We start from the raw sequence: 113,607 nt of genomic DNA, 5'->3' as shown, positions 1-113,607 counted from the left end.
GTCACAGCGCGTGCGGAAAGCGCCGAATTGACACTGCTCGCCTTCGACGGAGATGGGACGCTCACGACGGAGTACGACACCGTGGGAAGTGATAAGCAAGGGTTCCTGCAGCGACTCACCGCTGCTATCGATGTTCCCGTCCGAGAGAGACAATAGCGAATCAAGAGCAACGAAACGGGTGGTGGTGGGACCGACTGGATCGTAATTTTATACCAGTTGGCATTGTCAAAGAGAATCACACACATGATTGGCAAAGACACCAGTCTGACGTCGGCAGAACGGGAGTACCTCTCTGAGTGTATCGAGACCCTCGAGCAAGAGGTCTTCGTCGACCGACTCGACGAGGAACACTTCCAGGAACTCGATCGGAACGAAGAATCGCGGGCGGACTGGGAGGAGTACGTCCGTCGGATGGGGTCTCACGACTTCGCTGGAATCACCGTTCCCGAGGAGTACAACGGAGCGGGCGGCACCGTCGTGGAGACCGTACTCGCCGAGCAGGCGATCGGCTACTGCGGAACGATCGTCCACGCCTGCCAGACATCGCTCACCCAGCACGTGGGCCGGACGCTGTACGAACACGGCAACGACCACCTCACGGAGACGTACCTCGCACCGATGCTCGAGGGCGAGTTGATCGTCTCGCAGGCGTACACGGAACCCTCGAGCGGGACGGACCTCGCCCATCTCGAAACAACCGCCGACAAAGACGGCGACGAGTGGGTGGTAAACGGACAGAAGCGGTTCATCGACTTCGCTCGCTACGGCGACTTTTACTTCCTGCCCTGTCGAACGAGCGGTGACGATGGGGACCGCGACGGCGTCTCGCTGCTCGTCGTCGACGGCGATGCCGACGGGATCGAATTCCTCGAGTCGCAGTCGGACTGGCACGGCTTCAGAGGAACGGCAGCGGCGTGGATGGAATTCGACGACGTCCGCGTCCCCGAGGCAAACCTCGTCGGCGAAGAGGGAGCCGCCTGGTCGTACATCACCGACGAGTTGAACCTCGAGCACCTGACCGTCGCTCGGTACTGTCTGGGTGCGAGTCAACGGGCGCTCGAAATCGCCGCGAACTACACGGAGAATCGGGTCGTCAACGAGCGCCCCACGTCGCGCTATCAGGCCGTCAACCACTCGGTCGCGGAGATGGCGACGAAACTCGACGCGGCGTACCTGCTCAACACTCGAGCGGCCCGAATACTGGACGACCGTGGAATCTCCGCCGGTCGGATGGAAGGCGCCATGGCGAAGTGGTACGGGAACGACCTCGCCCACGAGATTGCGGACACCTGCATCCAACTCGTCGGTGGGATCGGAACGACCACGTCGTATCCGATCGAGCGCATCCAGCGAGACGTCCGTGCCGGCCGATTCCTCGGCGGCGCCTCCGAAGTGATGAAGAGCGTCGTCCAGCACGACGCCTATCGCGTCCTCGAGGACGAGGAGTTCGACGGCTCCTACGTCGGCAACGAACTCGAGGGGCTCCCGTGGCTCGACGGGCGGACTCGGACGTCAGAGACGCCGGGCGACGAGTGAGCGCCGTTCGAACGAATCGGTGGCCTGTGCGACCGTCGAGAGGAGGCAGCCCCCGACGCACTTGCTAACTTATAACACATATTCTGTGCAATCCTCGTGGTATGTCACTCGAGACAGCACTCACACAGCTCTCCGCGAGCGAACTCGCGAACCGAATCAGAACGGGCGACGTCACCGCGAGCGACGCCGTCGAGGCCCACCTCGAGCAGATCGAGCACGTAGACGACGAGCTCAACGCCTTCGTGACCGTCTGTGCAGACGACGCTCGCGAGGCTGCCGCCGAAGCCGACCGGGCGCTCGAGCGAGGTGACGATGTCGGTCCGCTCCACGGCGTCCCGCTCGCGTTGAAGGATCTCGGCGCGCTCAAGGAAGGCGTTCGCCACACGTCCGGCTCGCCGCTCTTTTCCGAAAACGTCGCGAGCGAAACGTCGGCGATCGTCGAGCGACTCGAGGACGCAGGGGCGATCGTCATCGGCACGACGAACACGCCCGAGTTCGGGCACAAGGGGACGACCGACAACGGGCTGATCGGCCCGACGGCGTCGCCGATCGACACGGACCTCAACGCCGGCGGCTCCTCTGGCGGCTCGGCGGCGGCGCTCGCCGCTGGCATGACCTCGCTCGCGACCGGGAGCGACGCTGGCGGGTCGCTTCGAATTCCCGCCGCAGCCTGTGGCGTCTACGCGATCAAGCCGACGTTCGGACTCGTCCCGGACGACGGGCGACCGACCGCGTTCGGCCGGAAAACCCAACACGTCACGAAGGGCCCGATGGCCCGGACGGTCGAGGACGCCGCGCTCATGCTCGAGGCGATGGCTGGATCTCACCCCGCGGACCCCTCGAGCGTCCCCGTCGATATCGACCCGCTGGGGGCGCTCGAGGACTCGATCGACGATTGCCGGATCGCCTACAGTCCGGATCTCGACGTCTTTCCGGTGACTGAGGCGGTCCGCTCGACCGTCGAGGACGCCCTCGGGGCGTTCGAAGCTGCCGGAGCAACCGTCGAGGAAATTACGGTCGATCACGGCTCTACGCTCGAGGAACTTCAGGAAGCCACGATGGCGACGTATATGACCTCGATTCTCGAGACCGCGACGGTGCTCGAGGAAGCCCACGGCATCGACGTGCGAGAGCACCCCGACGAGGTTTCGGACAGCTTCCTCGCGATGGTCCACATCGGCGAGAAGTACGGCCCCACGGAACTCGCTCGCTCCGGAATCGTCCGAACGGCGTTCTACGACGCGGTTCAGGACGTGCTCGCGGAGTACGACGTGCTCCTCACGCCGACGCTCTCGCGCGCCGACGTCGGCCTGCGAGAGGACCTCGCCTCGAGTGCGTGGGAGTGGCCGCTCACGTGGCCGTTCAACTGGACCGGCCACCCCGTTGCCGCCGCACCCGCCGGCCTGACCGCTGATTCACACCCCGTCGGCCTCCAGCTTGCTGGTGGGCGGTTCGAAGACGAGACCGTTCTGGCCGCGAGTCGAGCACTCGAACGCGAACGGCCGTGGGACCATCTCTACGAGTAGGGTCACCCGAATCGGACCGAATACCGACATCGGCGTTTTCCGCCGGACACCACCCTCGCCGCAACCCCAACCCATTTTCGCCCGACGGACCAGTCTTCGCTCATGGGAACGAACGACGCCGACGCAGTCTCACCTGAACAGTGTCCGACTACGAGTGGCGGTATGCCGATGCTCGGCTTTGGCACCTGGCAACACGACGACCCGACGCAGTGCGTCGAAAGCGTCACAACTGCACTCGAGACCGGGTATCGCCACATCGATACCGCACAGGCCTACGACAACGAGGAGTCAGTCGGCGACGGCATCGACGCGGCCGACGTCGACCGTGACGACATCTTCCTCGCCACCAAAGTGTGGATCTCGAATCTCGCCTACGACGACGTCCTCGAGACCGCTCGAGCGAGTATCGACCGACTCGGCGTCGACGCACTCGACATGCTGTACGTCCACTGGCCGGCGCGGACGTACGACCCAGAAGAGACTCTCGCCGCGTTCTCGGAACTGTACGACGAGGGACTGATCGAGAACGTCGGCGTCAGTAACTTTTTGCCCGAGCAACTCGAGGTCGCCGTCGACGTCTGTGACGCACCGATTCTGGCGAATCAGGTCGAATTGCATCCGTTGCTTCCACAGCCGACGCTTCGCGATACCTGTGCGGACTACGATATCGACGTCGTCGCGTACTCGCCCATCGCCCGCGGTGAGGTGTTCTCCCAGCCAGAACTACAGGCAGTCGCCGAAAAACACGGCGTCAGCGAAGCACAGGTCAGCCTCGCCTGGTTGCGCGAGAAGGGTGTGACACCGATTCCGAAAGCGACGAGTGAAGACCACATCCGTGACAATTGGGCGTCGTTGTCACTCGAGTTAGATCGAGAGGATATCGATCGAATCGATTCGATCGAGGAGACCGCTCGTCAGGTCGATCCGGACTTTGGACCCTGGAACTGACCGATTCGCGTTCTGTTCCTCCCCGCTCTCCATCCCGCCCCCACATATCAGTACGAGCAACATACTCGAGTTCGTGAAAAGCAGGAAAGTTTACGGTATCACGGCTTTTTGGCTCGCGTATGTCCGCCCGCTCACGACAACGTGGCGGTGGTGGGGTCGTCGGTGCAATCAGGACCGACGTTCAGCGGTTACACGGTGCGTGGATGGAACTCGTCTTTCCACGCCAGCGTGGCCGCGGTCACTCCGTCATGGGGAAGTGGAAGCCCGACACCCTCCCGCAGCGAATCGGTTACCACACCTGGAGTTCGCTCGGATTCCTCGGCTTGCTCCTCTTGTATCCCCTCACCGTCATTGGACTCGCAACCCGCTTTTACGCGGCGAAACTCGACTCGACCCGGACCCGTCTTGGCATCGTCGGCGTCACGGCCATGGCCGTCGTCGTCTGGGGTACCTTGACGGTCATCGCCCACCTTCGGCTCCCGACCGAAGCCGTCATCGCCATCGCGGCCGCGAGCAGCGTCGCAACCGTTTCGACGGCGCTCGCCGCGATTACCTCGAAGTTCGGCGGGCGACTTACCTCGGTGTTGCTTGCCTACCCGTTCGCGATGACCGCGCTGTTCTTGCCACCCGTCGTCGCCGCACTCGTTACGCCGTCGCTCGAGGGCGTCGTCCTCGAACCCAGCTACGACTTCGCGGTCTGGGCGCTCGATAACGTCCTCTACATTGGCGACCTGAACGAGTACCTGCGCGCGAACTACCAACTCGAGGGGGCCGCCTACGCCGCGATGTGGGTCGGCATCTCGTTCCCGCTTGGCTGGTTCCTCGGTATCGTCATCGCACTGGCGAATCTGGTTCGCCCGTCCCGGTAAGAACGTACTCGATTTGTGAACGGTCGCAAACGGACGACCGATTTCCGACATCCTTTGGCGACCGATTTCCAACAGTCTCGTATGGAGTTCAACGAACTCACGACAGGAATCGCGTTCGTCGCCATCATCGCACTCGGCGTCGGCGGAATGATCGCGACCGACATGATGCAAACCGACGACGTGTTGATGATGGTCGCCCCGTCGATGATCGCATTCGGCGCGATCATGCTGGGGATCGGCGTGAAATTCGGCGAGTATCGCGCGACGAACTGAGCGCGGAGAATGCGGTCAACGCTGTCAGCGCGGTTCGAACGGCACTACTCGCCAGCACCGACTGTACACGACGTGAGGTGGACGGAGAAATCCGACACCTCGTTCCGGTTCACTCGGTCGCGATCACTCGAGTCCACTCACATGTAGCCGAGGTCGCGCAGGCGCTCCATCAGGTCCTCTTTGTCCTGGGCGCGCCCGGCGCGCTCGGTCGTTCCCTCGAGGTCCTGTAACCAGGCGGGCTCTTCTTCCGATTTCTCGGTCGAAACCTCGCTGCCGAGCGAGCGGAAACCGGCGAAGTACTTCGGCGAGATCGGGATGTCGGCCTGATCGACGCCCTCCGGAAGGTCCTCGTCGCTTTCGGGGACGTAGCCGTCCTCGGGGAAGTTCTCGACCGTGTCCGGAACGACGAAGTTCCAGAAGGCCTCCCAGACCGCAGCCTCGTCGAACTGCAGAATGGGCTGAATGCGGTCGTGTGGCGGGTAGATGTCCGGATCGTGACGCGGCGAGAAGAACGTCTCGTCCGCACGGGCTTCCTGTTCGTCCCAGCGAACGCCGCTGATGACGCCGTCGAACTCGTACTCCTCGAGGGCGTCGTTGAGGGCGACCGTCTTCAACAGGTGGTTCCCGACGTAGGTGTCGAGCAAGAACGGGAACGTCTCTTCTTCGTACTCGAGGATCTCTCGAACGTGGTGTTGGTTGTGCTCGGAGAGCTCCGAAATGTCGATTTCGTCGCCAGGCTCGAGGCCGTGTTCGTCGACGTACTCGCCGACGTTCTCGTTTCGAGCGTAGATGACCTCGAGATCCCACTTCGTCGCCCAGTGGTCGACGAAGTCGTGAATCTCGTCGAAGTGCTGGTAGTGGTCGATGAACACCGCCGGCGGTACCTCGAGGTCGAAGCGCTCGGCGACCTCCTTGATGAAGTACAGCGTGAGCGTCGAGTCTTTTCCGCCGGTCCACATGACCGCCGGGTTCTCGTACTCCTCGAGGCCGGTCCGGGTGACCTCGATCGCTTTCTCGATTCGATCCTGGATGTGCGGGTAATCCTCCGGATCTTCGCCATCGCCGTCGTCGTAGTCCACGTCGACGTAGTCGGGGAAGTTCTCCGTCATGCTGTGTAATGAGATATAATTACCTCATTTAAACGCTTTGGGGGAGCGGAAACGTCTGACGGAAACTGCGACGACTCGGGGCGACACGCGCTCGGTTGAAACCACCACGAGACGCCGCAGTCCGTGACCGAGGACGGATCGCGGCTACCGGCACTACCCCTCGTATATGTGACGTTCGGTGACTGTCAGTGGAGGAATATCGTTCGTCGCAACGATTTCACTCGAGTCCAACCGTGGCGACGCGGTGGTGACTGCGACGCTAACATGCTCACGACAAGACGAGGAATATATTGCCACAGTCACAAATTCGTGACTATCGGACACGTTAGCTTGAGTCAGCGGGGACGATGACGAGGCTAATCGAGTGATAGGGATGGTCGAATCGCTGGAACAGACGGCATCGAAACGGTACCAGCGACGAAAACGCCACGAACGACGGCGGCGTCTCGCAGGAGGACTAGTCGGGATTACTCGTCTTCTTCTTCGACGACTTCTGGATCGCTCATCGCGCTCTGGAGGCTGTCGAGTCCGTTGACCCACTCGGTGACGAGGCCGTACTCGAGGTCCTCTGCGACGCCCATATCGAGTTCCTCGCCGTCGATGATGAGGGTGCCGGCCTGTGCGGCGTAGCCGAGTGCGGCGTCGAGTTCCTCCTCTGCTTCCGCGTCCGCCGCGGCGCCGAGGTAGTCGCCGACGCTACCGTCTTCCGGTGGGCCGCCAGCGATGTACTCCTCCGCGGCGAAGAACACACAGACGAGACTCGTCTGGACACCGTCGACGAGGATCAGTTTCTCCTCGTCCTCGATGTCGACCTCGCCGAGAACGATCTCGCGGACGTCGGCGATCTCCTCGAGTGCGGCCTCTTCCTCGAGGTCCCCGTCGTCGTAGGCGGCGACGATTTTCGCGATCGCGATCGCCGTGTCGTCCTGCAGATTCAACAGGAGGCGTGCCGACGATTCGTCTTCCGGATCGATCTCTTCGTCTTTGATGCGGCCGATCCAGTTTTGCCAACGTTCCTCCGAGTAGAACTCGGTCGGGGGATTGCTCATACAGACACCTACACCGGCCGCTTGAAATGCCTTTCTCTACCGTACGGTAATCCGAACGAACCGTTACCGGCCGTTCTGTGACGTTAGAGGGTTCCTTCCGTATCAATTCCGTAGACGAGATCCGGAGTTTCGACGTGGGCATTCCGGACCGCTTCGGCGTGACCGTTCTCGAGTAACCACGCCACCCGTCGTGGCACAGTTTTCGGCCCCAATACGGCCCCCGGCCGGTCCGGATCGTCGATATAGTCGGTCTCCATGAGGAACGGTTCGCCGCGTTCAGCGGCCGTCTCGAGTCGCTCCTTGTCACACATCACACTCGGAATCGGCCCCTCGAGTCGGCCGCCTGCGTAGTGTTTGACGACCTTGTGTCGCGGGAGGCCCGCGTCCTCGGCCCACTCCGCAACCTCGGTCATCTCCTCGCTCGCTTCCGCGTGGAGTTGCACGGCACACTCGAGGTCGGCCCCGCGTTCGAACGCGTGACACATGACGGCGTTCGAGGCCTCCCAGACGGCGTCGTCGACCTCGTAATGCGGGCGGCCTGATTTCAGTGCCAGTGCGTCGCCCGCGTCGACGTACTCGCCGGCCACGTCGATTCCAGCTCGCATCAAATCGCGTGCGTCCGCTGGTGTGAACCCGCGCTCGTCGACGAGTCGCGACACGAGTCCGGGATGAATCCCGAGGACGGGCCAGGCTCGCCCCTCGAGTTCCTCGTCGGCTTCGTCGACGATTTCGATCGTCCGCTCGAAGACCTCCCGGAAGTCCTCGCCAGTCTCGGCCTCGACGCCGAGGTGCCAGGAGGGTTTGTTGACGACGAGCAAGTGTGTCCCGCCGACTCGGGCGAAGTCTCGAACCGCGTCGATGCCGCGGTGGTTGTCCGGATCGAGGTGGAGGTGATTGTCGAGTACGGGCGTCTCCTCGTCGATCATAGCGGACAGTAGAACGCGCCGCGGGAAAACGCTCCGACTTCCAACGAAGGCGGCGGCCACCTCAGTTATCGAGCGTGATCGCGTCGTCCGCGGCGTTTTGCAGGGCGTCCGAGCGACCGTGTTCACCCGGGGCGATCGCGATCGTCTCGACGCCGACCGACCCCGCGTACTCGAGGGCGGGCTTGAAATCCGTGTCTCGGGAAGCGATCGCGAGTCGGTCGATCGTGTTCTCACTACACAGCGCGGTCGCGTCGACGGCGAGTTTCACGTCGACGTCACCGCTCGTGATGATGACCTCGAAGCCTCGCGCTTCGGCGGCCTGGATGAGCCCCGGCGTCGCGTGTTCGTCGAGATAGATCCGGATGATCCCGACGCGGCCGAGGTCGCGCGCGGCGTCGCGCAGGTCGTTCAGATCGACGTCGAACTCGTCGCGAAAGACGTTCGGCCCGTCGACGAACAGGCCCACCGACGGCTCGCGGTCGAGTGCGGGCTCCTCGCTCCGGCCGAAACGGGCGCGAACGCGGTCGAACATGCTCGAGCGTTTCTTGGGCCGCGAGATAGATGTGACGAAAGTGACCCGCTCGCGCTCAGTCGCTCACTCGAAGATAAGGTAATCGCGTTCGTCGTGTTGGACGGAGATCCACTTCGGTTCGGTGAGTTCGTCGACGATCCACTCGCCGTGATAGCGCCCGAGTCCGGACTGCTTGACGCCGCCGAAGGGTGCGTTGTGGTCCTCGTTGATCGGCTGATCGTTGATGTGGACCATCCCCGCGTCGATTCCGTCGGCGAGGGCGCGTGCCCGCTCTTCGTCCTCACACTGAATCGCAGCGGAGAGGCCGTACTCGGTGTCGTTAGCCAACTCGAGGGCCTCCTCGTCGTCGGCAAAGGGAATCACCGGCGCGATCGGGCCGAAGTGTTCGTTACACGCAGCCGCCATCTCGTTCGTACACCCCGAGAGCACCGTCGGTTCGACGAACAAGCCCTCCGCGTCGCCGCCGGTTTCGAGCGTCGCACCCGCCTCGAGCGTCGCCTCGACGTACTCGATGAGGTCGTCACGTTGGGTTTCGTTCTGGACCGGGCCGAAGGTGGCGCGGTCGTCCTCGGAGGGATCGCCGACGTTCAGCGACTGGGCGTGTTCGACGAGCGAGTCGACGTACTCGTCGTAACGCGACTCGTGGACGAGATGGCGATTGATAGAGATACAAACCTGTCCTTGGTGGAAGAACGAGCCGAACGCGCCGGCGCGTGCAGCCTTCTCGAGGTCGGCCTCGTCGGTGACGATGAAGGGAGCGTTACCGCCCAACTCGAGTGCGGGCAGAGCGAGGTTTCGACCGGCCTGCTCTGCGACGCCCTTTCCGACGGCTGTCGATCCGGTAAAGGAGATCACGCGTGCGGCCGGGTGCTCGACGAACCGATCGCCGATCGCAGAGCCGCGGCCGGTGACGACGTTGACGACGCCGTCCGGGACGCCGGCCAGTTCACAGAGTTTCGCGATCAACAGTCCGCCGGTAATCGGCGTATCCGTCGCGGGCTTGAGGACGACAGTATTTCCGAGGGCGATTGCTGGCGCGAGCGCGCGCAAAGAGAGGTGCAGCGGGAAGTTCCATGGCGAAATGATGCCGACGACGCCGACCGGTTCGTAGACGACGTGGTTGTCCTTGTCCGGAATCGACGGCGACTGGCGCACTTCTTCGTCGGGTGCTTCTAGATTGAGCGCCATCTTCAGATCTCCAGTCGCGGTTGCGAACTCGGCCGTCGCACGGTAGGACGGGGTGCCGGCTTCGGTCGCTAAGAGCGTCGTAATCTCGTCATAGTGATCGTTTAGTTGCGTCAGCAGGTTCTGGACGATCTCGGTTCGTTCGTCTCGAGGCGTCTCCGCCCAGTCCGGTTGGGCGGCCTCGGCTGCCTCGTAGGCCGCGTCGACGTCGGCCTCGCTCGCGGCCGGAACCGACGTAAACGCTTCTCGTTTCGAGGGGTTTTCGACCGCAATCGTCTCGTCGCTCGAGGCGCCACACCACTCACCATCGATGTACAATTGGCTCCAATCAGCTGTCGGCTCGAGTTCGTGGGCACTCATACGTTCACCACTACCGTTATTTTCAGATAAATGTGTTCGGCAACCGGAGACGATGCGGTAATCAGTTGTAACCACTGGAAGTTACGTGAACGAGTTGTGAGAACGAGTGGGGAGACGGACGGGATCGTGACTGTGTGCGAGTCTATCGACGGACCCAGCGGTGTCAGACTGCAGTGGCGAACGGCGATGCGTCGATGAGAACACATCTGAGAGTCGACACCACAGCCCACGCGACGAAAAGACATTACTACTCCCCGGGTGATTTAGCGAGTATGCCGCTTCAAACGCCGCCGTTACGTGACGTGCACGCCGATCGGGGCGCGAAGTTCACGGAGTTTGGCGGCTGGGATATGCCGGTCGAGTTCGACTCGATCCAGACGGAACACGCGGCCGTACGCGAAGATGTCGGCATCTTCGACGTCTCGCATATGGGCCAACTCTCCGTCACCGGTCCCGACGCGACCGAGTTGATGCAACGACTCACGACGAACGACGTGACCCAACTCGCCGTCGGCGACTCCCAGTACGCTGCGATCACCAACGAGAACGGTGCCATCATCGACGATACCGTCGTCTACCGACTGCCGGACGCGGGTAGCGACGACCCCGACGTCGAGGGCGAGAAATCCTACCTCTTCGTGCCCAACGCCGGCACCGACGAGGCGACCCACGAACGCTGGATCAGCTACCGCAACAAGTGGGACCTCGAGGCCACCGTCGACAACCAGACCGACGAGTTCGCGATGTTCGCCGTGCAGGGACCCGACGCACCCGACCTCGTCGAGCGCGTGAGCGACGACCCCGTGTCAGACCTCTCGCGATTTCAGGCCCGCTACGCGACGGTAGACGACAGTCGATGCTGGGTCGCCCGGACGGGCTACACCGGCGAAGACGGCTTCGAGCTCATCGTCCCGTGGTCCGACGCCGAACGGATCTGGGAGTTGTTCGAGTGCCAGCCCTGTGGCCTCGGTGCTCGAGACACGCTCCGAATCGAAGCGGGCCTCCTACTTGCGGGCCAGGACTTCGACCTCGAGTCGAACCCGCGAACACCCTACGAGGCGGGGATCGGCTTCACGGTCGACCTCGACACCGAGTTCGTCGGTCGAGACGCGTTGGCCGAAATACAACGCGAGGGCGTCGACGAGCAACTCGTCGGCTTTCAGTTGATCGACCGAGGTATCCCGCGACACGGGTACGATATCACGAACACCGACGGCCGCGTCGTCGGTGCCGTCTCGAGTGGAACGATGAGTCCGTCACTCGAGAAAGCGATCGGACTCGGATACGTTCCGAGTGAGTACGCGGAGCCGGGAACGACGCTTCACGTCGTCGTTCGCGGGCAGTCCAAAAAGGCAAGAGTTGAAACCATCCCCTTCATCGACATCGTATAACATGAGTTTCGATATTCCAGACGACAGACAGTATCTCGAATCGCACGAATGGGCACACGAAGAAGACGGCACCGTTCGAATCGGCATCTCGGATTTCGCACAGGACGAACTCGGTGACGTCGTCTTCGTGGAACTTCCCGACGAGGGCGACGACCTCGAACAGGGCGACGAGTTCGGCGTCATCGAGTCGATCAAAGCCGTCTCTGATCTCTACGCACCGGTCAGTGGCGAAGTCACGGCCGTCAACGAGGACCTCTTCAACGCCCCCGAACTCGTCAACGACGACCCCTTCGGCGACGGCTGGATGCTCGAGATCGATGCGGACGATACGAGCGAACTCGACGACCTGCTCTCGGCCGACGAGTACGAAGAACAGATCGCCTGAGTTCCCACGCGTCTCTTACTCCGCCGGCCGCTCGGATCGGTTGACGAGAACGAGCGCGATACCGCTCACGAGAACCATCGCGACACCCCAGACGACCCAGGCACCGGCGCTCCCACTCAGGCGGACGAGTCCCAGCGAGAGGACGAAAACGAGCGTCAAGACGATCGTCAGTCGTTCAGTCCGATCGAATCGGTTTCTCACGGCCATCGCATCCACCTCGGTCACTCGAGTGCGGCGAGTCGCTCGAGCATCTCCTCGAGGTCGACGTTCGTCACGGCCAGATCGTAGCCGTCGATACGCGCGAGCTCCCGGGCGTGGTCCCACAACTCGTCTTCCTCGAGCCCGTGGAGGATCACGGCATTGGGCGTCGGATTGAGTACGCGAAGGGCGATACTGACGCCCTCGCCGCGAGTGACGTTGGTGAACACTAGAACGCGATTCGTGCTCTGGCCGTAGAGTCGGAAGAACTCCTCGCTCGAGAGTCGCGTGATCGCCTCGATGCTGTCGATGACCGTGTGGCCGCTAATGTGCGTCGTGTTGTTCGTGACGATTTCGGTCGCCTCGAGGTCGTCGTGGAGCGTCGAGAGGGGAATCGAGGTGGCGTATTCTCGTAAGTCGTGGACGACGTCGCTGTCGAATCCGGCCGAGAGCACGCGCCCGTACTGGCGGATTCGGTCCCCGCCTCGGCGTTCGTCGATACCGAGCAGTCCGTTCACGAGTCGGCGAACGACGCCGATTCCGGGACTCTCACGTCGACCGCTCTCGTAGTCGGAGATGACCGACGATGAAATCTCGAGTTCGGACGCCAGATCCGTCTGGGAGATGTTGAAATCGGTCCGCCACTTGCGTAGCGTGGCGCCCGGATCGTCACTCAGCGTGATCTCTCCGGCGATCTTCTCCGCGAGTTCTCGTTTGGGCCCACGACCGCTCATACGTCGTTGTTACGCGGTCGACTCAAGTAGCTACTGAAGACGGTTCGGTAGCGATTACTGGCGGTTCGGCGGCCCTGCGAACGGGGTGGCACTCCGACGTGGCGGATCAGTGTAACGGCACGCCTGATCGAACGGTCGAATTCGTCGGCGAGAAGAATTGGTGTGGTCGAAACGGACAGACTATTGAGGGATCGTTACGCGTTGTTCATCCGCTGGCTATCGAGGTTGCCACAGCGCGTACACTCCCGGACACGGTATGGCTCTCGGGAATATTGTGCGTTATCTTCACTTCTACTCTCCGTAACGAGTTGGATAGAAACCTCGTGCAGTGTGTCCGTTTCACACTCCTCGCACGGTTCTCTCATCCCGTTTGATACGCCACTAGTCGTTGCCATACTGTCCCCATCGTACTACATCACGATATATCATCCACAGTGACTTCGTTCCAAGAGAAGTGGTATAAATAGGCGTTCTCAATTCGAGATAATACCCTCGCGTACTGATCAGGATATGGCAGTATTTTTAAACAAATGCTGGCGGACGCTCGCGACGGGAGGGAGCCGCGTGTGGATCCGAGAGAGTGCTCCCGAGACGTTGTAACCCGAGCTTCTATCTGTATTTCTGATTTTCATCAATACTCGGAAAACCTTTTGCGGTGAGTGTTCTAATTAGAGACACATGGATGACGAGTCTTCTATCGAGGAAGTCCTCAATACAATCGGGGACGAACACGCCCGCACCGTCCTCGCCTCGATCAGCCGTGAGCCGGGCTCGGCAAAGGAACTGGCAGCGCGACTCGAGCTCTCCCAACCGACGATCTACCGCCGCCTGGAGTTACTCGAGGAAAACGACCTGATCGAAGACCGGACGCTCGTCGCCGACGACGGCAATCACTACAAGGAGTACACGTGTAACTTCAATAGCACGGTCATCTCCTTGGAAGACGACGAGTACGACGTTCGAATCTTCCGCGAGGAGAATCTCCCCGATCGGTTCACGAAACTGTGGGACGAACTCGGAACGAACTAACGTCGAACGATGTGCACTACATACAGTCGGAAGACGCGATCGAGACGGCGTCCGTGCGTTGGTGAGCGTCGATGAACGAACTCCTCAACGTGGTGTTGATGATCCTCCAGATGGTCGTCTTCGCGTTGTCGCTCGGACTGACGCTCATTAGCTTCCAATCGTACAACCAAACGGGGTCCAAACGCCTCGAGTCGGCGTTTATCGGCTTTGCCTTTCTCAGCATGGGGGTCGGGCTGACGACGATCAACTCTCAGCTCTCGTCGACGCCGTCGGTGCTTTTCATCGCCGAAACGGTCCCGTTCATCGTCGGCTTCGGCATGCTGTACCTGTCACTCTACCGGTGAGCGCCTCTCACACCTCACTGTCTACTCGTCATCCACGTCCAACCGCTGTGGTGCGCTCGTTTTGATTTACGGTGAATTCTAGTCGGCCGTCTACTCACTCCGTCGGCGGATCGTCGACCGTCTCGATACGCTCTCGCACCCACGAGGCTGCCGCATCAACCGTCGATTCGTCTTCTCCCCGAACGCGTATTCGACCGGGCTGGGTCTCCCCGCGAGGATAACTCCCGACACCGACGTCGTAGCGATCGATCACACCCTCGAGGACGTCGTGGAGCGAGCCCTCGGGTGCGGGTGTGTAGATCGTTCGGGTGACGACGGCGCCCTGGAACTCCTCGGCAACGAGATCGAACATCGCGTGCATCTCCTCGGGAATCCCGGCGAAGACGTAGACGTTCTCGACGACGCATCCCGGTGCCCAGCCCTCATCGGTCACCAGCGGCGTCGCCCCGTCGGGAATCGACGCTGCGGCGTCGATATCGAGGTGTAGGTCGTACTCTTCGACCAGTTCTGGATTCTCCTCACGAAACGCGGTCGATTTCTCGAGGAGTTCGTCTCTAATCCGTTCGTGAACGACGAGGTCCCGATTCAGTCCGTCGGCGACTGCCTCGACGGTCACGTCGTCGGGCGTCCCGCCGATTCCGCCGGTGACGATGACGGCGTCGAACGCGTCCGCCCACGCCGAAACGGTTTCGGCGATGAGCGCTCGCTCGTCGGGAACCGTCAGGATCCGCTCGACGGTGTTCCCGCGGTCAGTGAGCCTCGAGGCGAGCCAGGTGGCGTTCGTGTTCGTCGTCGATCCGGCCAGAATCTCGTCGCCGGCGGTAACGATCGCGACGTTCATACGGGTCGTTCGGCCGTGCGATAGTTAGCCTCGTCGCCCTATCGTGCGGAAATCGTGTCCGCCCACGGCTGGTTTCACTTGCCGACGGAGCAACGCTCCGCAATCCCTAAACGCGACTCTCCCCAATCACGTTCCAATAAGCGATTGGACCGAGCAGTCGAGAAAATACGATGGAGATTCGACGTACTGAGAACGTCGAATATGCGTCGTCGGCCGCTCGTGAATGCAGAGACAAACTCCGACAAGTGGACCCAGAATGGGTATTTCCATATATCGGGGAACGTTTTTATCTTTGCCCACCGTACACCGAAGTATGTCAGACGTAGCGCTTGACGACCGCGGTCGTCTCACGCTCCCGAAGGAGGTCCGAGAGCGATACGGGGACCGATATCACGTCATTCAGCTTCCCGACGGGGTCAAACTGGTTCCGGTCGCCGCCGACCCGCTCGAGGCACTCAGGGACGAGTTCGCGGATGTCGAGAAGTCGGCTAACGAACTTCGTGAAGAAGCACGTGAAGCAACGCTCGACAAGGCCGGACGATAGATGTATGTGGAAACCGACTTTTTACTCGCACTGAGTAAGGACGATGACTGGCTCGGCGAGGCCGCCGAGTTGGTGTACCGGGAACACCGTGACGAGTTGTGGACATCTCAGTTCACGCTCATCGAACTCCTGATGGTCGCCTACCGGGAGGAACGTGATACCGAACGCGTCGTTTCGAACGCCGCCAACCTCGTCGAGGTACGCGGTGACGTGGAAACGGTCGTGACGGCGGCAACGTACGTAGAAGACCACGGGTTCACACCGTTCGACGCGCTTCACCTCGTCGAATCTAACGGCGATACCATCGTCTCGAGTGACGACACGTACGAGGGCGTTGCGTCCCGTCTCGACCTGAAGACGGTCGACGAGCAGTGACGCTCCGCAATCCCTAAACGCGACTCTCCCCAATCACGTTCCAATGAGCGATTGGACCGAGAAGTACCGGCCGACGACGCTGTCGGAGGTACGCGGAAACAACAAAGCCCGCGACGCACTCGAGGAGTGGGCGCGATCCTGGGACGACCACCGGGACGCGGCCATCGTCCACGGCAGTCCGGGAGTCGGGAAGACCTCGGCTGCGCACGCGCTGGCCAGCGACATGGGGTGGCCGGTGATGGAACTCAACGCCAGCGACAGTCGCGGTGCCGACGTGATCGAACGCGTCGCCGGCGAAGCCTCGAAGAGTGGCACCTTGAGCGCGGGCGGAACCGGCCGCCGACTCGTCATCTTAGACGAGGCGGACAACTTCCACGGCAACGCGGACTACGGCGGCTCTCGCGAAGTGACTCGAGTCGTCAAAGAGGCCAATCAGCCGGTCGTCCTCGTGGCCAACGAGTTCTACGATATGAGCAAGACGCTGCGAAACGCCTGCGAGACCATCGAGTTCCGGGATGTTTCGAAGCGCTCGATCGTTCCCGTGCTGCGGGATATCTGCCGGCGCGAAGACGTCGAGTACGAAGAGCAGGCACTCGAGAAAATCGCCGAGTCGACGAGTGGCGACCTTCGATCCGCAGTCAACGACCTGCAGGCGGTCGCTGAGGAGACCGATCGACTGACGGTCGACGACGTCGTGACGAGCCAGCGCGATACGACCGAAGGAATCTTCGACTTTCTGGACACCCTGATCAAGGAAGCAGACGCCGAGGGTGCCCTCCGCGCGTCTTACGACGTCGACGAGAACCCCGACGAGATGCTCAACTGGATCGAAGACAACGTTCCGAAAGACTACGAGGGTGGCGAGTTGGCCGACGCCTACCAGTACCTCTCGAACGCCGACCGCTGGCTCGGGCGCGTCCGCTCGAGTCAGAACTACTCGTTCTGGCGCTACGCGACGGACAACATGACCGCTGGCGTCGCCGCCTCTCGTCGCGGCGACAAGGGGGGCTGGACGCGTTATGGCCCGCCGAGTTACTGGTCGAAACTCGGGCGTACGAAAGGGACGCGAAACACTCGAGACGCCATCGCCGAACGCGTCGCTGAACGCGAAGGCACGAGCGTGGCGACCGCACGCCGAGAGATCCTCCCGTTCCTCTCGGCGATGACCCATCACTGCAAAAATCGAGAGTTGACCGTTCGCATGGCTGGCGCGTACGAACTCGACGAATCCGAAGTGTCGTTCGTCACCGGCAGCGGCAAGAGCACGAACAAAGTCGAATCGATCGTCGAAGACGCCGAGGAACGCCGGGAGAAACAGACCGTCGAGCACTCGGGATCGGCATTTTTCGACACCGGAGACTCGAGTACCGACGATCAACCTGCCGGATCGGACGAAATGGCGACGAACGAGCCGGACGCGGGCGAGGAGTCCGACGGACAGGAGACGCTCGCCACGGCGGGTGACTCGGACGACAGTGGCAGTGAATCCGGGGTCGAGGACAGTGCAGCGAAAGTGGACGAAGACGACGACCAGTCCGGACTGAGCGATTTCATGTAGCTGGCGTTTTGAGGGGGAGCGCTGCTAGGCTGGATTATTGTCAGCACGACTCGAGGAAGTACCACGGACAGAATTGGTATACCACACGCAGTACCGACGAATACCACGGGCACTTCGACGAGTCGACGAGCCCACTCACTCGCCGTGTACGAGTACTCGATCGACGAATGCCGACGAAAGTGCGTCTTCGACACCGCCAGCGAGCGCTGTCGGTGACTCTCCGTCGAGTTGTGGGACCGTCTCGACTTCGCACCCAGTCATTCGCTCGAGTTCCGCAGGATTCGTTCGTTCCGCGAGCGTCGCACCGGCGTATTCGTTGCACACGATGCCGGCGACGTCCACGCCGCGTCGCTCGAGGGCCTCGACGGAGAGGGCGCTGTGATTGAGCGTTCCGAGTCCGGATCGGGTGACGACGACGGCCGTCGCGTTCAGGTCGGCGACGAGGTCGATCACCTCGCGGTCTCCGGCCAGTGGCACCCGAAGGCCGCCGATGCCCTCGACGATCGGGAACGGTGTGTCTGCGATTTCGGCTTCACAGGCCGTTAGGATCGATTCGTAGCCGAGTTCTGCGTCGGCTTCGGCTGCGGCAACTCGCGGCGCGAGTGCGGGCTCGAGGTAGTGTGGACAGACTGCGGCCGTGGGGTCGTCACACGCCTCGGCGACGAAGCCGGCGTCGTCGTCCGGTGGATACCCGGTCTGGGCAGGTTTGATCGCTCGCGCGTCGATTCCTCGCTCGCGCAGGGCGCTGGTGAGTCCTGCCGTGACGACTGTCTTTCCAACGTCGGTGTCGGTGCCAACGATTGCGATCGGAGTGGTCATGTGGTGTCCTGTGATCAGAGAAGGCCGACATCCTGTCCAGCGGCTCGGAACGCCTCGAGACAGGTGACGATATCTTGTTGGTCGTGTGAAGCGATCGGGACGACGCGAATCCGACTCGTCCCCTCGGGGACCGTCGGCGGGCGAATCGCCGGAGCCACGATATCACGCGACCGAAGCCCATCAGCGAGCGCGAGTGCATCCCGTCGGTCGCCGATGACGACCGGTAGGATCTGGGAGTCGCCGGGGACCTCGAAACCCATCGTCTCGAGGCCGTCTCGAAGGTGGGCGACGTTCTCCCAGAGCCGTTCGCGGACGTCGCTGTGGCGGGAGACGTGGAGTGCTTCACTCGCCGCGGCGGCCGCTGGCGGCGTGAGGCCGGTCGAGAAGACGAACGACCGGGCGTCGTTGATCAGACACTCGACGAGTTCGGAACTGCCCGCGACGTAGCCGCCTTGACTCGCCAGCGCCTTCGAGAGCGTTCCTAGCTGGACGTGCACGCGATCCTCGAGCCCTTCCGCCTGCACGACGCCGCCACCGTTCGCGTAGAGGCCCGTCGCGTGAGCTTCGTCGACCATGACCCACGCGCCGAACTCCTCGGCGACGTCGCAGAGTTCCGCGAGCGGGGCGACGGTGCCGTCCATGCTGAAGACGGAGTCGGTGACGATGAGCCACGATTCGTCCGCGTGCTCGTCGTCGGCTGCTCGAGCCTCGAGTTTCGAACGGAGGTCACCAGCGTCACAGTGGTCGTAGACGATCGATTCGGCCCCAGAGAGACGACAGCCGTCGATGATACTCGCGTGGTTGTACTCGTCCGAAAAGATCACGTCAGGCTCGAGTGCCGTGATCGTTCCGACGTTCGCGGCGTAGCCGGACGAAAACGTGAGCGCGCGCTCGGTCGCCTTCGTCTCGGCGAGGAGTCGCTCGAGGTCGTGGTGGACGAGCGTGTCGCCGGTTACGAGCCGACTCGCACCGGCACCCGTCCCGACGGTAGCAGCGGCCTGCCGGGTTGCGTCTTGGACGCGCTCGTCGTCAGTCAATCCCAGATAGTTGTTGGAGGCGAACACCAGCGCGTCCGTGGAGTCGAGTACTGGGAGGTCGCCGGCTGCCGGCGGCGCGAAGTGACCCCGTTCGGCGATCCGGTCGACGGGAGAGAGTGATCGTTTCAGGTTGGCTGTCTCGAGGTCGGCCAGTCGATCCTCGAGATCGATCCCGCGATCTTCCATTCGCTTTAACGGTGTCAGTGCCACGGTTTCACTCTCACGGTTCTGATTGGGGGAAAGGGGTTCGGCCGCTGTCGAAGTTCGACATCGTCTGGCGGTTTCGCCTGGTATGGGTCTCGAGTCGAGTCACAATTGTTGAACGCGCGTCGTCGATTAGAAGCGCGGCATCAATTCGGCGGGACCGAAGACGCCGTATTCGTCGGCGCGATTCCGTCGGACGCCGGTCTTCAGGTAGCCGAGTGCTGGGCCGTTGACGTTTGCCTCCATGCTCGTCGCGTCGCCGAGTTCGAACGTGTTCGTCGCCGTCTCGCCGTCGAACGTTCGTCCCGTGACGGAGACCGTCGTCGTCGTGGGCTTCTCGTCGCGTCGAACGTCGAGGATCCCCCCGACGCTCACGTCCTCCGCGTCGCAGACGCCCGCTCGCTCGAGGAGGACGTCGTCCGCGTGTTCCATGTCTTCGAACTCGATGACGCCGTCGTGGTCGTCGATGACGGCCTCGAGTTCCGCCTCGGAGAGGTCGCGCGCCGTTTCGATGTCGTACTCCGGGAGGTGGGCAATGTCTTCGCGAACGGTGCCGCGGTTGTCCTCGTAGCCGGATTTGAGACCCACGCCCCACCAGATGTCGACGTCGGTGACCTCGACGAACGACTGGGCGGCGAGGGTCGCCGCGCCGGTCAGCAAGCCCGGGGTTGCGCCCGCGCCACAGACGAACGTGATTCCTGCGTCGTCGAAGTCCTCACCGCGCTCGTCGAGCATCTCGATCACGCGCGAGCGTTTGAGCACGTCGATCAGGACGCCCGAGTAGCCGCCCTCGAGGAATCGATCCGCGACGCGGGGGATGAAGTCGTGTTCGTAGTTCGGTAACGCGAGCAAGACGGCGTCGATCCCGTCGCCGTGATCGATGATCGCCTGAATCGGATCGTCGCTGGGAGTGGCTTGCTCGGAGGCGACGACGCCGACGGACTCGCCGTGTTGTTTAACTCCGGACGGGGCGTCGGCGACCGCGCCGCCGTCTGTCGCGACGTCGCCGTCCCCGGGTCCGCTGTCGATGTTGCCTTCCGTCGCCGCGAGGAGTTCTTCGACGTCCAACCCATCGAAATCGATCGCCGTGCCGTGACGATCACACGCCGCGACAGGCGTGAGTTCGTCCTCGTGCTGGCTGACCTCGAGTGTTCGTCGACCGATACCGCCGGTTCCGAGTACTGCGAACGTGATGTCGTTCATGGTTGTGTCTACAATCGTGCGTCGTTAGTCGTCACCTGGTTCCGGACCCGTACTCGCCTGCGTCTCGGGTTGGGAGTCGCTCGCCCCGCCCTTGTTTCGGGCCTTGACCGCCTCCGGATCGAACTCGTTCGTCTCCTGATTCGGCTCGAGTCCAGCCTGTTCGATGATCTCGATGTCGTCTCCGGGGGATTGGCCCTCCGTCGTCAGGTAGTCGCCAGTGAGGAGGCCGTCCGCTCCGGCCTCGAGTGGGAGATGTTGCTCGTCGGGTTCGAGGTTGACCTCGCGCCCGCCCGTGAGTCGGACCCGCGAGTCGGGGTGGAGCAGTTTGTACACTGCGACCGTCTTGACGATTTCCTCGGTCGTGATCGAGACGCCCCGTTCGGCCAACGGGGTCCCCGCGACGGGATTGAGAACGTTAACCGGGAGCGAGGAGATCCCGATCTCTTGTAGTGCGATTGCGGCATCCACGCGATCGGTCGGCGTCTCACCCATTCCGAGGATAACGCCGGCACAGAGGTCCATCCCGGCGTCTTTGGCGACTTCGAGCGTCTTCACGCGATCCTCGAAGCTGTGCGTGTCGACGATTTCGGGGAAGTACCGCGGCGAGGTCTCGATGTTGTGATTGTAGTGGTTGATCCCCTCCGCAGCGAGGATTCGTGCTTCCTCCTCGGTGAGGATACCGAGCGAGGCGTCGACCTCGAGGTCGCACTCGTCTCGAACGAGTCGAATGGACTCGAGAACCTCCTGCCACTCCTCGGGCCGGAGTTCTTTCGAGACGCCCTTTTCGGCGACGACGATGCCGAATCGTTGTGCGCCGTCGCGTTCGGCTCGTTTAGCGGCCTCGAGAATCTTCTCGGGGCCGAGAAAGCCGTAGGTTTCGATGCCGGTGTCGAAGTGGACCGACTGGGCACAGAAACCACAGTCCTCCGCGCAGTTGCCTGCCTTCGCGTTCACGATCGAGCAAGCATCGACCGTCCCGTCGCCGAAGTGATCGCGAACGGCCCCGCCAGCCTCCGAAAGCGCGTCGACCGGCTGAGCCATGAGTGCGATTCCGTCGGTTCGGTCGAGTCGCTCGCCAGCCCAGATCCGCTCGAGTGCGTCGTCGATCGTCGTGTTGTTCGTCTCGTAAACCACAAATCTAGGAGTGGTTGACGACAAGATAACTGTTTGGAACGTCGCGAGAATTGCACCCTCCCTATTGGTGAGAGAAAAACGAGACAGATTTCAGTTATGCTGAAGGGGGGGCCCCGAGACTGACGGAATTGACGGTCCTCGGGACAGCGACGGTTACGTCCTGAGCCACCCGCTACGCATCTCTCTCGAGCGATTAGCGACTCCAAGCCCAATGTCACTCAGCCAACTATTGGTGTATTTTCACCACGTTCTCTATTAAGTGAACATTCGGTCACCGGAAATTCGGAGGGGAGGGAAATCGGCCGACACGCTAATACGTCAGAATAGTCAGTAAAGCAGTCTGTGAAAACTCCAAAAGTTAAAGTCGTGTGATAATGTAGATAGTGGGAAGGACAATATGACTGATAGTTCGATAGAGACACGGTCGGGTAGGAGCGCGTTCGACCTGAACTCGAGCGACGAAGACTTCTTCGGCAAGCCAACAGACGAGTCACTCGAGGACGGACACGCAGAGGACATCGACGACGAGCCACCAGCCGATCGAGCGTCCGACGGCGAGGGCGTCACGGACCAGACGGCTGCCGACGTGTTCGATCAACTTCGCGAATCCGCAGAAAACGACGCAGATGGCGTTCTCGAGGACGAGAGCCCCGAAGACATCATCGCGAGTGCGGACGATCCAGCGCCGGAACCCGAGATCGACGAGGCTCTCAGTGTCGACGACGACGAACTGGCGGCGCTGTTGCTCACCGGTCGGACGAAAGGAGACGAGTTCCTCTGGGTCGAGACCGACGAAGAACGCGAACGCGAGTCCGACTCCGAACTGGTCACCCAGAAACAAGCAGACAGTGAAGAGTCAGATAGCGAGGTGGACGCGGATACCGACGACGTTTCCGGAGATTCTGACGAGGATACTTCGCCCGAAGAGACCGACATCTCGGCGGAGGAAACGGCGGACGAGGGCCCAGTCGAACCGAGTGACGACCCGTCTCCTCCAACGGAATCTGAAACGGACGACCCGGAGACGGCCGACACAGACGACCAGTCGGAAGTCGAAACCCCCGAGCCATCCGGACTCTTCGCTCGCCTTCGAGCGAAACTGCGCAGCCTCTTCTAATTTCACACAGCGACCACCACCGCTGGGGCTATCAGTCATTTTCCGCCCCGTTTCGCCCCTTTACACAGCGCGGGTGCCACTCGAGTCCGTCCCGTATCACGGTGAACGATCTGGCACCACACTGCGGGCACCCTGTTCCACCATCCTGTTGATCTGGTCGATCCGGAATCGTGTGCTCGAGGCCGCAGTCATCACACTGAATCGTGACGGGCATAGCCAGAGCCACACCGGGAGCGAGTATTATTTCGGTGTGGGCACTGGCTGGCAAGAGCTGCTCGAGGAAGCCCTGGTCGTTCGAGTCGCCACACTGGTGAGTCTCCGACATCAGTTTCACCCACTCAGCAGTAGTTATAAGTCAATATAGGTCAACAATTAGAACGGAAGTCGCGCTCCAGCAAGCAGCGAGGGCATATCCCTGAACTGCCCCGGGTGAAAGAAGCACCCGAGACGTGGCTTCCAATCCCATAGCCGGGATTCGAAAACCATGATTACGTTACTACTCCGACGATATAAACATCTCGCACAGCACCGAAATCATCGTCAACAGACGCTGGTGTACCCACCCGTAAGCGGTGATCGGCCGTGACCGACGATCGAGCGTCGGATCAAGGTGAGAGAGACGACAGCGCATCGAGAGACGGCGAGTACTCGAGGGAGGAGGGAGACTCGAGTGACGACCTCACAGGCTACGACGAGTACGCCTACCGCGACGCGAACGGCATGAAACGTTGGACGCACTGTCCGAAGTGCCACCGGAAGGTCATGGTCGTCGCGCTCGTCGAACCGTCAGCGGCGCAGGTCGCTCCCTGTGGCTGTCGGCTCCCGCCGGAGGTGTTGAAGAAGTAGCGACCGTTCGGCATGTGAGTCGCGATTCTAAACGGGTGTTCACAGCAGAAATACGATCGTGTCGTGTACGCCCCCGCAGGAACTCGCTGGGAGGATGAACGCTACCAGTCGTGGTTTAGTGTCCCTCTCGTGTTTTCAGATGGTGATTTCACCACCGTTCGACCTGCGAACTGGGGACCGTCCGGGTGATGCCACCCGCTTCGAACGGTATCCGTATCGAACGCGACGTATGCTGCTCTCGAGCCCTCACGTTCCGTTGATTTTACGGGAGTCACGTCAGTCCGTGATTCTCGGCCGTTAATAGTTACCGAAACGGTGTACCGTCGATCGGGTTCGAATTGATCCGTCACGATCATCCTGTTCCCGGGAGAGAGTTCGTACATGTCCCCTAATCCCGTCGTGTCATCCCCTTCTGCGCGCATCTTCAGAGTAAACTGGATGGGTGTCTCGGCACGATTGTAGAGGTAGATGGTGCTGTCTGTCGTCCGAAACACTTCGAACGGAAAGGAAAGTACTGCAATGGCAGTAGCGAGGAGAACGAATCCACCCGCCACCAGTAGTGAAACGTGACGTGCAACGTACAGACTCGCGACTATCAACAGTATTGATATATAGAACCCAGTTTGCCGAAGCCGATCCAGTGATCCACTCGGCTGAGGAAGGTATGTCGCCATGTGACTTATTCGTCGTAGCTTCGTATTCATAATCGGTTCGATTATATAAGATATTTTAAACCATATGTGGTATAAAGGCGAGGAGAGATTTCGGTTGCGATAGCTAGCGCATCGGTGCGACGATGGAAACGTGAAACACGTCGATCGTCTCCCGACAGAGATACGTGAGACACTACCGTTCATTGAGGGTAATCAGATCGCCGAAATATGTGCGCCTGTATTGAATGCGTGTTTCGAATCACGTTCTGACTAGTGAAGTTGTTCGACCGATAGGTACTCGAGACCGCAGAAAACGAAGAGAGAAAGAACGGTTCGCGTCGGTGTTAGAGGAAGCTCTCGATGTGGTCTGCGACTTCCTCGGGGGTGTCACCGACCGGAACACCGGCGTCGTTGAGTGCCGAAATCTTGCTCTCGGCGGTGCCGGTTCCGGACCCGGAGACGATTGCACCGGCGTGGCCCATGCGTTTGCCCGGAGGCGCGGTGCGGCCGGCGATGAAGCCGGCGACGGGCGTGTCGACGTTCTCGTCGATGAAGTGGGCTGCTTCTTCCTCGTCTTCGCCACCGATCTCACCGCACATGACGATGGCGTCCGTGTCGTCGTCGTCCTCGAAGAGCTCGAGGGCGTCGACGAAGTCGGTGCCGATAATCGGGTCGCCACCGATACCGATGGCGGTGGTCTGACCGATGCCGCGGTTGCTCAGGTTGTCGACGACCTGGTAGGTCAGTGTCCCGGAGCGCGAGACGAGACCGACGTTGCCCTCCGAGAAGATGTTTCCGGGGAGGATACCGAGTTTAGCCTCGCCGGGGGTGATGAGGCCGGGACAGTTCGGACCGATCAGTCGCGTGTCGGTCTCGGAGAGGCGTTTGTTGACCTTCGCCATGTCCTGGGTCGGAATGCCTTCCGTAATCGCGACCGCGAGGTCGAGGTCGGAGTCGAGCGATTCGAAGACGGCGTCGCCGGCAAACGCCGGCGGAACGAAGATGACCGACGTGTCGGCGTTCTCCGCTTCGACGGCTTCGTGAACCGTGTCGTAGACGGGGACGCCGGCGGCTTCCTGCCCGCCTTTGCCAGGCACCGCTCCGGCGACGACGTTCGTGCCGTACTCCATCATTTGTTCGGCGTGGAACTTCCCTTCCCCGCCCGTAATTCCCTGTACCACGACGCGCGTGTCGTCGTCGACGAGTACACTCATTATTCGTTCACCTCCTCGGCGTACGCGACGGTACGCTCGACTGCATCCTCGAGGGTCTGTTCGACCGTCACGAGGTCTTCGTTCAGAATTTCCATCCCTTCCTCCCAGTTCGTCCCCGCAAGACGGACGACGACCGGCTTTGGAATCTCGTCGAACTGCTCGAGGGCCTCGTTGATTCCTTTAGCGACTTCGTCGCCGCGGGTGATCCCGCCGAAGATGTTGAAGACGACCGAATCGACGTTGTCGTCGGAGAAGACCATATCGAGCGCGTTGGCGATTCGCTCTGCTTTCGCGCCACCGCCGACGTCGAGGAAGTTCGCCGGTTCACCATCGTAGTAGTCGACGAGGTCGAGCGTCGTCATGACGAGGCCGGCACCGTTGCCGATGATGCCGACGTTACCCGAGAGTCGGACGTAATCGAAACCGTACTCGTCTGCCTTTTGCTCGAGTTCGTCGCCGCCGGCGGCTTCGTCTTCCATCTCAGCGAGTTCGGGCTGACGGAAGAGTGCGTCTTCGTCGATGTTCATCACGGCGTCGGCTGCGATGACATCGTCGTCTGCGGTGACCATCAGCGGGTTGATCTCCGCGTCGGAGCCGTCGCGGTTCTCCCAGAGATCGTAGAGCGTGGTGAGCACGCTCGAGACGTCGCGGGCAATCGCCTTGTCGACGCCTGCGTCGTAGACTGCCTTTCGGGCCTGGTAGGGGTGCATGCCGAAGGCGGGGTCGATGTGTTCGCGCGCGATGGCGTCTGGGTCTTCCTCGGCGACCTCTTCGATGTTGACGCCACCTTTCGTCGAGACCATCGCGACGGGTTTGCCCTCGCCGCGGTCCATCGTGATTCCGACGTAGAGTTCGTCGGTGAAGTCGACTGCGCCCTCGACGAGCACGCGGTCGACGTGGTAGCCTTTGAGATCCATCCCCAGAATCTCGTCGGCCGCCTCGCGGGCTTCCTCGTCGTCGTCGACGAGTTTGATGCCACCGGCCTTGCCACGGCCGCCAACCTGTACCTGCGCTTTGATTGCGACTGGATACCCGATCTCCTCGGCCGCGGCAACAGCGCCGTCGACGTCAGAGGCGAGTTGAGACGCCGGCGTCGGGATCCCGGCGTCGGCGAAGACTTGCTTCGCCTGATACTCGTGTAGTTTCATAGCCATTCGAACGGGCGTTCCGACCTTGCTTAAATCCTGTTAGTTTCAATTCGCAACCGAAATCTATCAACAGGTTCCAACTGTATCGAGACACGATACACATACCGTTTTCTCAAATACGTTTTTGATGTGTGCTTTTAACATCTACGTCGAAATTTCCGTTCACACGCTCGACCTGCGGTAGCATTTAACGCTAACAGTGTGGGTTTGTCAGTTTCTACCAGTGGTCACCGAATTGCATCGTATTCGGTGGTTCGCTTGTTTTACGTGTCTTCTGACCGACTCGAGGCGGGGGGAACGATCGGAATCCCCGGTGGCCGAAGCGACCGAAGCGTTTGTTTCCGGGCGGGCACAACGGATACGTATACGGACGCTGCAACCCACTCGATCGGTCGCGTCTCTCGAATCAATGCTCGTCATCGCCACGTCCGCCCGGAGGCCGACCTAACGTGACCGCCCCCACTGCAAGCCCGACCGATCGGCGGTGGCTCGCGTCCCTCCAGCGGACACTCCGACTGTTGGTCCACAGCAACCTCTTCATCTCGCTCGCAACCATGAGCGTCGTGGTCACGACGGTCGTCCTCGCGGATCTCCCACTCGAGGCCCTGCCGCTTTTCATCGTCTTCGGGGCGACGTTGTTCGTCTACACGGTCAACCGGTTCACCGACCTCGAGGAAGACGAGGCGAACGTGCCCGAGCGCGCGTCATTTACGAAGCGGTACGGTCGATTTTTGCTCGCACTCGCGGTCGGGTGTTACGTCGTCGGAATCGCGGTCGCCGTCATGCAAGGGCTGCCGGGTGCGGTCTACCTGCTCTTGCCACTCGTCGTAGCACTGTTGTACTCGGTCGGTGGCGTCAAGGAGATCTTTCTAGTGAAAAACTGCTTCGTCGGACTCGCGTGGGGGGTGATTCCACTCGGCGTCGGTTACTTCTACCAACAACACTGGACGCTCGAGATCCTCGTGATTACGGGGTACGTGACAGCGATGATCACCGTCGCCGCGGTCATTTTCGACGTGAAGGACATTCCAGGCGATCGAGCCGAAGGAATCGCCACCGTCCCTAACAGACTCGGCCCGTCGGCGACGCGACGGTACTCGCAGGTCGCGAACGTCGCAATCGGCGGGGCCGTCGTCGCGGTGGTCGCTGGAACCACCCTCTCGCTCGAGTTTCTCGCGTTGCTCGCGATGAACGGCTACGTCGCGGCCTATATCCCCTATGCGATGCCAGAACGCGGGCCGCTTTACTACGGCTTCGTCGTCGACGGCGAGCACGTGTTTCTGGCAGTAATCGTCCTGGCGCTCGAGTGGCTCGTCTGGTGACGCCAGTGCGTAGTGAGACGAATCCCGGTAGATTCGACGCACGCCCGTTCGACAGATAAACCAGAGTATTATGATACCACGACGTTCCTAGGTGCCATTGTAGCCAGATTTCCCACGACTCACGGATCTCAGCCATGACCGACAATCACACCTCTGTAAACGTTCGGTTGCTCAGGTACAACGCAGCGTTCTTCGCGTTTTTCGTCGCAGGAGTCCACTTGCTTCACCCTTCTCTCGGGGTTCCTCGACTCGTCGAACACGTCCAGTTAGGAACGCTGTACGACCCGCGCCCCCTCGCGTTTACCGTCTCTAGCCTCGCGATCCTCGCCGGAATCGCCGTCGTCTACCTCGAGATTGCCAAGCGCCGAGTCTACGCACTCGGTATCGGGTTGATGCTCGTGTACCTCCTCGGGTACGTCGCCTGGCACACCGTCCTCGAGCACGGTGGCTTCTGGCCCCACATCGAAGCCCACGGACACGCCGATATGGGCGTGCTCGAGACGGTAATCGACCACATGCTCGACGATTATCGCGACCTGGTGAGTAAACTCTCGGAAACCATCTTGCTCGCGTTGCTCGTCGTTCTCTACGAAGTTGATCGATGACTCGAAGCCGACTCTTCGTGTTGGCTCACTCTCGATCGGTGTCGCTCCAGTCGCAATCCTGGCACTTCCAGCCGGTAACGAACTCGGTGACTGAGGGCATGTAGCCAACTTTCAACACGCCACCGCCACAGTCGGGACACTCCCTGTCGGCCTCTTCGATCGATTCCGCCTCCATCACGGAGTCATCCTCGATCAGCTCTGCGAGTTTGCCAGCCGTAACCATTCGCCCTTGGACGACGCGATTCTCGCTCACAGGCTACGTATCGTGTGCGAACCCCTAAGCGTTTTCAGTCGACTCGAGAGGAGCGATTACTCGTCCGTTTCCAAAACCGGAAATCGGACGATTTAACCCAGTGAGGGCGAAACCACGTACTGCGTGCGAGGGTAGCCAAGCGGCCAACGGCGGCGGACTCAAGATCCGCTCGTGTAGACGTTCGTGGGTTCGATTCCCTCCCCTCGCATTGCAGTGAGGCGCACACCGCGCCGAACGAAAATGCACGGAGGGATCGAATGACACCGGGGTTCTGCGCTTCGCGCAGGTTCTCGGAGGTAGTTCGATTCCCTCCCCTCGCACTGTTAAACAGTGCGGCAAGAGCAGTATCTTGCCCTCGCAAACTTCTACGGACACTCCCTTCGAAGAGCGAAGCCGTCGCGCACAGCTGCCTCGAGAGTGGGCTGAACTGGAGTGGTCGAAACCGACTCGTCGAGAGACAGTGTCACTTCCAACCACGCCATTTTGTCAACCAGTTCCAGATATTACTGCACGTTTGTACTTTTATCGTCGGAAAATCGTGGCGCAAACATTCGAATGTGAGCCGTGATTGAATACAGTTATATTCCTGAAGTCCCGAGTGACGCCTAGGTGTTTTGAACAGTGGACGACTCACGAGTACGGACTGTCTCGAGTCGCGGTGACGAGACGTATCGCGTGGCGATCAACGCTCGGCACTGTTATCGGCGGTTCTAACCAGATGACGCTTTCAAGTCCACTCGTCGTCGCCAGCACGCTCGTCATCAGTGTCGTCGTCCTCGTCGTCGCCGGCTTCGGAATCCAGAGACAGCGTGGTAGCCACGCAGACGGAAGCGAGGAGTCCGCCGAATCGACGCTTCGGAGTGCGTCACCCCAGTTGTCGATCTTCGACTCCGAAGACGTCGACGACGCTCGAGCGATCGATCCGCGTATTTTCCTTCCAGACTTCCCAGACGCGACCGACGATGTCACCGAGCAGGTACTCGCGTTCGCGTGTTCGATCAAGCATCGCTACGGTGACGAACCCGTTCACCTCCTTCGAATCCAATCTACCGAAGCGCGCGCGGGAGTGGGTGATTCCGACGCAGACTCGAGTACACCCAGCCAGTTTTCGGGCATCGAAGCGGCGAAGAACACGGCCATCAACTCGGACACGACCGAGAGCGAGGACGTTCCGGCGACGGTCGCTCAGACGGTCGACGAAACGGAGACGGATCTGGTCGTCATGGAACACGAACCGACCCACGCCAGCGAGGAGGCGACGTTCGGTCGAACGGCCGATCACGTCCTTGCAGAGACGTCCCTCCCAACGTATCTGGTCCACCTCGATGGTGCCCTGTCGGAGAAAGAACGACTGCACGTCGTCGTCCCACAACACATCGATCACCACGAAGGATTCTACGAGGCGATTTACAACGTCAAACAACTCGCGAGCACGCTCGAGGCGTCCGTCACGGTCTGGGTGTTCGAACAGAACGTTCAACACTATCGGACGCTCTTCGATCTCGTCGAAATCGACGTGCTGGCCGAGTTCGCGTCCGTCCAGTCCTGGGACGAACTCTACGCCGAACTCGAACTCGAAACGGACCCCGCGGAGTTCGTGATCACGCTCGCGGTTCGATCCGAGAAGATCGGCTGGGACCCCGAACTCGAGTCGGTTTCGACGCGACTGGGGGACGTTCCGGCACGGTCGTCTGCGCTCTTTTTCCTCCGGGAGGACGAACCGGAACACGACGATCGGTTCCTCCGGACCGAATAGACCGCCAACTGGAGGACGATACTTTTCACGCCCCGACACAGACAGTCGACAATGACTGAAACAGACGCTGACGCGCGACGCGCGAGCGTTGCACTCGAGGCGGCAACGGCGGGTGCAGCGCTCGCGGCGGAGTCGTTTCGAGGTGAACTCGCCGTCGAACACAAAGACGGCAAAACGGACGTCGTCACCCAGGCTGATCGAGACGCACAGGAAGCGGTCATCGACAGGATCGACGACGCGTTTCCCACGGACCCGGTCGTCGGCGAGGAAGCGGAGGCGCTGAAGGCCGTCCCCGAGGAGGGGCCGGCCTGGATCGTCGATCCGATCGACGGGACGAACAACTACGTCGACGGCGTCTCGGCGTTCGGCACGGCCGTCGCCGTCGTTCGCGATGGTCGGCCGGTCGCCGGCGCGTTCGTCTGTCCTGCACTCGAGGATACGTACCGGGTCGGCCCCGACGGCGTGTTTCGCAACGGAGAGTCGCTATCGGTTAGCGACCGCCACGATCCTGAAACTGCCACCGTCTGTCCGACCTACTGGTGGGATTTCGACCAGCGCGAACACTACGCCGCGGCGACTCGAGCGATCGTCGAACGGTTCGGCGACATGCGCCGCTTTGGGTGTGCGCAACTCGAGCTTGGACTGGTCGCCTCGGGGGGACTCGAGGGTGTCGTGACGAATCTGCAAACGCCGGCGTGGGATACCGTTCTCGGCGTACACTTGGTTCGCAAGGCAGGCGGGACGGTGACCGATCTCGAGGGAGACCGCTGGCACCACGACAGCACGGGGCTAGTCGCTTCGAACGGCGAACTTCACGAGGAAGTTCTGCAGGCTGCTCGAGAGATCGAGGCCGAGACGAGTTAAAATCGAGAGACGAGACGGTTTACTCAGTTCGGACGAGGGTTGGTGCGTCTGACCCGCCACCGTGGAGAACGGAGCCAGTCTCGACATCTGTAGAAAATCGGAAACGGTAAGCGCCAGCCACGATGGATATTCGATATCCATGGACGAGTATATCGAACGGTACGGGGCCGAGCGCCTCTGGGTCGCGACCGTCGTCCTCCTCGCGGGCGGCATTGCGCTCGCTGCGTTCCTCTTTCCCCAGCGCGTGTACGTCGACTTCATCTGGCAGTACTACTGGGGACCGGTGGTCGCCGACGCGCACGGATGGAACTGTGTCACGTGGGCCGATGGTGACCAATTAGAATGTACTGAGGTCACGGGAGACGACGGACCGACCGCCTCACCCGGCTACACCGCCGTTTCGTACGCTGGGTACATCCCGACGCTCATCCTGATGGCGGTCGGAATTCTGTTCGCAATTCGGCGTCTCGATATTGATCGGTACCGGGCGGGCTTTTTCGCGCTGTTCCCGTTCATGCTCTTCGGGGGCGCGCTGCGAACCGTCGAAGACGCGAACGTCGCCGCGTACGGCGCGACCGGTGACCTCGCGATTCAACTCCCGTGGTCGGGCTTCCTGATCAGTCCGCTAATCTACTTCACGGTGGCCCTGATCGCAGTCGTCGCGGTCGTCGCGTCGGTCTGGCTCGAGCGAAACGAGTACGTTTCGGGCTACGAGTATCCGCTGTTTGGAATCGGGACGGTGGTCCTCGCCGTGACGCTCGGGTGGCTCGGCTACCTCGCCGCGGTGACGGACTACGTCGGATTCATCCCGTCGATCGCAGCCATCGTCCTCGTTGCCGCGACGGTTTCGACGGCGATCGTCTGGGCGGGAATCCAACGATTTGCCCCGTCGCTCAACCGTGGAACCGGCTACATGGGAATCGTCGTCATCTGGGCCCACGCCGTCGACGGCTTCGCGAACCAGTTGATGCTCGATTGGTCACACGTCTGGGGACTGGCCTACGCCCCGAAACACCCGGTCAACGACGCCATCGTCACGCACACGGAAGCGGTGCTCGACTGGCTGTTCTTCGTGCCCGCAGGTCTCACGGACACCATCGGCGACGCCTGGCCCTTCGCCCTCCTCAAACTCGCCGCGCCGGTGTTCATCATCTGGATCTTCAACGAGGAGATCTTCGAGGAGAGTCCGCGGTTTGCCATCCTGATGATGATCACCGTCGTCGCCGTCGGACTCGGACCCGGAACGCGTGACATGCTGCGAGCGACGTTCGCCATTTAATCGCCGGCGACTATTTCTGCGGACGACCGACGGAGACGCCTCGCCTCAGCGTTTCCAGAACGCACCGGTGAACAACACGAGGACCGGAATGATCTCGAGGCGACCGATCCACATGAGAAAGATCATCACGAGTTTCGACGTCGTCGGGAATTCGAGGTAACTCCCGAACGGGCCGAGTGTCCCGAAGCCAGGGCCGATATTGCCGATCGTTGCGATGCTCGCGCTGATGGCCTCGAGGACGGTGAGGGAGGTGCCCACACGTGCCGAATCGAGCACGATGAACACCGTCGCGGCGACGAACACGAGGAGATAGAGAAGGGTGAAGCCAAGCACGCCACGAGTGACGTCCTCGTCGATGACGTACCCACCGAGACGGATCGGTTTGACGGCCTCGGGGTGTGCGGCGGTGACCAGTTCCCGGCGGGCGACTTTCCAGATGACGAGCCAGCGGATGATCTTGATCCCGCCGCCGGTCGATCCGGCGCTGCCGCCGACGAACATCGCGGTGAGCAACATGAACTGGGCGGTCGAATCCCACGCCGCGAAGTCACTGGTTGCGAATCCGGTCGAGTTGAGCAGCGAAACGATCTGAAAGAGTCCGTGACGGAGGGCGCTCTCGCCGGAGCCTTCGGTCGTGCCACCCAGTTCGCCGAGTGCTGGGGCTGCGCCGCTGTAGAGCATCCCACCGACGACCCCCGTGAAAACGACGATCACACCTGCGTAGGCCCGGAATTCGGTGTTCTCGAGAAATCGTCGAGGTTCACCCCGCAACAGATACCAGAAGAGCGCGAAGTTCGTCCCCGCGACGACCATAAACGGGATGAGAACCCACTGGACGGCCCCAGAGAACGCCGCGATGCTGTTCGACTCGGGCGAAAATCCGCCGGTCGGTAGCGTCGTGAAACTGTGTGCGAGGGCGTTGTACGCCGTCATATTCGGTGCGAGACCGGCGAGGTTGAGGCCGTAAAGCAAGGCGGCGAGAGCGAGCGTAAACCCGAAGTAAACCGCCCAGAGAATACGCGCCGTTTCGGCGATTCTCGGCGTGAGTCTCTGGAATTCGGGTCCCGGTGATTCGATCTGGATCAGTTGCGCGCCGTTGACCGCGAGTTTCGGTAAGATGGCGATCATCAACACGATGATTCCCATCCCGCCGAGCCATTGGGTCATCTGTCGCCACAACAAGAGTGCGTGTGAGTACCGATCGGTCGAAATTTCGTCCATCACGGTTGCCCCGGTCGTCGTGAATCCGGACATGGATTCGAAAAGCGCGTTCACCGGGTGCGCGAGCGACGAGTCCGTCCCGACGGTCGCGAGCAGGTACGGAATCGCCCCGAGAATCGCAACGGCGAACCAGGAGAGCGCCACCAGTAACATCGCCTCTCGAGGCCGTAACTCGGGGTCGGGATCGACTTGCTCGAGTAAGAGACCGATCGTGACGGTGATCACGATCGTCACCACGAAGACCAAGATATCGCGTTGGTAGACGACGGCCACGGCGAGCGGGACGAAGAGTGCAAGAGCGAGGTATTTACAGATCGTACCGGTGAGAGAGACACTCGCCCGCCAATCAACGCGTATATTCATGGGTTAGCCTATATTCATGGGTTAGCCAGTGGTGGGTACGATGCCAAAATTACGAGCGTTCTAACGTGCTATCGACACATAATTCTACTATCTACAGGATTTGAAACGACTGTCGCGTAGCAGGCGAGGGGATGGAGACTGCAGACACCAACGAAGCTAACAGCTTTCGTCGTTGTGGCTATTTACGGTCTCCCGGGTAGAAGATACGAGTGAGCACCGTATGACGAGAGTCCCCAGTCTCCGGCAACCGACGTCGTTTTTCGACGTCTTCACCGTTACCGTTAGCACGATCGTCATCGTCGCGACCGTGCTCACGATCTGGCACGGAACGTTCGTCCGCCTCGAGATGGGGATCTTCACCGCAATCGTCTTCGGGTGGGTTCTCTGGGCAATTACGCGAATTCTCTTTCGCTCGACACCGGAGTCGACGCGATAACGGTTGCACTCTATCGAAGTGTGACAGGGAATCGCTGCATTGCGGGGTCAACACTCCTCGAACTAGCCGGGGTCCGGAAACGAACAGTATTAAGAAGTAGGTGGCACTTGCCACGTGTATGTTTTCGAGGGGGCTGCACAGCGGCGGAAACGGAAGGGACCCGGACAGCGCATCTCCGACCTCGACTGACAGTTCGGAGTCAACACGCGACAGCCCTCGAGGACGAGTACGATAGTATGCGAGGACAATTCTACAGGAACGGGGATAAACGAGGTGAACAGCGCCGATGACTGGGGCTGACGAGGAACTTGCGAAAGACCTAGGCTTGTTTTCCGCGCTCGCGATTGGAATCGGGACGATGGTCGGTGCGGGAATTTTCATCCTCCCGGGTGAGGCCGCTCAGGAGGCGGGTCCGATCGTCGTCCTCTCGTTCGTCATCGGCGGAATGATCGCCCTCGTAAACGCCTTCTCGGTGAGCGAACTGGGGACGGCGATGCCCAAAGCCGGCGGCGCGTACTACTACATCAATCGCGCGCTCGGGCCGCTCTTTGGCTCCATCTCCGGCGTCGGCGACTGGATCGGCCTCGCCTTCGCGAGTGCCTTTTACTGCATCGGGTTCGGTGGCTACCTCGCGACGCTGTTAGACGGCGTCGTGGTTCCGGTTCCCGGCGTCGGCGAACTCGCCCTCCTTCCGACCATCGCGTTGGGGCCCCTCGTCCTGACCGAGATCCAGATCGGAGCGCTCCTCGCCGGAATCGCGTTCGTCGGCATCAACTACATCGGCGCGAAGGAGACGGGGAGCATCCAGACAGCCATCGTCACGCTGCTCCTCGCGATCCTCACCGTCTTCGCGTTCGTCGGTTTCTTTTCCTTCGACTGGGGAACCGTGACGACCGACGGCACCCTCGCCCCGCTCGGCTACGGCGAAGTGTTGCCCGGTACCGCCCTCGTATTCGTCTCCTACCTCGGCTACGCGAAGATTGCGACCATCGGCGAGGAACTCGAGAATCCCGGCAGAAACCTTCCCATCGCGATCATCGGCAGCGTCGTCATCGTGATGATCATCTACTCGATTCTCGTCGCGTTGATGATCGGGATCATCCCCTACGACGCGATCAGCGAGGAGACACCGATGTCCGACGTGGCAGGAGTCATCTTCGAGAACAACCTCGGCGTCATCGGCGTCACCTCGATCACGCTCGCTGCACTGTTAGCCACGGCCTCGAGTGCGAACGCGTCGATTCTCGCCTCCGCGCGGATCAACTTCGCGATGGGCCGAGACAAGATCGTCACCGACTGGCTCAACGAGATCCACCCGCGCTTCGCGACGCCGTATCGCTCGATCGCCGTCACCGGCGGGATGATCCTCGTCTTCATCATCTTGCTCGGCGAGAACCTCGAGGTGCTCTCGAAAGCCGCCAGCGCGTTACACCTCATCGTGTACGCGCTCATCAACGCCGCGTTGATCGTCTTTCGCGAGGCGGACGTGCCCGACTACGATCCGGACTTCAGGGTCCCGTTCTACCCGATTACGCCGATCCTCGGAATCGTCCTGTCGCTCGGCCTCATCGGGTTCATGGACATGATCGAGGTCGCGTTGAGCCTCCTGTTCGTCGTCGCTGCACTCATCTGGTACGGCATCTACGCCCGTCACGAGACCGACCGCGAGGGCGTCCTGAGCAACTACATCCTCTCTCGCACCGAGGAGATGCCAGACGTCGCCGTTTCGGCCGCGAACGTCGCCAAACCGAAAGCTGAGAACGAACACACCGTCGTCGTTCCAGTTTCGAACCCGCGAACGGAATCCCATCTCCTCTCGCTGGCGAGCGTGGTCGCCAAGGCCAACGACGGCGTCGTCGAAGCCGTCCACATCGTCGAGGTGCCCGATCAGACGCCACTCGTCGAAGGTTCCGAACACGTCCAGCGAATCGACGACGAGTCACAGCGCCTGATGGAGAACGTCCGCGAGAGTACGGAAACCCTCGACGTGCCGGTCGAGGTTCGAACGGTCGCGTCCCACCGCTCGTTCGAAGAAGTGTTCGACGTCGCCCGCCGCGAACACGCTGATACCGTCGTCATGGGCTGGGGGCCAGATCGGCCGTGGAGTGCCGGGCGCGCCGAACGGCCACTCGACGAGTTGACCCACGACCTCCCGTGTGACTTCCTCGTCCTGAACGACCGCGGCCTCGAGACTGATCGCGTCCTGGTTCCAACCGCTGGCGGTCCGGACTCCGTCCTCAGCGCCGAAATCGCGGGCTACCTCCGCGAGCAATTCGACAGCGAGATCACGCTCTTGCACGTCGTCGACGAGAAGAGCCAGGCCGAAGGCGAAGCCTTCCTGACGGAGTGGGCGACGGAACATGGCCTCGAGGACGCGACGATACGAGTCGATACGTCGGGCAACGTCGAAGACGCCATCGCGACGGCGGCGCGCGACCACTCGTTGATCATCCTCGGCGCGACCGGACGCGGCCTCCTCTCGCGGCTCATCCGGGGATCGTTGGCCTACAGCGTGGTCAACGAGGTCGAAAGCTCCGTCTTACTCGCCGAGCGACCGACGGAACGGTCGTTCTGGGATCGTCTCATCGGCAGTCGATCGGACGACGACTGAATCGGGCTCTCGAAGACTGCCTTAGCGTTCCAGGCGCTGGACGAGCGCCTGACGGAACGTTCGCGGCGCTCGCTGCTCGCCGCGGGACATAATCACTGCTCCGTCGCTTTCTTCGACGATGCGTTGTGGAATCGAACCGTACAACGCCTGCGCGACGGTGCTGGTTCCCGTTGCACCGATCACGATAGTGTCGTACTCGCCGGCGGCGTCGACGAGTGCCCCGGTCACGTCGTCGTCGACGACAACTCGAGAGTCGTACTCTGCCGAGTCGAGACCGGCGTCAGCCGCGACTGAATCGATAGTTTCCCGGCCGACGGCAACCGGATCGATGGGAGCGTTCCCTTCCTCGACAACGTCGTCTCCAGTGGCGTCGTCCAGTTCCGTTTGGACGTTCAACAGCGTGAGCGAACTGTCGGCGAACACGCGGTGAAGTTCGCCCGCTCGGCGCGCGGACGTCGAGGCGTGGGGACCGCTGCCGGCGAGCGAAACGATTCGCCCCGGCGAGTCGGTCGGGTCCTTGACTAACGTCACGTCACACGGCGCACGCTCGAGGAGTGGGTCGATCGTCGACCCGAAGAGAACGTCCCGGCGTCGGCGCTCGCCACCCCAGCCGAGCAGGACGTGGTCGGCGTCCTCCTCGTCGATGACCGAGAGGAGCGTGTCTTCGGCGCTCCGGGCGACGATCGCGCGCGTTCGGACGGCGACGTCTAAGGCCTCGGCGACGTCCCGGACGCTCTCGAGGAGTTGTTGCTGGCGTTCGACGCGCGTTTCCTCGAATTCGATCTGGGCTGGCGAGGTCTGCGGTGGGACCTCGATGACGTTGACGGCGATGAGTTCGGCTTGGGCCTCTTGACTCGCGGCGCTCGCCGCCGCATAGTTCAACAGCGGCTGTTGCGTGTTCGGGTTCGAGACGGGGACGACGACGCGGTAGCCGTCGTCGATCGCGTCCGCCTCCGTCTCCTGGGGGGCGACCGCTTCGCCGATGAGCGTCGTCGAGACGGCCTGCTCTTTCGCGTAGAAGTGATACCAGGCGATGCCGACCCCGACGATTCCGAGGCCGATCAGTTGCACGACCGGTTCCATCTGGAGCATCACTGCAATGCACGTGATGAATCCAAGCGCTGGTACGATCGGGTAGAGGAGCGACGGGATCCGAAAGTCCGGCTCGTACTCGTCGGGCTCAGCCCGTCGCAAAACGACGACTGCGGTGTGGACGAGCGCGTACGTGATGAGGAACATGAAACTCGCAACGTCCGCGAGCGTATCGATCGGAAGCGGACTGGCGATCAGTGTGAGGATAACGGCACCCGTCGCGAGAATTGCTCGATACGGCGTTCGGTACTCGTCGTGGATCTTGTTGAGCCAGTTCGTGAGGATCTTGTCTCGCCCCATCGCGAAGTTGACGCGGGCAGCCGAGAGAATCGACGCGTTCGCCGAGGAGATGGTCGCCAGAATTGCACCGGTGATCATCACCACCGAGCCGACGGTCGCGAACTCGAGCGTGTACTCGCCGATAGCGAGTGCCCCGAACATGTCGGTGGCTGTTGCAGCGACGTCGGCAACAGGGACGTCCGACTCTGCAAGGTCGGGGATCGGAAGCGTGCCCGTGCTGACGAGCATCACGAGGACGTAGAGAATCGTCGGCGTGACGACGGCCGCGATCATCGACAGCGGCAGGTTGCGGCCGGGATTTTTAATCTCTTCGGCGCTGGTCGCGATCACTTCGAAGCCGATGAAGGTGACGAACACCGTTCCTGCGGTTGCTGCAACGACGGGATACCCCTCACCCTCCGGAACGAACGGCGTGAGCAGGTCCGTATCGATCGCGAGCAAGCCGACGAGGATGAAGACGACGATCAGCCCCAGTAACAGAATAACGATGACGTTCTGTAACGACCCCGTCTCTTTGACGCCGCGGTAGTTGATCGCCACGAGGAGCGACGCCATGACGAGTCCGGCCAGAATCACGGCGAACGCGTCGGAGGGTTGATCGAGCAAGTACTGGCCGAAACCGAGCATATAGAAGGCGGTCGCGAACATCAATCCGGCCCACATCCCCCACCCGACGATGGTGCCGAAGAAACTGCCGAGCGCGTGGTTCACGTAGTAGTAGCTCCCGCCGGCTTTCGGCATCCCAGTTGCCAGTTCGGATAACGAGAGGGCAGCCAGCAAGGCGACGACACCGCCGATGATAAACGATATCATGCTCGCCGGGCCCGCGCTCTCGGCGACGATACCAGGCAACACGAAGATTCCCGCACCGATCATCGTCCCAAGTCCAAGGGTGTACGCCTCGAGAAAACCGAGGTCGCGCGCGAGTTCCTGATCGGAGTCAGCCATCGACGGCCTCACCTCGAGGCGACGGCGTTCGAGGTGATGCATCGAATCGATCCGTCGCGAAATTCGCTTCGGTCGGGAAACGCATATACGTGCGGTGAGGCCCGCTGTAGAAATAAGTGTACTGGATTACCAGAAATTAACGCGCTATTTCTATCGATTCAAAAGATTAGTTCACCTCAGTTCTGGATTCGAAAGTGTCGAACGTCGATTCTGAAAATCCGCCGCGAGAAAGCACCGTCAGAATGTCGCCGGGTCGAACGTCGCTTTCACCGCGTGGGGTCAAGACTTCGTCATCTCGTTCGATAGAGACGACGAGGACGCCGTCCTCGAGCAACCCGTCTCGTCCGGCTTCCTCGAGGGTCATATCGGCGATCGGTGCATCGTCGTCGACGGTGAGTTCGACGACTTCGTTCCCACCGGCGAGGCTGATGTAATCCGAAAATTGCTGGGGAGTTTCGACGGGGCCGAAGGGATGGTACGCCTGAAACTGCTCCGTTCGGAGCACCTTCTCGTCCTCGATATCGATGCCGAGCGACGCGAGTTCTCGAGCGACGTCGTTGAGCGCTTCGACGTCGTCACCGACGGCGAGAACGTGGAGATTCTTTCGCCCAGCGACGAACTCGCGAACGTTGACGACGCCGGTGATCGTTCGTGCCTGTTGAGCGAGATGGACCCGTTCTTCGATAGATGCACTCGCGACGTAGAGCGTCGACAACATCTCATCTGCGGTGTCGAAATCGACGTTCGCGTGGTAGCCGCGGATGATCCCGGCGTCCTCGAGTTGGGAGATTCGGTTTCGGATCGTCGCCGGTGAGACGCCGACCTCATCGGCGATCATGGGAGCAGACGTGTTTCTGGCATCACCCATCAACGCGTGGATAATCCGTTTGTTGACCTCGTCGAGGCGAATACTCATAGCCGCCGGTACGAGACTCCCATTGAAGGATTCTCCCTTTTTGTTCGCCCTGTCCGCGTGAAGCGACTGTCGAGACGAGAGAGCGACCGCTCGAGTGACGACGAATCGACCAGACCGACAAACGAGAGAACCGACTGCTCGAGGGAGTAGTGGCTACAACACTGCAGACACTTCATCGAGCACCGTCGCGTCGACGAAGAGCACGACGTGGTCGCCGGGTTGGGGCTCTGTGGTTCCGCGGGGGGTGATGAGGTCGCCACCGCGAGAAATCGCGCCAATGACGACGCAATTGGGCAGGTCGTCCATCGATTCCGCGATCGGTCGTCCAGTCAAGGCACTGTCCTCGCCGAGTTCGACCTCGATGACCTCGGCGCGGTCGTGCTCGAGCATGGCGATCTTCTCGGTTTGATTCGTGCGCGTAAAGCGGATGATCTCCTCGGCGGTCTCCTCACGAGGGTTGATCGCGACGTCGATCCCGACGGTCTCGAAGAGGTCGGTGTACTGCGTGTTCTCGATGATCGCGACCGTTCGGTCGACGCCGACGCGCTGGGCCAGCAAGGAGACGAGCAGATTCTTCTCGTCGCTGTCGAGTGCGGCGACGACGATATCGGCTTCGTCGATGTGTTCGCGGGCCAGGAACTCCCGGTCCGTCGCGTCGTTTTCCATGACGAACGTCTTCGGGAGCGCCTCTGCAATTTCGCGGGCGCGGTCGTGTTCTCGTTCGATCAATCGCGGCTCGAACCCGTGGGCCTCGAACTCGCGGGCGGCCTGAAACCCGATTTCGCTGCCGCCGACGATGACGACGTCCTCCGTCGGCGAGGTCGTATCGGAGACGGCGTCCAGCGCGAACTCCTTGACGGACTCGGGGCTCCCGATGACGACGATTCGATCACCCGCACAGAAAACGGTCTCCCCGCGGGCGACGATCATCTCTTCGCCCCTGAAGACGCCGGCGAACGTCATCGAGTCGTACTCGTCGGCCTCGCTGACGCGTTGGTCGACGAGGGGGCTCTGCGCGTCGATTTCGAACTCGGCCATCCGGATGAGTCCCCCGGCGAACATCTCGACGTCCTGGGCCTGCGGGAACCCCGAAATTCGAAAGATCGTCTGTGCGACCAGCAAGTCGGTACAGACCATGAAGTTGACGCCGAATCCACCCTGTGACCCCTGCCAGGTGTCGAGTAACGTTCGGTTCCGGACTCGAGCGATCGTGAACGCGTCGCTGTCGGTTTTGACCGTCCCACAGACGACGATGTTCGTCTCGTCGTTGTCGGTACACGCGACGACGAGATCCGCCTTCTCGAGACCCGCCTCGTGAAGCACCTCGAGGTCCGTGCCGTCGCCCTCGACGGCGAGCACGTCGTAGGTGTAGGTGAGGTCGTCGACGATGTCGGGATCTCGATCGACCATCGCGACGTCGTGTGAGTCCTCGAGATTAGAGGCGATCATCTTCCCGACCTCCCCCGCGCCGACGACGAGGACGTACATTACTGACCGCGCCTCCGCGAGACCATAACGAATCGAAGGTTGTGGCGGTGAGACGAAAGGCGTTACGACGTCCTCCAGTTGGTGACCCACACTCCTATCACGAGACATCGGTGGCCAACGAATCCGCCAGGACCCTCGAGTCGGAGCGTTCGAAGCGACCGCGAGGCCGAGGCTAAACGTTTCGAGAACGCATATACGGGCCCGGCCACCAAGGGACAGTATGACCGATACGTTCGCCGCGGACGATGGATGGTTCGCGAACGTCGACGCGGAGGACACGGCGGCCGCCGCGACGGCGATTCGCGAGGGGCGCACCGACGAGCCTCGAGACTGGCCGACGCTCGCGCTCGAGGCCGGATCCGTCGACGACGAGGACGGGTACTACGACGCGCTCCACGAGGCGTCCACGGCGGCGACTCGAGCGGCCGTGACCGAACGCGAAGCGGCGGACGACCGCCAGTTAGTCCACGCCGTGCGTGCGATGGACGACTGTGCGCGGACGGCGAACGAACTCGCCGAACGCCTGGCCGAGTGGGCCGGGACGGTCGACCCCGACGCCGGGACGGGGATCGATTACGCCCGCGAGCTGGTTGCTCGAGACCAGACGAGCGAGCACCCACCGCAGCCACTCGTCTCGCTCGCCGAGCGCGTCGTGGGACTGGCCGACGAAGCCGAGGCGTTACGAGAGTACGTCGAGCGACAAATGCCGACAGTCGCGCCGAACCTCGCGGCGCTCGCCGGCCCCGTCCTCGGTGCGCGACTGATCTCGCTGGCCGGAGGACTCGAGGATCTCGCGAAGAAGCCGAGCGGAACGGTGCAGGTGCTCGGGGCCGAAGACGCGCTGTTCGCTCACCTCCGAGGGCACGCGCCCTCGCCAAAACACGGGATCATCTACACCCACGACGCGGTGGGACAGACCCATCCCGACGAGCGGGGCTCGGCGGCGAGAGCCCTCGCCGGGAAACTCGCCATCGCCGCCCGCGTCGACCACTACTCCGGCGAGAAAAAGCCCGACCTCGAGGCCGAACTCGCGGAGCGAATCGAGACGATTCAAGCCCGAACCGACGACGTTGGTGGGGGAAGTGACGACGAACCGGAGGGAGACGATGAGTGACGCGCTTCCGGCTGGCGTCGAGCGACGCAAAATCGACGGGACGGAACGCCTCGCAACCCGCGGGGAGCCCGTCTACGGTGAACCGACGGACGGCGAGTGGCGAGCCTGGAACCCGAACCGATCGAAACTGGGGGCGATGCTCGAGTTGGAGATGGACACCTCCCTCGCGGGTGAAGAAACCGTCCTCTATCTCGGCGCAGCGAGCGGAACGACGGTCAGCCACGTCGCCGACTTTTCCGGGCCGACGTACGCCGTCGAGTTCGCGCCTCGTCCGGCCAGAGACTTGCTCGAGGCGGCGGACTCTCGTCCGCGGCTCTTCCCGTTGCTCGCGGACGCCAGAAAACCGGAGACCTACGCGCACGTCGTCGAGTCCGACGTCGACGTGCTCATTCAGGACGTCGCGACCCGCGGACAGGCCCGCGTCGCCTGCGAGAACGCCCGATTCCTCGCGGACGACGGCCGATTGCTCCTCGCCGTGAAGGCCCGAAGCGAGGACGTCACGCGAGAGCCAAGCGACGTGTTCGCGGACGTTCGCGAGGAACTCGAGTCTGGATACGACGTACTCGAGACGCGCAGACTCGACGACTATCACACGGACCACCTCGGAGTCGTCGCTCGGCCGCGATAGCTCGAGTTCGTTTTGGAGCGGATGGCCGACGGCTGGGTCAGTGTGCGATAACAGATATAAGGACGTTTGTAATACACTAGCGTGTTATGTCTGCACACCCCACGATTGGCGACACGCTCGAGCAGACGGTAGATCGACACCCCAACCGGGAAGCGATCGTCTACCCTCGAAAGGACCAACGGTGGACCTACGAGGAGTTCGACGAGCGCGTGAATCGACTCGCGAACTCGTTTCGCGAGTTGGGCGTCGAGAAGGGCGACCGCGTCGCGACGGTGCTTCAAAACGGCTCGGAGATGGCGCTCACCGTCTACGCCTGTGCGAAACTCGGAGCCGTCTTTACGCCGCTGAACTTCCGATTGCCGCCGGGTGAGATCGAGTACATCGTCAACGACGCGGCGGCCGACGTCGTGATGTTCGAATCGTCGACACAGGAAGCCATCGAAGGGGCGAAGCAGGCCCTCGAGACCGTCGACTCGTACGTGTTCATCGACGAGGACGCGCCCGAGTACGCGAGCAGTTTTTACGACCTCCTCGAGTCCGGGTCGCCCGAGCGACCCGAGGCCACCGTCGAAGAAGACGACGTGTACGCGTTCATCTACACGTCGGGAACGACTGGTCGGCCGAAAGGAGTGGTCCACGAACATCGGAGCATGGTCGAGCACAACCTGTTGTGTATCGCGGAGATGAACCTCACCCGCGACGACGTCGGATTGTCGATCATGCCGCTCTATCACTGCGCCGAGTTACACTGTAACCTGTTCCCGCGGGTTCACCGGGGCGCGACGAGCGTCATCCACCACGAGTTCGACCCCGTCGCCGCGCTCGAGGCCGTCGACGAGTACGACGTCTCGCTCCTGTTCGCCGCACCGACGGCGTGGAACGCACTGTCGCTCACCGCCGCGGACTCACCCGTCGACAGTTCCTCGCTTCGACTCGGGCTCTACGGCGCAGCGCCGATGCCAGAACAGGTCCTCGAGAACTGCCGAGAGCACCTCTGTGATGACTACGTGCAGGCCTACGGCATGACCGAAATTGGGCCTGCAGGCGTCTTTCAGCCACCCGAGGATCAACGCCCGAAGCAGGGCTCCGCCGGGTTACCCGGCCTCAACCATCAGGTGCGTATTGTCGAACCCGATGCGGACCCGGATCAGACGCTCGAGGATGGAGAAATCGGTGAGATCCTCATCGCCAGCCCTTGCGTGATGCGCGAGTACTGGAACCGCCCCGAGGCGACCGAGCACTCGCTTCGGGAGGCTGAGGGAACGACGTGGTATTACACCGGCGACCTGGGCTACCGAGACGAAGACGGCTACCTCTTCGTCGTCGACCGAAAGGACGACATGATCGTCTCCGGCGGCGAGAACATCTACCCCGCGGAGGTCGAAGACGTCCTGTTCGCCCACGACGCCGTCGAAGAAGCCGCCGTCCTCGGCGAACCCGACGAGGAATGGGGCGAACTGGTCGTCGCCTACGTCGTCGCCGACGGCGTCACCGCCGAGGAACTTGATACCGCAGTGCTCGAGAGCGACGACTTGGCCGACTTCAAGCGTCCGCGCGCGTACTACTTCGTCGACGAACTTCCGAAGAACCCCAGCGGAAAGGTCCAGAAGTTCAGGCTTCGCGAGGACGACGACGCCGGCGAACCGGACGCAGAGATCACGACCACCTGACCTTCTGGCGAATTCTATCGCCCGTTTTGCCTCCTCGAGCGTTTCGATGGGAATCACACCGCAGTCGGGTCCGAGTCCAAACGGTATTTATCACCGCGGGCGAAAACGAAAGACGATGGAACGCGGGTCCCGAGAATCGTTTACGCGCATGGGCACGCTAGGGATCGAAGAGGAGTGTTTCGTCGTCGACGACGACGGCCGTCCCACGAGTGGCACCGACGAACTCGTCTACGAACACGACCCGCCGGAGATCCTCGACGACCGCCTCGACCACGAACTGTTCAAGTTCGTCATCGAGACGCAGACGCCGTTGATCGAGGAGCCAAGCGACGCCCGCGAGTCGCTGCTCGAGATCCGACGGGCGCTGGTCGAGCACGCGACCGAGCACGGCTTCCAGATCGCCGCCGCCGGCTTACATCCCCTCGCGAAGTGGCGCGAACTTGAGCACGCCGAAAAGCCCCGCTACCAATCGCAACTCGACCGAATTCAGTATCCACAGCACCGAAACACGACGGCGGGCGTCCACGTCCACGTCGGCGTCGACGACGCGGACAAAGCCGTCTGGATCGCGAACGAACTGCGCTGGTACGTCCCGATCATGCTCGCGCTCTCGGCGAACTCGCCGTACTGGAACGGATTCGACACCGGCCTCCAGTCCGCGCGTGCCAAGATTTTCGAAGCGCTGCCGAATACGGGCATGCCGACGTACTTCGAGGACTACGAGGCGTTCGACCGATTCGAGCGCCAGATGCTGGCGACGGACTCGATCGAGGACCGCGGCGAACTCTGGTACGACGTGCGTCCGCACACGGCTCACGGAACGGTCGAACTCCGTACGCCGGACGGACAGGCCGACCCCGACATCGTGATGGCGTTCGTCGAGTACGCCCACGCACTCGTCGAGGCCCTCGCCGCGGACTACGAAGACGGCGCGCCCGGCTACGGTCGCGAGCACCGCCGCGAACTCCTCGACGAAAACAAGTGGCGGGCGATCCGTCACGGTCGCGACGCCTCGTTCGTCGCTCACGACCTCGAGGGAACGGTTGGTCTGGCCGAGGTCGTCGACCGCGAGTGCGAACGCCTCGGTATCGAGGGGATCAAGCGGGTCTACGAGCGCGAAAGCGGTGCCGAGCGCCAGCGTCGACTCCGCGAGGAAGATAGTCCCGACGCCTTGTGCCAGTCACTGCTTCTCGGAACCGAATAACGACCGCTGCCCGTCCAGCGAGTCGGTTCAGGTGTCCACAAAGATTTACTGCCGTGGGACGTGTCGCCACACTCGAGAGACAGATGGGTTCGGACAACACAGACGGGAGTCCGCACGAGGAGAACCACCCCGACCGTCCTCGAGACGATGACGACGCCGTCCGAACGGCCGCACTCGAGGAGGTCGATCAGCGAATCGTCGATCTGCTCTCGTGGATTCTCGACACCGAGACCCGCGCGAAGATTTACGTCTTCGTACTCGCGAACCCCGCGAGCACCGCAGAAGAGGTGGCGACGGGCACTGGCCTCTATCCGAGCACGGTTCGAGAGGCACTCGCAGAACTCCACGGAGAAGAGCGAGTCACGCGCGAGAAACGCGTAAACGACGGTGCCGGCAACAACCCCTACGCCTACACTGCGATCCAGCCGAGCGACCTCGTCGGCGGCGTCGTCGATCAGGTTCAACACGAGTTGAACACGATTTTCACGCTCGATAGTGTCATCGGACGCCCGAACGACGAGGGCCCGAACGACGAGGATACCGACCTCGAGCCAGTCACGATTACCGTCGACGACACGACGGCCGAGGCCCCGAGTGAGACCGATTCGGTCGAAGCACGAGACGAGTCAGACTCGAGTACAGAGACGGATAACCCAGACTCGGCTACAGAGGTGGACGATCCGGAGTCGATCACACCGAACCGTCTGGAGTCGGATACTGACGATGCCACCGACTCGACTGGTGTCGACGACTCGGACCAGCGGACGGACGACTAAGTCAGTTCCTCACTCCTCGAGACCGAGGACGGCCGGACGCTCGAGTTCTAACTCGTAGCCGACAGCAGTTGCCGTCGTGGTCGGCCAGCGATCCGTCGTCGTTAGTTCTTCGACCGATTCGGCCGTGACGAGTGCGGTTCCTTCGCTTTTGGCTCCCTGAACGGTCGGATTCCACGCGTACGCCATGGGTTCGATCACCGGCGCGCGGTGGTCGGGCGTCGCGATCCACTCTCGCCCGGCGAAGCCGGCCGCACCGCCCTGATGGTGGTACTCCCACTCGCCGTCGTAGCCGACGACGTCGTAGGCGTCTCGAATCGCCGAGAAAACGGTTCCCGCGGATTCGCCCTCGAGGGCCGCCTGCTGGGTCGCTGCGAGCGCGGTCGTCTCGACGCGAGTCGCTGCCGCGTGGCGCTCCTCGAGCCACGCGGGCGGGTCGAACGCGACGGTTCGCGTACAACTCGCGTGGAGGCCGGCGCGCTGGGTCGTAACTGAGACGAGCACGTAGTCGCCGAGTTCGGCCGTCGTCGGCGTGTAGTGGCGGTACTCCTGGGCGCGCTCCGCGCCGCCGACGAGCACCACCGGCGCTTCGATGTCCCGCGCCGTCAAGGCGACTCGCAGCGCCGAGGCGACCTCGTGTTCGGTGTCCTCGGCTCGGAGTTCGCGACAGACCGATTCGACGGCGGCGGCGGTTTCTCGCCCCAGCGTCCGATAGCGCTCTCGATCCTGCTCGGTCAATGGCTGTCGAAGCGGCGTCGGATCGATGCGTTCGAGGCCGGGAAGGTCGACGTCCGCCGCTGCCCGTTCGTCCGTACCGACGCGACCGGCGATCGCGTCGCCGAGCGACGAGGCGTGCCAGGAGTACGTCTCGAGCGAGACGTCCTCGGCGTCGAGATCCGGAAGTTCCTCGGCCGCGATTCGATCCGCTTCGATGTTGTTGGTCACGACGCGAACGTCCGTCCCGTCGTAGCCCACGGCGGCGACGCCCGACTCCGTTTCCCGGTCGATCACGTTCGAGCCACCCGTCAGCCAGGCGAAACTGTTCGGCCGGGCGAACCAGACCGAGTCGAGTCCGTTCGACTCGAGGTAGGCCTCGAGTCGCTCGCGTTTGTCCATAGCGGGTGCTGGGACGGACGACGTTTGAATGCGACGAACGCGAGGGCCCGCCTCGAACGGGGCCTCGAGCGAACGTGTCGAATCAGAAGTCGGATGAATCGCCAGCGTCCCGTCCCTGTCTGGCGATTCCAGCAGTGTAGGAACGACTCGGGTAACCTAAGTAGCGATAGTGCTAACCCTCGGCTGAACGCCTGTGTCGACCGATAGTTACACTTCCCGTCCGGTACTTCGTCCGCTGATCGAACGGTTTGGCTTTCGCCACCTGCTCGTGACGACGCTCTTGCTGGTCGCCGCGACGATTCTCCTCGGCGTTGCGGCGAAGGCGACCGGGTCAGGGCTCGCCTGCGAGCAAAACTGGCCGCTGTGCGACGCCGGACCATACAACGCGTTCCCGGCGAACATGCCCAGTTTCTACGAGTGGTTCCACCGCTTCGTCGCGATGTTCGCCGGGTTCGCCATCGTCGCCACGGCAGTCGCGTCCTGGCGGCTGCCCGACATCGACAACCGGATCGCCGGCCTCGTCGTTCTCGGCGCGGTTTTGACGCCGATTCAGGTCATCCTCGGCCGCGAAACCGTCACGCAGTACACGATGGACATTCTCCAGCTTCACTTCTGGACGGCGGTGCTCATCTTCGTCCTGTTCGTGGTCGCGACCGTCCTCGTCTGGGAGTCACAACTGACGGCGACTCACGCAACCGCCTCGCTCGCCCTCGGCGCGCTCTCGCTTCCGTTCCACGTCGCCCTCAGTCCCTTCGCACTCGGCGACATCACCGCCTACGGCCCGTCGCTGCAGATGGCCCAGTACGCCGTGATGCTCGTCTCCATCGCGGCCGTCCTCGTCGCGTTCATGATCGGACGACGCCAGTTCGGGAACGGCCAACTCACCGCATTGCTCGGCTTCACGACGGCCCTCGCGTTCGTTGTCACGTTCCTCGCTCGAGAGGCCGTCAATCCGGCCTACGACGCCGTGTACCTCGCTTCCACCGCCCTGTTGTTCGTCTTCCTCGCGATCAGTATGTGGCGAACGCGAATCGCCGCGAACAGCGCGTAACGCCGTTCGAAGGACACGGTTTTTTGGGAGTTCCGTCAGAAGATCCAAACGAATCGACACGTCTCGATGGAACGGGACACTCCTTTGAGGGTGGACTCGAAACCCCCAGAAGAATGGCCGACAACGCCGACGGGACGGTCTACTACGTGATCAGCGATTTACACATCGGTGGTGACGAACAACTCGAGCACGTCGAGTTTCTCGACGAACTCCTCGCGTTTCTCGAGGAGTTAGAGACGACGGACGAAGACGCCGAGTTACTGATCAACGGCGACGCGTTCGGGCTCTGGGAGTTCACCCAACTCGATGGCGTCGAGAAGTTCGACTCGCTCGTATCGTCGTACCCCCAACTCTTCGAGCAGTTTCGGGCGACGGGAGAGAACGTCCAGATCACGCTGTTGCCGGGCAATCACGACTACGAACTCGCGGCCTACGAGGAGTACGTCGAGCGCTTCGCCGAGTACAACGTCGACCTCGTCCAGGAGGAGTCGATCACCCGACCGGTCGGCGAGCGCGAACTCTGGCTCGAGCATGGGATGCAACGGGATCCGAACAATCGGATCGAAGATTTCGGTAATCAACACGACAAACCGCTGGGATACTACGTAAACCGGCACGTGACGAGTCGTGCGGGCCAGTTGTCGGATCGCGGCCGATACAACTGGCTCAAAGACATTCAGGCGGTCGCCCCGATGCAACGAATTCCGACGTGGATGACCTCGAAGTACTTCTATCGGGAGATGAACCCCTTGCTTCGGTACGCAGCGGTGCCGTTTCTGTTGTTGTTCAATATCAGCGTCGTCCTCGCGGTACTCGCCGGCCTCGACCTAGCGGGCGTCTGGTCGGCCCCGATGGCGTACTTCGAGAGCGGCCTCGTCTATCTCGGACCGGCTAGCACCCTTGTCTACTCCTTGCTCGCGGTCAACGTGTCGGTCGTCGGCTTGTTGTTACTGATCGGCGTTCCGCTGTATCTCGTCGCTCGAGACGTCCGAGTCACCCTGAATCGCTTCGGGATCTTCGAGGACGACGAACCCGCTGATCCGACGAAGCCATACCACGAGGCTGCACGAGCGGTTTTCGAGGAGCGACCGCAAACGGCCGTCTTTTGCTACGGACACACCCACCGGCCGGCCGTCACCGAACTCGAGGACCGTCTCGTCGTCAACACGGGCACCTGGTTGAAGCGACTCTACCGTCGCGAAGTCGTCGCCGGATTGCTCCCGCCGGTCTTCCAGCCGTCTTTCCAGTTGAGCTACGCGCGTATCGCGGCTGAATCGGACGGCATCGTCGTCGAGTACGAAACCGTCGAAAAACCCGATCCGATTGCAGAAGAGCTCACGTACACTGAACGACTGCTCACCGTCGGTATCGAGCCCGAACTCGATATTCCGAACCGATCCGTCGTGAGCGAAGACGCGACAGTCCCCGAACCCAAACCCGAACCCGAACCGGCTGACTGAGACCGTCGTATGCTGACGACCTGAGGCGACTATTCGCGTTGTCGAGGTTAGCCGAAGGTGACGACGACTCCGATTCCGAGGAGCGCCATCCCGGCACCGATCGCAAGGAGGACGTAGTTCGCGATCGGATTCGCCGCGGTCGTCACACCGAGTGAGTAGTGACGCCTCGAGAGCGGCCAGAACGGACGAATTCCCATCGGAGTCAACGCGTCTGCGAGGAGGTGTGAACCGATCGAAAGCGTGCCGACGACGAAGGCAAACGTGACGAATCCGACGTCCGCTGCCGGCGAGGTGGCATCGACGAGTATGGCCGTGGCAGCGGCGAGGACGGTTCCGACGGCCACCGCGAAGCCGACCGTGTGAGTCGGACCACGGTGGTCGATCAGGGGGAGTTTGTGGTCCACGTCTGGAATTGTCGAGAGGCCAACGCAAACGAGTGCGCCGAGTATCGCCACCGTCTCGTTCCCAGCCAGTCCGATAGCGGTTCCAACCGGTGCGTACGCCACCAACGCGGCCCCGTAGTGACCGACCTGGTACATCGTCCGTGGAAATTGCCTATCCGGTAATAAACACACCGCAATCGAGACGTAAAGGTCGCGATCGACGGCGTATTTGGCCGGTTCAGGCGTCAACTTCGACTCATCACCACCAGTAGAACACAGAGACGTACACGGTACGCCCCACCCAACTCGAGGACGCGTTCGGTCGCCGTTCACATTTAAATGACTTCGATACCCAACCAGCCAATTCTTGAACGTCCCTGCAGTTGTTACAGCGAACGGTTCCTCCATGTGTGATGATATTCGACGAACACTGACAGGACAGGGAGAACAGTCGAAAACCGACTACGTAGGCGGTTCGTCACTCGAGAGGACCGCGTGAGATGAGCATCATCGCGACAGTCGCCGTCCCGTCGACCGATTTTCCGCTTGGCACACTCACCGACATCGACGAGGACGTCACACTCACTGTCGAGACGACGGTGCCGACCAGCGAGTCGGTTGTCCCGTACGTCTGGGTCCCCGAGCCCGCCTCCGAGTCAGTCGTCGACGCCCTCGAGGCTGAATCAGTCGTCGGAACCGTCTCGACGGTCGATCGAACGGCCGACCACGTCTTGCTCAAGGTGACGTGGAACGAGCGGGTCAACGGCCTTCTCGAGTCGATTCGAGCGCAGGATGCGATCGTCACGAGCGCCGTCGGGACGGGAACGCAGTGGACGTTTCGGCTGCGATTTTCTACCTACGAATCGCTCTCCGCGTTCTATCGCAGTTGCGTCGACCAGGGAATCTCCATCGAACTCGTTCAGCTACACGAAACGGTGAGTCCCACCGAGACCCACCAGTTTGGCCTGACTACACCCCAGCGCGAAGTGATCGAGGATGCGTATCGAGCGGGGTACTTCGACGTTCCCCGCGAGTCGACGCTCGTCGACCTCAGTAACAAACTCGAGGTCTCCGACTCCGCGGTCTCACAGCGCCTGCGTCGGGGATTGGCGACACTCATCGAGGAGACGCTCGCTCCCGATCGACCCGGAGACGGCCCGCTGAACGAACTCGACTCGCTGTGATCGGACGGGACCGACAGTCTATATGCGCTCGAGGCCCTGCTCACTGTCGTGAAGAACGTCACGGAGCGGACTCACAACCCGTTTGGACTGCGACCACCGTTCGATCGCACGAGGCCCGACGAGCGAACGGCCGTCTTCGGCTACGGCGACGCGAACGCCGACTTTCACTTAATCGGCAACTATCCCGGTCTCCACGGCGGACGCGAGAGCGGCGTGCCGTTTACCGAAACCGAGGCCGGCGAGCGCGTCCAATCGATCGTTCGTGAGGTCGGCTTCGCGGAGGGCTCTTGGAGCGAGCCAACCGTCGAAAACCTCTTCTGTAGCTACCGGCACATGTGTTGTCTCCCGCCGGGCGAGACGCCCGACGAATCGACGTACGACGAACTCGAGCGATACTTCGACGCCGAGTTGCGCGCGATCAACGCCCACATTCTCCTGCCCGTCGGCGAGCGCGTAACCGACCACGTCCTCAGATCCTACACGACCCAGCGCGACCGTCTCGACCTCGAGATGGCCACGCTGCACGCACAAGAAATCCGCGGGCGTGGCTTCATGGTCGTCCCGATCAGGGATCCGACCGCGTGGGAAGACACGGAAGCCGACGCGATTATCTCGCGACTCGAGGCGATTCTCGGACGCGACTACCGCCAGACGAAGGGCGTCGCGACGCGTGTCGGATAAAAAGCGACGGGCGAGCGAAACGGCGAGTGCTATCGGCCGAGGTGCTTCCGGATCGTCGCCCGAATCGGAAGCGCGAGACCGCCGACAATCGGCAACAGGACGAATGCGACCAGGTCGACGACTAACGCGGGTTCGCCACCGACGCCGAGTCCGACTCCCAATCCTGCCAGGGGGCCCAAAACCGGGAGGACGTACAGATACGAGGGCGTCCACCCCGGGCCGCGACGCGTGTGCTGGACGATCACCGAGAAGAGCACCGGCATGAGCACCGCGCCGGCGAGCAGCGGACCGCCGACGAGGGCGGCCGTCACGCCGAGTCCCAGCGCGAGGACGATCGTTTCGTCGATCGAGAGTGCACCGAAGAGGTCGCTCGAGCGACGCACTCGAGCGCCGAGCAAGACGAGACCCGTCAGACCGACGATCGCGCCCAGCGCGGCGTACCACAGGTGGGCCTCGAGTGGCACTGCGAACGGTTCGAACGCCGCGAGGAACGAGGCGATGGGATCGACTCCGTGCCGGCCGGTCGAGAGGAGTTCCCAGTGTTCGCCGAGGTCGCTACCGACAGCACCGAGGTCACCGGCTAGCCCAGCGAGTTCGGCTTCGTTCTCGAGGGCGACGTGAGCGAGACCGACGAGATAGACCAGCAGGGAGCCCCAGATCAACGGGAGCGAGAAGTTCTGCCGTCGCCACCAGCGGACGGCCGCGTTGCGTTCGGATGTAGTGTCTGAAGAGGTCGCCGTCTGGTGGCTCGTCGTGCGTGTACGTCCACCGGTACTCGTTGCGCCGGTACTCGTCGTCGATCCAGACTCTCCACTCGTCGCACTCGCACTCGAGGCCGTTGCGCTTGTACCTGTTGCACCACTCGTCGCACTCGAGGCCGTTGCACTTGCACCCGTTGCACCACTCGTCGCGGAAGCCGTCTGCTTCGTCGCGGCGGAACCGGCACTAGCGCTACTCGAGGAACTGTTCGTGTCGTCGCTGTCGTCGCTCGAGTCGTCGGAACTTCGCCACACCGATGCGGAGGGGAGCCCACTCGTTCGTTTGGCGACGTAGTCTTCGTGCCCGAGTCGATCGTAGGCCTGCTGTTCGACGGGGTCGCCGAGGATGTCGTAGGCCTTCTTGACCGCCGTAAACTGCGCTCGAGCGCGTTCGTCGTCGTTGTGATCGGGGTGGTACTCGCGAACCTTCTCGCGATAGGCCGTTTTGATCTCGTCCTGGGGGGCATCGGACGGTACGTCGAGAAGGTCGTAGAAATCCTCAGTCATGTGAAAGTCAGCGTGTCTTGTACAAACTGTTGGGCGGGGATATAATTAGATTGTTTGTTTCAGTTGAGACCGCATTGTCTGTATTATGAGAGTATAGGACTTCACTTACGACACGCCTCTCAGCTGCTCGGATTCATCACCGCCTCCACGTTCAAAAGTCGGTGAGCGAGGTCTGCCCGCGTTCAGCCGTCGAACGCCCTTCGTCGGAAGTTGATTCTGCTTCTGTGTCAGGTTTCGTGTTCGTCTCAGTTACTCGAGCATCTCCTGGCTCGTCCGCAGACACCTCCTCGCCAGCGGACACGTCGTCGGCTGTGGCGTGTGGCGAACGTGATTCCCACCCGTCGAGGTCCGCCTGATCCGCCGCCGCGAACTCGAGGTTTGCCACCCTGACGCCGACTTTTCGAACCGACTCGGACTCGAACTCCGAGAACAGATCGTACGCGATTCGATCGACGAGATCCGGATCGTCGACCGGGCCGGAGAGCGATCGCTCGCGGGTGTTGACGTCGTACGGCGGGAGGACCGCCTTGACGCCGACCGTCCGATAGAGTGCCCCCTCGCGTCGGGCACGGTCGGCGACGGCCGCCGCGAGCGTCTCGATCTGTTCGTACTTCTGCGTCGGGTCCTCGACGGGTTCTGCGAACGCCGACTCTCGAGAGAAGCTCTTTGGCTCACCCTTGGGCGTTACGCGTCGGTCGTCGTCCCCGTGGGCGCGATCGTACAGTTCCCGGCCCCGCTCGCCGAAGCGTTCGACCAGTGGCTCGGGATCGGCCGCCGCAACGTCTGCAGCCGTCTCGAGCCCCATTTCGCGAAGCGCGCGAGCGGTAACGGGACCGACGCCGTGGAGCAAGTCGACCTCGAGCGGCGCGAGGAACGCTTGTACGTCGCCGGGTTCGACGACGGTCAAGCCGTCGGGTTTGTCGAAGTCGCTCGCGATTTTCGCGGCGCTCATCGTCGGCGCAACGCCGATGCTGACGGTGATGCCGACCTCGCGTCGAATTCGGTCTTTGATGTGGCGACCGAAGCCGTCTGCAACCTCCCAGGCGGTCCGGTCGGTCACGTCGAGGTAGGCCTCGTCGATGCTCACCTCCCTGACGACGCCGGCACACTCGTGGAGGATTTCCCGAACCTCGCTCGCGACCGACTCGTAGTAATCCATGTCGACGGATCGGTAATATCCCGTCTCCTCCACCGAACGGTCGTCGTGGACCCCGTCGTCAGTTTCGTCGCTCCCAGCGTCGCCTTCGAGTGGCCCGCGCCGAGGCAATCGCTCGAGCGCGCTCGAGATCGCTTGCGCGCTCTCGACGCCGAACTCACGGGCTTCGTAGCTGGCCGTGGCAACGGCACCGATGTCGTCGCCGTGCTCGTAACCCATCCCGACCACGACCGGTTCGCCGTCCAGCTTGGGCTCGCGAAGCCGTTCACAGGAGGCGTAAAAGCAGTCCGCGTCGACGTGACAGACGATCCGCTCTTCCTGGTTGTCGTCCGTCTGCACGCCGGGCAGCCGCGGCCCCTCGGTCATTCGTTCACTCGAGAGTTCGTCCGCGTCGTTGTGAACGTTGTGCCCCACCGGTCGCCGAATCACCGCTGTCGTTCGATATCAATAGAGTTGACACATCAATCGAATTACTTTCCTCCCAGCGGCGAGAGCGCCACGTATGGATTCACCGTCTGCAGACACGCCACCTCCGATCGATACGTACGGATCCGACGACGAATCGGACTCGAGCACGCTGTTCAACGCGCTCGTCGGTGCCGCGGTCGGTATCGTTCTCTCGTTCGTCCCAGGGTCGACGGTAATCGGTGGAGCCGTCGCCGGCTATCTCGAGGGAGGGGAACCCGCAGACGGTGTCTCAGTGGGAGCACTGGCAGGGTTCGTTATGCTCGTCCCGATCGTGCTCTTTGGATTCCTCGGCATGGCCCTGTTCGTCGGACCCGCCGGGGGCGCCGGGGGTGCCGGATTCGGCGTGTTCGGACTGCTCTTTCTCGTCGTGTTCGGCGGACTCTACACCGTCGGGTTGAGCATTCTCGGCGCGGTCGTCGCAATCGTTCTCAAAAACGGTCTGTGACGCGAGACCGAAGCGAATTCAGTTGTATCCGCGCCAGCGCTTCCCACACTCGGTACACTTGAAGAATCGCGTCGGCGGCTCGTCGGCGGAGGCCGTCTGTTTGAGCGTGTACCACGCCTCCTGGTTGCCACAGTCGTCACAGACGACATCGGTCGCCTTCGGTTTCCCTTCGAAGTTGGCGTTTTCGTCCGACTCGATGATCTCTGCGTCCGTCTGAGATTCCGTCGAGACGAACGCGTCTTCTTGCTCTCGGTCGCGTTCGCTCAAGGCCCCACAGTCCGCACTCGTACAGACCATCTGATCGCCGTCGGCTTTCATCATCGAGCCGCATTCGTCGCAAAAGCGCATATCTGAGCGTAGCGGGTCGACGGGCAAAAGGATAGTGTCGAGCGCAAGAGACTCCCATTTCGGGCCATCTGGCCTCGCCGGATTAACTCGAGCGTCGCTTACTGCGTTGAGAGCGGGCAGACTCGAGCGTCGCTTACTGCGTTGGGAGCGGCCAATCTCGAGGATCGGCTTATTGGGTTGGTGACGGGGTGACTCGAGCACCGGTGTCGCTCGGCCGCGTCACGATAACGTCCCCCTCGAGTCCGTTCGTTTGGAGTGCGTCTCGAGCGGCCGCTTCGGCCTCGTCTGCGTGGTCTCGGTCGGTGACCCCGTAGACGACGGGGCCCCACGACGACTGGCCGACGCCGGTACAGACCGGACATTCAGAGAGCGTTTCGACGAGCACACCCGCCGGGGGCCGGAAGACGCCACCCTGAGCGTCCGCATACCACGAACCGTTCTTCCGACCGATTTCGGCGATCGCGTCGCCGAATGCCTCGAGGCTTCCCTCCGCTGCGGCAGGAAGGAGTTTGCGGGTGACGACGCCCGCAATTTCGTCCGCCACGGCAGGGTCGGCTCGCTCGACGACGGTTCGCATGCTCGCGTCTTCGTCGTCGCCGCTTCGGCCGGGTTCGGCATCCGGAACCACGACGAGGAATCGCCACTCCGCGGGCAGATCGTGGCGGGCAACGGCCGGGGGAACAGACCAGTCGCCCTCCGCAGGCGGTTCGGTCGTAAATCGATTCGTCGGGTGGCCCGCGTCCACGACGAAACCGCCGGCTTCGAACGTCGCGACGCCAACGCCGCTGCGCCCGCCACGGCCCATCGCCGGCGCCAGCGCTCGCACGTCCACCTCGAGGTCGTGTGCGCTGGCCGTCGCGGCGAGAATCGAGAGCGCGAGTTGCGTACCGCTCCCCAATCCGACGTGACGGGGCAATCGCTCCTCGAGCGAGATCGACACTCCAGACACGTCGAGGGCGTCTACCGCGCGTTCGGCGTACGCTCGAGCGAGTTCGTCATCGCTCTCGACAGCAGTCGACGGTTCGGCGGTCACCCTCACGCGTGGCTCCTCGAGGCCGACGCCGATGCCGCCGTAGAGTCGTCGTCGCGCGAGCGAGAGGTTCTGAAAGCCGACGTGAACTCTCGCGCCCGTGGTGACCGTCGCCGTCGTCATAGGGCGCGGTAGGAACCCTCCCTAGAAGGGGGTTTCGACGGCGACACGTGCTCGTGGCGTCGCCAGCCATTTATACAGCGTCGGTGCTATCGAACGAATAATGACCGACGACTCACGCGCCGGTGTCGTCCTCGCCGGCGGTTTTTCGACCCGCTTCGGCGAGGCCGACAAAGCCGTCGCCGAACTCGCCGGAACGCCGATGATCCGACACGTCGTCGACCGATTGGGAGGAGTCGTCGACGACTGCGTGATCAACTGCCGCGACGATCAACGCGAAGCGATCGAATCTGCACTCGAGGGCAGCGACCTCAGCCTCACGTATGCAACCGATCCAGAGCCAGACCGGGGTCCACTGGCCGGCATTCAGGTCGGTCTCGAGGCCGTCGACGCGGCGTACGCGGCCGTCGTCGCCTGCGACATGCCCCACGTCGATCCGGCGTTGCTTGACTACCTTTTCGAGCGCGCCCGCGGCCGCGACGCCGCCGTCGTTACGCTCGAGGACGGCTGGTACCAGACGACACAGGCCGTCTACCGTGCCGACGCGATGGCTCGAGCCTGTGAAACGGCGCTCGAGGAGGGCGACGGCCGAATCGTCACCGCGTTCGAGAGCATCGACGTCGACCTGGTCGAGGAAAGCGAACTCGAGGACGTTGCCCAGCGGACGTTCGAGAGCATCGACACGCAAGCGGCGCTTCGCGACGCAGAGCGCCATCTCGAGGGCTGAGCGTCGTCCTCCGCCGCGGGAAGTCAGAACCTGCTGGCTGAGAAAGGGTAACTTATACCGTTTCGACGCAAGGGTCGACCATGAGCAGCGACGACGAGTTCGACTACGGCAAAGACGAACGCCTCAAAAGCAGCGAGGTCACACAAGGCGCAGAGAAAGCCCCCCACCGAGCGATGTTCCGGGCGATGGGCTTCGAGGACGAGGACTTTGGCTCGCCGATGATCGGCGTGCCCAATCCGGCCGCCGACATCACGCCGTGTAACGTCCACCTCGACGACGTCGCGGAGTCGGCACTCGAGGGCGCGGACACGGCTGGCGGGATGCCCATCGAGTTCGGCACGATCACCATCTCCGACGCCATCTCGATGGGGACGGAAGGGATGAAGGCGTCGCTGATCTCTCGAGAGCTCATTGCCGACAGCGTCGAACTCGTCTCCTTCGGCGAGCGGATGGACGGTCTCGTCACCGTCGCCGGCTGTGACAAGAACCTGCCCGGCATGCTGATGGCCGCGATCCGGACGGATCTTCCGAGCGTCTTCCTCTACGGCGGCTCGATCATGCCCGGCGAGCACGAGGGCCGCGACGTCACCATCGTCAGCGTCTTCGAGGGCGTCGGGACCTACGGCACCGGCGAGATGAGCGGCGAGGAACTCGACGACTTAGAACGAAGCGCCTGTCCCGGCGCTGGCTCCTGTGGGGGCATGTACACCGCAAACACGATGGCCTCCATCTCCGAAGCGCTCGGTCTCGCCCCGCTCGGCAGCGCATCGCCACCAGCGGAGGACGAGGAGCGCTACGAGGTCGCCCGCCGCGCCGGCGAACTCGCCGTCGAGGTCGTCGAGGAGGATCGCCGTCCTTCCGACGTCATCAGCCGCAAATCCTTCGAGAACGCCATCGCGCTCCAGACCGCAATCGGCGGCTCGACGAACGGCGTGCTCCACCTGCTCGCGCTCGCCCGCGAGGCCGACGTCGACCTCGAGATCGAGGACTTCGACGAAATTTCGCGTCGCACCCCCAAGATCGCCGACCTCTCTCCCGGCGGCGACCACGTCATGAACGACCTCCACGAGATCGGTGGCGTCCCAGTCGTGATCCGCCGACTGCTCGAGGCCGATCTCTTCCACGGCGACGCGATGACCGTCACGGGCCGGACGATCGAGGAAGAACTCGAGACGCTCGACCTGCCCGACGAGTCGGAAATCGACGCGGAGTTCCTTTACCCGGTCGACGACCCCAAAGAATCGGAAGGGGCGATCAAGATTCTCACGGGCAATCTCGCACCCGACGGCTCCGTCCTGAAGGTGACCGGTGACGACGAGTTCCACCACCACGGCCCCGCGCGAATCTTCGAGGACGAAGAGGACGCGATGGAGTACGTCCAGGAAGGCCACATCGAAAGTGGCGACGTGATCGTCATCCGAAACGAAGGGCCGAGTGGCGGCCCCGGCATGCGGGAAATGCTCGGCGTCACCGCCGCCGTCGTCGGTGCCGGTCACGAAGACGACGTCGCACTCATCACCGACGGCCGCTTCTCCGGTGGCACCCGCGGCCCGATGATCGGCCACGTCGCCCCCGAGGCGTTCGTCGGCGGCCCAATCGGCTTGCTCGAGGACGGCGACGAGATCACCGTCGACATTCCAGAGCGCACCCTCGAGGTCGATGTTGACGACGCTGAACTCGAGGCTCGCCGCGAAGCGTGGGAGCGCCCGGACCCACCGTACGATGGGGGCGTGCTGGCCAAGTACTGCCGTGACTTCGGGTCGGCATCCCACGGCGCGGTGACGAACCCCGGCCTCAAACGCGAGTAATCGATTCCCGACTACGGTCTACTCACGACTCGTTTTCGATCGATGCTGACTCGTTCGTTCCGGTGACATTCCGACGCAAGCGAGTGCATGGACCGTCGCTTTCCTGCACGAAGCTTTCGGGCCCATGTCGTCGAGTAGTACGCAAGATACGTCGATGTACAAATACTGCCTCGAGTGTGATTGGTACGCGAGTACGGACGCCGGACAGACGCCCAGAGAGGTTTCAGAGGACGCGATCGATCACTTCGTCGAAACGGGACACGCCGTCGATTCGATCAGACTACCGCCGCCAATCGTCCTGCAAAATTAGTCGGTGTGACGGTGCAGAAAGCCAGTTCGGCTCGTCGGCTTAGTTGAATCCGGGCGAGTTCTCGATTTCGGTGTCGAACTCGTCGACGACGCGAACGCCGAGTCCGTGGAAGTCCGGAAGACGTGGGCCGTCGCCGTCCTGTGCGGCCTCGACTGCCTCGTCTTCGAACTCGTCGATCGGGTGTGGTTCGACGACATCGACGTACTCGCGGTCCTCGATGCTCATGACCGAGAAGCCGGGCGTGATGCCGGTCGCTGCGTGGGGGTCGCCCGAGACCGGGTCGGGGCCGCGCAGGCTGACGAACATGTACTCGCCGTCGGGTGAGGACCACATGATGTCCGGCGCGTCGCTGTCTGCCGGGTCGTCGTCCTGATCCGGACCGTACTGTTCGATGTAGCCGTCCTCGACTGGTTCGTCGGTCTCCGGGTCGACGACGACGCCGTCGTTCGTCTCCCGGTTGAGGATCCACAGCTCTTCGCCGTCGGGGGTGAACCAGAAGCCGTGTGCGTCGACGCCTTCCGTGTCACCTTCCTCGAGGATGAACTCGTCTTCGGCGGTATCGTAGACGTAGTAGTGTCCGACGCCGTCTTCGCCCTCGTCGGGGTCCGACGGTGCGCCGGCAGTGAGGTAGAACTTCTCGTCCTCGTAGTGGGGCATCGTTCCGCAGTTCGTCGGCGCTTCTTCCTGCGTGTACGCGCGCTCGATTTCGAACTCGTCGTGATCGACGATCACGAGTCCAGCGTTCCCGTACTCCGGGCCGAGCGTGTGAAGCGAGCGACCGTCGGCCGTGTACTGGTGACAAATCGGGTGGGCCGGTTCGACCTCGTTGTCCGAGACTTCGTCGCTCTCCCCGAGTTCGATGCGGTCGACCTCTTCGAACTCGCCGTTTTCGGTGTCAGCGTCGAGGCGGACGATACTACCGTAGTGGCCGTCTTCCATGTCGCCCATGACGTCGACGGTGATGTATTCGTCGCCGGGACTGAACGCGGCCATGTGCGTGGACGGCCCGGTCTCGATGTCCGCGACGAGTTCTTTCTCCTCGGTGTCGAAGACGAGTGTTCGGCCGCCGGCCGTACAGGCGATAGCGGCGTAGGCGTAGTCCGAACTGAAGTCGATCATGTGCGGGACGATGTCGTCGGCGTCGATACCGAGGTCGTTGACGTCGATGTAGTCCGTCATCGCGAACTCGTCGTCGCCGTCGTCGGCGTCGGCGGCCGGTTCGTAGATGAAGATGTCGTCTCGGCCCTGATCGAGCGCCCAGACTTCGTACGATCCGTCACCCTCTTCGAGGTCCGGGTCGATGTCGTAGTCCTCGTCGTCAAACTCCGACTCCTCACCGTTGTCGTCGTCACCATCGCCGTCACCCGCACAGCCAGCCAGTGCCACTGCACTCACTGTTGCACTCCCCACCAAGAACCGTCTGCGTGTTGCATCCATTCGCATACACATCCCTGGGGACTACACCGTCAAAAAGTTGCGGGTTTCAGCCTCTCTACCACCCGATTTCAGCAGTTTAGCCATAGGACGAGGCAATAATTGACTCGAGTTCAGACACTCACATCCCCCCAGCATCCGAATACTGCCGCTGTTGGGATCACCACGATGGATCACCGGGCAGAATTAGGACAATATTGCCGCCATCTATGACTGGGAATGCAGTGTGAATCCCGACAGTCGAACGCCGCTGAATCGGGTCGCCGTCTGCGAAAGACGCGCCACTCGAGGAGACAAGCGGCCCTGTGGCCACGAGCATCGCTCGACTGTGAGCAGTACCGGTTCGTGTCAACGCAGATACGCAACGTCTGCTGAGACGAACGTGAACGACACCAATTACGAACGCTGCTCGAGAATCCGTTCGATGATCAGCCGCGTCGAGAGGATTTCGTCGTCTGCGACCGATTCGCGGCCACTCGCGCGTTCGACGGTACATTCGAGTCCGCGACGCTCGAGTTCGGCTTCGATCTGTGCGTCGTCGTGGTGTTGGTCGTGGCCCAGCGCGATTACGTCGGGGTCGATCTCCTCGATCGGCACGAAGATATCCTCCTCGTGGCCGAGAATCGCCTCGTCGACTGCCTCGAGGGCGTTGACGACGTCCCGGCGTTGGGTAGCCGGACAGATCGGTGTCTCCTTGTGGTCGACGTTCGCCTTTCGAGCGACGATCACGTACAGTTCGTCGCCCATCGCCGCGGCCTCCTCCAGATAGTGAACGTGGCCGGGGTGGACGATATCGAACGTTCCCTGTGCGATGACCGTTTTCGTCATGCGTTCCTCCCGTTCAGCCGTCGGTACCCACGCGAACGAACCGTCGTCGCCGAACTCGTCGGCATCGTCTGACGTATCATGCTATCGTCGAAGGTCGTCGTCGATATCCGCCTGTGTAAAGTCGAAGAAATCATCGGTGTCGGGTAGTTCCACGTCGATCACGTTCAGCCGGGTCGAGTGCCCCTCCGAATCGAACGCCTGCCAATCCGAGCGACGATAGGGTGCGCCGATGATGATGTGGACGCTCCCCCGGCCGAACGTCTCGAGGTCCGCCGCACTCGGCGAGATCACGCCGTTTGGATGGGAGTGAACGCTGCCGAGTGCCTTCACGTCGTTTGGAATCTGGCTCGTTCGAACCGTCGCGCTCACGCTGTTGGACTCGGTTCCCGGAACGACGAGCACGTCGGTAATGACGAGTCCATCCTGCTCGAGGCCCAGCTCCTGGGCATCGGTACCCCGGAGGAACCCCATGTACTCGTGTGGGTGCGTCGCCTCCGAGGATTCGAGTGCGAACTCGAGGGTCTCCTCGGCGATGCCGAGAATTTCGCTCGAGCGAAACAGCGCGTCGAACAGCCCCATATCAGGCCCTGCGTGCTTGCGGTTGCTAAACGTTCCGATCAGGTAGTCGACTCCGCGGTCAGGAGTTCACACCCGTTTCGCGGCGAATCGCTTCGAGGAATGTCTGAATTATCAATGATGTTTGTGGAAGATCAACTAGGTGTCAGTATACTCCTAATGGTACTAGCGAGGGGCTTTTCGGGAACCTACTCGTAATCGAGTATATGTCACTAGACGAAGATTCACTCGACTATCATCGTGAGGACCTGCCTGGGAAGATCGAGATCCGGACGACGAAATCGACGACCACCCAGCGCGATCTCTCGCTCGCGTACTCACCCGGCGTCGCCGCGCCGTGTCGGGAGATCGCCGACCGAGCGGACGATGCCTACCAGTACACGGCCAAAGGCAATCTCGTCGGCGTCGTCTCGAATGGCTCCGCCGTGCTCGGACTGGGCGATATCGGCGCGCAGGCCTCCAAACCGGTCATGGAGGGGAAAGGCGTCCTCTTCAAACGCTTCGCCGACATCGACGTTTTCGACATCGAACTCGAGCACGACGACGCCGACGCGTTCGTCGAATCGGTCGCAGCCATGGGCGCGACCTTCGGCGGGATCAACCTCGAGGACATCGCCGCCCCCGAGTGCTTTCGAATCGAAGAGCGCCTGCGCGAGCGAATGGACATTCCCGTCTTCCACGACGACCAACACGGCACCGCGATCATCTGCGGGGCAGCACTGTTAAACGCCGCCGACATCGCCGGCAAAGACCTCGAGGACCTCTCCGTGACGTTCTCCGGGGCGGGTGCAGCAGCCCTCGCGACCGCGCGATTCTTCGTCTCGCTCGGGATCGAGAAAGAGAACATCACGATGGTCGATATCGACGGCGTTCTGACGGCCGAACGGGCAGAATCCGGCGATCTCGACCCCTACAGCCGCGAGTTCGCCCGCGACGTCCGCGACGACGGCCTCGAGGGCGCACTCGAGGGTGCGGACGTGTTCGTCGGCCTCTCGGTCGGCGGCATCGTCAGCGAGGCGATGATCCAATCGATGGCGTCCGATCCGATCGTCTTCGCGATGGCCAACCCCGACCCCGAAATCGACTACGAGACGGCCAAGAACGCCCGAAACGACGATGTCATCATGGCGACGGGGCGCTCTGACTACCCGAATCAAGTCAACAACGTGCTCGGCTTCCCCTTCATCTTCAGAGGTGCGCTCGACGTGCGTGCGGCCGAGATCAACGAGGCGATGAAAGTCGCGGCCGCGAAAGCCATCGCCGACCTCGCGAAAGCCGACGTGCCAGACGCCGTGCGCAAGGCCTACGGCGACCAACCTCTGCAGTTTGGCCCCGAGTACATCATCCCGAAACCCCTCGATCCGCGGGTCCTCTTCGAGGTCGCGCCCGCCGTCGCTCGCGCCGCGATGGACTCCGGTGCCGCCCGAACCGACATCGACCCTGAGGAGTACGTCGAGGGACTCGAGGCCCGACTCGGCAAATCGCGCGAGATGATGCGAACCGTGTTCAACAAAGCGAAGAGCGACCCGAAACGGATCGCACTAGCGGAGGGTGGCAACGAGCGAATCATCCGGGCGGCGGCACAGATCGCCGATCGTGAGATCGCTGACCCCGTGTTGATCGGCGACGCGACCGAGATCGAGACGACGATTTCGGTCCTCGGCCTCGAGTTCGAGCCTGACGTCGTCGACCCCGACACGAGCGAACCCGAGGACTACGTGGAATCGCTCTACGAACGTCGCCAGCGAAAGGGCGTGACGAGAACCGAAGCGACGGAGCGGATTCGCGATAGCAACTACTTCGCGTCGGTGATGGTCGATCAGGGCGACGCGGACGCCATGCTGACGGGATTGACGAATCACTATCCCTCCGCGCTGCGGCCGCCGCTGCAGGTGATCGGGACCGCCCCCGAGACCGACTACGCCGCTGGCGTCTACATGCTCACGTTCAAGAATCGCGTCGTCTTCCTCGCGGACACGACGGTCAATCAGGATCCGGACGAGGAAGTCCTGGCCGAGATCACCCGTCACACGGCCGACCTCGCTCGCCGGTTCAACGTCGAGCCACGGGCGGCCCTGCTCTCGTATTCCGACTTCGGCAGCGTCGACAACGAGGGAACGCGAAAACCCCGCCGTGCTGCGCGGCGACTCCGGGACGATCCTGCAGTCGACTTCCCCGTCGACGGCGAGATGCAAGCCGACACCGCCGTCGTCGAAGACTTCCTCACCGGCAGCTACGAGTTCAGCGACCTCGAGGAGCCCGCAAACGTGTTAGTCCTGCCGAACCTCGAGGCCGGGAACATCTGCTACAAACTCCTTCAGCGACTGGGCGGTGCGGAAGCGATCGGCCCGATGCTCGTCGGCATGGATCGGCCGGTTCACGTCCTCCAGCGAGACGACGACGTGAGCGACATCGTCAATCTGGCTGCAGTTGCGACCGTTGACGCACAGGACGATTGAGCGAATGAAACAGGCGGGTCGGAAATCCGACCGACCTCACTTCGACGGGCGGTGTGGGCGCTGTGGGTGCTCCCTTCTTGACAAGGGTTATACGCGACCGCCCCAAATGACAGGGCAAGATGACACGTGAGTCCGCCGGGGAACCCGGCACAGATGACGGGGATTCCGTCGTCTACGAGCTTGCCCCCGAGTGTACGATCGAGGACGTCGAAGAGGATCAACAGTATCTCGCCGAAATTAACGGTATCGTCGACTACGGTATCTTCGTCGATCTCTCCGAATCCGTCTCCGGTCTCGTCCACGAATCCGTACTCGAGGGTACCTACGGCGTCGGCGACGAACTCGTCGTCACGCTCGAGAGCGTCCGCGACAACGGCGACGTGGCCTTCGAACCCGTCGACATCGACGACTACACGCTCGAGCAGGTCGATCACGACTACTCTCTGACCGCCACCGACCGACTCGAAGCGACCATCGGCGAGCAGGTGCACATCGAAGGCGAAATCGTTCAGGTCAAACAGACCGGCGGCCCGACTATCTTCCACGTCGCCGACGAAGCCGGCGTCGTCCCCTGTGCGGCCTTCGAGGAAGCCGGCGTGCGAGCGTATCCGTCCATCGAGGTCGGCGACATCGTCCGTATCACCGGCACGCCCGAACACCACGAGAACTCCGTGCAGGTCGAAGCCGAGGGCCTCTCGAAACTCGAGGGCGAGGACGCTGAGGAGGCTCGCGAGCGACTCGAGGACGCACTCGAAGCGCGCGCCGAACCTCACGACGTCGAACCGCTGATCGACTGGGAGGCGTTCGAGAAGCTCCGACCGAACCTCAAGGAAGTCGCTCAGCTCCTCCGGCGCACCGTCTTGCAGGGACGCCCGATTCGCGTTCGACACCACGCCGACGGAGACGGCATGTGTGCCGCCGTCCCGGTTCAAATCGCCCTCGAGCGGTTCATCAGCGAGGTTCACGAGGACGAGAACGCGCCGCGTCACCTCATCAAACGCCTGCCCGCGAAGGCACCGTTCTACGAGATGGAAGACGCGACGCGAGACCTCAACTTCGCGCTCGAGGATCGCGAGAAGCACGGTCAGCAGCTTCCGCTTCTCTTGATGCTGGACAACGGCTCGACGGCCGAAGACGTCCCAGCCTACGAGACGCTGGCGCACTACGACATTCCGATCGCCGTCGTCGACCACCACCACCCCGACCCCGACGCGGTCGGCGACCTCCTCGACGCCCACGTCAACCCGTACCTCCACGACGAGGACTACCGGATCACGACGGGGATGTGCTGTGTCGAACTCGCCCGAATGATCTACCCGGACATCACGGACGAACTTCGCCACGTCCCCGCCGTCGCCGGCCTCTCGGATCGCTCGAAGGCCGACGCGATGGAGGACTACCTCGCACTCGCAAACGAGGAGGGCTACGACGAGCAGCGCCTTCAGGATCTGAGCGAAGCGCTCGACTACGCCGCGTTCTGGCTGCGATACAACTCCGGTGATCAGTTGATCCAGGACCTCCTCCAGATCGACAGCGACGACGAAGAGCGCCACCGCGAACTCGTCTCCTTCCTCGCGGAACGCTCTCGCGCGGACGTCGACGAGCAACTCGATGCCGCGATGTCTCATCTCGAGCACGAAGACCTGAACAACGGCGCACACCTCTATCGGATTGACGTCGAGAACTACGCCCACCGGTTCACCTACCCTGCACCAGGCAAGACTACTGGCGAGATTCACGACCGCAAAATCGAGGAAACCGGCGACCCCGTAATCACGGTCGGCTACGGCCCCGACTTCGCCGTCCTTCGCTCCGACGGCGTTCGACTGGACATCCCGAACATGGTCTCGGAACTCGAGGACGAGATTCCCGGCGGCGGCGTCTCCGGCGGCGGCCACCTCGTCGTCGGTTCGATCAAGTTCGTCAAAGGCAAACGCGAGGAAGTGATCGACGCCCTCGTCGACAAGATGGAAGACGCCGAAATCGACGAAGCGCTCTCGAGTGCAGCGCCGATCGACGACTGACGATTCACGACTGACGATTCACGACTGACGACCGTCGACTATCGACTGACGGCAGATGGCCGACAGTCACCGGCTGGCGATCGCTGGGTCTTTTCCCGACACTGTTCGTCTGTGTGGGCGCTACAAGGGTAGACGAGAGGCCGCTCGGACGCCAGTAACCGACATCCTCGCACAAAAGATTCGTCTCGCGAGTCGTCGACAGTACCGTACGAGTGCCGGTGGTCAGTTGTCGTTACGTAGCCGTCTCTGGACTCGAGTTAGTCCGCACCGTGGCGTGGCGTGAAGCCACAGTCGGGACACTCGAGTGAGTCATACTGGAGTGCATACGTGCCAGTACACTCGGGACAGCGGAGGTCTGCATCGGTTGGGGAATGACTGATAGCCACGTCGGGACAACAGCACGCGACGGTAATAAGTTCGTCCGTTATTTGTGTGGAATAATCGTCTGACTGGAGTGTCTATCGATGCAGTCTGTCGAAGAAACCGAACCGATCGACCGCGAAACCGATGCGATAGTAAAACCGAATGCACGCGAGTGATTTTCGGCTGCCAGGAGCGTGTTTCCGGGAACTGATCGAAAAAGAGCGAGAGCAACCCACCTACTGAGAGGGAGGTTAGAACTGATACCGCCGTTCGTCGTCCATACTCGGGTACTGATCCGCACCGGTCATCTGCTCGAAGGTCATCCCTGAGAGATACTCGTCGTAGGTCACGTCGTACTCGGAGCGAAGCTGAAAGTCGAGTTTTCCGGTGTCGACGGTCGTCTGGAAAAACATGTGGATCGCGCGCCGAACGAGTTCGTCGGTGTCCTCGGGGTCGAGTGCCGCCTCGAGCAACGCGAGTTCGTTCTGTGCCTCTCGGTCCAGTGAGACGGACACGTCGTCGTCGATCGATCGATACGAATCCTGTACGTTCTCGGTGAGATCGTCGAGACTCATAGCAGGGAGAACTCGAGCCGAGGGGATATGGGTTTCGTGCTCGAGGCGTTCGGGTCCATCGCGGGGGAGTTGACGTCGGCGTTCCTCACGAGATGCTAACTGCGGAAATCGTCGGCCCGTTCGCGGCGAATACGGGAGTGGCCGCCGAGAATCACCACGCCTAAACGAGGGCTGTCCCTACGACGGACGATGACCGAGCGCGACGACGCCGTCAGTCTCGGCGAGGCCCACGACCTCGAGGCCGTCCGAGACGCCCTCGTCGAGTGGTACGAAGCCGACCACCGCGACTTTCCGTGGCGGCAGACGGACGACCCATACGCCATCCTCGTGAGTGAGGTGATGAGCCAGCAGACCCAACTGGGCCGCGTCGTCGAGGCCTGGGAGGAGTTCCTCGAGCGCTGGCCGACGACGGCCGCCCTCGCCGCGACGGATCGCGCGGACGTCGTAGGCTTCTGGACGGACCACAGTCTGGGCTACAACAACCGAGCGAAGTATCTCCACGAATCGGCCCAGCAGGTCGAATCGGAGTACGACGGCTCGTTTCCGGAGTCGCCCGAGGAGCTACAGGAGTTGATGGGCGTCGGTCCCTATACCGCGAACGCCGTCGCGAGTTTCGCGTTCAACAACGGCGATGCGGTCGTCGATACGAACGTCAAACGCGTCTGCTATCGCTCCTTCTCCGTTCCCGACGACGACGCGGCGTTCGAGACGGCTGCGAACGACCTCATGCCCGACGGCCGTTCCCGGGTCTGGAACAACGCGATCATGGAACTGGGCGGCGTCGCCTGCACCCAGACGCCTCGCTGTGACGAGGTTGGCTGTCCGTGGCGCGAGTGGTGTGACGCCTACGCGAGCGGGGACTTTACGGCCCCCGACGTGCCAACCCAGCCCAGTTTCGAGGGCAGTCGCAGACAGTTTCGCGGCCGGGTAATCGGGACGCTACGTGAGTACGACGAACTCGAGGTCGACCCCCTCGGCCACCGAATTCGCGTCGATTACGCCCCCGACGGCGAGTACGGCCGCGAGTGGCTCACGGGACTCCTCTCCGACCTCGAGGACGACGGACTGGTAACCCTCGAGCGAGGGGGATCTCCGGCGGAGACGGTTGCACGGTTGCAGCGGTGACAACGGGACAACTGAGTGGGGCAGACCTGCATTTCCGACCACGTTTATTTGTTCCTCGCACTCGTCACTCGGGTTATGACGAACGTTCACGTCGTTGCCGTCTGCGGAAGTCTTCGTGACGACAGCGCGACGCGTCTCGGCCTCGAGTGCGTCCTCGAGGCCGCCCGAGCGGGAAGGGCGACGACCGAACTGATCGATCTCCGCGAGTACGAACTGCCGATTTTCGATGCGGATCAGGATCGAGAAGACGCGGGCGATGCCGACGTGCTCGCGAGCCAACTGCGAGACGCCGACGCGATTATCCTCGGCTCGCCGATGTACCACGGTTCGTACTCCTCGCCGCTGAAGACGGCGCTCGATTACTGCGGATTCGACGAGTTCAGAGACACCACAGTCGGGTTGCTCGCCGTCTCCGGCGGGGCGTTTCCCGTCACGGCACTCGAGCACATGCGATCCGTGTGTCGAGCGCTCAACGCGTGGGTGATCCCCCACGAGGCAGCGGTCGCGAACTCACACAGCGCGTTCGAAGACGGCGAGTTCGTCGACGAGGACCTCGAGGAGCGAGTTGCGACCCTGGGTCGGCGTGCCGTCCAGTACGCGACGATCGAACCGGATCCGGATTCGTTCCAGAGCGATCAGAACATCGGTGCGGAAGGGAAGTAAGCGACGGTGGGAACGACCGAGGCCGAGATTAGGACTCGAGCAGGTGCACGAATCGTCGCTGATGGGCGAGGAAGGCGAATACGCCGAAGCACAGCAGTCCGAGTTGCACCGCCTCGATGTGGAAAACGACCGTCGTGATCTCGAGGGAGAGCGGCGGCGTCGCGACCGTCCACTCGACGAGCCACGCGGAGACGAGTAACGACGCGGCACCGATGGCGAGTAACAGGCCAGGGACGAACGAGGTTGGAGAGCCGTCAGCGGGCCGTCGAAGCCGGAAGGCGCGGCGTTCGAATGCGAATTGACTCACGAGTATGCCGACGAGGAGAATTGTTGCGACGAAAATTCCGGCATGGCCGCCGACAGTTTCGGCGACGAGCAACCAGACGATCCAGCCGGCACACAACAGGAGTGGGGCACCGAGTCGCCGAGGATGTAACAGATCGTCGAGGTTCCGTATCGTGACGCCGAAAACGCCCGCCCTGAGGAGTGAGCCACAAAAAAGGATGCCAAGCCCGGCGAGTGCCGTCGATGCGGAGCGTCCCCCACTCACGAGAACGAACCAGAGACCGACGGCGGCCGTCTCCACCAGTGCCGCCGTGAGGGCTGCGCTCACACCGACGACCCGCCGTTGAGTCGTTTGACCCAAGACGCCGGGTTGACGGATGACGCTCATAGACACCTCCACTCGCGGAACCCTTTTCGTTATGGAAGACATTAACTCACGCAGTCTCGTCAGTGTAGATATATACGGCGGGAAGTCAGTTATTTCGAACACGAGTTCGCTCTGGCACGCGGAAGGCGTCGAACGACGGCGGTCGACACTCCGTGCCAGACGCTCGAGGAGCGAATCGACGATCCGCCTCGCTACAAATCGGGTCGAGTTGTCGGCCCGGACAGCCCGTCAGGACCCCAGTAGGCGACGAACCCGGCGAGTAGCACTGTTGGGATCCGATCAAATCCCGAGTCGAGTGAACACTCGAGTAGGTGGTGGTTACTCGCTCGAACGGCGGTGAGTAGTCGTGATGTAATCGACATCGCCGGAGTGCAGGCGATCGAAACGTTGGATAGAATTATTTACGGGGGTGTGGTCGGGAGCGACTATGCCTACAACTGAGGAGCAAGACGAGACGTTATCGGAAATCGTCGTCAGGGAAGCAGTCGGGATGGGAATGGACTCTCCCCTCCGCGATTCGATCCTCGAGGCCGTCGAAGACGCCGAGGGGAAGACTGGAAGCGACCGAAATCTGCCACTCGCCGGCGCACTCTTTGGCGTCGGTAGCGCACTCGGCTTTCTCGCCGGTCGACGCTCACACGAACTCGAGGTCGAATCGCTCGAGGACATCGACGAACCCGACATTATTCAGAACGCACTCGAGGAGACGAGAGCCAGTGACGAGGGGATGATGGGCGGTGAAGAAGGAACGATGGGCGAAACGGAGACCGAAGGAGAAGACGGCGGTGGCTCGAGTAAGATCGGACGACTGCTACTCGCCATCGGGCTGGTCGCCGGTATCGCGATTCTTCGCCAGCGACTCTCCTCCGACGAGAAAGAAGAGTGGGAACCAATCGAGGAGTTCGAACCGGCGACGAGCGACGAGGACGACGAGGACACCGAGGACGAGAGCGAGAACGACACGATGGAAGCGCAAGCCGAATCGAGCGACGACGAAACGGAAGAGTAACTGCGACGACGGATCCCATTTTCCGAGACTCGAAGGAGTCGACGACAGTCGTCCTGCGAAGAAGCTAAGGGGGCGACGCCGACAGTGTCTATCGAATGGAGACGACCCACCGTGTTTTCGTCGGTGACTCTCGAGCCCTCGAGTCCGTCGACGACGAATCAGTCGAACTCGTCGTCACGTCGCCACCGTATCCGATGATCGAGATGTGGGACGACCTCTTTACGAGTCTCGACCCGGCGGTCGGAGAGGCGCTCGAGGCCGGTGACGGCCGGGCGGCGTTCGAGGCGATGCACGCCCAACTCGACGCCGTCTGGGACGAACTCGAGCGCGTGCTCGTCGACGGCGGAATGGTCTGTCTCAACGTCGGTGACGCGACTCGCTCGCTCGAGGAGAGCTTTCGCGTCTACCCGAATCACGCGCGCGTCCTCGAGGCCTTCGAAGCGCGCGGGTTCGATCCGTTGCCGGACGTGCTCTGGCGCAAACCGGCCAACAGCGCGGCCAAGTTCATGGGCAGCGGGATGATCCCGCCAAACGCCTACGTGACCCTCGAGCACGAGTACGTGCTGATCTTTCGGAAGGGCGGGGAGAGCCGGGAGTTCGAACCCGGTGCGGACCAGCGCTACGAGGCGGCGTACTTCTGGGAGGAGCGAAATCAGTGGTTCTCCGACGTCTGGACGGACGTCCAAGGCGAACTCCAATCGCTCGCCGACGGGAGTGGCGACGACCTCCGCGAGCGATCCGCGGCCTACCCCCTCGAGATTCCCTACCGGCTGATCTGTATGTACTCGGCGTACGGCGACACCGTTCTCGACCCCTTCTGGGGAACCGGAACGACGTCGCTCGCCGCGATGTGTGCGGGTCGGGACTCGCTTGGCTCCGAACTCGAGGACGCGTTTCTCGAGGTGTTCACCGACCGCATCGACGACGTCTCGACGCTCTCACACGCCGTTGCTCGAGCGAGACTCGAGCGACATCGCGAGTTCGTCACGCGTCGCCGCGAGGACGGCGAGACGTTCGAGTACGAGGCGACCCACTACGAGACGCCGGTCGTTACGAAGATGGAACGAGACATTCGATTCCACGAAGTCGCCGCAGTCGACTCGATCTCCCAAAATTTGGATGATGAGTACGGCTACCGGGTCGAACACGCACCGCTCTCCGAGTAAGTACGTTTTTTGGACCGACCGACGAAGAGGAGGTATGATCGACGACGAATACACGGCAGCACTCCCAGCACTGGATCCCGACGATGGCGAACTCGAAACCGCAGAACTCGTCGTTAGCGACGACGTACTCGTCAAGGCGTTCGCTCTCGGGCCGGGTGCCGAACTCGAGGCACACGAACACGCGAGCAGTACGAACGTCTTTCACGTTCTCGAGGGGACGGTGACGGTGCTGCGCGATGGCGAGAGCGAGTCGATCGACGCCCCCGGCGTCGTCCTTCACGAACGCGGCGCGATCCACGGAGCCCGAAACGACACCGACGAGACGGTCACCTTCACCGCGAGCCTCTGTCCGCTTCCATCATAACTTAGTTCACCCGCACTAACTCCGGGTATGACCGAGGATTTCGACCTGGATCGGTTCGACTCGAGACGATCGACCGTCTACGGAAACCGCGGGATGGTCGCGACGAGTCAACCCCTCGCCGCACAGGCGGGCGTTTCGATTCTACAGGACGGCGGCAACGCATTCGACGCAGCCGTCGCCACGGCTGCTGCGCTCAACGTCGTCGAACCCACGTCGACCGGACTGGGCGGCGACGTCTTCGCACTGTATCGCACGGCCGACGGCGAGGTCGGCGCGATGCGCTCGTGTGGGGGCGCACCCGCCGACGCCACCATCGAGAACGTCCGCGGCGCACTCGAGGACACCGACAGTGAAACGCTCGAGGGGTACTACCCGGAATCTCGGGGCTACGCGGTCGACAGCGCCTCGGACGCCGACGAGTTGGGCATGCCGTTTCTCGGCCCGCACGCGGTGACGGTGCCGGGGACGGCTCGCGGCTGGGAAGCGACGGTACAGGAACTGGGCCGACTCACGCTCGGAGATGCCCTCGAGCCAGCGATCGAGTACGCGACCGAGGGCTATCCCGTCTCGCCGGTGATTTCTTACTACTGGGAGGGCGCGAAAGACCTCTTCACCGACGAGAACGCTCGAGAGGCCTACCTCTTCGACGGGGACACTCCTGACGCGGGGGAGACGGTCACGCTCCCACAACTCGGAGAATCGATGCGAACGATCGCCGAAGACGGAGCCGACGCGTTCTACGAGGGCGAGATTGCCGACGCAATCGTCGAGGAGATCCAATCGGCGGGCGGATTCTTGACGCACGACGATCTGGCGTCGTTCGAACCCGAGTTCGTCGACCCGGTCAGCACGACGTATAACGGCGCGGAGGTCTGGGAACTCCCGCCGAACAATCAGGGACTCGTCGCACTCGAGGCGCTGAACATCGCCGAAGAGATCGGCGCTGGCGAGCACCCCTACGACTCGCCCGAACGCGTCCACGCCTTCGCCGAAGCGATGAAACTCGCGTTCGTCGACGGCCACCACTACATCACCGACCCCGAGTTCGAGGAGATTCCGCCCCTCGCCTCGAAATCCTACGCTCGAGAACGCGCTCAGGGAATCGGCGAGACGCCGATTCAAGATCCCGAAGTCGGCGTACCAAACGCCAACGCCGAGGACGCCGACACCGTCTTGTTGACCGTCGGTGACGAGGAGGGGAATCTCGTCTCCTACATCAACTCGCGCTTCGCCGGCTTCGGCAGCGGCCTCGTCGCGGGTGAGACGGGAATCGCCCTGCAAAATCGCGGCGCGTCGTTCTCGCTCGACTCGAGTCATCCCAACAGCCTCGAACCGGGCAAGCGGCCGTTTCACACACTCGTCCCGGCCATCGCGAGGTTCGATACGGATGATTGGGCCGCATTCGGCGTCATGGGTGGGTACATGCAACCACAGGGGCACGTACAGGTGATCTCGAACATCGTCGACTACGGGATGACCCCGCAGGCAGCACTCGACGCGCCGCGCTGGCGATACCGAGAGAGCGGTTCGCTCGGCGTCGAGGACAGACTCTCGCAACTCCCGAAACTCGCGCGGATGGGTCACGACGTCGACGTCCTCCCGCCCGTTATGTTCGGTGGAGCACAACTCGTCCGGTATCGAGACGGCACACTCGCTGGCGCAACCGAGCCGAGAAAGGACGGGAACCCCATCGGTTATTAGACGTTCTTCTACGCTGTATCTATTGCATCGTCAACAGGAGGTTTTTACCTTCTCCCAACCCAGACGAACTATGGACCGACGCCTCGAGGGTCCTGAACCGGTCCACGTTCGAGCGCTCGTCGTTGGCTCGTCGCCGTGGCTCCACCAAGCAGCGACGGAACTCTCGGCAGATTCCATCATCGTCGACGGTCCACTCCCCTCGGCTACGGACCTCGAGATGGACAGATTCGACGCGACCGACTGTCTCGTAACGGACGAACGCGAGGTGCTCACCACGGTCAGCGACGCGTGTCCGGTCGTTTACGCCATCGACGACCTGAACGAAGTCCCACTCGAACGACTTCGGACCGACGGTGCGACGGATTTCGTTCGGAAGACGCTGCCCATCGAGTCCTCGATGCTCGCCCATCGCGTCCAACAGGCCGCCACACTGGGCGCTAAAACCCGAACCGTTCAACGACAGCGACGGTGGTACCAGGCGTTGATCGAACAGTCGTCGGACCTCATCGTCGTTGCCGACTCGAAGGGAACGATCACCTACGTCGAACCATCGGTCGAACGAGTCGGTGGGTACGACGCTGACGAGTTACGCGACAGCCACCTCACCGACGCCGTCCACGCAGAAGACGTCGCGATGGTCGAAGCCGCGTTCGAGGAACTCTGTGAGGAACCATACGGAACGACGAAACGGCTGACGTACCGGTGTCGACACGCGAACGGCGACTGGTACATCCACGAAGCCACGCTGACTAATTGGCTCGAGGACGAGGATATCAACGGTATCGTCGCATCGATTCGCGACATTACGGCCCTCCACCAGGCAGAACAGGAGTTAGACGAAGCGATGGATCGGGTCGGCGACGCGTTCTACACGCTCGACTCGGAGTGGCGGTTCACCTACATCAACGACCACGCGGCAGCACTCTTCGACGTCGATCCGGAGGCCGTCCTCGGCGTCAAGATTTACGACCTCTTCCCGAATATTCTGGGGACAGCGTTTCAGCCGGCAGCGGTCGAAGCCATGGAAACGCGCGAAGCGGTCTCCATCGAGCGATACTACGAGCCGATGGAGACGTGGTACAGCGCCCGGATGTATCCCTCTTCGTCCGGCATTGCAGTCTACTTTACCGACGTGACCGAGCGCATCGAACGAAAACGAGCGCTCAGAGAGCGAACGGAACGACTCGAGATGCTCGCACAGAACCTCCCGGTGATCCTGTTCGTCCACGAAACGGACGGGACGATTTTGCTCGCAGAGGGTCGCGGCCTCGAGAAAGTCGAGCGACTCTCCGACGACGTCGTCGGAGAGTCGATCTTCGATGTTTTCAGCGATCACTCGACCATTCTCTCGGATACGATGGCCGCAATAGGAGGTGAACAGTCACACTCACAGATCCGTCTCGACGACCGGGTCTTCGAATCGTGGTGGCGGCCAGTGACCGACGAGGGAGTCGTCGAACGCGTCATCGGCATCGCGGTCGACGTCACCGAGCGTGCGCAGTACCAGGAGGCGCTCAACGCCCTCCACGAGGCGACGAATCACTTGTTGACGGTCGAGTCGAAACAAGCCGCGTGTGAGTACATGGTCGACGTCGCGAGCGACGTCCTCGATATCGAGAGCGTCGTCTATCGCTTCGACGACCACCACAACGAACTCGTCCCGGCGGCGTACTCACACGCCTTCGAAACGAACTTCGGTCAACCCGATGAGCACACTCCCGACGACGGACTCGTGTGGCAGACGTTCGTCGACGGGGCACCGACACTCGTCGACGACCGTACGGATACCGGCGGGACACACCCCGACCGCGCTCGAAGCGGGCTGTACGTGCCGATCGGTGAACACGGCGTCCTCGTCGCCTTCGAGACCGAGACGAACCACTACGATGACGAGACGTACGAACTAGCCCAACTCTTCGCGACGACCGCCGAAGCCGCGCTCGACCGAATCTCCAGAACGCGTCGACTTCACGGCCGCGAACGCACACTCAAACGACAAAATATCCACCTCGAGCAGTTGAACGAGGCGAATGCGGTCAGGCAGGATATCGAGCAGTTGCTGTTGATGGCCGACGACCGAGCGGAAATCGAACGCGGCATCTGCGAGCGTCTCGCAGCCCTCGAGGAGTGTTCGTTCGTCTGGTTCGGTGAGCCGGACCCGGGTGGCCACGAACTCGAACCACGAGCTAGTGCTGGTCGAGAGCATACCTACCTCGACACGATTTCGGTGACGACCGTCGACGACTCCGCGGCCGAACCAGCGGGACGGACAGCGCGAACGCGAACGCCGACCTACGCCGAAAACGTCGCAGACTCCGTGCGTGATGGTACCTGGCGCGTCGAAGCGCTCTCGCGAAATTATCAGTCGGTCTACGCCGTTCCGATCGTCTACGACGACTTCCTCTACGGCGTCGTCGCCATTTACGGTGACGACCGCGACGCGTTCGACGAACCGCTGCGTGACACGCTCGCCGAACTCGGCGAAACGATCGCCTACGCGATCACCGCCACCAAACGAAAAACCGCGCTCGCCGACAGCGGCGTCGACACCGTCGAACTCGAGATCGAACTCACGGGCGACTCGCTGTTTCGTCGCCTCGCTGGCGCGCTCGAAACCCGACTGACGTTCGAGGGAGCGACGATTCGAGACGACGGAGAGCCGACAGTTTTCGCCGTCGCCAACTCCGATGCGGTGACCGAGCACTCGAGTGACCTTCGCTCACTCGAGGGAGTCCACGACGCTTCGATTATCGCCGAATCCGAGGACGAAACCTTGCTCCAGCTTCAGTGTTCGGAGCCGTTTCTCGGTTCGGTCGTCGACACCGACGGTGGAACGTTGCGGACGTTCGTCGCAACGGACGACGAGACGCGAGCCACTATCGAGGTTCCCGAATCCATCGAGGTGAGAGAGCTCCTCTCCGGTCTGAATCGACGTGGGTTCTCGGCGTCGATGGTGGCACGCCGAGAACAGTCGACGACCCAGCCGACGATCGACGTCGCTGCGCGCAACGCGTTACTCGCGGAACTCACCGACAGACAACAGGAGGTCGTTCAAACGGCGTACCACGGCGGATACTTCGAGTGGCCACGTCACACGAACGGTGACGAACTGGCCGATTCACTCGGAATCTCGCCGCCTGCGTTCCACAAGCACGTCAGAGCCGTAGAGCAGAAGCTGTTCGCGACGATATTCGACGAAACGGTATCCGAGGGTTAATCAGTTAACCCCGGTTTGGACTGGCGGCTACTCAATTAACGAGTAGGCTCTTTAGTGAGAACGGTGAACGACAGTTGAGTTCCCATTGACCGCACTGGGGGTGCGCAAAACTACATGACAGAGATGACATCACCACAGACTGCACACTCGGCGGAGTACGACACTGTGCAGTACGATCAACTCGACTCCGAACCGCTGAGCGTGACGATCGTCACCGCCGTTGCGACGTTTTGCAACGAGGAGGTGACCGAACTCGAGCCACTTCACTACACCGTCAATACCGATGCGCTCGAGCGACTGTTCGAACCCCGAGCGAACGGGGTGCGATCCGAGGGAGCGCTCATTTTCGAGTACAACGACTGTTTGATCACCGTCCGTGCCGACGGCGAAATTCGAATCGAATCGGCGTAGCAGATCCACAATAGCGCTCGTATTCCGTCCAGCAACCGCTGAGACGTTCGTCTCGAAGACGACACATCACGGATGACAGACGGACGGATGGACGATCGAGAGCAAACCGAGCGAGTACGAACCTTACGCGTCCAGTTCCTCGAGAAGCGTCTGCGCTGCGGCACTCGAGGACTCGGGACCGCGGGCAGTAACGAGATCTCCGTCGACGGTCACGCTCGTGTCCGCCTCGAGTTCGGCGTCCCAGTTGCCGCCCGCGGCGATCACTTCGTCCTCGACCCAGTAGGGGAGTTTTCGACCGGTCGGCATGACGTCGTTCTCGTCGACGATGTCTTCTTCCCACTCGTTCGGGAAGCCGGTCACGTCGCGGCCGTTGACGACGAACGCGCCCTGACTATCACGAGCGAACGCGAGAATGCCGACGGCGTGACAGACAACGAGCGCCTTGCCGTTGTCACCAGCGACAGCGTCGCGGAGGAGTCTGCGGGCGTCACTGTCCTGGTTGACGTCCCACTCGGTGCCGTGGCCGCCGGGGAAGACGACGGCGTCGTACGCCTCGGCGTCCGCCCGCGCGGTCGGAATCGGATCGTTCAATCGCTCGTCGTTCTCGTGAACCTCTCGGACGTGCTCGGCGGTTTCCTCCCCGACCTCGTCGGGGTCGGCCGACGTCTCGTCGAGTTCCGGGGGACCGCCCGACGGCGTCGCGACCGTAATCTCGAGTCCGGCATCCGAGAGCGTCTCGAGCGGTTCGATACATTCCTCTCCCCAGTAGCCTTCCTCGCTGACGACGAATAGTGCTGAATCCATACCTCTTCCTACGGCGAGGAGCCTAAAAACGACCAGCCCCTCCCTCGGTTCTGCCGCAATCACGCAGTTCAACACATTCGACGCAGAGAGGCTCACTCACGCTATGAGTGGCCTTTTTTGTGATTGGTAGTGAACATCTCACGAGAACCATGGAAGACAGATCGAATCCACTGGAGGGGCTCGAGGAACTCCTCGAGCGATTGAATCGACAACTCGAGACGGCCGTCCGGTCCTGGGAATCCGAGTTCGACACCAGAAGCCACCTCGATCTTTCCGTCGGCGAGTCGGCGATACGGCTGGATCTCGCCGATCACGGCGATTCGTTCGTCGTCACCGTCGACGTCCCCGGATTCGAGACCGACGACCTCGAGACGAGACTCCGTGGGGAGACACTCGAGATCAGTGGCGAGCGCGAGCAGGTGCGAACGCCACGACACGAAATCGATGACGAACCCGATACTGATGAGGAGGTCGGCGACGAGACCGAAGGCGATGAGCGAACGCAACTGGCCGACGCGACGGCGGAGTACATTCGCCGTGAACGAGAGGTGACATCGTTCAGTCGTCGCATTCGGCTTCCAGATCCAGTCGACCCGGACGACGTAACAGCATCACTCAACAACGGCATCTTGACGGTCACCATCCCGAAACGCGACTCGACCAGTGGGTCACACACCATCGATATCGAGTGAACGAGATGCCACGCCGAATCCCTGTCGACCACGACCGACGGCCGCCACAGCAGGTGTGCGCACAGATCGACTGGCGGGCCCTCACCGGTCATCGTCGAGGTTCAGCGCGTCGAAGAAACGACGAGTAAGTCGCCCGCCGGCGAACGCGAGCAACGCGTCCGTGTCGTTCGAATCGTCGGCGAAGAGGCCGAGTCCGATACGACCGCCCGCCATATCGTGGTGTCCGCCGACAGGTCCGAGGTCGCCGAAGGCGCTATCGAGGGTCTCACCGATGTGTACTCGCGGATCGATCGAACGCGCGCTGAGTCGAATCGCGTCTTCGATGATTCCGTAGACGAGGACGGTATCGACGCCCTCGAGGTTCAGCAAGTAATCAGCCGCCTGCGGGAGCGCGTCCGTTTCGGTCGTTCTGCCGACGCTCGCCGCGAGTGAGGAGCCACGCCGTTCTCGAGTCGCGATGGCGTGACCGATCGCGTCGATCGTTCCCGGCGAGAACGCGCTCCCGTAGAGTTGCTCGAGCGTCTCGAGGTCGGCATCCGGATAGACTGTCAATGCAGCCTCGTACTCACGTATCGTCGGTGTGCGGACGAAATCCAGTCGTTCGCGATGAAGGGCAAAGAGGAGCGCCGACGCCAGTCGCGTCGTCAGTTCCGTCTCGAGTTCGGAGAGGTACTCGACGAAAATCGTCGCCGTCGCGCCGACTTCCGCACGAATGTCTTCGAAGGGGGCCTCGACCGGCTCGCCGGGGTGGTGATCGACGACGATGTCGGGCGTAATCTGTGCCGGCAGTTCCGTGTTGGATCCGGGCTGGGAGTGGTCGACGAACGCGATACAGTCGTAGTCGTCGATCTCGAGGTGGTCGATCGACTCGAGCGAGATGTCGATCATATTGACGAACGCACGGTTTTGCTGGTGAGAGATGTCGCCGCCGTAGGTAATCGTCACCTCCACCACCCCGTGATCGGTTGCGATTCGTTCGAGTGCTAGTGCACTGGCGAGACAGTCAGGATCTGGGTTGTCGTGACAGACGATCGCCACCGAGTCGACCGACTCGAGGATAGAGACGAGTTCCGCCGCGCGGGACATACAACCGCTGTACGCGAGCAAGACGCTTGAATGCCCTGACGAAACGTGAACGAACCCGTGTGCAATCTCGGATTGATTCGGCGTAGCATCCCAATACAGCGTGTCGACCCTGTGAACGTCTCGAGTGACGGACTGATTTTATCGTCGATACCGTCGTCGGACACGATTCGACACAAGTGTGCACTTATTTCACACCGGGGAGCACACCCTTGGATATGCGAGACGCATACCTCGTCGGTGCGGGGCAGTCTGACTACGGGGCCTTCCCCGAGGAAAGTTACCGGTCGCTGTTCCGAACGGCGTTCGAAGCAGCGACGGAAAGCGTACCACGCGGCCTCGAGCCGGGAGATATCGACGAAGCGTTCGTTGGAAACCTCGGCGTCGGTGGACGACAACTCGGTCTCTCCGGGCCAGCAGTTACCGAGCACGTCGGACTCGACGGCGTGCCGTGTACGCGAGTCGAAAACGCCTGTGCAGCGAGTGGGTTCGCGACGCGTCAGGCCGTTCAAGCGGTCAAATCGGGCATGGCCGATGTCGCCCTCGCTGGCGGGTTCGAAATTATGTCCGACATGAGTTCCGACGCGACGAAGTACTGGCTCGGCGTCTCCGGGGAGACGGAGTGGGAGCGACTCTCGGGCACCACCTTCTCCGGCGTCTACGCCCAGATGGCCAGCGCACACATGGACGAGTACGACACCACGCGCGAACATCTCTCTCGCGTCGCCGTCAAGAACCACTCGAACGGCGCGAAGAACCCCCACGCACAACTGGGCTTCGAGTGTTCGCTCGAGGACGCACAGTCGGCGCCGGTCGTCGCGGATCCGCTGAACCTCTATCACTGCTGTCCGACCTCCGACGGGGCGGCCTGTGCCCTGATCGTCAGCGAGGACGTCGTCGACGAGTACACGGACGAGCCGATTCGCGTCGCCGGCGTCGGCGCGGGCAGCGACAACGTCGGTCTCTTCCAACGAGACTCCTACACCGGCGTGCCTGCGACCCAACACGCAGCGGAGACGGCCTACGAGATGGCCGACATCGAGCCGGAGGAACTCGACTTCGCCGAGGTCCACGACTGTTTCGCCATCGCTGAGTTGCTGGCCTACGAGGACCTCGGCTTCTGTGAGAAAGGTGAATCCGGACAGCTAATCGAATCCGGTGCGACCGAACTCGGCGGCGAGATTCCGGTCAACACCTCGGGCGGGCTCAAGTCGAAGGGCCACCCCATCGGCGCGACGGGTGCCGGTCAGGTCGTCGAAGCGTTCAAACAGCTCACCGGCGCTGCGGGTGAGCGCCAGGTCGAGAACCCGACCCGCGGACTCACGCACAACGTCGGCGGCAGTGGTGGCGCGTCGGTTGTTCACATCTTTGAGCGCGAGCAGGAAACGGAGGTGAGCGCGTGATGACGGCTGCGATCACCGGGGTCGGTGCGTACGCGCCTCGGTTCCGGATCGACGCGGAGGCGTTTCAGGACGCCTGGGGCCAGTTCCAGGCCGCCGGCGTCACGGAAAAGGCCGTCGCCGCTGCCGACGAAGACGCGCTGACGATGGCCTACGAGGCCGCCGGCCGCGCGCTCGAGGCCGCCGACGTCGACCCCGAGACGGTCGACTGGCTCGCATTTGCGTCCTCGACGCCGCCACTCGCAGAGGAGGACCTCACCGCCCGCCTCGGCGCCATGCTCGAGGTTTCCGATTCCGCCACACGACACGTCTTTACGGGCAGCACGCGGGCCGGAACCCGCGCCCTCTGGGCCGGAATGGACGCCCTCGAGGCCGATGCATCGACCGGGCTGGTCGTCGCGGCCGACGCACCGCAGGGCGACCCGGACGATGGGATCGATCACGCTGCCGGTGCCGGTGCAGCCGCGTTCGTCCTCGAGCGAGACGGGCCCGCCGAGATCGTCGACCGTGCCGAGTACGCGACGCCGTACCCCGGGACGCGATTCCGAGCGACTGGCGAGGACGCAACACAGGGACTCGGCGTCACGCAGTACGACCGATCGGCGTTCACCGAAACGATCGGCGGAGCCGTCTCCGGACTCGAGGTCGATCCCGATCCGACGGCCGTGGCGATTCAGGCACCAGACGGCAAACTCCCCTACCGCGCAGCGGGGGCAGCGGGCGTCGGAACGGACGAGATCCAAGCAGCGGCGACAGTTCACGAACTCGGCGACCTCGGCGCGGCGAGCGTTCCCGTCTCGCTGGCCAGCGCGCTCGAAGACGGCTACGAGCGCGTTCTCGGCGTCTCTCACGGTAGCGGCGCGGGCGCGGACGCCTTCGTCGTCGACGTGGACGGAGACGTTCCCGCGGAGACGACACTCGAGAGCGACGAATCACTGTCCTACGCGGAGTACCTGCGCCAACGTGGTGTCGTCACGACCGGTCCGCCCTCGGGCGGGGGTGCATACGTGAGCGTCCCTTCGTGGCATCGATCGATTCCCCAGCGTTACACCCTCGAGGCCGGCCGCTGTCCCGAGTGTGGCTCGCTCGCGTTCCCGCCGGAGGGAGCGTGTGCGGATTGTAACGCACTCGAGGAGTACGAACCGGTCACCCTCTCTGGCGAGGGCGAAATCGAGGCGGTGACGACGATTTCACAGGGCGGTGCGCCACCCGAGTTCGCCGAGCAGCAGGGTCGTTCCGGTGACTACGCGGCGGCAATCGTCGCCCTCGAGTCGGGAGATGGCGACGAAACGGCCAGTATCGCGGCGATGGGAACTGACGCAGCACCCGATGCGTTCGCCGTCGGCGATCGGATCGAGACGACGATTCGACGCGTCTACACCCAAGAGGGCGTGACACGCTACGGGTTCAAGGTCAGACCTGCGGAGTAAGGTCTCTCGCATTTTTAGAACGGATTTACTCACAAACGACGCCGGTAGCGGCTGAGACTGCGGTTCGAATCTGATAAGCGCCTGAGACTACATTTCGAATCGGTGATAAGCGCCAGCTCACACGCGTTCGAATCGGCGGTGGATCAACGGTCAGTTGAACTAGTTGGAACGCTCGAGTCCGAAATACCTGCAGAGGCGAGAGCGGGGAGAGAGGAAAAGAGCAGTCGCGACAGTTAGTCAGCGTTGATCGGCGGGTGAGTGGACTGGGGTTCCTCCGGAACGTCCGCAGGCGCGTTGACGAACATTGCGTGACCGATGATCGCCATCGACACGAACGCACCGATCGGCACCGCAGTCGTCAGAGACAGACCAACCAACGCGAGGGCAGCGGTGATACCGATCAGTGCGACTGGGATGAGGCCGAGAACAATGTCGTAATATCCAGTCATAATGTAACGTATAGTATGATAGATAGGCATATAAGTGTTTCTCATACCTACGTGATAGTGAATTCGTTTCTAACCAGTATCCAAGCAATAAGAGCTACATAACTTATGCAGAGGTTATTTGGGGCCAAGCGAGGATCATTCTATCGGCTCCCACCATTATTTAACTCAATATACCAGCAATAGGAGAGAGGTAACGGGCCTATACCCCGAAATATTTGATCCTGATGTCGATTCAGGGTAATATCAGAACCAACGACAATACCAGGACGAGAATTGTCTTCCCAGTACAATTTATAATCGTCTGGAACCTGACATACGAAGATGACCGAGCGCGTCGGAATTAGGTGTCGGTAGAGGGAGAGACGTACGCGAACCCAATCCGCCACCCGACGAGGAGGACGAGACCAAACGCCGAGATGACGAGTGGGAACGGCCACGCCGCAGTGTCGCCGAAGACCGACTGGCGAAGCACTAATCCGACGTTCGCGGCAGCGAGCCACGCGACGGTCGCCAGACGCGTCGTTTCCCAGACTGACGTCGAAATCGGTCGCGTGTAGAGACCAGCCAGCGCGGCGACGACGACCCATCCCACGACGAACGGTGCCAGCGCCTCGAGCGCACCGAACGGTTGCTCGAGCGGGTTCATCCCGTGCTCGAGTTGGCCGACGAGCACTAACGCGGTGAGTACGAGGAGGTCACCGGCCACGAGTGTGAACGTCCGTCGGTCGGCGCTCCCAACGCGCGTGGACAGTCGAGTTGCGGACTCCATACCGTTTACTCCTCGCCGAACGACTATTGGTGTCTCGGATTCTGTGTGTACTCGAGTAGAATCGTCGGTGACAGGAGAGGAGGCCCCGACGACAGTTCGTCGCCGAGTGCCACCCAACGGACAACATCCGTGCGAGGCACACCTCGCACAGGCCGGTAGTCAGCACGACTCGCCTTTGTTACCGACACCCTTCACCGACGACGGGGTCGGATCAGCGCGTCCCAAGACGGCGGTAACGTCCTCCTATGAACGATCGCCGTCTCGCTCGCATGTGTCTGTCAGCAGAAGAACTGATAAGGATTCAGTATAAACAGCCGCCCAATGGCAGTGGTCGACGACCGTCAGGTTGGCTGTGATGGGTGTGGCCGAACGGTCCCACTCGAGGAGCTGACGGCAATCACGATGCCCGACGGCGACAGGGTCGCGTGCTGTCCTCGCTGTGAGCCACACGCCCGCGAAGCCGCTCGAAAGTGTTCTTCGATCGACCAACGGCGTCGGACCTGCGACGGCTGTACCGACACGATTCTCGCGCCTCGAGTCGAAGATGTCGTCCTCGAGGACGGAACCGTCATCACGTGCTGTCCGGAGTGTGCTGCTCAGGCGCCGGCGGCCGACTCGAAGACGACTTCCGCATCCTCCGAGACCGACGAGGCGACGCGCACAGCAGACGACACACGTACTCGAGGACACTCCGAGTTGACGGACGAAGACGAGGCGCTCTGTACGCAGTGCAACGAGTGGGTTACCGCCGAACGATTCGAGATTACCACCATCGACGGGCGAAGCGAGCGATTCTGCCCGACGTGCACTGAGGCTGCAGAAGAAAACGGGATCGTCAAAGCGATCGGAATGCGAGAGTCGGAGGCTCGAGACGTGCTCAGCGTCGACCCCGGTGCGAGCAACGAGGAAATTCGTGCAGCGTTCCACCGAGAGGTCAAACGAGCCCATCCCGACCGACAGAGCGGGAGTCGCTCGGCGTTCCAGCTCGTCACGGACGCCTACGAACGGCTTCAAAAAGACACCTGAGCACCTGAGCTAGAGAATTCCGTCTTCTCGGCGAACATATCCGATCGTCGCCGCATCGAAGTAGTACGTCGACTCGCAGACGTCACACGTCGACGACAGCAGTTTCCCGTGTTCGTATCGCTTCCAGAGCTTGGATTGGTCTTGCTCGATCTCGAGGGTCACGGGGTGGCCACAGTCCGGAATCGTACAGGGGAATCGAATGTACCAATTGGGCACGGACAGCGCACCGAGTGGCGCGAGTTCGCTTCGGAGTCGGCTGATCAGATCGTAAATGGTTCGCGAGGGATTCTCTCGAGTGATCGCGACGCTGTCGGCGTTCTCGAGAAAGCCGCCGAGATGGCGTTCGCTGTCGGCGAGTGGGATCACGGGAACCCCCTTTGCGAGTGCGTAACCGACTTCCTGATTGACCCACCTGCTGGTCGACGATTCCTCCGTGAGCACCGCGACGACGACGTCGCTGTTCGCAAGGCGGCCCTCGAGTCGCTGTCGAGAACGACCAGATTCGACCTCCTCGAGCGCGATATGTGTTCCAAAGGGGAAATTCTTGACCGTCGAGAACAACTCCTGGACGAGCTCGAGGTCAGCAGGTGCGTGTGAGACGTAGATCTGTTCTCCGGCCATCTGCGTATCTACACCGACAACACGAGTGTGAGACTATTAATCTACCTACTCGTCGACATCACTTACTCGGTGACAGAATTGTGATCTCTCGTTTCGAGGACGCGCTCCGAGAACTCGAGATCGTCGAACGCTACTCCGAGTTCGTCGAACCACTCTGCTTCGACGTGCCAGTGACCGCGGACATCGCCGTCGGTCGACTGTGAGGTCGCCTCGAGGCGTCCCGGCGTCCACTCGCGTTCGGCACCGATATCGAGGACGGTTCGGACGACGGTGCCGACCTCGTCGCTGTCGATCCGTTTCGACTCCGAGACCGTCTCGTAGGAAATCGAGAGGCCAACCCCGTCGGAAATGTCGCCCGTTTCAGCCGACTCCTCGTTCGAAGCCCGTGGCAGACGAGTGACCTCGTCCACGTAAATTCCCTGTCCCATCAGTCGATTCTCGAGGGCTACTTCGATGGGACGAGCGTCGCTCATACGTCGACCTCCCATCGCGAGTGAGAAAAAGCATCGGTTCGAGGAACCGTGACGCAAAACAGCCACACTGAGTGGGCCGCCACGCTCGTCTACAGCGGTTCGACGAGGTCCTCGAGGGCGGCCGTCGGATCGTCCGCTTTCGCGACGCCGCTCGCGAGCAACACGCCTTCTGAACCGAGATCGCCCGCTGCGACGACGTCGTCGCCGGTACTGATACCCGCCCCGCAGAGAACGGACACGTCTCGGTCGACGTGCTGGGCTGCATCGACGGCATCCTCGACGATATCAGGGTCAGCCTGACTGACCGGCGTCCCGGTGCCGATCAGTTCCGGCGGCTCGACCGCGACGGCGTCGGGGCCGAGTGCCGCGGCGGCACCGATCTGTGCCGGATTGTTCGCACAGACGACCGTCTCGAGGCCTGCATGCTCTGCCGCGCGAACGGCTCCGTCGATGTCGGCCAGCTTCAGCCGCCGTTCTGAGTGGTTGAGCAACGTCCCGACGGCACCGGCGTCCGCGACGGATTCCGCCAGCGTCTGGCCGGTGTTGCTCCCGTGGTCGATCGGATCGACGTGTTGGGCCCACGTTTCAGCTCCCGTGTCGGCCACGCGCTCAAGGTGGGTCGCCTGCGGCGCAACTGCGAGGCGAGCGTCGGTCGATTCGTCGACGTCGCGAACGGCTTCGGCGACCGCGACCGGATCGCACGGATAGGTCTTCAGGTTGACAAGGACGAACATACCAGCACAGCCTCTCGCCCGAAAGAAATAGCTTGCGAGTCACCGACGAAGCGACGGACGCGAGCGAGAACGGCGACTCTCGAGTCTTCTGTGACGAAAACTGGAGAGGCAAAACCGTCGCACCGACGCGAGGTGAGAAGTGACGCGTCAGTCCTTTCGCTTGACGACGTCGCCGAGGGTGTAGCTTCCCGACGAGGAGCCACCGGACCACTCGGATTCGTCACCGGAGCTTCCCGCCGCGCTCAGGTCGATCTCGAGGAAGTTCTCGAGTTTCGACTGTGCGCTGTCGCTCGGGAGGGTGTCACCGCGTTCGATCTTTCGGATCAAACTCGCCTTCTCGTTGAGTTCGTTGGCGAGTTCGGACTGACTCAAGGACTTGGCTTCGCGAGCGTTGCGAACTCGCTCGTCGTAGTCAGTCGCGAGTTGGTCCATATCGTCGAACATGTCCGACCGACGTTGGGAACTCGAGCCACCGCTTGAACTCGCGCTCGAGCCACTGCCGCTCGAGCCGCCACTGGAACTCGAAGCGGAGCCCGATTTCGAACTCGAGGTCGAGTACTTACTCGAGGAACTCGAGCTCGACGGCTGTTTGACTTCGGTGCCGAAGTCGGTGCAGTTCGAACAAACGTCGAGTTTCGCACCCTCGACTTTGATCGTCTTCGGAGACGACGTCTCGGCGCCACACATCTCGCACTGAACCATGGAGGAACGTATATCGCGGCGAGTGATAAACCATGCGGCGCACTCTCGAAGGACGGAGAAAGCGACCTACTCGAGTGCCGACCAGGAGTGGACGAATCGCTGGAGGGCAGTCAGGTGGCCGACGACGGCGAGGAAGACGAGCAACCAGCCGGTGAGCGTGAGTCCGCCGTACTCGCCGGCGAGCGGGAAGGCGAGGAAGCCGACGATGCCGATGATCGCCAAGCGATCCGCTCGGCCGACCAATCCACCGTAAACGCGGTCGAGACCGACTGCCTGGGCTTGCGTGCCGAGGTAGGAGGTCATGACGACGCCGGTCACGGCCAGAAATCCGAGGAGATAATCTCCGATACCGGCTGCAAGCCCCGCGATGATGACGATGTCGGCGTAGCGATCGAGCACGTGATCGAGGAGGTCCCCGCCCGCCGAGGCGACGTTTTGCTCTCGAGCGAGTGCGCCGTCGACGATGTCGAGCCAGCCGTTGAGAAAGACCAGCGTCGCGGCAACGGCGTACCAGACGGGGTCTGCACGGCCCCCGAGCATGAAAGCACCCGCCGCGAGGACGGCCATGCCGAAGGCGAGGATGCTGACGCCGTCGGGCGTCATTCCCACTTTATCGAATCCTTTCACGAACGGGTCGAGAAATCTCGAAACGTACGGCCTGAACTTATCCAGTGTCATGTAAGGTACCCCACGAAGTCGACGTCTCCGGCACTCGGTTCTCGATCACCCGAGACGACCGCCGCGAGTTCCACGGCGACGGCGTCGGGCGTTCGGTCGGTCGTGTCGATTTCGTAGACCGACTCGAGGCCGTGTTTCTCCACGGCTTCTGCGAGGATTACGTCGAGCGCCTCGCTCTCTGCGTTCTCCGCGGCCTTCGCCTCGGTTTCACCGCGCTCGAGCAGCCGTTTCTCGAGCGGTTCGGGAGCACACCGAAGCACGGCGACGCGGTCGGCATCGAAGTGGTGTGCGAGGTGGGACTCGACGATAGTATCCTCGCGGCCCTCGAGCCACTCCGCGAGCGCATCGAGGTCGGCGACCTTGCTCTGTCGGTCGGCGTCGACCTCGGTGTAGAGTCCTTCTTCCTCGAGCACCGTGTTGAGGTGGATCACGTCGAAATCGGCCGTTGACGACGCAGCGTCGTCAGTCCCGAGTTTCGACGCGAGGTGTTCCGTCGCGGTCGTCTTCCCCGTTCCCGGGGTTCCGGTGACGGCGATTCTCACGTTTCGGACACCTCCGTACTGCTCGCGACGGACTCGAGCGCGTCGTTCACCGTGTCGACGGCGCGTTCGGTTTCTTCCTCGGTTCCGCACGTGATTCGGATACACTCGGGGAGCCCGAAACTCGAGCAGTCGCGGACGATAACGCCCGATTCCTGCATCGCGTTCGAGACGGCACTCGCCTCGCCGACGTCGACGAGGACGAAGTTCCCCTCGCTCTCCCAGACGTGAGCGTCGATGTGTTCGCGCATGTACGCGCGGGCGTCTTCGGTCGTCTCGACGGTGCGCGTGACGTGTTCGTCGTCCTCGAGAGCGGCCAATCCGGCGCGGCACGCGAGTTCACTCGCCGCGAAGGGGGTGTTGACGCGAGCGTAGGCGTCAGCCCACTCGTCGGGAACGATGGCGTAGCCGAGTCTGAGACCAGCCAATCCGTACGCTTTCGAGAACGTTCGCAAGACGGCGACGTCGTCTCGAGCGTCGAACCCGTCTCGGCCCTCGAGCAACGCGACGGCGCTGTCGCGGTCGGCGAACTCGCCGTAGGCTTCGTCGACGACGACGAGCGTGTCGTCGTCCGTTTCCGCAGCGATCGTCTCGATTTCGGCGAGCGGGATCGTCGTCCCCGTCGGGTTGTGCGGGCTCGTGAGGTAGACGAGTCGGTCGCCGTCGTAGGCCGAAAGCACGGCGTCTGCCGACTGTTCGAAGTCGTCCTCGCGCTCGAGGTCGTACTCCCGGACGTCGCCGTGGTGGAAGCGGGCGCTCATGCCGTAGTAGGCGAATCCCGGCGAGGGCACGAGCACGGTGTCGTCGGGCTCGAGCGTCGCTCGAGAGAGGTAATCGATCGCGCCGTCGCCGCCGTTTGCCAGCCAGATCTGGTCGGCAGAAACGTCCCAGCGCTCGGCGACGGCGGCGCTCAAGTCGGCGTGAGCCGCTTTCGGGTAGGAACTCACGCTCGAGGCGGCCTCGCGAAGCGCCACGGTGGCCGCAGGCGAGGGCCCGTGTGGGTTCTCGTTCGAGGCGAGTTTGACGAACTCCGAGGGGTCCCGCCCGAGTTCGCGGGCGACTTCCTCGATGCCCCGACCCGCCTCGTAAGCGACGTGATCGGACAGGTCGCGCGGTTGCATACGCCAATCCAGTTTCCGATAGCTCTTAAGGGTGCTTACATGGGGACAGTCACCCGACTCAGACCGTCCCCACGACGGTAGCACACCCTCACCGTACCGCGGTGGCGCGCGCTGTCGATCGTGGCCGAGCGACGGCGAGGGCAGATCGACGCTCCCGTGCGAGGGATGAGCGAGGAAACGAAGTGACGAAGCGAATCGGTTGGGGAGGACGCGGAATCCTCGTGTCCAGGTTGAGACGGGTTACCAGCGACGCCGTCGAAACGCTCACTCGCAAAACCATCCGAACGCTCACTCACACTATCACCTGAACGCTCACGCGCGACTACCACCGAAACATTCAATCGCGAAGTCGCTCGAGTCGCTCGAGGGAATCCGCGTCCGCCGTCGCCTTATCAGAACGCACCCCCACGAACCGCGGGAATCGAAGCGCGTAGCCCGAGGAGTACGTCGGCGAGGTCTGGATCTCCTCGTAGCCCACCTCGAAGACGACTTCGGGCTCGAGGTCGACCTCCTGGCCCTCCTCGGCAGTGATGTGGGGTTCGAGCAACTCGGTCAGTTCCTCAAGTTTCTCGTCCGTGATTCCCGTCGCGACCTTGCCGACGGTCTCGAGTTCGTCGCCCGCCTCGCCCGCTCGCACGGAGAGTTCGAACGTGCCCAAGAACGTCGCCCGACGGCCTTCGCCCCACTCCGCACCCGTCACGACGCAGTCCAACGTCTCGACGTCGGGCTTGCGTTTGCGCCAGTGTTTCCCCCGACGGCCGGGCGAGTACGTCGACTCGGGGTTCTTGAGCATGATCCCCTCGTGACCGCCCTCGAGCGCCTCGGCGTCGATCGACTCGATTTTCTCGGGGTCGTCGCTCTGCCAGAGCAGGGAGAGTCCGTCCACGTTCTCGGGGGAGCGAGAGCGTTCGTCCCCGTCGCACAGAACCGCCTCGAGTCTGTCGTGGCGGATCGTCAACGGCTCCTCGAGCAAGTCGTCGCCGTCGGCGTGCAAACAATCGAAGAACACCGGGCGAACCGTCACGTCTTCCCGGGCCTTTTCGACGTCGTGCTTTCGCCGGAAGCGTTTGAGCACCTCCTGGAACGGAAGCGGCGTGCCGTCGTCGTCGATGGCCACCACTTCGCCGTCCAAAATGACGGCTTCCTCGAGTGTCTCCTCGGCGAACTCGACGACTTCGGGCAGCGCGTCGGTCACGTCTTCCATATTTCTCGAGAAGACCTCGGTCGCTCCAGCGTCGGGATTCGTGCCCGGTTGGTAGTGCAGTTGGATTCTCGCACCGTCGTACTTCCACTCGACAGCAGCCTGCTCCCACTCCTCGAGGGCGTCCGTTACCGTGCCGGCCTGTGCGAGCATCGCCTGGACGGGACGGCCGACGGCGAGGTCGAGTTGGGTCAGGCCCTCGAGACCGTCGTCGCGCGCCACTCGAGCGACTTGCCCGTAGTCGTTCGAGACCTGCAGCGCGCGTTCGACCTCGCCGCCGGGAACGTCGAACGCCTCGGCGATCGCATCGCGGACGGTTCCCTCGCCGACGCCGATACGCATCTCCGAGAGGACGAGCCGAGCGAGATAGCGTGCCTCCTCGCTCGAGCAGCGATTGACCAGTCCGAAGAGGAGGTCGACCTTTCGATCCTGGCTGCCAGCGCCTTCGGCCGCGGCGAGCTCCGAAAGGGTCTCGTAGACCTCCCGAACCGTGAGGTCGGTCCCATCGGTGGTATTGGCGCTCGAGGACCCACCACCAAAGGCTCCGAGCCCCTGCTGTCCGCCGAAGTCGTAACTCGCGGCGACCTCGCCGATCTCACCGATATCCGCGAGTCGAGCCTCGACGTCGTCGGTTCGCACGTTCGTCCCCGCCGCGCGAGCGATCGCCTCGTAGCACGTACTCGGCCCGATGTCGAGCGTCCGGGACTGCCAGGCTGGAAAGACCCGCCCCTGGACGAATCGGGCGACGATCTCGAGGTTGTCTGGTGTGTCGAAGTCGTCGGGAGTTGCAGTGCCGTGCCCGGCGTCTGAGCAGGGATTCCCATCCTCGAGTGGGGCCGACTCGAGCGTCTCCTCGAACAGCTCAGTGACGAGTGCAACGATCTCGAGATCGGCGGGCTCGGCTTCGATCGCGGCCACACGTTGGGCGAACGTGGCGAACTCCATCGGGCGAGAGTAACGCACTCGAGAGTAAAACGGTTCTGAGATCGACCCCTGATCGCCGTTCTACGTCCATTCGGTCCTGTGACCAGTCGATCCGAGGGACAGGGTTTAAAGAGAGTCGGGCCGCACTCGGAGGTATGCCAGAGGAGGAACTCGCTGCGCAGGTCGCGGACGTGCTTGCGGTCGACGGCGAAGAGTTTCGCGAGCGTGCCCAAGCCAATACGGAGGTGATCACGGACGCCGTCCACGACGGCGTCTTCGACAACCCACAGGCGATCGTCGGCTTCGAGTACGAATTCTACGCGGTCAAAAACGACGACTGCACGCTTCGGCGAGTTCCCCGTCGGTTGCTCGAACTCATCGGCTTCGAGAAGGAACTCGGCTTGCACAACGCCGAGATGACGACCAGCCCGCAGCCCCTGAACGCTCACGGGCTGGCCGCCCAAGAGTCGGAGATCAAAGCGCGACTCCGGACGGCACTCGACGTCACCAAATCCGAACGCATGCGACTGGTCAGTGACGGCCTCTGGACGATTCCACCGGAGGGCGAAAACGCCCGAACCTACCTCGGTGACAGCATCGAGCGAACGGTCACGGCCCCCGACGGGTCTGAGCAATCGATCCGCATCGCGACGAACATGAGCGACTCCGCGCGCTATCACGCGATGGCCAACACCGATCAGGCCGACTCCGCCGGCATGCGACTCGAGGCCCCGAACGTCTCGTTGCAGGCCGATACCGTCATGCCCGAGAGCCTCATCACGTCGATCCAGCCACACTATCAGGTCGCCCACGCTCCCGACCTCCCGCTGTACTTCAACTACGCGCTGCGCGCCGCTGCGCCCCTCCTCGCACTCGGCGTCAACTCGCCGTTCTTTCCCGCGGATCTCTACGACGATGATGCGACTCCCGAGGAAATTCTCGCGGACGCCTGGATGGAACACCGGATCAGCGTCTTCGAGACGGTATTGAACGACCCCGCCAGCGGCGAGGGCAAAGTTCGGTTCCCCTACGACCTCGACACCGTCGGCGAAGCGGTCGCGCGAATCGCCAACGACGACACCATCGTTCCGATGCCCGTCGAACCGGGCGAACGCTTCGACGATCAGTTTCCACACTTCCGACAAAAACACAGCACGTACTGGCGGTGGGTTCGTCCCGTCTTCGGCGGACCGACGCGCTCCGCAGCCAACGCCCGCATCGAGTTCCGGCCGATTCCGTCCCAGCCGACCGTTCGCGACTCGATTTCCTTCCTCGCAGCTTTCGCCGGCGTCCTCGAGAGCCTCACCAGACTCGAGCACCCCGTCGTCGAACTCGACTGGCAACTCGCCAGAGAAAACTTCTACGCGGCGATGCGCGACGGACTCGAGGCCGACCTCACCTGGATCACGAACGACGGGAAGGAGACGACCGACAAGCTCGCACTCTACGAGGATCTGTTGGCTCACGCCGAAGACGGCCTCGTCAACCGCGGGCTAACCGAAGAGGAGGCGGCGAAGTACCTCTACCCGCTCCGACGGCGGGTCCGACAGGGCGTTACGCCAGCTCGCTGGAAACACGAACGCGTCCGAAGCGCCGTCGCGGACGGAGCCTCGATCGCCGACGCCATCGAGGACATGCAGACGGAGTACGTCCACAAGCAATCCGAGACGCTGCTCGAGGGGAGTTTCGCGGACTGGATCGGCGATTGAGCAGGGACGCGGGGCGAACATAGCCACAGCAGGGCAGCCGACAGTATAAGTATCCTCGCTCGACAGTGACGCATATGGTCACGTTCCTCTCCGGGGGCACCGGCACACCGAAGGTACTCGACGGTGCTGGTGCCGTCTTTTCGCCGGAGGAAACAACCGTCGTCGCCAACACCGGCGACGATATCGAACTCGGCGGACTGTTCGTCTCGCCCGACGTCGACACGCTCTTGTTTCAGGGTGGCGGGGTGCTCGATCGCGAGACGTGGTGGGGGATCGACGGCGATACCCACCGAACGAACACAGCACTGTCCGATATCGCGGACGCTGCAGGGCTCCCCGGCGGCCCGCAGTACCTCCCAGCGGAAAAACAGACAGACGGAATGGAACTCGCGAACTGGCGGCGATTCTCCGGCGTCGACGAGTTCATGACGATCGGCGACCGCGACCGCGCGGTCCACATCACACGGACGAGTCTCCTCCAGCAGGGACACACGCTATGTGAGGCGACCCAGCGACTCGCAGACGCGTTCGACGTCTCGATCGACATCCTGCCGATGAGCAACGATCCCGTCGCGAGTCTCGTCCACACCGAAGACGGCACGATGCACTTCCAGGAGTTCTGGGTCGCCCACCGCGGCGAGCCGACCGTCGAAACCGTCGAGTTTCGCGGCTCGTCGAACGCTCAACCCACACCGGGCGTCCTCGAGGCGCTCTCCGAGACCGTCGTCGTCGGCCCCTCGAATCCGGTCACCAGCATCGGTCCAATGTTGACGTTACCGGGCGTTGCGAAGGCGCTCTCCGAGACGACGGTCGTCGCCGTCTCACCGTTTCTCGGTGACGACGCGTTCTCGGGGCCTGCAGGCGAACTCATGGGCGCGGTCGACGCGACGCCGAATACGGAAGGGCTCGCGACGGCGTATCCCTTCGCCGACGCGTTCATCGTCGACGACACCGACGACGCGGAATTCGATCGACCCACGTTCCAGACCGACATTCGTATCGACACGCCGGACGACGCGGCACGCGTCGCGCGAACGATCCAACGGGCGATAGAGGTCGTCGAGTGACAGCGATGTTTTCACCACCACTCGCACTCGCGAGTCTCAGCGGCGAATCCGACGCGGCCTGGGCCGAAGCCGGAGCCGAGTTCGCCGGCGGGGCGTTCCTCGGGGGTATCGCACTCGACGAGGATGCTCGAGACGCGGCCAGAGCGCTCGTCGACAGGGACCGAACCGAGTTCCTCCCGGACGATCCCCTCGCCTTCATCGACGCCCAACTCGCCGCACTCGAGGACGTCGACCTCCAACCGGGATTCAACGTGCGGAGTGCGACCGTCGACCCGATCCCGGACGCGGCTCGCATCTGTCGGGATCGAGACGCGCTCCTCGAGATCAACGCTCACTGCAGACAGGACGAACTCTGTGCAGTCGGCTGTGGCGAGTCGTTGCTCCGAGACGGTGAGCGACTCCGTCGGTACGTCCAAGCGGCGGCTGAGACCGGCGTTACCGTCGGCGTGAAAGTTCGAGCGGAAGTGCCGGGGGTCGACCTTCCCGCGCTCGCAGCAGACCTCGAGTCCGCCGGCGCGTCGTTCGTCCACGTCGACGCGATGGACACCGAGTCGATCGTTCGCAACATCGTGGCGGAGACGGATCTGTTCGTCGTCGCGAACAACGGCGTCCGCGACGAGGCGACCGTCAACGAGTACGCGGAGTACGGCGCGGACGCGGTCAGCGTCGGCCGGCCGAGTGACAACCCGGTCGTCCTCGAGCGCGTCCACGACGCCGTCGTCGAGCAGACCAGTCAGGACTGGTCGTCACCCCTCTTATAAAGTAGCCAGTCGTGTAGACGGTTCCTTTTCAGGCCCGAGGCTAACCTCGAGACGAGAGTATGCGTCGGAGAGACGAGCACGCAGTCGACACCCGCTGGGGATGGTGCTGCCCCCGGTGTGACGAAGACGTCCCGGTTAGCAGAGATCCCCACTCACAGACGTTTCGCTGGGAGTGCCAGACCGACGACTGTCCCGCGGTTGGCTTTGGATTCTCCTCGAGACGACGGGCCAGACTGGGACTGCTCGAGTATCGCGAAGCCTTCCAGCGAATCTACCGCTAAAACTGCCCGAAATGCACAGTCATTAATCCGCCCGATTCGTAGCTGGCGACATGCGAACGCCAGCGCAGCAAGCTGAACTGGCACTCCTCCTCGAGGTCGCAGGGACGCCCAAGCCGGGCAACGTCGACCGACATCGGGACCTCGAGGAGTTGCGGTTCGAACACTTCCTCGCAGGTGCCGTAGGCGCACGAACGGGACTCGACCTCGCAGCCGACGGCGAGCCGATTGGGACGGCCTTCGAGCGTGCCGTCGAAGGGATGGCTGCTCAGGGCGGGGACAACACGCAGTTCGGCGCGCTCTTGTTGCTCACCCCGCTGGTCCGGGCCGTTCGAGACAACTTGACTCGAGCGACCGTTTCGAGCGTCTGTGAGAACACGACCGTCGCGGACGCGGCTGGCTTCTATCGCGCGTTCGACCACGTCGACGTCTTCGTCGACGAACCGCCGGCAGACATGGAGCCACTCGACGTTCGTCGCGGAAGCGAGGCGATTCCGGCACTCGAGGAACGGGAGCTGACCCTCTACGACGTGATGGAACGGAGCGTGCCCGGAGACGACGTCGCTCGAGAGTGGGTCAGCGGATTCGAACGATCGTTCTGGGCTGCAGATCGGCTCGCCGACACCGAGGAAACCGAGTCGCTGTCGAAACGCACTGGCGACGTGTTCCTGGAACTGCTCGCCGAGCGGTCGGATACGCTCGTCGCGAATCGCCGCGGTGAGGACGTCGCCGCGGATGTCTCCGAGCGCGCAGCGCAGTTGCTCGCAGACGACGGCCTCGAGTCTGAGCCCGACGCCGTCGAAGCCTTCGCGGACGACCTCGTCTCTCGGGGAATCAACCCGGGCACGACGGCGGACGTGACGGCCGCAGGGCTCTTCATCGCGCTCGAGCGCGAGGTGATCAGCGTATGAGCGACGACGCGTTCCACCCCGACGCAGGCGAACCGACACGAGGATCCACGGAGTGGCCACTCCCGCTCTCGGGCGTGACCGAATCCGTCGTCGCGACGCTGGGGCCAAACGGGCTGTGGAATTTCGCCGCACTCGGACTCTTCGCTGACGACGAAGCCGAAGACGCGCCAATCACGGCCCGGACGTGGGGAAACACACGAACGCGTCGGAACTTCCACCGACAGGGCGAAGGCTACGTCTTATTCGTCGACGACCCCGTCGTCTTCGCAGACGCCGCGCTCTCGATCGTCGAACGCGAAGAGCCAATCCTCGAGTGTGCACACGCGTGGGCACGCGTCTCCGTCGAGCAGACCGACGCTGGAACGAGCGACGGAACCGAGTGGGAAGCGTGGCGCCTCTCCCCGGTCGAGGCAGCGATCGAATCGAAAACGGTGCCGACGATCGACCGCGGCTTCGCAGCCGTCGTCGAAGCCACCGTTGCGGCGTCCCGACTCGGTGTTCCCGGCTACGACGAGGAGACCCTCCGCGAGCGACTCGAGTACGTCGCCTCCGTCGTCGACCGGGCGGGGAGTCGACGAGAGAAAGACGCACTCGAGCGCGTCCGCGAGCACACGGAGTGGTGAGTCGACCGTTTCTGTTCGGCTACACCAGTCGATCGTTCCCGATGAGTACGTCGACGGTTGCCGCGACTGCCGTGGGTCACTCGCCGATCCGTCTTCGGGGGTACTCGTGAATGATTTTAAATAGGAACATGGGTCCAAGCAGGGCCACATGGTACTCCACTTCAGACAGGCGACACGCATCTACGCGAAAACACTCCCATTCGTCCTTCTCAGGTTGGGGATCGGCCTCCTCCTCGGCGTTCTCAGTGTCCTCTACTTCGGCGGCGTGTTCTACGTCGGCTACCGCCTTCTCGAGGGCGGAACGATATCCGGGTGGATCGCAGTCGTCGGCTTAGTCGTCGCACTCGGCGCGTTCGCGTGGTTCTGGCGGCTGTTGAGCAGGTACGTCCTCTATCTCGTCAAAGCGGCCCACATCGCCGTCATTGCCCACGTCGTCGAAACCGGTGACGTTCCCGATGATCAGCTTCGATACGGTAAATCACAGGTGAGCGAGCGATTTACGGAAGCGAGCGCCCTCTTCGCCGTCGATCAGGTCATCAAAGCCGTCGTCAAACAGTTCAACGACGCCGTCGTGTCGTTCTCGGGGCTATTTAGCGTCGTTCCTGCACTAAAACAACTGATCCAATTCGTCGGAAAGGCAATCGCCATCGCTGCCTCCTACATCGACGAAGCGATCATCGCACACATGTTCGTCAGCGACGAGGAGAATCCGTGGCGGTCGGCTCGAGACGGCGTCGTCCTCTATGGCAAACACTGGAAGCCCGTCCTCGGTTCCACCATGCTCATCGTCCTCGGCATGTACGCCACCGCGTTCGTCCTCCTGCTCGCTCTCACCCCACTCGCAACCGTGTTAAGTGGGCTCTCGACGACGCTCGAGGCGGTGAGCTGGGTCCTCGTTGGTGGCGTCTTCCTCACCATCTACACCGGCTTCCTCAAGCCGTGGGTGAAGACCGTCGTCATTACCACGTTCCTCGTCGAATCTCGAGACACGGAACCGGACAGCGAGACGATGGATCGCATCGCCGGACGCTCGGAGCGATTCCAGGAACTCATCAGCAAAGCTGACGACGACGGTCCAACCGAACAGCCGTCCAAACCGGACTCTCACCCCGTCTCCGGCCACGGGGCCTGATTCGACGCGAATGCGGGACGTTCGATTTTCTCAGTAGTCGACGCCGGTCGACTCAAGTGCAAAACGGAATACGGAGGGCTCGCTACGGCCAGTTTCGTCTCCGGAGACGAAGCGAAAGAGAAAGGGATTAAGAGCCTCTGGACGGAACCAACTGCTATGGCAATCAAACCGGCCTACGTCAAGAAGACCGGGAACCTCCTCTTGGAACGGTACCCGGAGGCGTTCACGACCGACTTCGAACAGAACAAAGACAGCGTCACCGAACTCACCACCGTCGAGTCCAAAGGCGTCCGTAACCGGATCGCAGGCTACGTCACCCGAAAGAAGAGTTCCCAGACGGCGACGGCGTAAGCGAGTATTTTCCTCGAGTTCGACGACGACGAGCCACGGGAGCCGTCGGTGCGTGGACGGACGTTTGACTGCGAAGTTGATGTCTCCAAGTCAGAAGTGAAGCGAACGCTGCGAGGATAGTGGCGTCTCAGTGGTCGAATCCGGGCTCCATGTACGTTGCGACGACGAGCGAGATGACGCCGAAGAAACTGAGGACCATGAGACCTGCTGCGCCCGATACCACGTTGAGTTCGGTACCCAGAAGCTCTGCGCCGTCGTACCCGAGCCAGCCGATGGCGAGCGCAACCAGGAAGAACACTCCGGAGAGTACCGCAGCACCTGTCTGGAAACGAGTATCGAACGGACCGACGCCGCTCGAGTTAGCGGTCGAACTCGTCACTTGGACCACCCCGCGTTCGATTCGAATCGAACCTGTTGGACGTACATGGGTACTACATTCCACTCGGGTTTCTTAACCTCTTCTATGGCCGCCCACTACCGACGCACTCGTATCGGTTGGTCTGAAAGTCTCTGATCACGATTTGATCTCGAGTTACGACCGTCCACGGCGTTGTACCACCGGTTCGTGACGCCGACACGTGAGACGAAAACCCAAACCGTTTTGCGGACACAACCCTGAGTCCGGGAAAATGGCAGTACGAGTTGGCGTCCTCGGCGCAACCGGTGCCGTTGGACAGCGACTAATTCAGCTTCTCGAACCCCACCCGGAGTTCGAAATCGCCGCATTGACCGCAAGTGACTCCAGCGCTGGCAAGACCTACCGACAGGCCGCAAAGTGGCGTGTCGACAGCCCGATCCCCAGCGACGTCGCCGAGATGACCGTCACCGCGACGGATCCAGACGAGGTTCCAAACGACGTCGACCTGTTGTTCTCCTCGCTCCCCTCGAGCATCGGCGCAGACGTCGAACCCGGCTTCTGTGAAGACGGCTACGTCGTCTCCTCGAACTCCTCGAATGGGCGCATGGCTGACGACATTCCACTCGTCATCCCCGAAGTCAACGCCGACCACCTCGACCTCCTCGAGGTCCAGCGAGACGAACGCGGCTGGGACGGCGCGATGGTCAAGAACCCCAACTGCTCGACGATCACCTTCGTCCCCACGCTCGCCGCACTAGCCGAATACGGCCTCGAGAAGGTCCACGTCTCCACCCTGCAAGCCGTCTCCGGCGCAGGCTACGACGGCGTCTCCTCGATGGAAATTATCGACAACGCGATTCCCCATATCGGCAGCGAGGAGGACAAACTCGAGACCGAATCTCGGAAACTACTCGGTTCGTTCGACGGTGCCGAACTGAGCCACAACGAGATGAACGTCTCGGCCTCGTGTAACCGCATCCCGACGATCGACGGTCACCTCGAGAACGTCTGGGTCGAAACCGAAGACGATCTGACCACCGAAGAGGCTGCATCGGCGATGGAAGCGTACCCGTCGCTCGACCTTCGCTCCTCGCCCGACCCGCTCATCCACGTGTTCGACGAACCGGACCGACCGCAGCCACGAATGGACCGGACGCTTGGCGACGGCATGGCCATCGGCGCAGGCGGCCTGCAGGAAACGCCGTTCGGTCTCCAGTACAACTGCCTCGCCCACAACACGATTCGCGGTGCTGCCGGTGCGAGCGTCCTGAACGGCGAACTCCTCCTCGAGAACGGCCTGCTCTAAAGCAGTCAGTTACCGACACTGACTCTCGAGAGCCACCTGTTCACTTTGGCGGCGTGTACTAGTACACCCACTCCCAACGATGGGGTATGCTTCCCGCAATCTCCGACCCTGAATCGTTGACGCCAATTACGGGGTCGTCTTCGACGGACGCGGATGCAGATAACAGTCGTTCACAGTCGCTCGATGTACTCGCAAACCACCGCCGACACTACGTTCTTCACTATCTCGAGGAGGCCGACGAATCGGTTTCGCTCGCGGAGCTAGCAGACCACATCGCGATCACGGAACACGACGAAGACCGCAGTGCGATTGCAGACTACGGCGACGCACTGTTAGGCACTCGCCGTCGCGTCATGCTCTCACTTCGCCACCTTCACATTCCGAAACTGGAAGCCGCTGGTGCGGTTGACTTCGATATCGACGCGAACACCGTTACGTCGGGCCCGGCGAGCGAGTCACTACTTGCGCGAGCGGAAACTGTCGAAGCAACGACTGGAAACGAATACAGCAACCAGTAATCTCCGAACTCGGGTTCGACGAAGAAACCACAGCAACGTCAAAACTGCACCAGCCTCGCTTAAACGTCGGTCTGGGGCAATGCAACAACAGGAACCGACGCTTCCTTGACCATTCGTCGGGCAACGTCGCCGGTGAGTAATTCTGCGAGACGGTTTCCCGCTCGCGGAACGAACACCACGGCATCGGCGTTCTGGTCCCCTGCTTCGGTGAACACCCGCTCGACGATATCCGTCCCGTAGAGGATCTCCGTTTCGACCGTCGCGTCCGTTTGCTCGAGCGGGGACCGCGTGCGCCTGAAGATGTCTTCGGCGTGTTCCTCGCGCTGTGCGACCGGTGCCTTGTCGATTCCGCCACCCGATTTTTCGACGACGTTGACGACGATCACCGTACTCGAGGCAGTGAGATGCGGGGCGAGTGCCGTCGCCGTCCGTTCCCCGTCGTCCGGATCTGCCGCGGGAACGATAACCGTCCCGTCGAACGAGAGTGTCATCGCACTCTCCCCGCTCGATGCAATACTCTCGAATCAACGCTCGATTTCGGTCGAGCAGCCCCGGTCCGTTTTACCATACCTGCTGTACGAACGTCACCGTGAAAAAACTGCAGTCGACACAACTGGGACCGAACGCCGTCGTGACCACGCCAGCTACAAGTCGATCTGATTCTCGAGGTCCGCGTTCGGGTCGGCTCGGAACCGACTGGCGTTCTCCGCGACGATGTCTGCGAGTCGGTCATAGTACTTCGGCGTGTGGCCCGCGTTGTGTGGCGTGATCTGGACGTTCTCGAACGTCCACAGCGGATGGGCTTCTGGCAGCGGTTCGGGATCGGTAACGTCGAGTGCTGCCCCGCGTATCCATCCAGATCGAAGGGCCCGGAGCAGCGCGTCCGTTTCGACGACCGGCCCTCGCGCGACGTTGACGAGAATCGCGTTCGGATCGATCGTCACGAGGGCTTCTCGATCGATAAGCCCGCGAGTCGTCTCCGTGAGCGGACACGCGAGAACGAGGTACTCGGTTCGTGCCAGTGCATCCTCGAACTCCTCGTCGTCGAATCCAATTACTTCGTCCGTCGGCCCGCCCTTCTCCGGCGAGTAGCGTACCCCAACAGTTTCGACGCCAAACGCCTCGAGACGCTCGCACACGGCCCGTCCGATCGCACCCAATCCGACGATTGTCACCGTCGAGCCCTGCAATTCGTGGGTCTTGTAGTGACGCCACTCCCGCCGCTCCTGTCGACGAGCCCCGACGTGGAAGCGACGCGTAAATCGAAGGATCGCACCGAGGACGTGCTCGCCGATGTTCGGCCCGTGTACACCCGACGCGTTCGTAACTGTCACGTCCCGCTCTTCGAGTTCCGTGAGCGGAAGATGGCCAGTCCCCGCGTACGCACACCCGAACACCTCGATCGAACGTGCGTGCTCGAGCAACTCCTCGTCGAGCGTCATTCCGGTGACGAATCGAGCATCCTCGATCAAGTCACGTTCTGCGGTGGGCGTCCGGGCAAGGGTTACATCCCACTCCGGAAGCCGCGTGCGGAGCGCATCCGCGTACGATTCGATCGGCATTCCGTGTGCGCCCCGACGGAGGACGAGGAGTTCAGCCGTGTCAGACTCGCTCATACTCGGTGCCTCGGTCGGCCGAATCAAAAACGTTCGTCTCCCAGAGCTCCCTCTCCGTACTCGAGTTTCCTCCCCCTCGACCAGAAATCTCGAGTGGCCTTGGTCTCTGATACGAAATTCACGCAGTTTAATACGGGCGACTGAGTCCCAATGGAGTATGGAACGCGTTGACGTCGCGATCGTCGGTGGCGGCCCCGCGGGCGCATCCGCGGCCGAACGGGCCGCTGCCCACGGCGCCGAGACGGTCCTCTTCGAGCAAGGCGTCCCGCGGGAAGACCGCGACGAACTCGGTCCCGACTCGACCGACGCCGCCGGAATGCTCGACTACTGGATCGACATCATGGATTTCGAGTACGAAGAGATCCCAGACCACATCGTTCATCGGGAACTCGAGTCGACCGAATTCGTCGGTCCAAACAGTTCAGTCGAGATGACGACGACTGGGATCGACGCCAGTTACTCGAAATTCGGATACACCTTCCACCGTGCACGGATGGACGACTGGCTCTACGAACGTGCCGAGGACGCCGGTGCCGACCTCCGGGTTGGAACGAGCGTCAAAGACCTCGAAACCGACCTCCACGCCTCGAGTTCAGAGGGGCCGACGCACACGCTCACTCTCTCGAGTGGCGAGCAACTCGACGCTCAGTACGTCGTTCTCGCCGACGGTCCCCAGCGTCGGATCACGCTCGATGCCCTCGATCAGTTTACGACGCCGGGACGCTCCATTGCCGAGCAACTCTCACCTCCCAAAGCGAATCATATCGCTTACCAGGAGTACCGAGAGTTCCCCGACGAACTCTTCGCGGAGTTCGAAGACACCCTCAAATTCTGGTGGGGGTACATGCCCGGCGAAACCGCCTATCCGTGGGTATTCCCCAACGACGGCACGGTCGCACGCGTCGGGCTCACGATGCCCATCGGCATGACACTCGAGGACGTCGAGAATCCTGGCTCATACAAACTCCTCGAGCCAACCGACGACCAACTCCCCACCGGCTCTGAGTACATCGAACGCCTGCTCGAACTCGAGTACGGTGACGAGTACGACATCGAGGAAGACATTCCGATCGTCGAAGACCGCGGAAAATCGAAGGGGACCGAAACCTATCCCATCTCTTCGACCCGCCCGATCGAGTCTCCCGTCGGCGCGAACATCGCCGTCGCTGGTGGCGCAATGGGAACGACCTCCGCGTTCCACGAAGGTGGATACCACGTGGCCGTCCGAACGGGAAAAATCGCCGGCCGACTCGCCGCGACCGACTCACTCGAACACTATAACGAGATCTGGAAGCGCGCAATCGGCGACGAAATCCTTCGAAACGTCGCGTTCGCCGACATCGTCAAAGATTACGGCCCCGACGACTGGGACTGGGCATTCGACACCGTCACCAAAATGCAAGGCGGCAATGGGTCGAACGCGCTCATCAGCAACCGCTACTCCGCTGGTGTGAGCGCCTCGAAGATACTCCTCCTCTACAAGAAGAAAAAGTTCGAGTACCGTAACGGCAACTACGTGCAGCTCCAGGAAGACGACTACGTTTACTAACCAAACCGAAACGACGAACACACGCTTTTTCGACGTGTTCTGAATCACCTCGCCGAGACTAATTCACACGGGATACAGCCCGATCCGACGAGTGTTCTTTCACGAACCAGAACTGCAATTCGAAGTCACCGTCGACGAACCGGATCCGCACTTCGCAAAACTCCTCCAACAGGCCATCGGCGGTGCCGAAGGAGAGATTCGCGTCGCAATGCAATACATGTTCCAAGCTTGGGCGCTCCCGCCGGAACACGAACAGTTCAGAAACCTCTTGCTCGAGACCGCAACTGAAGAACTCGGCCACATCGAAATGCTCGCGAGCGCCGTCACAGAACACCTTCGGGGTGCACCCGACGACCTCCTCGAAGAGGCATACGAAGCCAGAGAACACGCTGCCATGGCCGCATCGATGACCGATCAGACACCACGTCACCTGCTATCCGCCGGGCAGTCGGCCATGCCGATCGACAGCAACGGCGTCCCGTTCGACGCCGGAACCATCGTCGCCTCCGGAAACCTCGCAGCCGACCTCTACGCGAACGTTATGGCTGAATCGACTGGCCGACTGCTCGCGACACGACTGTACGAACTCACCGACGATCCTGGCATGGAGGAGATGCTCTCCTACCTCATCGCCCGTGATACAATGCACCAAAATCAATGGCTCGAAGCACTCGAGACCCTCGACGACCCAGTTCCCGTACCAGCGAGTTTCCCACAGGAGGAATCAGGGCTACAACTACACGTTCATCTCCACCCGCCGCGAGCCACAGCCTGACCCTGGACTTCCCTGGACGGAAGGCGACTCGCCAGATAGCAACGGTCAGCTCTCGTACGTTCCAGAACAGCCGGGTGATGGCGAAGTCGTTGCTCCAGAGCCGGCACCGCAAACATACAACGATCCCGACGAGCGCGAAGAATAACGCACTACCGCGTCCGTTCGACGCGCGCAGCAAGGGTTAAACGGTGGAAGACGTTAGTACAACTGCGTGCCTTTAGTCCCCGTCCGAGTCTACCCATTCGGGTGCGATGACAGTACGGCGAACCCGGGCACGCGATACACTCGGTGGGCAGTGCCCACCCGCTGAGGAGAATTGTTACTCCTCCGCCCGGCACGAGGGTTAGCCAGCTGACGCGGCATGCCGCCACGGGATGAGGCTGGACGTTAGTGTTCCGGGTGACACTCTTTAACATTCAAGAGTGACTACCGAATCGGTAGTCGAATCAGCCATCGTTTCTCCGTGTGTATTTGATTCGCGAACGAACTGTGTATCCACTCTCGAGAGTAATTTCACAGAGCAACAGCACCGTTGCTCTGCAATACATGAAAAAAGCCGACCCCCGTGAAGGAGTCGGCTTTGAAGTATGAGTGAAGGCGGCGAATCGGGGATCCCAGAGGCTCGCGCACTCCAGTACGTGCCGATACGCAGACGAGCTTATCTTCCGTGTTCGGGATGGGTACGGGAGGCACCTCGTCGCTCTGGCCGCCGTAATGCCGATCAACGGACTCGAACCGTCGCTAAACCGTAATCGGTGGCCTCTGACCGTGTGTATGTGTAGTCCAGTTTGCGTCCGGACCCGTTCTCCGCGTCACGGATCCAATGCGATAATGTATGACTGTGTGGCTCGATCGATTAGTGCTCGCGGGCTCAACGCCTCGTTGCCTTGGCGCGTACACCCCGAGTCTATCGAACTCGTCTTCTACGAGTGATCTCAGTGGTATCTCTTTTCCAAGTGGGTTTCGAGCTTAGATGCGTTCAGCTCTTACCCCGTGGTGCGTCGCTGCCCGGCACGTGCCCTCTCGGACAGCCGGTACACGAGTGGCACCCATTCGTAGTTCCTCTCGTACTATACGAACGTTCTCGTCAGATACCGTAACACCCCCAATAGATAGCAGCCGACCTGTCTCACGACGGTCTAAACCCAGCTCACGACCTCCTTTAATAGGCGAACAACCTCACCCTTGCCTGCTTCTGCACAGGCAGGATGGAGGGAACCGACATCGAGGTAGCAAGCCACCCGGTCGATATGTGCTCTTGCGGGTGACGACTCTGTTATCCCTAAGGTAGCTTTTCTGTCAGCAATTGGCCGCATCAAGCAGCCTAATTGGTTCGCTAGACCACGCTTTCGCGTCAGCGTCCGTCGTTGTGCCGGACACTGTCAGACTTCCGTATGCTCTTGCGCTCTTTCCCGCGTCTCCGACGCGGGTGAGGAAATCTTGGGGCGCGCTCGATATCTTTTCAAGCGCGTACCGCCCCAGTCAAACTGCCCGGCTACCAGTGTCCTCCGCCAGGAGTGAGAGTCGCAGTCACCATCGGGTAGTATTTCAATGCTGGCTCGGTGAGCCGCTAGCGCGGCTACCTGTGTAATGCCTCCTACCTATGCTGCACAATGGCGACCACGTCTCAGTGACAGCCTGCAGTAAAGCTCTATAGGGTCTTCGCTTCCCCTTGGGGGTCTCCAGACTCCGCACTGGAACGTACAGTTCACCGGGCCCAACGTTGGGACAGTGGCGCTCTCGTTGATCCATTCATGCAAGCCGCTACTGAAGCGGCAAGGTACTACGCTACCTTAAGAGGGTCATAGTTACCCCCGCCGTTAACGGGTCCTTCGTCCCCTTGTAAGGGGTGTTCAGATACCCGCACTGGGCAGGATTCAGTGACCGTACGAGTCCTTACGGATTTGCGGTCACCTATGTTGTTACTAGACAGTCGGAGCGCCCGAGTCACTGCGACCTGCCTCTTTCCGAGGCAGGCATCCCTTATTGCGAACGTACGGGACTAACTTGCCGAATTCCCTAACGTCGGTTATTCCCGACAGACCTTGGCTTTCGCTGCCACGAGTACCTGTGTCGGATCTCGGTACGGACTGTGTGCTTGCCTTTTCACGGGCTCTAGGTTGACCTCTCTTTCGCTATCCAGCCATTCGATCGCTTCCTGCCATTACGGCTTCCACGATCTTCGACTGTTCGACCGGGCGAAAACCCGGTAGAGGCGGCCCCAAAGCGTCGGCTTTGAGTGCACACTGGCGTAGGAATATTAACCTACTTCCCTGTTGTCAGCTTCGACTTACGGGCTGACTTAGGACCGGCTAACCCTCAGCTGATCAGCATTGCTGAGGAACCCTTACTCGTTTGGCCGTCGAGGATCTCACCCGACTCACGCTGCTACTATGACCAGAATTTTCGTTACTGCACGGTCCACACGACCTCTCGGCCGTGCTTCCGCCCGAACAGTACGCCAACCTACAGGATCACTCCGTCAAGAGTGCCGCTAGGTCTCGGTGGTGGACTTGAGCCCCGATCATTTTGGGCGCCTCAAACCTCGGCCGGTAAGCTGTTACGCTTTTCTTAGAGGGTAGCTGCTTCTAAGCTCACCTCCCGGCTGTCTAGGGCTTGAGACCACCTTCGATCGCACTTAGTCCACACTTGGGGACCTTAACCCAGCTCTGGGTTGTCTCCCTCACGGTACACAGGCTTACCCCGCGCACCGGACTCCCTGCGTCAAACGACGTTCGTAGGTTCGGAGTTGGACAGGGGGGCACACTCCTCTCGGAGTGCGATCCCCCAATCCGTTGCTCTACCCCACGAACTATCTCGGCAGAGGTCATGCTTCGACATGTTTCGGTTGGAACCAGCTGTTTCCGGACTCGATGGGCCTTTCACCCCTAGACATAGGTCACGCGAGGGTATTGTAGGACACCAACGCTAGCAGGCCTCCACGTGGCTTTCGCCACGCTTCACCTTGCCCATGCCTAGATCGTCCGGTTTCGGGTCGTGCCCGATTGACTCCCCGCGCTTGAACACGGCGGCCCTTGTGCAAAGCACTGCGGCCATGTCGGTTTCCCTACGCCTTCCCCGATACTCGGGTTAGACTCGTCAATCAGGCACACTCTCTGGTTCGTTTTTCAAAACGTACGACGGAACACCGGCTTCCCGTGATGCTTACTACAGGTTCGCACCTGATTCATTACTCACAGGACCTTGTGTGCCCCGTCGCTCTATCGCCAACTGATTTCACGCCCTATTGCACCTCCCTTCTGGGGGTACTTTTCAGCGTTCGTTCACACTACTTGTTCGCTATCGGTCTTGAGGAGTGTTTAGTCTTCCCAGTCGATGCCTGGGATATTCACGAGGGATATCCAACCCCCGATACTCTGGAGCTGACTCGTCTCATACTCATCTACACTACGGGACTGTCACCCTGTCTCGTGCTCTATTCCAAGAGACTTCCTGTAGATCCTCTGAGAGTGTTAGTCAGTCCGAACACCACATTGCCCGAAGGCTTCGGTTTGGACTGTATCGCGTTCCTTCGCCAGTACTAACGACATCACATTACGTTTTCTTTTCCTGCCGATACTGAGATGTTTCAGTTCTCGGCGTTCCCCATTGCGCGAAGCAATTGCGGTGGGGATTCCCATTCGGAAATCCTGAGTTCTTTCCCTCCGTGCGGGTCCCTCAGGCTTATCGCAGCTTGGCACGTCCGTCTTCAGCTCTCAAGCCGAGCGATCCACCAGCTGGCACAGTAGCCACGTTCATCGGATCGGGATTACATCAAAGATGTAATCGTTAAGTGACCCGGGAACGGGTCCAGTGGACGCCTGGACTACACGTACACACAGTCTCATCTGCACGCCGGTAGACGGCCGGCCTGCATTGACCCTTCCCAGCCACACTTGCGCGGGCTGGTGCATCGGTTCTGCTTCGGATTCAATCCTCGGGTCGTCTCCCACTTAAGGGACACGATCCGTGATTTCCTCCGAGTCATGGACCCACAGGGATTCGAACCCTGGGCATCCTCCTTGCAAAGGAGGCACTCTACCACTGAGCTATGGGCCCACGTCCACCACTCGATGGTGGACACGAGGTGAGTGTTAGCCTTGGTAGTTCTGAGGTGCTCGATCGGCCTAACGGTGGGCGATCGAACGTGAACTGCGTGACGGAAAACCGTCACGGCTTCTGGGCTGGGGCGACGCCCCAGTCCCGGTCTGTGGAGGTGATCCAGCCGCAGATTCCCCTACGGCTACCTTGTTACGACTTAAGCCCCCTTGCGAAGCCCAGATTCGACCCCCGTACAGGGGCCTCATCCGGACCTCACTCGGGTGCTTTGACGGGCGGTGTGTGCAAGGAGCAGGGACGTATTCACCGCGCCCTTCTGAGGCGCGATTACTACCGAATCCAGCTTCATGAGGGCGAGTTTCAGCCCTCAATCCGAACTACGACCACGTTTCGGAGATTAGCGCCCCCTTTCGGGGTTGCATCCCACTGTCGTGGCCATTGTAGCCCGCGTGTCGCCCAGCACATTCGGGGCATACTGACCTACCGTTGCCCGTTCCTTCCTCCAGTTTGGCACTGGCAGTCCTCCTAATGTACCCAACCACCACAAGGGTGTTGCTGGCAATTAGGAGTGCGGGTCTCGCTCGTTGCCTGACTTAACAGGACGCCTCACGGTACGAGCTGACGGCGGCCATGCACCTCCTCTCAACGGCTCCAGTAAGCTCATCACACTGACCTTCACGGCACGTTGTCGATGCTGGTGAGATGTCCGGCGTTGAGTCCAATTAAACCGCAGGCTCCTCCGGTTGTAGTGCTCCCCCGCCAATTCCTTTAAGTTTCATCCTTGCGGACGTACTTCCCAGGCGGTCTGCTTCACGGCTTCCCTACGGCACAACACTGGCTCGTAGCCAGTGTCACACCTAGCAGACATCGTTTACAGCTCGGACTACCCGGGTATCTAATCCGGTTCGTGACCCGAGCTTTCGTCCCTCACCGTCGGATCCGTCCTTCCAGAGCGCTTTCGCCACCGGCGGTCCGTCCAGGATTACGGGATTTCACTCCTACCCCAGACGTACCCTCTGGATCTTCCGGTCCCAAGCCACACAGTTTCCACCGGACGCCTGCGCGTTAAGCACGCAGATTTCCCGATAGACTTGTGCGGCCAGCTACGGACGCTTTAGGCCCAATAATAGCGGTCATCACTCGTGCTGCCGGTATTACCGCGGCGGCTGGCACCGGTCTTGCCCAGCACTTATTCCACCACCACCTTACGGTGGTGAAAAGCGAGGACTATATGCCCTCGCACTCGGAGTCCCCTTATCGCACTCGCGTGCAGTGTAAAGGTTTCGCGCCTGCTGCGCCCCGTAGGGCCCGGTATCTTGTCTCAGATACCGTCTCCGGGCTCTTGCTCTCACAACCCGTACCGATTATCGGCACGGTGGGCCGTTACCCCACCGTCTACCTAATCGGCCGCAGCCACATCCTATGGCGCCTGAACGTTTCGCGCTCGCGCCACTTCCAGGCAGCGAGCGGTATTCCGCATTAGCCTCAGTTTCCCGAGGTTATTCGGATCCATAGGGTAGTTTGGCCACGTGTTACTGAGCTATCTGCTACGAGTCTAAACTCGTGCAACTAGCATGGCTAAATCGGACTCCAATAGCAATGACCTCCGGCAGGATCAACCGGAATGCTATCTAACTCCCAGCCCCAATGAGCTGGGAGGGCTAAATTTGGCGGTGAATGTCGTATCCAAGATACACACTCACACATGGGTCCACGTTCGATGTCCCCCAGATCGCCGACCGATCAAGCGACACCGAACTACCAAGGCTAACATCAAATCCCATCTATACGGCGGACCGCAGGGGTAGGATTCTCATTTCCTTCGGATCTACTCCTAAGCCATCCGGGGTACATAACCCCTTCGAACCGGAGTGATCC

General features: G+C 61.9%; 107 protein-coding genes, 2 tRNA genes, 3 rRNA genes and 1 pseudogene (1 of these 113 only partly in view). 62 read left to right on the top strand and 51 right to left on the bottom strand.

Features of this window, described 5'->3' with window-relative positions:
* The 6 genes from BLW62_RS07830 to BLW62_RS07805 form a co-directional block, all read left to right on the top strand.
* A protein-coding gene (locus BLW62_RS07830) for a TackOD1 domain-containing metal-binding protein (RefSeq protein WP_342706826.1) crosses the window boundary here: on the top strand, positions 1 to 156 show its end. 930 nt of this gene lie to the left of the window's left edge; 156 of the gene's 1,086 nt are visible here — the last part of the coding sequence; its start codon lies off the left edge, out of view; the stop codon is at positions 154 to 156.
* A gap of 87 nt (positions 157 to 243) precedes the next feature.
* The gene (locus BLW62_RS07825) at positions 244 to 1,536 is read left to right on the top strand and encodes an acyl-CoA dehydrogenase family protein (RefSeq protein WP_090506561.1); all 1,293 of its coding nucleotides are present in this window, start codon (positions 244 to 246) and stop codon (positions 1,534 to 1,536) included.
* A 101-nt stretch (positions 1,537 to 1,637) separates the two neighbouring features.
* On the top strand, positions 1,638 to 3,062 hold the full coding sequence (locus BLW62_RS07820) for an amidase (protein ID WP_090506560.1): 1,425 nt from the start codon (positions 1,638 to 1,640) through the stop codon (positions 3,060 to 3,062).
* A gap of 102 nt (positions 3,063 to 3,164) precedes the next feature.
* On the top strand, positions 3,165 to 4,010 hold the full coding sequence (locus BLW62_RS07815; RefSeq protein WP_090506559.1) for an aldo/keto reductase: 846 nt from the start codon (positions 3,165 to 3,167) through the stop codon (positions 4,008 to 4,010).
* A gap of 119 nt (positions 4,011 to 4,129) precedes the next feature.
* On the top strand, positions 4,130 to 4,879 hold the full coding sequence (locus BLW62_RS07810; RefSeq protein WP_090506558.1) for a hypothetical protein: 750 nt from the start codon (positions 4,130 to 4,132) through the stop codon (positions 4,877 to 4,879).
* 81 nt (positions 4,880 to 4,960) lie between these two features.
* A complete protein-coding gene (locus BLW62_RS07805) occupies positions 4,961 to 5,152 on the top strand; it encodes a DUF7333 family protein (protein ID WP_076581909.1) in 192 nt (63 codons plus the stop codon).
* 137 nt (positions 5,153 to 5,289) lie between these two features.
* Here BLW62_RS07805 and BLW62_RS07800 read toward each other — a convergent pair whose 3' ends face one another.
* The 5 genes from BLW62_RS07800 to BLW62_RS07780 form a co-directional block, all read right to left on the bottom strand.
* A complete protein-coding gene (locus BLW62_RS07800; RefSeq protein WP_090506557.1) occupies positions 5,290 to 6,261 on the bottom strand; it encodes a phosphoadenosine phosphosulfate reductase family protein in 972 nt (323 codons plus the stop codon).
* Between the two features lie 467 nt (positions 6,262 to 6,728).
* Complete coding sequence (locus tag BLW62_RS07795) at positions 6,729 to 7,310, bottom strand: DUF2150 family protein (protein ID WP_090506556.1); 582 nt, start codon at positions 7,308 to 7,310, stop codon at positions 6,729 to 6,731.
* Between the two features lie 83 nt (positions 7,311 to 7,393).
* Positions 7,394 to 8,236: a TatD family hydrolase gene (locus BLW62_RS07790; protein WP_090506555.1), complete on the bottom strand. Its 843-nt coding sequence runs from the start codon at positions 8,234 to 8,236 to the stop codon at positions 7,394 to 7,396.
* Positions 8,237 to 8,297: 61 nt separating this feature from the next.
* The gene (locus BLW62_RS07785; RefSeq protein WP_090506554.1) at positions 8,298 to 8,768 is read right to left on the bottom strand and encodes an NYN domain-containing protein; all 471 of its coding nucleotides are present in this window, start codon (positions 8,766 to 8,768) and stop codon (positions 8,298 to 8,300) included.
* A 63-nt stretch (positions 8,769 to 8,831) separates the two neighbouring features.
* On the bottom strand, positions 8,832 to 10,313 hold the full coding sequence (locus BLW62_RS07780) for an aldehyde dehydrogenase family protein (RefSeq protein WP_090506553.1): 1,482 nt from the start codon (positions 10,311 to 10,313) through the stop codon (positions 8,832 to 8,834).
* Positions 10,314 to 10,585: 272 nt separating this feature from the next.
* Between BLW62_RS07780 and gcvT the strand changes: the two genes are divergently transcribed.
* A complete protein-coding gene (gcvT, locus tag BLW62_RS07775; RefSeq protein WP_090506552.1) occupies positions 10,586 to 11,704 on the top strand; it encodes a glycine cleavage system aminomethyltransferase GcvT in 1,119 nt (372 codons plus the stop codon).
* A gap of 1 nt (position 11,705) precedes the next feature.
* On the top strand, positions 11,706 to 12,089 hold the full coding sequence (gene gcvH, locus BLW62_RS07770) for a glycine cleavage system protein GcvH (protein ID WP_090506551.1): 384 nt from the start codon (positions 11,706 to 11,708) through the stop codon (positions 12,087 to 12,089).
* Between the two features lie 15 nt (positions 12,090 to 12,104).
* Here gcvH and BLW62_RS07765 read toward each other — a convergent pair whose 3' ends face one another.
* From BLW62_RS07765 to BLW62_RS18955, 3 genes are all read right to left on the bottom strand, one after another.
* Positions 12,105 to 12,296, bottom strand: a complete 192-nt coding sequence (locus tag BLW62_RS07765) for a hypothetical protein (protein WP_090506550.1) — start codon at positions 12,294 to 12,296, stop codon at positions 12,105 to 12,107.
* A 14-nt stretch (positions 12,297 to 12,310) separates the two neighbouring features.
* The gene (locus BLW62_RS07760) at positions 12,311 to 13,021 is read right to left on the bottom strand and encodes a helix-turn-helix domain-containing protein (protein WP_090506549.1); all 711 of its coding nucleotides are present in this window, start codon (positions 13,019 to 13,021) and stop codon (positions 12,311 to 12,313) included.
* A 194-nt stretch (positions 13,022 to 13,215) separates the two neighbouring features.
* Positions 13,216 to 13,416 (bottom strand): DUF7835 family putative zinc beta-ribbon protein, encoded by a 201-nt coding sequence (locus tag BLW62_RS18955; protein ID WP_076581895.1) that lies wholly within the window; start codon positions 13,414 to 13,416, stop codon positions 13,216 to 13,218.
* A 283-nt stretch (positions 13,417 to 13,699) separates the two neighbouring features.
* Between BLW62_RS18955 and BLW62_RS07750 the strand changes: the two genes are divergently transcribed.
* Both BLW62_RS07750 and BLW62_RS07745 read left to right on the top strand, forming a co-directional pair.
* Entirely contained in the window at positions 13,700 to 14,050 is a 351-nt protein-coding gene (locus tag BLW62_RS07750) for an ArsR/SmtB family transcription factor (protein ID WP_076581893.1), read from the top strand.
* 71 nt (positions 14,051 to 14,121) lie between these two features.
* Entirely contained in the window at positions 14,122 to 14,394 is a 273-nt protein-coding gene (locus BLW62_RS07745; protein ID WP_090506548.1) for a DUF7521 family protein, read from the top strand.
* Between the two features lie 94 nt (positions 14,395 to 14,488).
* Here the strand turns inward: BLW62_RS07745 and BLW62_RS07740 are convergent, their stop codons facing one another.
* Entirely contained in the window at positions 14,489 to 15,235 is a 747-nt protein-coding gene (locus BLW62_RS07740) for a competence/damage-inducible protein A (RefSeq protein ID WP_090506547.1), read from the bottom strand.
* 313 nt (positions 15,236 to 15,548) lie between these two features.
* On the opposite strand from BLW62_RS07740, the gene BLW62_RS07735 reads away from it, so the two are divergent.
* From BLW62_RS07735 to BLW62_RS07725, 3 genes are read left to right on the top strand one after another with little or no spacing between them, the layout of a single operon-like run.
* Positions 15,549 to 15,779, top strand: coding sequence for an AbrB/MazE/SpoVT family DNA-binding domain-containing protein (locus BLW62_RS07735; protein WP_090506546.1), 231 nt, complete (start codon positions 15,549 to 15,551; stop codon positions 15,777 to 15,779).
* A complete protein-coding gene (locus BLW62_RS07730; protein ID WP_090506545.1) occupies positions 15,780 to 16,154 on the top strand; it encodes a type II toxin-antitoxin system VapC family toxin in 375 nt (124 codons plus the stop codon).
* A 43-nt stretch (positions 16,155 to 16,197) separates the two neighbouring features.
* On the top strand, positions 16,198 to 17,712 hold the full coding sequence (locus BLW62_RS07725) for a replication factor C large subunit (protein WP_090506544.1): 1,515 nt from the start codon (positions 16,198 to 16,200) through the stop codon (positions 17,710 to 17,712).
* A 135-nt stretch (positions 17,713 to 17,847) separates the two neighbouring features.
* Here the strand turns inward: BLW62_RS07725 and bioD are convergent, their stop codons facing one another.
* The 4 genes from bioD to bioB all read right to left on the bottom strand — a co-directional run bounded on the left by bioD (position 17,848) and on the right by bioB (position 22,109).
* Entirely contained in the window at positions 17,848 to 18,531 is a 684-nt protein-coding gene (gene bioD / locus BLW62_RS07720) for a dethiobiotin synthase (RefSeq protein WP_090506543.1), read from the bottom strand.
* A 14-nt stretch (positions 18,532 to 18,545) separates the two neighbouring features.
* A complete protein-coding gene (locus BLW62_RS07715) occupies positions 18,546 to 19,754 on the bottom strand; it encodes an aminotransferase class I/II-fold pyridoxal phosphate-dependent enzyme (protein ID WP_090506542.1) in 1,209 nt (402 codons plus the stop codon).
* A 150-nt stretch (positions 19,755 to 19,904) separates the two neighbouring features.
* Positions 19,905 to 20,975, bottom strand: coding sequence for a (S)-8-amino-7-oxononanoate synthase BioU (locus BLW62_RS07710; protein WP_090506541.1), 1,071 nt, complete (start codon positions 20,973 to 20,975; stop codon positions 19,905 to 19,907).
* 24 nt (positions 20,976 to 20,999) lie between these two features.
* Positions 21,000 to 22,109 (bottom strand): biotin synthase BioB, encoded by a 1,110-nt coding sequence (bioB, locus tag BLW62_RS07705; RefSeq protein WP_090506540.1) that lies wholly within the window; start codon positions 22,107 to 22,109, stop codon positions 21,000 to 21,002.
* Between the two features lie 397 nt (positions 22,110 to 22,506).
* Between bioB and BLW62_RS07700 the strand changes: the two genes are divergently transcribed.
* Positions 22,507 to 23,226, top strand: a complete 720-nt coding sequence (locus tag BLW62_RS07700; protein WP_090506539.1) for a hypothetical protein — start codon at positions 22,507 to 22,509, stop codon at positions 23,224 to 23,226.
* 31 nt (positions 23,227 to 23,257) lie between these two features.
* On the opposite strand, the gene BLW62_RS19210 is transcribed toward BLW62_RS07700, so the two are convergent.
* Positions 23,258 to 23,551 (bottom strand): hypothetical protein, encoded by a 294-nt coding sequence (locus tag BLW62_RS19210; protein WP_394328160.1) that lies wholly within the window; start codon positions 23,549 to 23,551, stop codon positions 23,258 to 23,260.
* 257 nt (positions 23,552 to 23,808) lie between these two features.
* On the opposite strand from BLW62_RS19210, the gene BLW62_RS07690 reads away from it, so the two are divergent.
* Entirely contained in the window at positions 23,809 to 24,072 is a 264-nt protein-coding gene (locus tag BLW62_RS07690) for a hypothetical protein (protein ID WP_090506538.1), read from the top strand.
* A 997-nt stretch (positions 24,073 to 25,069) separates the two neighbouring features.
* Here BLW62_RS07690 and sucD read toward each other — a convergent pair.
* Positions 25,070 to 25,939, bottom strand: coding sequence for a succinate--CoA ligase subunit alpha (gene sucD, locus BLW62_RS07680; protein WP_090506536.1), 870 nt, complete (start codon positions 25,937 to 25,939; stop codon positions 25,070 to 25,072).
* Positions 25,939 to 27,087 (bottom strand): ADP-forming succinate--CoA ligase subunit beta, encoded by a 1,149-nt coding sequence (gene sucC / locus BLW62_RS07675; protein WP_090506535.1) that lies wholly within the window; start codon positions 27,085 to 27,087, stop codon positions 25,939 to 25,941. Before sucC ends, sucD begins: the two co-directional genes overlap by 1 nt.
* A gap of 449 nt (positions 27,088 to 27,536) precedes the next feature.
* Between sucC and BLW62_RS07665 the strand changes: the two genes are divergently transcribed.
* Together BLW62_RS07665 and BLW62_RS07660 are read left to right on the top strand one after the other, a co-directional pair.
* A complete protein-coding gene (locus tag BLW62_RS07665; RefSeq protein WP_090506533.1) occupies positions 27,537 to 28,409 on the top strand; it encodes a UbiA family prenyltransferase in 873 nt (290 codons plus the stop codon).
* A gap of 134 nt (positions 28,410 to 28,543) precedes the next feature.
* Complete coding sequence (locus BLW62_RS07660; protein ID WP_090506532.1) at positions 28,544 to 29,014, top strand: hypothetical protein; 471 nt, start codon at positions 28,544 to 28,546, stop codon at positions 29,012 to 29,014.
* A 25-nt stretch (positions 29,015 to 29,039) separates the two neighbouring features.
* On the opposite strand, the gene BLW62_RS07655 is transcribed toward BLW62_RS07660, so the two are convergent.
* Positions 29,040 to 29,267, bottom strand: coding sequence for a DUF5795 family protein (locus BLW62_RS07655; protein ID WP_090506531.1), 228 nt, complete (start codon positions 29,265 to 29,267; stop codon positions 29,040 to 29,042).
* Positions 29,268 to 29,392: 125 nt separating this feature from the next.
* On the opposite strand from BLW62_RS07655, the gene BLW62_RS07650 reads away from it, so the two are divergent.
* The 4 genes from BLW62_RS07650 to BLW62_RS07635 all read left to right on the top strand — a co-directional run bounded on the left by BLW62_RS07650 (position 29,393) and on the right by BLW62_RS07635 (position 33,166).
* A tRNA-Leu gene (locus BLW62_RS07650) sits at positions 29,393 to 29,475 on the top strand.
* 510 nt (positions 29,476 to 29,985) lie between these two features.
* The gene (locus tag BLW62_RS07645; protein ID WP_090506530.1) at positions 29,986 to 31,023 is read left to right on the top strand and encodes a universal stress protein; all 1,038 of its coding nucleotides are present in this window, start codon (positions 29,986 to 29,988) and stop codon (positions 31,021 to 31,023) included.
* A 51-nt stretch (positions 31,024 to 31,074) separates the two neighbouring features.
* Positions 31,075 to 31,887, top strand: coding sequence for an inositol monophosphatase family protein (locus BLW62_RS07640; RefSeq protein ID WP_090506529.1), 813 nt, complete (start codon positions 31,075 to 31,077; stop codon positions 31,885 to 31,887).
* Between the two features lie 139 nt (positions 31,888 to 32,026).
* Entirely contained in the window at positions 32,027 to 33,166 is a 1,140-nt protein-coding gene (locus BLW62_RS07635) for a DUF63 family protein (protein WP_090506528.1), read from the top strand.
* Positions 33,167 to 33,211: 45 nt separating this feature from the next.
* Here the strand turns inward: BLW62_RS07635 and BLW62_RS07630 are convergent, their stop codons facing one another.
* Positions 33,212 to 34,750, bottom strand: coding sequence for a TrkH family potassium uptake protein (locus tag BLW62_RS07630; RefSeq protein ID WP_090506527.1), 1,539 nt, complete (start codon positions 34,748 to 34,750; stop codon positions 33,212 to 33,214).
* A gap of 220 nt (positions 34,751 to 34,970) precedes the next feature.
* On the opposite strand from BLW62_RS07630, the gene BLW62_RS07625 reads away from it, so the two are divergent.
* Together BLW62_RS07625 and BLW62_RS07620 are read left to right on the top strand one after the other, a co-directional pair.
* Positions 34,971 to 35,186: a hypothetical protein gene (locus BLW62_RS07625; protein ID WP_090506526.1), complete on the top strand. Its 216-nt coding sequence runs from the start codon at positions 34,971 to 34,973 to the stop codon at positions 35,184 to 35,186.
* A gap of 286 nt (positions 35,187 to 35,472) precedes the next feature.
* Positions 35,473 to 37,797 (top strand): amino acid permease, encoded by a 2,325-nt coding sequence (locus BLW62_RS07620; protein ID WP_090506525.1) that lies wholly within the window; start codon positions 35,473 to 35,475, stop codon positions 37,795 to 37,797.
* Positions 37,798 to 37,818: 21 nt separating this feature from the next.
* Here the strand turns inward: BLW62_RS07620 and BLW62_RS07615 are convergent, their stop codons facing one another.
* The 3 genes from BLW62_RS07615 to trkA form a co-directional block, all read right to left on the bottom strand.
* Complete coding sequence (locus tag BLW62_RS07615; protein WP_090507534.1) at positions 37,819 to 40,137, bottom strand: amino acid permease; 2,319 nt, start codon at positions 40,135 to 40,137, stop codon at positions 37,819 to 37,821.
* Between the two features lie 166 nt (positions 40,138 to 40,303).
* A complete protein-coding gene (locus tag BLW62_RS07610) occupies positions 40,304 to 41,053 on the bottom strand; it encodes an Lrp/AsnC family transcriptional regulator (RefSeq protein WP_090506524.1) in 750 nt (249 codons plus the stop codon).
* Positions 41,054 to 41,206: 153 nt separating this feature from the next.
* A complete protein-coding gene (trkA, locus tag BLW62_RS07605) occupies positions 41,207 to 42,541 on the bottom strand; it encodes a Trk system potassium transporter TrkA (RefSeq protein ID WP_090506523.1) in 1,335 nt (444 codons plus the stop codon).
* 220 nt (positions 42,542 to 42,761) lie between these two features.
* Here trkA and BLW62_RS07600 point away from each other — a divergent pair, with 220 nt between their 5' ends.
* The 5 genes from BLW62_RS07600 to BLW62_RS07580 all read left to right on the top strand — a co-directional run bounded on the left by BLW62_RS07600 (position 42,762) and on the right by BLW62_RS07580 (position 47,933).
* A complete protein-coding gene (locus BLW62_RS07600) occupies positions 42,762 to 43,655 on the top strand; it encodes an NOP5/NOP56 family protein (RefSeq protein WP_090506522.1) in 894 nt (297 codons plus the stop codon).
* Positions 43,648 to 44,283 carry a fibrillarin-like rRNA/tRNA 2'-O-methyltransferase gene (locus tag BLW62_RS07595; protein ID WP_090506521.1) on the top strand — a complete coding sequence of 212 codons (636 nt, stop codon included), beginning with the start codon at positions 43,648 to 43,650 and terminating at the stop codon, positions 44,281 to 44,283. The genes BLW62_RS07600 and BLW62_RS07595 overlap by 8 nt, the downstream gene beginning before the upstream one ends.
* 86 nt (positions 44,284 to 44,369) lie before the next feature.
* Positions 44,370 to 45,953 (top strand): long-chain-fatty-acid--CoA ligase, encoded by a 1,584-nt coding sequence (locus BLW62_RS07590; protein ID WP_090506520.1) that lies wholly within the window; start codon positions 44,370 to 44,372, stop codon positions 45,951 to 45,953.
* 115 nt (positions 45,954 to 46,068) lie between these two features.
* Positions 46,069 to 47,157, top strand: coding sequence for a glutamate--cysteine ligase (locus BLW62_RS07585; RefSeq protein WP_090506519.1), 1,089 nt, complete (start codon positions 46,069 to 46,071; stop codon positions 47,155 to 47,157).
* Between the two features lie 83 nt (positions 47,158 to 47,240).
* Positions 47,241 to 47,933: a helix-turn-helix domain-containing protein gene (locus BLW62_RS07580; RefSeq protein ID WP_139305384.1), complete on the top strand. Its 693-nt coding sequence runs from the start codon at positions 47,241 to 47,243 to the stop codon at positions 47,931 to 47,933.
* A gap of 9 nt (positions 47,934 to 47,942) precedes the next feature.
* Here the strand turns inward: BLW62_RS07580 and BLW62_RS07575 are convergent, their stop codons facing one another.
* Positions 47,943 to 49,046, bottom strand: coding sequence for a M24 family metallopeptidase (locus BLW62_RS07575; RefSeq protein ID WP_090506518.1), 1,104 nt, complete (start codon positions 49,044 to 49,046; stop codon positions 47,943 to 47,945).
* A gap of 193 nt (positions 49,047 to 49,239) precedes the next feature.
* On the opposite strand from BLW62_RS07575, the gene BLW62_RS07570 reads away from it, so the two are divergent.
* Together BLW62_RS07570 and BLW62_RS07565 are read left to right on the top strand one after the other, a co-directional pair.
* Positions 49,240 to 50,097, top strand: a complete 858-nt coding sequence (locus tag BLW62_RS07570) for a COX15/CtaA family protein (RefSeq protein ID WP_090506517.1) — start codon at positions 49,240 to 49,242, stop codon at positions 50,095 to 50,097.
* A gap of 113 nt (positions 50,098 to 50,210) precedes the next feature.
* A complete protein-coding gene (locus BLW62_RS07565) occupies positions 50,211 to 51,557 on the top strand; it encodes a metallophosphoesterase (RefSeq protein ID WP_090506516.1) in 1,347 nt (448 codons plus the stop codon).
* A 47-nt stretch (positions 51,558 to 51,604) separates the two neighbouring features.
* Here BLW62_RS07565 and BLW62_RS07560 read toward each other — a convergent pair whose 3' ends face one another.
* The gene (locus BLW62_RS07560; RefSeq protein ID WP_090506515.1) at positions 51,605 to 52,096 is read right to left on the bottom strand and encodes a metal-dependent hydrolase; all 492 of its coding nucleotides are present in this window, start codon (positions 52,094 to 52,096) and stop codon (positions 51,605 to 51,607) included.
* Between the two features lie 344 nt (positions 52,097 to 52,440).
* Here BLW62_RS07560 and BLW62_RS07555 point away from each other — a divergent pair, with 344 nt between their 5' ends.
* Entirely contained in the window at positions 52,441 to 53,124 is a 684-nt protein-coding gene (locus BLW62_RS07555) for a helix-turn-helix domain-containing protein (protein ID WP_090506514.1), read from the top strand.
* A 48-nt stretch (positions 53,125 to 53,172) separates the two neighbouring features.
* The gene (locus BLW62_RS07550; protein ID WP_090506513.1) at positions 53,173 to 53,805 is read left to right on the top strand and encodes a uracil-DNA glycosylase family protein; all 633 of its coding nucleotides are present in this window, start codon (positions 53,173 to 53,175) and stop codon (positions 53,803 to 53,805) included.
* A 29-nt stretch (positions 53,806 to 53,834) separates the two neighbouring features.
* On the opposite strand, the gene BLW62_RS07545 is transcribed toward BLW62_RS07550, so the two are convergent.
* The gene (locus BLW62_RS07545) at positions 53,835 to 55,070 is read right to left on the bottom strand and encodes a J domain-containing protein (RefSeq protein ID WP_090506512.1); all 1,236 of its coding nucleotides are present in this window, start codon (positions 55,068 to 55,070) and stop codon (positions 53,835 to 53,837) included.
* A 151-nt stretch (positions 55,071 to 55,221) separates the two neighbouring features.
* Entirely contained in the window at positions 55,222 to 56,592 is a 1,371-nt protein-coding gene (locus BLW62_RS07540) for a DNA polymerase Y family protein (RefSeq protein WP_090507533.1), read from the bottom strand.
* Between the two features lie 136 nt (positions 56,593 to 56,728).
* Between BLW62_RS07540 and BLW62_RS07535 the strand changes: the two genes are divergently transcribed.
* The gene (locus BLW62_RS07535; RefSeq protein ID WP_090506511.1) at positions 56,729 to 57,139 is read left to right on the top strand and encodes a DUF5518 domain-containing protein; all 411 of its coding nucleotides are present in this window, start codon (positions 56,729 to 56,731) and stop codon (positions 57,137 to 57,139) included.
* 18 nt (positions 57,140 to 57,157) lie between these two features.
* Here BLW62_RS07535 and BLW62_RS07530 read toward each other — a convergent pair whose 3' ends face one another.
* Both BLW62_RS07530 and BLW62_RS07525 read right to left on the bottom strand, forming a co-directional pair.
* On the bottom strand, positions 57,158 to 57,487 hold the full coding sequence (locus BLW62_RS07530; RefSeq protein WP_090506510.1) for a transcription factor S: 330 nt from the start codon (positions 57,485 to 57,487) through the stop codon (positions 57,158 to 57,160).
* A gap of 169 nt (positions 57,488 to 57,656) precedes the next feature.
* On the bottom strand, positions 57,657 to 58,640 hold the full coding sequence (locus BLW62_RS07525) for a beta-ribofuranosylaminobenzene 5'-phosphate synthase family protein (protein WP_090506509.1): 984 nt from the start codon (positions 58,638 to 58,640) through the stop codon (positions 57,657 to 57,659).
* A 100-nt stretch (positions 58,641 to 58,740) separates the two neighbouring features.
* On the opposite strand from BLW62_RS07525, the gene BLW62_RS07520 reads away from it, so the two are divergent.
* The 3 genes from BLW62_RS07520 (at position 58,741) to BLW62_RS18600 (ending at position 61,482) form a co-directional block, all read left to right on the top strand.
* On the top strand, positions 58,741 to 59,364 hold the full coding sequence (locus BLW62_RS07520) for a molybdenum cofactor guanylyltransferase (RefSeq protein WP_090506508.1): 624 nt from the start codon (positions 58,741 to 58,743) through the stop codon (positions 59,362 to 59,364).
* 80 nt (positions 59,365 to 59,444) lie between these two features.
* Entirely contained in the window at positions 59,445 to 61,172 is a 1,728-nt protein-coding gene (gene ilvD, locus BLW62_RS07515) for a dihydroxy-acid dehydratase (protein ID WP_090506507.1), read from the top strand.
* A 154-nt stretch (positions 61,173 to 61,326) separates the two neighbouring features.
* The gene (locus tag BLW62_RS18600; protein ID WP_175459704.1) at positions 61,327 to 61,482 is read left to right on the top strand and encodes a hypothetical protein; all 156 of its coding nucleotides are present in this window, start codon (positions 61,327 to 61,329) and stop codon (positions 61,480 to 61,482) included.
* Between the two features lie 39 nt (positions 61,483 to 61,521).
* On the opposite strand, the gene BLW62_RS07505 is transcribed toward BLW62_RS18600, so the two are convergent.
* The 3 genes from BLW62_RS07505 to BLW62_RS07495 form a co-directional block, all read right to left on the bottom strand.
* Positions 61,522 to 62,925, bottom strand: coding sequence for a cell surface protein (locus BLW62_RS07505; protein WP_090506505.1), 1,404 nt, complete (start codon positions 62,923 to 62,925; stop codon positions 61,522 to 61,524).
* 387 nt (positions 62,926 to 63,312) lie between these two features.
* Positions 63,313 to 63,744 (bottom strand): FAD synthase family protein, encoded by a 432-nt coding sequence (locus BLW62_RS07500; RefSeq protein ID WP_090506504.1) that lies wholly within the window; start codon positions 63,742 to 63,744, stop codon positions 63,313 to 63,315.
* Positions 63,745 to 63,825: 81 nt separating this feature from the next.
* The gene (locus BLW62_RS07495) at positions 63,826 to 64,323 is read right to left on the bottom strand and encodes a Mov34/MPN/PAD-1 family protein (protein ID WP_076581827.1); all 498 of its coding nucleotides are present in this window, start codon (positions 64,321 to 64,323) and stop codon (positions 63,826 to 63,828) included.
* A gap of 203 nt (positions 64,324 to 64,526) precedes the next feature.
* On the opposite strand from BLW62_RS07495, the gene BLW62_RS07490 reads away from it, so the two are divergent.
* Together BLW62_RS07490 and BLW62_RS07485 are read left to right on the top strand one after the other, a co-directional pair.
* Complete coding sequence (locus tag BLW62_RS07490) at positions 64,527 to 66,779, top strand: NADP-dependent malic enzyme (protein WP_090506503.1); 2,253 nt, start codon at positions 64,527 to 64,529, stop codon at positions 66,777 to 66,779.
* 119 nt (positions 66,780 to 66,898) lie between these two features.
* Complete coding sequence (locus tag BLW62_RS07485; protein WP_090506502.1) at positions 66,899 to 68,803, top strand: Hef-associated nuclease; 1,905 nt, start codon at positions 66,899 to 66,901, stop codon at positions 68,801 to 68,803.
* Positions 68,804 to 69,417: 614 nt separating this feature from the next.
* On the opposite strand, the gene BLW62_RS07480 is transcribed toward BLW62_RS07485, so the two are convergent.
* Complete coding sequence (locus tag BLW62_RS07480) at positions 69,418 to 69,741, bottom strand: ribbon-helix-helix protein (RefSeq protein WP_090506501.1); 324 nt, start codon at positions 69,739 to 69,741, stop codon at positions 69,418 to 69,420.
* A gap of 189 nt (positions 69,742 to 69,930) precedes the next feature.
* On the opposite strand from BLW62_RS07480, the gene BLW62_RS07475 reads away from it, so the two are divergent.
* Entirely contained in the window at positions 69,931 to 70,866 is a 936-nt protein-coding gene (locus tag BLW62_RS07475; RefSeq protein WP_090506500.1) for an HhH-GPD family protein, read from the top strand.
* A 75-nt stretch (positions 70,867 to 70,941) separates the two neighbouring features.
* The gene (locus BLW62_RS07470) at positions 70,942 to 71,529 is read left to right on the top strand and encodes an NADPH-dependent FMN reductase (protein ID WP_090506499.1); all 588 of its coding nucleotides are present in this window, start codon (positions 70,942 to 70,944) and stop codon (positions 71,527 to 71,529) included.
* Between the two features lie 28 nt (positions 71,530 to 71,557).
* Here BLW62_RS07470 and BLW62_RS07465 read toward each other — a convergent pair whose 3' ends face one another.
* Positions 71,558 to 72,202, bottom strand: a complete 645-nt coding sequence (locus BLW62_RS07465) for a hypothetical protein (RefSeq protein ID WP_090506498.1) — start codon at positions 72,200 to 72,202, stop codon at positions 71,558 to 71,560.
* A 427-nt stretch (positions 72,203 to 72,629) separates the two neighbouring features.
* On the opposite strand from BLW62_RS07465, the gene BLW62_RS07460 reads away from it, so the two are divergent.
* The 6 genes from BLW62_RS07460 (at position 72,630) to BLW62_RS07435 (ending at position 80,070) form a co-directional block, all read left to right on the top strand.
* Positions 72,630 to 73,211: a hypothetical protein gene (locus BLW62_RS07460; protein ID WP_090506497.1), complete on the top strand. Its 582-nt coding sequence runs from the start codon at positions 72,630 to 72,632 to the stop codon at positions 73,209 to 73,211.
* Positions 73,212 to 73,306: 95 nt separating this feature from the next.
* Positions 73,307 to 74,377, top strand: a complete 1,071-nt coding sequence (locus BLW62_RS07455) for a DNA-methyltransferase (RefSeq protein ID WP_090506496.1) — start codon at positions 73,307 to 73,309, stop codon at positions 74,375 to 74,377.
* 34 nt (positions 74,378 to 74,411) lie between these two features.
* The gene (locus BLW62_RS07450) at positions 74,412 to 74,741 is read left to right on the top strand and encodes a cupin domain-containing protein (RefSeq protein WP_090506495.1); all 330 of its coding nucleotides are present in this window, start codon (positions 74,412 to 74,414) and stop codon (positions 74,739 to 74,741) included.
* A 27-nt stretch (positions 74,742 to 74,768) separates the two neighbouring features.
* Positions 74,769 to 76,442 carry a gamma-glutamyltransferase family protein gene (locus tag BLW62_RS07445; protein WP_090506494.1) on the top strand — a complete coding sequence of 558 codons (1,674 nt, stop codon included), beginning with the start codon at positions 74,769 to 74,771 and terminating at the stop codon, positions 76,440 to 76,442.
* Positions 76,443 to 76,512: 70 nt separating this feature from the next.
* The gene (locus BLW62_RS07440; protein ID WP_090506493.1) at positions 76,513 to 79,659 is read left to right on the top strand and encodes a PAS domain-containing protein; all 3,147 of its coding nucleotides are present in this window, start codon (positions 76,513 to 76,515) and stop codon (positions 79,657 to 79,659) included.
* Between the two features lie 114 nt (positions 79,660 to 79,773).
* A complete protein-coding gene (locus tag BLW62_RS07435; RefSeq protein ID WP_090506492.1) occupies positions 79,774 to 80,070 on the top strand; it encodes a HalOD1 output domain-containing protein in 297 nt (98 codons plus the stop codon).
* A gap of 123 nt (positions 80,071 to 80,193) precedes the next feature.
* Here the strand turns inward: BLW62_RS07435 and BLW62_RS07430 are convergent, their stop codons facing one another.
* Positions 80,194 to 80,874, bottom strand: coding sequence for a type 1 glutamine amidotransferase domain-containing protein (locus tag BLW62_RS07430; RefSeq protein ID WP_090506491.1), 681 nt, complete (start codon positions 80,872 to 80,874; stop codon positions 80,194 to 80,196).
* Positions 80,875 to 81,023: 149 nt separating this feature from the next.
* On the opposite strand from BLW62_RS07430, the gene BLW62_RS07425 reads away from it, so the two are divergent.
* On the top strand, positions 81,024 to 81,566 hold the full coding sequence (locus tag BLW62_RS07425) for an Hsp20/alpha crystallin family protein (protein WP_090506490.1): 543 nt from the start codon (positions 81,024 to 81,026) through the stop codon (positions 81,564 to 81,566).
* Positions 81,567 to 81,647: 81 nt separating this feature from the next.
* Here the strand turns inward: BLW62_RS07425 and BLW62_RS07420 are convergent, their stop codons facing one another.
* On the bottom strand, positions 81,648 to 82,652 hold the full coding sequence (locus tag BLW62_RS07420) for a DHH family phosphoesterase (protein WP_090506489.1): 1,005 nt from the start codon (positions 82,650 to 82,652) through the stop codon (positions 81,648 to 81,650).
* A 215-nt stretch (positions 82,653 to 82,867) separates the two neighbouring features.
* Between BLW62_RS07420 and BLW62_RS07415 the strand changes: the two genes are divergently transcribed.
* Positions 82,868 to 84,052 (top strand): thiolase domain-containing protein, encoded by a 1,185-nt coding sequence (locus tag BLW62_RS07415; protein WP_090506488.1) that lies wholly within the window; start codon positions 82,868 to 82,870, stop codon positions 84,050 to 84,052.
* On the top strand, positions 84,052 to 85,479 hold the full coding sequence (locus tag BLW62_RS07410; RefSeq protein WP_090506487.1) for a zinc ribbon domain-containing protein: 1,428 nt from the start codon (positions 84,052 to 84,054) through the stop codon (positions 85,477 to 85,479). Before BLW62_RS07415 ends, BLW62_RS07410 begins: the two co-directional genes overlap by 1 nt.
* A 233-nt stretch (positions 85,480 to 85,712) precedes the next feature.
* On the opposite strand, the gene BLW62_RS07405 is transcribed toward BLW62_RS07410, so the two are convergent.
* Positions 85,713 to 85,928, bottom strand: coding sequence for a DUF8015 family protein (locus BLW62_RS07405; RefSeq protein WP_076581799.1), 216 nt, complete (start codon positions 85,926 to 85,928; stop codon positions 85,713 to 85,715).
* Positions 85,929 to 86,268: 340 nt separating this feature from the next.
* The gene (locus BLW62_RS07400) at positions 86,269 to 86,697 is read right to left on the bottom strand and encodes a DUF3054 domain-containing protein (protein ID WP_090506486.1); all 429 of its coding nucleotides are present in this window, start codon (positions 86,695 to 86,697) and stop codon (positions 86,269 to 86,271) included.
* Positions 86,698 to 87,018: 321 nt separating this feature from the next.
* Here BLW62_RS07400 and BLW62_RS07395 point away from each other — a divergent pair, with 321 nt between their 5' ends.
* Positions 87,019 to 87,723, top strand: a complete 705-nt coding sequence (locus BLW62_RS07395) for a J domain-containing protein (protein ID WP_090506485.1) — start codon at positions 87,019 to 87,021, stop codon at positions 87,721 to 87,723.
* A gap of 9 nt (positions 87,724 to 87,732) precedes the next feature.
* Here the strand turns inward: BLW62_RS07395 and BLW62_RS07390 are convergent, their stop codons facing one another.
* The 8 genes from BLW62_RS07390 to ligA all read right to left on the bottom strand — a co-directional run bounded on the left by BLW62_RS07390 (position 87,733) and on the right by ligA (position 94,737).
* Positions 87,733 to 88,344 carry a toll/interleukin-1 receptor domain-containing protein gene (locus BLW62_RS07390; protein WP_090506484.1) on the bottom strand — a complete coding sequence of 204 codons (612 nt, stop codon included), beginning with the start codon at positions 88,342 to 88,344 and terminating at the stop codon, positions 87,733 to 87,735.
* 62 nt (positions 88,345 to 88,406) lie between these two features.
* Positions 88,407 to 88,817 (bottom strand): DUF8159 domain-containing protein, encoded by a 411-nt coding sequence (locus BLW62_RS07385; protein WP_090506483.1) that lies wholly within the window; start codon positions 88,815 to 88,817, stop codon positions 88,407 to 88,409.
* A gap of 89 nt (positions 88,818 to 88,906) precedes the next feature.
* On the bottom strand, positions 88,907 to 89,551 hold the full coding sequence (tpiA, locus tag BLW62_RS07380) for a triose-phosphate isomerase (protein WP_090506482.1): 645 nt from the start codon (positions 89,549 to 89,551) through the stop codon (positions 88,907 to 88,909).
* 147 nt (positions 89,552 to 89,698) lie between these two features.
* Entirely contained in the window at positions 89,699 to 90,253 is a 555-nt protein-coding gene (locus tag BLW62_RS07375; protein WP_090506481.1) for a multiprotein bridging factor aMBF1, read from the bottom strand.
* A gap of 66 nt (positions 90,254 to 90,319) precedes the next feature.
* Entirely contained in the window at positions 90,320 to 90,931 is a 612-nt protein-coding gene (locus tag BLW62_RS07370) for a CDP-alcohol phosphatidyltransferase family protein (protein ID WP_076581788.1), read from the bottom strand.
* Positions 90,928 to 91,473, bottom strand: coding sequence for an adenylate kinase family protein (locus tag BLW62_RS07365; RefSeq protein ID WP_090506480.1), 546 nt, complete (start codon positions 91,471 to 91,473; stop codon positions 90,928 to 90,930). The genes BLW62_RS07370 and BLW62_RS07365 overlap by 4 nt, the downstream gene beginning before the upstream one ends.
* Positions 91,470 to 92,591, bottom strand: coding sequence for a histidinol-phosphate transaminase (gene hisC / locus BLW62_RS07360; RefSeq protein WP_090506479.1), 1,122 nt, complete (start codon positions 92,589 to 92,591; stop codon positions 91,470 to 91,472). Before hisC ends, BLW62_RS07365 begins: the two co-directional genes overlap by 4 nt.
* A gap of 337 nt (positions 92,592 to 92,928) precedes the next feature.
* Entirely contained in the window at positions 92,929 to 94,737 is a 1,809-nt protein-coding gene (ligA, locus tag BLW62_RS07355; RefSeq protein ID WP_090506478.1) for an ATP-dependent DNA ligase LigA, read from the bottom strand.
* A gap of 134 nt (positions 94,738 to 94,871) precedes the next feature.
* On the opposite strand from ligA, the gene BLW62_RS07350 reads away from it, so the two are divergent.
* The 8 genes from BLW62_RS07350 to BLW62_RS07315 all read left to right on the top strand — a co-directional run bounded on the left by BLW62_RS07350 (position 94,872) and on the right by BLW62_RS07315 (position 101,548).
* Positions 94,872 to 96,425: a glutamate-cysteine ligase family protein gene (locus BLW62_RS07350; RefSeq protein ID WP_090506477.1), complete on the top strand. Its 1,554-nt coding sequence runs from the start codon at positions 94,872 to 94,874 to the stop codon at positions 96,423 to 96,425.
* 74 nt (positions 96,426 to 96,499) lie between these two features.
* Entirely contained in the window at positions 96,500 to 97,492 is a 993-nt protein-coding gene (gene cofD, locus BLW62_RS07345; RefSeq protein ID WP_090506476.1) for a 2-phospho-L-lactate transferase, read from the top strand.
* A 5-nt stretch (positions 97,493 to 97,497) separates the two neighbouring features.
* Positions 97,498 to 98,253 carry a beta/alpha barrel domain-containing protein gene (locus tag BLW62_RS07340; protein WP_090506475.1) on the top strand — a complete coding sequence of 252 codons (756 nt, stop codon included), beginning with the start codon at positions 97,498 to 97,500 and terminating at the stop codon, positions 98,251 to 98,253.
* A gap of 59 nt (positions 98,254 to 98,312) precedes the next feature.
* On the top strand, positions 98,313 to 98,534 hold the full coding sequence (locus BLW62_RS07335; protein WP_090506474.1) for a hypothetical protein: 222 nt from the start codon (positions 98,313 to 98,315) through the stop codon (positions 98,532 to 98,534).
* A 50-nt stretch (positions 98,535 to 98,584) separates the two neighbouring features.
* A complete protein-coding gene (locus BLW62_RS07330; protein WP_090506473.1) occupies positions 98,585 to 99,442 on the top strand; it encodes a triphosphoribosyl-dephospho-CoA synthase in 858 nt (285 codons plus the stop codon).
* A complete protein-coding gene (locus tag BLW62_RS07325) occupies positions 99,439 to 100,065 on the top strand; it encodes a DUF447 domain-containing protein (RefSeq protein ID WP_090506472.1) in 627 nt (208 codons plus the stop codon). The genes BLW62_RS07330 and BLW62_RS07325 overlap by 4 nt, the downstream gene beginning before the upstream one ends.
* A gap of 148 nt (positions 100,066 to 100,213) precedes the next feature.
* Positions 100,214 to 101,197, top strand: coding sequence for a hypothetical protein (locus BLW62_RS07320; RefSeq protein ID WP_090506471.1), 984 nt, complete (start codon positions 100,214 to 100,216; stop codon positions 101,195 to 101,197).
* A gap of 156 nt (positions 101,198 to 101,353) precedes the next feature.
* On the top strand, positions 101,354 to 101,548 hold the full coding sequence (locus tag BLW62_RS07315; protein ID WP_076581772.1) for a 30S ribosomal protein S17e: 195 nt from the start codon (positions 101,354 to 101,356) through the stop codon (positions 101,546 to 101,548).
* Positions 101,549 to 101,675: 127 nt separating this feature from the next.
* Here the strand turns inward: BLW62_RS07315 and BLW62_RS07310 are convergent, their stop codons facing one another.
* Complete coding sequence (locus BLW62_RS07310) at positions 101,676 to 101,927, bottom strand: hypothetical protein (RefSeq protein ID WP_090507532.1); 252 nt, start codon at positions 101,925 to 101,927, stop codon at positions 101,676 to 101,678.
* A 250-nt stretch (positions 101,928 to 102,177) separates the two neighbouring features.
* Here BLW62_RS07310 and asd point away from each other — a divergent pair, with 250 nt between their 5' ends.
* A complete protein-coding gene (gene asd / locus BLW62_RS07305) occupies positions 102,178 to 103,212 on the top strand; it encodes an aspartate-semialdehyde dehydrogenase (protein ID WP_090506470.1) in 1,035 nt (344 codons plus the stop codon).
* A gap of 86 nt (positions 103,213 to 103,298) precedes the next feature.
* A complete protein-coding gene (locus BLW62_RS07300; RefSeq protein ID WP_175459703.1) occupies positions 103,299 to 103,730 on the top strand; it encodes a DUF7344 domain-containing protein in 432 nt (143 codons plus the stop codon).
* A gap of 59 nt (positions 103,731 to 103,789) precedes the next feature.
* Here BLW62_RS07300 and BLW62_RS07295 read toward each other — a convergent pair whose 3' ends face one another.
* Entirely contained in the window at positions 103,790 to 104,221 is a 432-nt protein-coding gene (locus BLW62_RS07295) for a universal stress protein (protein WP_090506469.1), read from the bottom strand.
* A gap of 153 nt (positions 104,222 to 104,374) precedes the next feature.
* Positions 104,375 to 105,346 carry a D-2-hydroxyacid dehydrogenase gene (locus tag BLW62_RS07290; protein WP_175459702.1) on the bottom strand — a complete coding sequence of 324 codons (972 nt, stop codon included), beginning with the start codon at positions 105,344 to 105,346 and terminating at the stop codon, positions 104,375 to 104,377.
* A gap of 157 nt (positions 105,347 to 105,503) precedes the next feature.
* Between BLW62_RS07290 and BLW62_RS07285 the strand changes: the two genes are divergently transcribed.
* Together BLW62_RS07285 and BLW62_RS07280 are read left to right on the top strand one after the other, a co-directional pair.
* Positions 105,504 to 106,895 (top strand): NAD(P)/FAD-dependent oxidoreductase, encoded by a 1,392-nt coding sequence (locus BLW62_RS07285; RefSeq protein ID WP_090506467.1) that lies wholly within the window; start codon positions 105,504 to 105,506, stop codon positions 106,893 to 106,895.
* Between the two features lie 91 nt (positions 106,896 to 106,986).
* A pseudogene (locus tag BLW62_RS07280) lies at positions 106,987 to 107,815 on the top strand (manganese catalase family protein).
* Positions 107,816 to 108,262: 447 nt separating this feature from the next.
* Here the strand turns inward: BLW62_RS07280 and rrf are convergent.
* The 4 genes from rrf to BLW62_RS07260 all read right to left on the bottom strand — a co-directional run bounded on the left by rrf (position 108,263) and on the right by BLW62_RS07260 (position 113,355).
* A 5S ribosomal RNA gene (gene rrf / locus BLW62_RS07275) occupies positions 108,263 to 108,384 on the bottom strand.
* 124 nt (positions 108,385 to 108,508) lie between these two features.
* Positions 108,509 to 111,428 (bottom strand): 23S ribosomal RNA (locus BLW62_RS07270).
* A 229-nt stretch (positions 111,429 to 111,657) separates the two neighbouring features.
* Positions 111,658 to 111,729, bottom strand: a tRNA-Ala gene (locus BLW62_RS07265).
* Positions 111,730 to 111,881: 152 nt separating this feature from the next.
* Positions 111,882 to 113,355, bottom strand: a 16S ribosomal RNA gene (locus BLW62_RS07260).
* Together the 16S, 23S and 5S rRNA genes with 1 tRNA gene alongside form the textbook arrangement of a ribosomal RNA operon.
* Between the last annotated feature and the right edge of the window lie 252 nt (positions 113,356 to 113,607).

The sequence above is a fragment of the Natronorubrum sediminis genome (assembly GCF_900108095.1).
GTDB lineage: Archaea > Halobacteriota > Halobacteria > Halobacteriales > Natrialbaceae > Natronorubrum > Natronorubrum sediminis.
This window is presented reverse-complemented; position numbering and strand designations above follow the sequence as displayed.

Excerpts from the sequence above, each read along its gene's own strand:
- BLW62_RS07555 (WP_090506514.1), top strand. The coding sequence starts at position 52,441 with ATGAGCATCATCGCGACAGTCGCCGTCCCGTCGACCGATTTTCCGCTT.
- BLW62_RS07735 (WP_090506546.1), top strand. The coding sequence starts at position 15,549 with ATGTCAGACGTAGCGCTTGACGACCGCGGTCGTCTCACGCTCCCGAAG.
- BLW62_RS07750 (WP_076581893.1), top strand. The coding sequence starts at position 13,700 with ATGGATGACGAGTCTTCTATCGAGGAAGTCCTCAATACAATCGGGGAC.
- BLW62_RS07710 (WP_090506541.1), bottom strand. The coding sequence starts at position 20,975 with ATGAACGACATCACGTTCGCAGTACTCGGAACCGGCGGTATCGGTCGA.
- BLW62_RS07435 (WP_090506492.1), top strand. The coding sequence starts at position 79,774 with ATGACAGAGATGACATCACCACAGACTGCACACTCGGCGGAGTACGAC.
- bioD (WP_090506543.1), bottom strand. The coding sequence starts at position 18,531 with ATGACCACTCCGATCGCAATCGTTGGCACCGACACCGACGTTGGAAAG.
- BLW62_RS07545 (WP_090506512.1), bottom strand. The coding sequence starts at position 55,070 with ATGACTGAGGATTTCTACGACCTTCTCGACGTACCGTCCGATGCCCCC.
- gcvT (WP_090506552.1), top strand. The coding sequence starts at position 10,586 with ATGCCGCTTCAAACGCCGCCGTTACGTGACGTGCACGCCGATCGGGGC.
- cofD (WP_090506476.1), top strand. The coding sequence starts at position 96,500 with ATGGTCACGTTCCTCTCCGGGGGCACCGGCACACCGAAGGTACTCGAC.
- BLW62_RS07740 (WP_090506547.1), bottom strand. The coding sequence starts at position 15,235 with ATGAACGTCGCGATCGTTACCGCCGGCGACGAGATTCTGGCCGGATCG.
- BLW62_RS07530 (WP_090506510.1), bottom strand. The coding sequence starts at position 57,487 with ATGCGCTTTTGCGACGAATGCGGCTCGATGATGAAAGCCGACGGCGAT.
- BLW62_RS07300 (WP_175459703.1), top strand. The coding sequence starts at position 103,299 with ATGCTTCCCGCAATCTCCGACCCTGAATCGTTGACGCCAATTACGGGG.
- gcvH (WP_090506551.1), top strand. The coding sequence starts at position 11,706 with ATGAGTTTCGATATTCCAGACGACAGACAGTATCTCGAATCGCACGAA.
- BLW62_RS07730 (WP_090506545.1), top strand. The coding sequence starts at position 15,780 with ATGTATGTGGAAACCGACTTTTTACTCGCACTGAGTAAGGACGATGAC.
- BLW62_RS07525 (WP_090506509.1), bottom strand. The coding sequence starts at position 58,640 with ATGACGACGGCGACGGTCACCACGGGCGCGAGAGTTCACGTCGGCTTT.
- BLW62_RS07625 (WP_090506526.1), top strand. The coding sequence starts at position 34,971 with ATGACGAGAGTCCCCAGTCTCCGGCAACCGACGTCGTTTTTCGACGTC.
- BLW62_RS07760 (WP_090506549.1), bottom strand. The coding sequence starts at position 13,021 with ATGAGCGGTCGTGGGCCCAAACGAGAACTCGCGGAGAAGATCGCCGGA.
- BLW62_RS07820 (WP_090506560.1), top strand. The coding sequence starts at position 1,638 with ATGTCACTCGAGACAGCACTCACACAGCTCTCCGCGAGCGAACTCGCG.
- BLW62_RS07630 (WP_090506527.1), bottom strand. The coding sequence starts at position 34,750 with ATGAATATACGCGTTGATTGGCGGGCGAGTGTCTCTCTCACCGGTACG.
- BLW62_RS07440 (WP_090506493.1), top strand. The coding sequence starts at position 76,513 with ATGGACCGACGCCTCGAGGGTCCTGAACCGGTCCACGTTCGAGCGCTC.
- BLW62_RS07725 (WP_090506544.1), top strand. The coding sequence starts at position 16,198 with ATGAGCGATTGGACCGAGAAGTACCGGCCGACGACGCTGTCGGAGGTA.
- BLW62_RS07480 (WP_090506501.1), bottom strand. The coding sequence starts at position 69,741 with ATGAGTCTCGACGATCTCACCGAGAACGTACAGGATTCGTATCGATCG.
- BLW62_RS07460 (WP_090506497.1), top strand. The coding sequence starts at position 72,630 with ATGCCTACAACTGAGGAGCAAGACGAGACGTTATCGGAAATCGTCGTC.
- tpiA (WP_090506482.1), bottom strand. The coding sequence starts at position 89,551 with ATGTTCGTCCTTGTCAACCTGAAGACCTATCCGTGCGATCCGGTCGCG.
- BLW62_RS18600 (WP_175459704.1), top strand. The coding sequence starts at position 61,327 with ATGTACAAATACTGCCTCGAGTGTGATTGGTACGCGAGTACGGACGCC.
- ligA (WP_090506478.1), bottom strand. The coding sequence starts at position 94,737 with ATGGAGTTCGCCACGTTCGCCCAACGTGTGGCCGCGATCGAAGCCGAG.
- BLW62_RS07405 (WP_076581799.1), bottom strand. The coding sequence starts at position 85,928 with ATGACTGGATATTACGACATTGTTCTCGGCCTCATCCCAGTCGCACTG.
- BLW62_RS07290 (WP_175459702.1), bottom strand. The coding sequence starts at position 105,346 with ATGAGCGAGTCTGACACGGCTGAACTCCTCGTCCTCCGTCGGGGCGCA.
- BLW62_RS07340 (WP_090506475.1), top strand. The coding sequence starts at position 97,498 with ATGTTTTCACCACCACTCGCACTCGCGAGTCTCAGCGGCGAATCCGAC.
- BLW62_RS07505 (WP_090506505.1), bottom strand. The coding sequence starts at position 62,925 with ATGCGAATGGATGCAACACGCAGACGGTTCTTGGTGGGGAGTGCAACA.
- BLW62_RS07825 (WP_090506561.1), top strand. The coding sequence starts at position 244 with ATGATTGGCAAAGACACCAGTCTGACGTCGGCAGAACGGGAGTACCTC.
- BLW62_RS07810 (WP_090506558.1), top strand. The coding sequence starts at position 4,130 with ATGTCCGCCCGCTCACGACAACGTGGCGGTGGTGGGGTCGTCGGTGCA.
- BLW62_RS07610 (WP_090506524.1), bottom strand. The coding sequence starts at position 41,053 with ATGAGTATTCGCCTCGACGAGGTCAACAAACGGATTATCCACGCGTTG.
- BLW62_RS07765 (WP_090506550.1), bottom strand. The coding sequence starts at position 12,296 with ATGGCCGTGAGAAACCGATTCGATCGGACTGAACGACTGACGATCGTC.
- BLW62_RS07315 (WP_076581772.1), top strand. The coding sequence starts at position 101,354 with ATGGCAATCAAACCGGCCTACGTCAAGAAGACCGGGAACCTCCTCTTG.
- BLW62_RS07415 (WP_090506488.1), top strand. The coding sequence starts at position 82,868 with ATGCGAGACGCATACCTCGTCGGTGCGGGGCAGTCTGACTACGGGGCC.
- BLW62_RS07660 (WP_090506532.1), top strand. The coding sequence starts at position 28,544 with ATGACCGACAATCACACCTCTGTAAACGTTCGGTTGCTCAGGTACAAC.
- BLW62_RS07795 (WP_090506556.1), bottom strand. The coding sequence starts at position 7,310 with ATGAGCAATCCCCCGACCGAGTTCTACTCGGAGGAACGTTGGCAAAAC.
- BLW62_RS07585 (WP_090506519.1), top strand. The coding sequence starts at position 46,069 with ATGGAACGCGGGTCCCGAGAATCGTTTACGCGCATGGGCACGCTAGGG.
- BLW62_RS07285 (WP_090506467.1), top strand. The coding sequence starts at position 105,504 with ATGGAACGCGTTGACGTCGCGATCGTCGGTGGCGGCCCCGCGGGCGCA.
- BLW62_RS07470 (WP_090506499.1), top strand. The coding sequence starts at position 70,942 with ATGACGAACGTTCACGTCGTTGCCGTCTGCGGAAGTCTTCGTGACGAC.
- BLW62_RS07490 (WP_090506503.1), top strand. The coding sequence starts at position 64,527 with ATGTCACTAGACGAAGATTCACTCGACTATCATCGTGAGGACCTGCCT.
- BLW62_RS07495 (WP_076581827.1), bottom strand. The coding sequence starts at position 64,323 with ATGGGGCTGTTCGACGCGCTGTTTCGCTCGAGCGAAATTCTCGGCATC.
- BLW62_RS07590 (WP_090506520.1), top strand. The coding sequence starts at position 44,370 with ATGTCTGCACACCCCACGATTGGCGACACGCTCGAGCAGACGGTAGAT.
- BLW62_RS07535 (WP_090506511.1), top strand. The coding sequence starts at position 56,729 with ATGGATTCACCGTCTGCAGACACGCCACCTCCGATCGATACGTACGGA.
- BLW62_RS07805 (WP_076581909.1), top strand. The coding sequence starts at position 4,961 with ATGGAGTTCAACGAACTCACGACAGGAATCGCGTTCGTCGCCATCATC.
- BLW62_RS07410 (WP_090506487.1), top strand. The coding sequence starts at position 84,052 with ATGACGGCTGCGATCACCGGGGTCGGTGCGTACGCGCCTCGGTTCCGG.
- BLW62_RS07575 (WP_090506518.1), bottom strand. The coding sequence starts at position 49,046 with ATGGACAAACGCGAGCGACTCGAGGCCTACCTCGAGTCGAACGGACTC.
- BLW62_RS07465 (WP_090506498.1), bottom strand. The coding sequence starts at position 72,202 with ATGAGCGTCATCCGTCAACCCGGCGTCTTGGGTCAAACGACTCAACGG.
- BLW62_RS07390 (WP_090506484.1), bottom strand. The coding sequence starts at position 88,344 with ATGGCCGGAGAACAGATCTACGTCTCACACGCACCTGCTGACCTCGAG.
- sucD (WP_090506536.1), bottom strand. The coding sequence starts at position 25,939 with ATGAGTGTACTCGTCGACGACGACACGCGCGTCGTGGTACAGGGAATT.
- ilvD (WP_090506507.1), top strand. The coding sequence starts at position 59,445 with ATGAGCAGCGACGACGAGTTCGACTACGGCAAAGACGAACGCCTCAAA.
- BLW62_RS07785 (WP_090506554.1), bottom strand. The coding sequence starts at position 8,768 with ATGTTCGACCGCGTTCGCGCCCGTTTCGGCCGGAGCGAGGAGCCCGCA.
- BLW62_RS18955 (WP_076581895.1), bottom strand. The coding sequence starts at position 13,416 with ATGGCAACGACTAGTGGCGTATCAAACGGGATGAGAGAACCGTGCGAG.
- BLW62_RS07500 (WP_090506504.1), bottom strand. The coding sequence starts at position 63,744 with ATGACGAAAACGGTCATCGCACAGGGAACGTTCGATATCGTCCACCCC.
- BLW62_RS07715 (WP_090506542.1), bottom strand. The coding sequence starts at position 19,754 with ATGGAAGATCGCGGGATCGATCTCGAGGATCGACTGGCCGACCTCGAG.
- BLW62_RS07400 (WP_090506486.1), bottom strand. The coding sequence starts at position 86,697 with ATGGAGTCCGCAACTCGACTGTCCACGCGCGTTGGGAGCGCCGACCGA.
- BLW62_RS07635 (WP_090506528.1), top strand. The coding sequence starts at position 32,027 with ATGGACGAGTATATCGAACGGTACGGGGCCGAGCGCCTCTGGGTCGCG.
- BLW62_RS07645 (WP_090506530.1), top strand. The coding sequence starts at position 29,986 with ATGACGCTTTCAAGTCCACTCGTCGTCGCCAGCACGCTCGTCATCAGT.
- BLW62_RS07395 (WP_090506485.1), top strand. The coding sequence starts at position 87,019 with ATGGCAGTGGTCGACGACCGTCAGGTTGGCTGTGATGGGTGTGGCCGA.
- BLW62_RS07450 (WP_090506495.1), top strand. The coding sequence starts at position 74,412 with ATGATCGACGACGAATACACGGCAGCACTCCCAGCACTGGATCCCGAC.
- BLW62_RS07385 (WP_090506483.1), bottom strand. The coding sequence starts at position 88,817 with ATGAGCGACGCTCGTCCCATCGAAGTAGCCCTCGAGAATCGACTGATG.
- BLW62_RS07700 (WP_090506539.1), top strand. The coding sequence starts at position 22,507 with ATGACTGATAGTTCGATAGAGACACGGTCGGGTAGGAGCGCGTTCGAC.
- BLW62_RS07815 (WP_090506559.1), top strand. The coding sequence starts at position 3,165 with ATGGGAACGAACGACGCCGACGCAGTCTCACCTGAACAGTGTCCGACT.
- asd (WP_090506470.1), top strand. The coding sequence starts at position 102,178 with ATGGCAGTACGAGTTGGCGTCCTCGGCGCAACCGGTGCCGTTGGACAG.
- BLW62_RS07330 (WP_090506473.1), top strand. The coding sequence starts at position 98,585 with ATGCGAACGCCAGCGCAGCAAGCTGAACTGGCACTCCTCCTCGAGGTC.
- BLW62_RS07425 (WP_090506490.1), top strand. The coding sequence starts at position 81,024 with ATGGAAGACAGATCGAATCCACTGGAGGGGCTCGAGGAACTCCTCGAG.
- BLW62_RS07295 (WP_090506469.1), bottom strand. The coding sequence starts at position 104,221 with ATGACACTCTCGTTCGACGGGACGGTTATCGTTCCCGCGGCAGATCCG.
- BLW62_RS07580 (WP_139305384.1), top strand. The coding sequence starts at position 47,241 with ATGGGTTCGGACAACACAGACGGGAGTCCGCACGAGGAGAACCACCCC.
- BLW62_RS07800 (WP_090506557.1), bottom strand. The coding sequence starts at position 6,261 with ATGACGGAGAACTTCCCCGACTACGTCGACGTGGACTACGACGACGGC.
- BLW62_RS07745 (WP_090506548.1), top strand. The coding sequence starts at position 14,122 with ATGAACGAACTCCTCAACGTGGTGTTGATGATCCTCCAGATGGTCGTC.
- BLW62_RS07375 (WP_090506481.1), bottom strand. The coding sequence starts at position 90,253 with ATGGTTCAGTGCGAGATGTGTGGCGCCGAGACGTCGTCTCCGAAGACG.
- BLW62_RS07475 (WP_090506500.1), top strand. The coding sequence starts at position 69,931 with ATGACCGAGCGCGACGACGCCGTCAGTCTCGGCGAGGCCCACGACCTC.
- BLW62_RS07445 (WP_090506494.1), top strand. The coding sequence starts at position 74,769 with ATGACCGAGGATTTCGACCTGGATCGGTTCGACTCGAGACGATCGACC.
- BLW62_RS07540 (WP_090507533.1), bottom strand. The coding sequence starts at position 56,592 with ATGACCGAGGGGCCGCGGCTGCCCGGCGTGCAGACGGACGACAACCAG.
- BLW62_RS07520 (WP_090506508.1), top strand. The coding sequence starts at position 58,741 with ATGACCGACGACTCACGCGCCGGTGTCGTCCTCGCCGGCGGTTTTTCG.
- BLW62_RS07320 (WP_090506471.1), top strand. The coding sequence starts at position 100,214 with ATGGTACTCCACTTCAGACAGGCGACACGCATCTACGCGAAAACACTC.
- hisC (WP_090506479.1), bottom strand. The coding sequence starts at position 92,591 with ATGCAACCGCGCGACCTGTCCGATCACGTCGCTTACGAGGCGGGTCGG.
- BLW62_RS07780 (WP_090506553.1), bottom strand. The coding sequence starts at position 10,313 with ATGAGTGCCCACGAACTCGAGCCGACAGCTGATTGGAGCCAATTGTAC.
- BLW62_RS07335 (WP_090506474.1), top strand. The coding sequence starts at position 98,313 with ATGCGTCGGAGAGACGAGCACGCAGTCGACACCCGCTGGGGATGGTGC.
- BLW62_RS07430 (WP_090506491.1), bottom strand. The coding sequence starts at position 80,874 with ATGGATTCAGCACTATTCGTCGTCAGCGAGGAAGGCTACTGGGGAGAG.
- BLW62_RS07565 (WP_090506516.1), top strand. The coding sequence starts at position 50,211 with ATGGCCGACAACGCCGACGGGACGGTCTACTACGTGATCAGCGATTTA.
- BLW62_RS07485 (WP_090506502.1), top strand. The coding sequence starts at position 66,899 with ATGACACGTGAGTCCGCCGGGGAACCCGGCACAGATGACGGGGATTCC.
- BLW62_RS19210 (WP_394328160.1), bottom strand. The coding sequence starts at position 23,551 with ATGTCGGAGACTCACCAGTGTGGCGACTCGAACGACCAGGGCTTCCTC.
- BLW62_RS07325 (WP_090506472.1), top strand. The coding sequence starts at position 99,439 with ATGAGCGACGACGCGTTCCACCCCGACGCAGGCGAACCGACACGAGGA.
- BLW62_RS07600 (WP_090506522.1), top strand. The coding sequence starts at position 42,762 with ATGACCGATACGTTCGCCGCGGACGATGGATGGTTCGCGAACGTCGAC.
- BLW62_RS07595 (WP_090506521.1), top strand. The coding sequence starts at position 43,648 with ATGAGTGACGCGCTTCCGGCTGGCGTCGAGCGACGCAAAATCGACGGG.
- BLW62_RS07370 (WP_076581788.1), bottom strand. The coding sequence starts at position 90,931 with ATGACACTGGATAAGTTCAGGCCGTACGTTTCGAGATTTCTCGACCCG.
- trkA (WP_090506523.1), bottom strand. The coding sequence starts at position 42,541 with ATGTACGTCCTCGTCGTCGGCGCGGGGGAGGTCGGGAAGATGATCGCC.
- BLW62_RS07615 (WP_090507534.1), bottom strand. The coding sequence starts at position 40,137 with ATGGCTGACTCCGATCAGGAACTCGCGCGCGACCTCGGTTTTCTCGAG.
- BLW62_RS07350 (WP_090506477.1), top strand. The coding sequence starts at position 94,872 with ATGCCAGAGGAGGAACTCGCTGCGCAGGTCGCGGACGTGCTTGCGGTC.
- BLW62_RS07455 (WP_090506496.1), top strand. The coding sequence starts at position 73,307 with ATGGAGACGACCCACCGTGTTTTCGTCGGTGACTCTCGAGCCCTCGAG.
- sucC (WP_090506535.1), bottom strand. The coding sequence starts at position 27,087 with ATGAAACTACACGAGTATCAGGCGAAGCAAGTCTTCGCCGACGCCGGG.
- BLW62_RS07640 (WP_090506529.1), top strand. The coding sequence starts at position 31,075 with ATGACTGAAACAGACGCTGACGCGCGACGCGCGAGCGTTGCACTCGAG.
- BLW62_RS07560 (WP_090506515.1), bottom strand. The coding sequence starts at position 52,096 with ATGTACCAGGTCGGTCACTACGGGGCCGCGTTGGTGGCGTACGCACCG.
- BLW62_RS07790 (WP_090506555.1), bottom strand. The coding sequence starts at position 8,236 with ATGATCGACGAGGAGACGCCCGTACTCGACAATCACCTCCACCTCGAT.
- BLW62_RS07620 (WP_090506525.1), top strand. The coding sequence starts at position 35,473 with ATGACTGGGGCTGACGAGGAACTTGCGAAAGACCTAGGCTTGTTTTCC.
- BLW62_RS07420 (WP_090506489.1), bottom strand. The coding sequence starts at position 82,652 with ATGTCCCGCGCGGCGGAACTCGTCTCTATCCTCGAGTCGGTCGACTCG.